112 protein-coding genes and 4 tRNA genes (1 of these 116 running past the window's edge) are annotated in these 115,343 nt (G+C 42.1%); 58 read left to right on the top strand and 58 right to left on the bottom strand.

Features of this window, described 5'->3' with window-relative positions; all coding sequences use genetic code 11:
• Both rluC and F9Y84_RS03045 read left to right on the top strand, forming a co-directional pair.
• Window positions 1–844: the 3' portion of a 23S rRNA pseudouridine(955/2504/2580) synthase RluC gene (rluC, locus tag F9Y84_RS03050; RefSeq protein WP_125253881.1), read on the top strand. Its footprint begins 107 nt before the window's first position; only the last 844 of its 951 coding nucleotides appear in the window; the start codon falls outside the window, past its left edge; its stop codon occupies window positions 842–844.
• 1 nt (window position 845) lies between these two features.
• A complete protein-coding gene (locus F9Y84_RS03045; protein ID WP_147389586.1) occupies window positions 846–1,490 on the top strand; it encodes an HAD family hydrolase in 645 nt (214 codons plus the stop codon).
• On the opposite strand, the gene F9Y84_RS03040 is transcribed toward F9Y84_RS03045, so the two are convergent.
• Entirely contained in the window at window positions 1,479–2,078 is a 600-nt protein-coding gene (locus F9Y84_RS03040; RefSeq protein ID WP_147389585.1) for a Maf family protein, read from the bottom strand. The genes F9Y84_RS03045 and F9Y84_RS03040 overlap by 12 nt on opposite strands.
• Before the next feature lie 119 nt (window positions 2,079–2,197).
• Between F9Y84_RS03040 and yceD the strand changes: the two genes are divergently transcribed.
• From yceD to mltG, 9 genes are all read left to right on the top strand, one after another.
• Entirely contained in the window at window positions 2,198–2,722 is a 525-nt protein-coding gene (yceD, locus tag F9Y84_RS03035) for a 23S rRNA accumulation protein YceD (protein ID WP_147389584.1), read from the top strand.
• A 10-nt stretch (window positions 2,723–2,732) separates the two neighbouring features.
• Window positions 2,733–2,903, top strand: a complete 171-nt coding sequence (gene rpmF, locus F9Y84_RS03030; protein WP_070985127.1) for a 50S ribosomal protein L32 — start codon at window positions 2,733–2,735, stop codon at window positions 2,901–2,903.
• An 11-nt stretch (window positions 2,904–2,914) separates the two neighbouring features.
• A complete protein-coding gene (plsX, locus tag F9Y84_RS03025) occupies window positions 2,915–3,961 on the top strand; it encodes a phosphate acyltransferase PlsX (protein ID WP_125253010.1) in 1,047 nt (348 codons plus the stop codon).
• Window positions 3,962–4,014: 53 nt separating this feature from the next.
• Entirely contained in the window at window positions 4,015–4,941 is a 927-nt protein-coding gene (fabD, locus tag F9Y84_RS03020) for an ACP S-malonyltransferase (protein WP_128731018.1), read from the top strand.
• 13 nt (window positions 4,942–4,954) lie between these two features.
• A complete protein-coding gene (gene fabG, locus F9Y84_RS03015; protein ID WP_147389583.1) occupies window positions 4,955–5,701 on the top strand; it encodes a 3-oxoacyl-ACP reductase FabG in 747 nt (248 codons plus the stop codon).
• A gap of 216 nt (window positions 5,702–5,917) precedes the next feature.
• Window positions 5,918–6,154 carry an acyl carrier protein gene (gene acpP, locus F9Y84_RS03010; RefSeq protein ID WP_010374019.1) on the top strand — a complete coding sequence of 79 codons (237 nt, stop codon included), beginning with the start codon at window positions 5,918–5,920 and terminating at the stop codon, window positions 6,152–6,154.
• A gap of 85 nt (window positions 6,155–6,239) precedes the next feature.
• Window positions 6,240–7,478 (top strand): beta-ketoacyl-ACP synthase II, encoded by a 1,239-nt coding sequence (fabF, locus tag F9Y84_RS03005; protein WP_147389582.1) that lies wholly within the window; start codon window positions 6,240–6,242, stop codon window positions 7,476–7,478.
• A 103-nt stretch (window positions 7,479–7,581) separates the two neighbouring features.
• Window positions 7,582–8,361: an aminodeoxychorismate lyase gene (pabC, locus tag F9Y84_RS03000; protein ID WP_225740734.1), complete on the top strand. Its 780-nt coding sequence runs from the start codon at window positions 7,582–7,584 to the stop codon at window positions 8,359–8,361.
• Window positions 8,361–9,344 (top strand): endolytic transglycosylase MltG, encoded by a 984-nt coding sequence (mltG, locus tag F9Y84_RS02995; protein WP_147389581.1) that lies wholly within the window; start codon window positions 8,361–8,363, stop codon window positions 9,342–9,344. The genes pabC and mltG overlap by 1 nt, the downstream gene beginning before the upstream one ends.
• Window positions 9,345–9,431: 87 nt before the next feature.
• Here the strand turns inward: mltG and F9Y84_RS02990 are convergent, their stop codons facing one another.
• The 6 genes from F9Y84_RS02990 to F9Y84_RS02965 all read right to left on the bottom strand — a co-directional run bounded on the left by F9Y84_RS02990 (window position 9,432) and on the right by F9Y84_RS02965 (window position 15,201).
• The gene (locus F9Y84_RS02990; RefSeq protein ID WP_128732157.1) at window positions 9,432–9,809 is read right to left on the bottom strand and encodes a hypothetical protein; all 378 of its coding nucleotides are present in this window, start codon (window positions 9,807–9,809) and stop codon (window positions 9,432–9,434) included.
• Between the two features lie 330 nt (window positions 9,810–10,139).
• Window positions 10,140–11,078 (bottom strand): LysR family transcriptional regulator, encoded by a 939-nt coding sequence (locus F9Y84_RS02985; RefSeq protein ID WP_125252956.1) that lies wholly within the window; start codon window positions 11,076–11,078, stop codon window positions 10,140–10,142.
• Window positions 11,079–11,095: 17 nt separating this feature from the next.
• Window positions 11,096–12,820 carry a bifunctional isocitrate dehydrogenase kinase/phosphatase gene (gene aceK, locus F9Y84_RS02980; protein WP_147389580.1) on the bottom strand — a complete coding sequence of 575 codons (1,725 nt, stop codon included), beginning with the start codon at window positions 12,818–12,820 and terminating at the stop codon, window positions 11,096–11,098.
• Between the two features lie 117 nt (window positions 12,821–12,937).
• Window positions 12,938–13,411 (bottom strand): DUF4124 domain-containing protein, encoded by a 474-nt coding sequence (locus F9Y84_RS02975; RefSeq protein ID WP_147389579.1) that lies wholly within the window; start codon window positions 13,409–13,411, stop codon window positions 12,938–12,940.
• 61 nt (window positions 13,412–13,472) lie between these two features.
• Window positions 13,473–14,984, bottom strand: coding sequence for a DUF3413 domain-containing protein (locus tag F9Y84_RS02970; protein ID WP_147389578.1), 1,512 nt, complete (start codon window positions 14,982–14,984; stop codon window positions 13,473–13,475).
• A 4-nt stretch (window positions 14,985–14,988) separates the two neighbouring features.
• Window positions 14,989–15,201: a YejL family protein gene (locus tag F9Y84_RS02965; protein ID WP_125252959.1), complete on the bottom strand. Its 213-nt coding sequence runs from the start codon at window positions 15,199–15,201 to the stop codon at window positions 14,989–14,991.
• Window positions 15,202–15,266: 65 nt separating this feature from the next.
• On the opposite strand from F9Y84_RS02965, the gene yejK reads away from it, so the two are divergent.
• The 3 genes from yejK to F9Y84_RS02950 all read left to right on the top strand — a co-directional run bounded on the left by yejK (window position 15,267) and on the right by F9Y84_RS02950 (window position 17,929).
• Window positions 15,267–16,280, top strand: a complete 1,014-nt coding sequence (gene yejK, locus F9Y84_RS02960; RefSeq protein ID WP_147389577.1) for a nucleoid-associated protein YejK — start codon at window positions 15,267–15,269, stop codon at window positions 16,278–16,280.
• Between the two features lie 157 nt (window positions 16,281–16,437).
• Window positions 16,438–17,514: a porin gene (locus F9Y84_RS02955; protein ID WP_147389576.1), complete on the top strand. Its 1,077-nt coding sequence runs from the start codon at window positions 16,438–16,440 to the stop codon at window positions 17,512–17,514.
• A 10-nt stretch (window positions 17,515–17,524) separates the two neighbouring features.
• On the top strand, window positions 17,525–17,929 hold the full coding sequence (locus F9Y84_RS02950) for a type 2 periplasmic-binding domain-containing protein (protein ID WP_147389575.1): 405 nt from the start codon (window positions 17,525–17,527) through the stop codon (window positions 17,927–17,929).
• Window positions 17,930–17,991: 62 nt separating this feature from the next.
• Here F9Y84_RS02950 and F9Y84_RS02945 read toward each other — a convergent pair whose 3' ends face one another.
• From F9Y84_RS02945 to F9Y84_RS02935, 3 genes are read right to left on the bottom strand one after another with little or no spacing between them, the layout of a single operon-like run.
• Complete coding sequence (locus tag F9Y84_RS02945) at window positions 17,992–19,032, bottom strand: LPP20 family lipoprotein (RefSeq protein WP_244297248.1); 1,041 nt, start codon at window positions 19,030–19,032, stop codon at window positions 17,992–17,994.
• Window positions 18,980–19,597: a penicillin-binding protein activator LpoB gene (locus F9Y84_RS02940; RefSeq protein WP_125252964.1), complete on the bottom strand. Its 618-nt coding sequence runs from the start codon at window positions 19,595–19,597 to the stop codon at window positions 18,980–18,982. Before F9Y84_RS02940 ends, F9Y84_RS02945 begins: the two co-directional genes overlap by 53 nt.
• A 4-nt stretch (window positions 19,598–19,601) precedes the next feature.
• A complete protein-coding gene (locus tag F9Y84_RS02935; RefSeq protein WP_147389574.1) occupies window positions 19,602–21,263 on the bottom strand; it encodes a COG3014 family protein in 1,662 nt (553 codons plus the stop codon).
• Between the two features lie 177 nt (window positions 21,264–21,440).
• Between F9Y84_RS02935 and F9Y84_RS02930 the strand changes: the two genes are divergently transcribed.
• Both F9Y84_RS02930 and F9Y84_RS02925 read left to right on the top strand, forming a co-directional pair.
• Window positions 21,441–22,019 (top strand): LPP20 family lipoprotein, encoded by a 579-nt coding sequence (locus F9Y84_RS02930; protein ID WP_125252966.1) that lies wholly within the window; start codon window positions 21,441–21,443, stop codon window positions 22,017–22,019.
• 41 nt (window positions 22,020–22,060) lie between these two features.
• The gene (locus tag F9Y84_RS02925) at window positions 22,061–23,419 is read left to right on the top strand and encodes a murein transglycosylase domain-containing protein (protein ID WP_147389573.1); all 1,359 of its coding nucleotides are present in this window, start codon (window positions 22,061–22,063) and stop codon (window positions 23,417–23,419) included.
• Here F9Y84_RS02925 and F9Y84_RS02920 read toward each other — a convergent pair.
• Complete coding sequence (locus F9Y84_RS02920) at window positions 23,414–24,310, bottom strand: TIGR01777 family oxidoreductase (RefSeq protein ID WP_147389572.1); 897 nt, start codon at window positions 24,308–24,310, stop codon at window positions 23,414–23,416. The two genes, F9Y84_RS02925 and F9Y84_RS02920, sit on opposite strands and share 6 nt — an antisense overlap.
• A 115-nt stretch (window positions 24,311–24,425) precedes the next feature.
• On the opposite strand from F9Y84_RS02920, the gene F9Y84_RS02915 reads away from it, so the two are divergent.
• A complete protein-coding gene (locus F9Y84_RS02915; RefSeq protein WP_128729752.1) occupies window positions 24,426–25,454 on the top strand; it encodes an AI-2E family transporter in 1,029 nt (342 codons plus the stop codon).
• A gap of 91 nt (window positions 25,455–25,545) precedes the next feature.
• Here the strand turns inward: F9Y84_RS02915 and F9Y84_RS02910 are convergent, their stop codons facing one another.
• From F9Y84_RS02910 to F9Y84_RS02890, 5 genes are all read right to left on the bottom strand, one after another.
• The gene (locus F9Y84_RS02910; protein ID WP_147389571.1) at window positions 25,546–25,983 is read right to left on the bottom strand and encodes a hypothetical protein; all 438 of its coding nucleotides are present in this window, start codon (window positions 25,981–25,983) and stop codon (window positions 25,546–25,548) included.
• Window positions 25,967–27,310, bottom strand: coding sequence for an ATP-binding protein (locus F9Y84_RS02905; protein WP_125252971.1), 1,344 nt, complete (start codon window positions 27,308–27,310; stop codon window positions 25,967–25,969). Before F9Y84_RS02905 ends, F9Y84_RS02910 begins: the two co-directional genes overlap by 17 nt.
• Complete coding sequence (locus tag F9Y84_RS02900; protein WP_010374057.1) at window positions 27,304–27,978, bottom strand: response regulator transcription factor; 675 nt, start codon at window positions 27,976–27,978, stop codon at window positions 27,304–27,306. The genes F9Y84_RS02905 and F9Y84_RS02900 overlap by 7 nt, the downstream gene beginning before the upstream one ends.
• Before the next feature lie 2 nt (window positions 27,979–27,980).
• Entirely contained in the window at window positions 27,981–28,238 is a 258-nt protein-coding gene (locus tag F9Y84_RS02895) for a PepSY domain-containing protein (RefSeq protein ID WP_125252972.1), read from the bottom strand.
• Window positions 28,239–28,345: 107 nt separating this feature from the next.
• Window positions 28,346–28,645: a YciI family protein gene (locus F9Y84_RS02890; RefSeq protein WP_125252973.1), complete on the bottom strand. Its 300-nt coding sequence runs from the start codon at window positions 28,643–28,645 to the stop codon at window positions 28,346–28,348.
• Between the two features lie 221 nt (window positions 28,646–28,866).
• Between F9Y84_RS02890 and F9Y84_RS02885 the strand changes: the two genes are divergently transcribed.
• Window positions 28,867–30,291, top strand: a complete 1,425-nt coding sequence (locus tag F9Y84_RS02885; protein ID WP_128729749.1) for a sodium-dependent transporter — start codon at window positions 28,867–28,869, stop codon at window positions 30,289–30,291.
• A gap of 99 nt (window positions 30,292–30,390) precedes the next feature.
• On the opposite strand, the gene F9Y84_RS02880 is transcribed toward F9Y84_RS02885, so the two are convergent.
• On the bottom strand, window positions 30,391–31,032 hold the full coding sequence (locus tag F9Y84_RS02880) for a CPBP family intramembrane glutamic endopeptidase (protein ID WP_125252975.1): 642 nt from the start codon (window positions 31,030–31,032) through the stop codon (window positions 30,391–30,393).
• 98 nt (window positions 31,033–31,130) lie between these two features.
• Complete coding sequence (locus F9Y84_RS02875) at window positions 31,131–31,700, bottom strand: inner membrane-spanning protein YciB (RefSeq protein ID WP_147389570.1); 570 nt, start codon at window positions 31,698–31,700, stop codon at window positions 31,131–31,133.
• Window positions 31,701–31,822: 122 nt separating this feature from the next.
• On the opposite strand from F9Y84_RS02875, the gene F9Y84_RS02870 reads away from it, so the two are divergent.
• The 5 genes from F9Y84_RS02870 (at window position 31,823) to F9Y84_RS02850 (ending at window position 37,170) form a co-directional block, all read left to right on the top strand.
• The gene (locus F9Y84_RS02870; RefSeq protein WP_147389569.1) at window positions 31,823–32,095 is read left to right on the top strand and encodes an HU family DNA-binding protein; all 273 of its coding nucleotides are present in this window, start codon (window positions 31,823–31,825) and stop codon (window positions 32,093–32,095) included.
• Between the two features lie 246 nt (window positions 32,096–32,341).
• Entirely contained in the window at window positions 32,342–33,517 is a 1,176-nt protein-coding gene (locus F9Y84_RS02865) for a PLP-dependent transferase (protein WP_161972757.1), read from the top strand.
• Between the two features lie 13 nt (window positions 33,518–33,530).
• Window positions 33,531–34,751 (top strand): aminotransferase class I/II-fold pyridoxal phosphate-dependent enzyme, encoded by a 1,221-nt coding sequence (locus F9Y84_RS02860; RefSeq protein WP_147389568.1) that lies wholly within the window; start codon window positions 33,531–33,533, stop codon window positions 34,749–34,751.
• Between the two features lie 20 nt (window positions 34,752–34,771).
• Window positions 34,772–36,817, top strand: a complete 2,046-nt coding sequence (locus F9Y84_RS02855) for a GMC oxidoreductase (protein ID WP_208723410.1) — start codon at window positions 34,772–34,774, stop codon at window positions 36,815–36,817.
• Between the two features lie 11 nt (window positions 36,818–36,828).
• Entirely contained in the window at window positions 36,829–37,170 is a 342-nt protein-coding gene (locus F9Y84_RS02850; RefSeq protein WP_125252980.1) for a chorismate mutase, read from the top strand.
• Between the two features lie 264 nt (window positions 37,171–37,434).
• On the opposite strand, the gene trpA is transcribed toward F9Y84_RS02850, so the two are convergent.
• The 6 genes from trpA to F9Y84_RS02820 are packed head-to-tail and all read right to left on the bottom strand — an operon-like array spanning window position 37,435 to window position 43,952.
• Window positions 37,435–38,241, bottom strand: coding sequence for a tryptophan synthase subunit alpha (gene trpA, locus F9Y84_RS02845; protein ID WP_147391107.1), 807 nt, complete (start codon window positions 38,239–38,241; stop codon window positions 37,435–37,437).
• The gene (gene trpB, locus F9Y84_RS02840) at window positions 38,238–39,422 is read right to left on the bottom strand and encodes a tryptophan synthase subunit beta (RefSeq protein ID WP_128732802.1); all 1,185 of its coding nucleotides are present in this window, start codon (window positions 39,420–39,422) and stop codon (window positions 38,238–38,240) included. The genes trpA and trpB overlap by 4 nt, the downstream gene beginning before the upstream one ends.
• A 7-nt stretch (window positions 39,423–39,429) precedes the next feature.
• Window positions 39,430–40,794: a bifunctional indole-3-glycerol-phosphate synthase TrpC/phosphoribosylanthranilate isomerase TrpF gene (gene trpCF / locus F9Y84_RS02835; RefSeq protein ID WP_147391108.1), complete on the bottom strand. Its 1,365-nt coding sequence runs from the start codon at window positions 40,792–40,794 to the stop codon at window positions 39,430–39,432.
• Window positions 40,787–41,791, bottom strand: coding sequence for an anthranilate phosphoribosyltransferase (trpD, locus tag F9Y84_RS02830; protein WP_147391109.1), 1,005 nt, complete (start codon window positions 41,789–41,791; stop codon window positions 40,787–40,789). The genes trpCF and trpD overlap by 8 nt, the downstream gene beginning before the upstream one ends.
• Window positions 41,792–41,800: 9 nt before the next feature.
• On the bottom strand, window positions 41,801–42,382 hold the full coding sequence (locus F9Y84_RS02825) for an aminodeoxychorismate/anthranilate synthase component II (protein ID WP_147391110.1): 582 nt from the start codon (window positions 42,380–42,382) through the stop codon (window positions 41,801–41,803).
• The gene (locus F9Y84_RS02820; protein ID WP_147391111.1) at window positions 42,375–43,952 is read right to left on the bottom strand and encodes an anthranilate synthase component 1; all 1,578 of its coding nucleotides are present in this window, start codon (window positions 43,950–43,952) and stop codon (window positions 42,375–42,377) included. Before F9Y84_RS02820 ends, F9Y84_RS02825 begins: the two co-directional genes overlap by 8 nt.
• Before the next feature lie 438 nt (window positions 43,953–44,390).
• Between F9Y84_RS02820 and rnm the strand changes: the two genes are divergently transcribed.
• From rnm to rluB, 5 genes are read left to right on the top strand one after another with little or no spacing between them, the layout of a single operon-like run.
• Window positions 44,391–45,236: an RNase RNM gene (gene rnm, locus F9Y84_RS02815; protein WP_147391112.1), complete on the top strand. Its 846-nt coding sequence runs from the start codon at window positions 44,391–44,393 to the stop codon at window positions 45,234–45,236.
• Between the two features lie 4 nt (window positions 45,237–45,240).
• The gene (locus tag F9Y84_RS02810; protein ID WP_128732796.1) at window positions 45,241–45,861 is read left to right on the top strand and encodes an L-threonylcarbamoyladenylate synthase; all 621 of its coding nucleotides are present in this window, start codon (window positions 45,241–45,243) and stop codon (window positions 45,859–45,861) included.
• Window positions 45,862–45,872: 11 nt separating this feature from the next.
• Entirely contained in the window at window positions 45,873–46,667 is a 795-nt protein-coding gene (locus tag F9Y84_RS02805) for a segregation and condensation protein A (protein WP_147391113.1), read from the top strand.
• A 52-nt stretch (window positions 46,668–46,719) separates the two neighbouring features.
• Window positions 46,720–47,307, top strand: coding sequence for an SMC-Scp complex subunit ScpB (gene scpB, locus F9Y84_RS02800; RefSeq protein ID WP_147391114.1), 588 nt, complete (start codon window positions 46,720–46,722; stop codon window positions 47,305–47,307).
• Window positions 47,304–48,164: a 23S rRNA pseudouridine(2605) synthase RluB gene (gene rluB, locus F9Y84_RS02795; protein ID WP_125252991.1), complete on the top strand. Its 861-nt coding sequence runs from the start codon at window positions 47,304–47,306 to the stop codon at window positions 48,162–48,164. Before scpB ends, rluB begins: the two co-directional genes overlap by 4 nt.
• Before the next feature lie 302 nt (window positions 48,165–48,466).
• Here the strand turns inward: rluB and F9Y84_RS02790 are convergent, their stop codons facing one another.
• Window positions 48,467–49,210 (bottom strand): YciK family oxidoreductase, encoded by a 744-nt coding sequence (locus F9Y84_RS02790; RefSeq protein ID WP_125252992.1) that lies wholly within the window; start codon window positions 49,208–49,210, stop codon window positions 48,467–48,469.
• Between the two features lie 196 nt (window positions 49,211–49,406).
• On the opposite strand from F9Y84_RS02790, the gene F9Y84_RS02785 reads away from it, so the two are divergent.
• Window positions 49,407–51,827 (top strand): VolA/Pla-1 family phospholipase, encoded by a 2,421-nt coding sequence (locus F9Y84_RS02785; protein WP_147390453.1) that lies wholly within the window; start codon window positions 49,407–49,409, stop codon window positions 51,825–51,827.
• Between the two features lie 103 nt (window positions 51,828–51,930).
• Window positions 51,931–52,956 carry a protease SohB gene (gene sohB / locus F9Y84_RS02780; protein WP_147390454.1) on the top strand — a complete coding sequence of 342 codons (1,026 nt, stop codon included), beginning with the start codon at window positions 51,931–51,933 and terminating at the stop codon, window positions 52,954–52,956.
• Window positions 52,957–52,997: 41 nt separating this feature from the next.
• Here sohB and F9Y84_RS02775 read toward each other — a convergent pair whose 3' ends face one another.
• On the bottom strand, window positions 52,998–53,414 hold the full coding sequence (locus tag F9Y84_RS02775) for an ATP-binding protein (RefSeq protein ID WP_147390455.1): 417 nt from the start codon (window positions 53,412–53,414) through the stop codon (window positions 52,998–53,000).
• 110 nt (window positions 53,415–53,524) lie between these two features.
• Here F9Y84_RS02775 and F9Y84_RS02770 point away from each other — a divergent pair, with 110 nt between their 5' ends.
• Entirely contained in the window at window positions 53,525–54,856 is a 1,332-nt protein-coding gene (locus tag F9Y84_RS02770) for a zinc metalloprotease (RefSeq protein WP_147390456.1), read from the top strand.
• Between the two features lie 41 nt (window positions 54,857–54,897).
• Here F9Y84_RS02770 and F9Y84_RS02765 read toward each other — a convergent pair whose 3' ends face one another.
• The 4 genes from F9Y84_RS02765 to F9Y84_RS02750 form a co-directional block, all read right to left on the bottom strand.
• Window positions 54,898–56,226 carry a dicarboxylate/amino acid:cation symporter gene (locus F9Y84_RS02765; RefSeq protein ID WP_147390457.1) on the bottom strand — a complete coding sequence of 443 codons (1,329 nt, stop codon included), beginning with the start codon at window positions 56,224–56,226 and terminating at the stop codon, window positions 54,898–54,900.
• Between the two features lie 458 nt (window positions 56,227–56,684).
• Window positions 56,685–57,578: an ABC transporter ATP-binding protein gene (locus F9Y84_RS02760; RefSeq protein WP_147390458.1), complete on the bottom strand. Its 894-nt coding sequence runs from the start codon at window positions 57,576–57,578 to the stop codon at window positions 56,685–56,687.
• On the bottom strand, window positions 57,575–58,381 hold the full coding sequence (locus tag F9Y84_RS02755; RefSeq protein ID WP_125253002.1) for an ABC transporter permease subunit: 807 nt from the start codon (window positions 58,379–58,381) through the stop codon (window positions 57,575–57,577). Before F9Y84_RS02755 ends, F9Y84_RS02760 begins: the two co-directional genes overlap by 4 nt.
• A gap of 173 nt (window positions 58,382–58,554) precedes the next feature.
• Window positions 58,555–60,375 carry a M2 family metallopeptidase gene (locus F9Y84_RS02750; protein WP_147390459.1) on the bottom strand — a complete coding sequence of 607 codons (1,821 nt, stop codon included), beginning with the start codon at window positions 60,373–60,375 and terminating at the stop codon, window positions 58,555–58,557.
• Between the two features lie 328 nt (window positions 60,376–60,703).
• Here F9Y84_RS02750 and F9Y84_RS02745 point away from each other — a divergent pair, with 328 nt between their 5' ends.
• A complete protein-coding gene (locus tag F9Y84_RS02745; RefSeq protein WP_147390460.1) occupies window positions 60,704–62,977 on the top strand; it encodes an acyl-CoA dehydrogenase in 2,274 nt (757 codons plus the stop codon).
• A gap of 189 nt (window positions 62,978–63,166) precedes the next feature.
• Here F9Y84_RS02745 and F9Y84_RS02740 read toward each other — a convergent pair whose 3' ends face one another.
• Window positions 63,167–63,619: a hypothetical protein gene (locus tag F9Y84_RS02740; RefSeq protein ID WP_147390461.1), complete on the bottom strand. Its 453-nt coding sequence runs from the start codon at window positions 63,617–63,619 to the stop codon at window positions 63,167–63,169.
• A gap of 116 nt (window positions 63,620–63,735) precedes the next feature.
• Here F9Y84_RS02740 and F9Y84_RS02735 point away from each other — a divergent pair, with 116 nt between their 5' ends.
• A complete protein-coding gene (locus F9Y84_RS02735) occupies window positions 63,736–64,722 on the top strand; it encodes a WD40 repeat domain-containing protein (protein WP_147390462.1) in 987 nt (328 codons plus the stop codon).
• A 150-nt stretch (window positions 64,723–64,872) separates the two neighbouring features.
• Here F9Y84_RS02735 and astB read toward each other — a convergent pair whose 3' ends face one another.
• Entirely contained in the window at window positions 64,873–66,213 is a 1,341-nt protein-coding gene (gene astB / locus F9Y84_RS02730; protein ID WP_147390463.1) for an N-succinylarginine dihydrolase, read from the bottom strand.
• A gap of 198 nt (window positions 66,214–66,411) precedes the next feature.
• Here astB and F9Y84_RS02725 point away from each other — a divergent pair, with 198 nt between their 5' ends.
• The gene (locus F9Y84_RS02725) at window positions 66,412–68,307 is read left to right on the top strand and encodes a DUF294 nucleotidyltransferase-like domain-containing protein (RefSeq protein WP_147390464.1); all 1,896 of its coding nucleotides are present in this window, start codon (window positions 66,412–66,414) and stop codon (window positions 68,305–68,307) included.
• 10 nt (window positions 68,308–68,317) lie between these two features.
• Complete coding sequence (locus tag F9Y84_RS02720; RefSeq protein ID WP_128732809.1) at window positions 68,318–69,019, top strand: 3'-5' exonuclease; 702 nt, start codon at window positions 68,318–68,320, stop codon at window positions 69,017–69,019.
• A 61-nt stretch (window positions 69,020–69,080) separates the two neighbouring features.
• On the opposite strand, the gene F9Y84_RS02715 is transcribed toward F9Y84_RS02720, so the two are convergent.
• From F9Y84_RS02715 to F9Y84_RS02675, 9 genes are all read right to left on the bottom strand, one after another.
• The gene (locus tag F9Y84_RS02715; protein ID WP_128732808.1) at window positions 69,081–70,655 is read right to left on the bottom strand and encodes a BCCT family transporter; all 1,575 of its coding nucleotides are present in this window, start codon (window positions 70,653–70,655) and stop codon (window positions 69,081–69,083) included.
• 1,316 nt (window positions 70,656–71,971) lie between these two features.
• On the bottom strand, window positions 71,972–72,634 hold the full coding sequence (locus tag F9Y84_RS02710) for a CoA transferase subunit B (RefSeq protein ID WP_125254337.1): 663 nt from the start codon (window positions 72,632–72,634) through the stop codon (window positions 71,972–71,974).
• Between the two features lie 9 nt (window positions 72,635–72,643).
• Complete coding sequence (locus F9Y84_RS02705) at window positions 72,644–73,342, bottom strand: CoA transferase subunit A (RefSeq protein WP_125254336.1); 699 nt, start codon at window positions 73,340–73,342, stop codon at window positions 72,644–72,646.
• Window positions 73,343–73,369: 27 nt separating this feature from the next.
• Window positions 73,370–74,278: a hydroxymethylglutaryl-CoA lyase gene (locus F9Y84_RS02700; protein WP_147390005.1), complete on the bottom strand. Its 909-nt coding sequence runs from the start codon at window positions 74,276–74,278 to the stop codon at window positions 73,370–73,372.
• On the bottom strand, window positions 74,278–76,221 hold the full coding sequence (locus F9Y84_RS02695) for an acetyl/propionyl/methylcrotonyl-CoA carboxylase subunit alpha (protein WP_147390006.1): 1,944 nt from the start codon (window positions 76,219–76,221) through the stop codon (window positions 74,278–74,280). Before F9Y84_RS02695 ends, F9Y84_RS02700 begins: the two co-directional genes overlap by 1 nt.
• Before the next feature lie 8 nt (window positions 76,222–76,229).
• Window positions 76,230–77,012 (bottom strand): enoyl-CoA hydratase-related protein, encoded by a 783-nt coding sequence (locus F9Y84_RS02690; RefSeq protein WP_147390007.1) that lies wholly within the window; start codon window positions 77,010–77,012, stop codon window positions 76,230–76,232.
• 9 nt (window positions 77,013–77,021) lie between these two features.
• On the bottom strand, window positions 77,022–78,629 hold the full coding sequence (locus F9Y84_RS02685; protein ID WP_147390008.1) for a carboxyl transferase domain-containing protein: 1,608 nt from the start codon (window positions 78,627–78,629) through the stop codon (window positions 77,022–77,024).
• A 9-nt stretch (window positions 78,630–78,638) separates the two neighbouring features.
• Window positions 78,639–79,814, bottom strand: a complete 1,176-nt coding sequence (locus F9Y84_RS02680) for an isovaleryl-CoA dehydrogenase (protein WP_125254331.1) — start codon at window positions 79,812–79,814, stop codon at window positions 78,639–78,641.
• 24 nt (window positions 79,815–79,838) lie between these two features.
• Window positions 79,839–80,231: a MerR family transcriptional regulator gene (locus tag F9Y84_RS02675; protein ID WP_099643874.1), complete on the bottom strand. Its 393-nt coding sequence runs from the start codon at window positions 80,229–80,231 to the stop codon at window positions 79,839–79,841.
• Between the two features lie 316 nt (window positions 80,232–80,547).
• Here F9Y84_RS02675 and F9Y84_RS02670 point away from each other — a divergent pair, with 316 nt between their 5' ends.
• From F9Y84_RS02670 to F9Y84_RS02620, 11 genes are all read left to right on the top strand, one after another.
• Entirely contained in the window at window positions 80,548–81,726 is a 1,179-nt protein-coding gene (locus F9Y84_RS02670) for an acetyl-CoA C-acyltransferase (protein ID WP_128729693.1), read from the top strand.
• Between the two features lie 97 nt (window positions 81,727–81,823).
• Window positions 81,824–83,314 (top strand): CoA-acylating methylmalonate-semialdehyde dehydrogenase, encoded by a 1,491-nt coding sequence (locus tag F9Y84_RS02665; protein WP_128729694.1) that lies wholly within the window; start codon window positions 81,824–81,826, stop codon window positions 83,312–83,314.
• Window positions 83,315–83,421: 107 nt separating this feature from the next.
• The gene (locus tag F9Y84_RS02660; RefSeq protein ID WP_147390009.1) at window positions 83,422–84,579 is read left to right on the top strand and encodes an acyl-CoA dehydrogenase family protein; all 1,158 of its coding nucleotides are present in this window, start codon (window positions 83,422–83,424) and stop codon (window positions 84,577–84,579) included.
• Window positions 84,580–84,589: 10 nt separating this feature from the next.
• Entirely contained in the window at window positions 84,590–85,366 is a 777-nt protein-coding gene (locus F9Y84_RS02655; protein WP_039497662.1) for an enoyl-CoA hydratase, read from the top strand.
• Window positions 85,366–86,505, top strand: coding sequence for an enoyl-CoA hydratase/isomerase family protein (locus F9Y84_RS02650; RefSeq protein WP_125254326.1), 1,140 nt, complete (start codon window positions 85,366–85,368; stop codon window positions 86,503–86,505). Before F9Y84_RS02655 ends, F9Y84_RS02650 begins: the two co-directional genes overlap by 1 nt.
• A 12-nt stretch (window positions 86,506–86,517) precedes the next feature.
• Window positions 86,518–87,405, top strand: coding sequence for a 3-hydroxyisobutyrate dehydrogenase (gene mmsB, locus F9Y84_RS02645; protein WP_147390010.1), 888 nt, complete (start codon window positions 86,518–86,520; stop codon window positions 87,403–87,405).
• Between the two features lie 6 nt (window positions 87,406–87,411).
• Entirely contained in the window at window positions 87,412–88,173 is a 762-nt protein-coding gene (locus tag F9Y84_RS02640) for an SDR family oxidoreductase (RefSeq protein WP_147390011.1), read from the top strand.
• Window positions 88,174–88,287: 114 nt separating this feature from the next.
• Complete coding sequence (gene gloA2, locus F9Y84_RS02635; RefSeq protein WP_125254323.1) at window positions 88,288–88,692, top strand: SMU1112c/YaeR family gloxylase I-like metalloprotein; 405 nt, start codon at window positions 88,288–88,290, stop codon at window positions 88,690–88,692.
• A gap of 384 nt (window positions 88,693–89,076) precedes the next feature.
• Window positions 89,077–90,495: a hypothetical protein gene (locus F9Y84_RS02630; RefSeq protein WP_147390012.1), complete on the top strand. Its 1,419-nt coding sequence runs from the start codon at window positions 89,077–89,079 to the stop codon at window positions 90,493–90,495.
• A 402-nt stretch (window positions 90,496–90,897) separates the two neighbouring features.
• Window positions 90,898–91,437, top strand: coding sequence for a heme NO-binding domain-containing protein (locus F9Y84_RS02625; RefSeq protein WP_125254321.1), 540 nt, complete (start codon window positions 90,898–90,900; stop codon window positions 91,435–91,437).
• A 4-nt stretch (window positions 91,438–91,441) separates the two neighbouring features.
• Window positions 91,442–92,401, top strand: a complete 960-nt coding sequence (locus F9Y84_RS02620; RefSeq protein WP_147390013.1) for a sensor histidine kinase — start codon at window positions 91,442–91,444, stop codon at window positions 92,399–92,401.
• Between the two features lie 94 nt (window positions 92,402–92,495).
• Here F9Y84_RS02620 and F9Y84_RS02615 read toward each other — a convergent pair whose 3' ends face one another.
• Both F9Y84_RS02615 and F9Y84_RS02610 read right to left on the bottom strand, forming a co-directional pair.
• Window positions 92,496–93,245 (bottom strand): carboxymuconolactone decarboxylase family protein, encoded by a 750-nt coding sequence (locus F9Y84_RS02615; RefSeq protein ID WP_147390014.1) that lies wholly within the window; start codon window positions 93,243–93,245, stop codon window positions 92,496–92,498.
• 80 nt (window positions 93,246–93,325) lie between these two features.
• Complete coding sequence (locus F9Y84_RS02610) at window positions 93,326–94,099, bottom strand: SDR family NAD(P)-dependent oxidoreductase (RefSeq protein WP_128729702.1); 774 nt, start codon at window positions 94,097–94,099, stop codon at window positions 93,326–93,328.
• A 110-nt stretch (window positions 94,100–94,209) separates the two neighbouring features.
• On the opposite strand from F9Y84_RS02610, the gene F9Y84_RS02605 reads away from it, so the two are divergent.
• From F9Y84_RS02605 to F9Y84_RS02595, 3 genes are all read left to right on the top strand, one after another.
• On the top strand, window positions 94,210–94,770 hold the full coding sequence (locus F9Y84_RS02605) for a helix-turn-helix domain-containing protein (RefSeq protein ID WP_147390015.1): 561 nt from the start codon (window positions 94,210–94,212) through the stop codon (window positions 94,768–94,770).
• Window positions 94,771–94,951: 181 nt separating this feature from the next.
• The gene (locus F9Y84_RS02600) at window positions 94,952–95,554 is read left to right on the top strand and encodes a hypothetical protein (RefSeq protein WP_147390016.1); all 603 of its coding nucleotides are present in this window, start codon (window positions 94,952–94,954) and stop codon (window positions 95,552–95,554) included.
• The gene (locus F9Y84_RS02595; RefSeq protein ID WP_147390017.1) at window positions 95,554–95,940 is read left to right on the top strand and encodes a hypothetical protein; all 387 of its coding nucleotides are present in this window, start codon (window positions 95,554–95,556) and stop codon (window positions 95,938–95,940) included. Before F9Y84_RS02600 ends, F9Y84_RS02595 begins: the two co-directional genes overlap by 1 nt.
• A gap of 548 nt (window positions 95,941–96,488) precedes the next feature.
• Here the strand turns inward: F9Y84_RS02595 and F9Y84_RS02590 are convergent.
• Window positions 96,489–97,238: a helix-turn-helix domain-containing protein gene (locus F9Y84_RS02590; protein WP_125254316.1), complete on the bottom strand. Its 750-nt coding sequence runs from the start codon at window positions 97,236–97,238 to the stop codon at window positions 96,489–96,491.
• The gene (locus tag F9Y84_RS02585; RefSeq protein WP_125254315.1) at window positions 97,228–97,677 is read right to left on the bottom strand and encodes a carboxymuconolactone decarboxylase family protein; all 450 of its coding nucleotides are present in this window, start codon (window positions 97,675–97,677) and stop codon (window positions 97,228–97,230) included. The genes F9Y84_RS02590 and F9Y84_RS02585 overlap by 11 nt, the downstream gene beginning before the upstream one ends.
• A 177-nt stretch (window positions 97,678–97,854) precedes the next feature.
• Between F9Y84_RS02585 and F9Y84_RS02580 the strand changes: the two genes are divergently transcribed.
• The gene (locus F9Y84_RS02580) at window positions 97,855–98,937 is read left to right on the top strand and encodes a phytanoyl-CoA dioxygenase family protein (protein ID WP_244297261.1); all 1,083 of its coding nucleotides are present in this window, start codon (window positions 97,855–97,857) and stop codon (window positions 98,935–98,937) included.
• 119 nt (window positions 98,938–99,056) lie between these two features.
• On the top strand, window positions 99,057–99,521 hold the full coding sequence (locus tag F9Y84_RS02575) for a DUF3291 domain-containing protein (RefSeq protein WP_147390018.1): 465 nt from the start codon (window positions 99,057–99,059) through the stop codon (window positions 99,519–99,521).
• A 310-nt stretch (window positions 99,522–99,831) separates the two neighbouring features.
• Here F9Y84_RS02575 and F9Y84_RS02570 read toward each other — a convergent pair whose 3' ends face one another.
• Entirely contained in the window at window positions 99,832–101,022 is a 1,191-nt protein-coding gene (locus F9Y84_RS02570) for a class I SAM-dependent methyltransferase (RefSeq protein WP_147390019.1), read from the bottom strand.
• A 199-nt stretch (window positions 101,023–101,221) separates the two neighbouring features.
• On the opposite strand from F9Y84_RS02570, the gene F9Y84_RS02565 reads away from it, so the two are divergent.
• The gene (locus F9Y84_RS02565) at window positions 101,222–101,863 is read left to right on the top strand and encodes an HD domain-containing protein (protein WP_128729708.1); all 642 of its coding nucleotides are present in this window, start codon (window positions 101,222–101,224) and stop codon (window positions 101,861–101,863) included.
• Between the two features lie 109 nt (window positions 101,864–101,972).
• Here F9Y84_RS02565 and F9Y84_RS02560 read toward each other — a convergent pair whose 3' ends face one another.
• On the bottom strand, window positions 101,973–102,953 hold the full coding sequence (locus F9Y84_RS02560; protein ID WP_147390020.1) for an ion channel: 981 nt from the start codon (window positions 102,951–102,953) through the stop codon (window positions 101,973–101,975).
• Window positions 102,954–103,216: 263 nt separating this feature from the next.
• On the opposite strand from F9Y84_RS02560, the gene F9Y84_RS02555 reads away from it, so the two are divergent.
• On the top strand, window positions 103,217–103,834 hold the full coding sequence (locus tag F9Y84_RS02555) for a M48 family metallopeptidase (protein WP_244297263.1): 618 nt from the start codon (window positions 103,217–103,219) through the stop codon (window positions 103,832–103,834).
• A 10-nt stretch (window positions 103,835–103,844) separates the two neighbouring features.
• On the opposite strand, the gene F9Y84_RS02550 is transcribed toward F9Y84_RS02555, so the two are convergent.
• The gene (locus F9Y84_RS02550; RefSeq protein WP_128729711.1) at window positions 103,845–104,246 is read right to left on the bottom strand and encodes a helix-turn-helix domain-containing protein; all 402 of its coding nucleotides are present in this window, start codon (window positions 104,244–104,246) and stop codon (window positions 103,845–103,847) included.
• Window positions 104,247–104,317: 71 nt separating this feature from the next.
• On the opposite strand from F9Y84_RS02550, the gene F9Y84_RS02545 reads away from it, so the two are divergent.
• Window positions 104,318–104,809: a DUF2938 domain-containing protein gene (locus F9Y84_RS02545; RefSeq protein ID WP_128729712.1), complete on the top strand. Its 492-nt coding sequence runs from the start codon at window positions 104,318–104,320 to the stop codon at window positions 104,807–104,809.
• A gap of 46 nt (window positions 104,810–104,855) precedes the next feature.
• Here the strand turns inward: F9Y84_RS02545 and F9Y84_RS02540 are convergent.
• The 4 genes from F9Y84_RS02540 to F9Y84_RS02525 form a co-directional block, all read right to left on the bottom strand.
• Window positions 104,856–104,940 (bottom strand) — tRNA-Tyr (locus F9Y84_RS02540).
• Between the two features lie 24 nt (window positions 104,941–104,964).
• Window positions 104,965–105,049, bottom strand: a tRNA-Tyr gene (locus F9Y84_RS02535).
• 28 nt (window positions 105,050–105,077) lie between these two features.
• Window positions 105,078–105,162, bottom strand: a tRNA-Tyr gene (locus tag F9Y84_RS02530).
• Between the two features lie 25 nt (window positions 105,163–105,187).
• A tRNA-Tyr gene (locus F9Y84_RS02525) sits at window positions 105,188–105,272 on the bottom strand.
• A 112-nt stretch (window positions 105,273–105,384) separates the two neighbouring features.
• Here F9Y84_RS02525 and F9Y84_RS02520 point away from each other — a divergent pair.
• A complete protein-coding gene (locus tag F9Y84_RS02520) occupies window positions 105,385–105,906 on the top strand; it encodes a VC2046/SO_2500 family protein (RefSeq protein ID WP_147391155.1) in 522 nt (173 codons plus the stop codon).
• Between the two features lie 251 nt (window positions 105,907–106,157).
• On the opposite strand, the gene F9Y84_RS02515 is transcribed toward F9Y84_RS02520, so the two are convergent.
• The 3 genes from F9Y84_RS02515 to F9Y84_RS02505 all read right to left on the bottom strand — a co-directional run bounded on the left by F9Y84_RS02515 (window position 106,158) and on the right by F9Y84_RS02505 (window position 107,987).
• On the bottom strand, window positions 106,158–106,619 hold the full coding sequence (locus tag F9Y84_RS02515) for a YchJ family protein (RefSeq protein WP_252095509.1): 462 nt from the start codon (window positions 106,617–106,619) through the stop codon (window positions 106,158–106,160).
• 42 nt (window positions 106,620–106,661) lie between these two features.
• Entirely contained in the window at window positions 106,662–107,057 is a 396-nt protein-coding gene (locus F9Y84_RS02510; RefSeq protein ID WP_147391156.1) for a hypothetical protein, read from the bottom strand.
• A gap of 480 nt (window positions 107,058–107,537) precedes the next feature.
• Entirely contained in the window at window positions 107,538–107,987 is a 450-nt protein-coding gene (locus F9Y84_RS02505) for a tetratricopeptide repeat protein (RefSeq protein WP_125254305.1), read from the bottom strand.
• Window positions 107,988–108,109: 122 nt separating this feature from the next.
• Here F9Y84_RS02505 and F9Y84_RS02500 point away from each other — a divergent pair, with 122 nt between their 5' ends.
• On the top strand, window positions 108,110–109,399 hold the full coding sequence (locus F9Y84_RS02500; RefSeq protein WP_128731055.1) for an NCS2 family permease: 1,290 nt from the start codon (window positions 108,110–108,112) through the stop codon (window positions 109,397–109,399).
• Window positions 109,400–109,700: 301 nt separating this feature from the next.
• Here F9Y84_RS02500 and F9Y84_RS02495 read toward each other — a convergent pair whose 3' ends face one another.
• Complete coding sequence (locus tag F9Y84_RS02495; RefSeq protein WP_125254303.1) at window positions 109,701–110,462, bottom strand: hypothetical protein; 762 nt, start codon at window positions 110,460–110,462, stop codon at window positions 109,701–109,703.
• A 650-nt stretch (window positions 110,463–111,112) separates the two neighbouring features.
• Here F9Y84_RS02495 and cysB point away from each other — a divergent pair.
• Window positions 111,113–112,090 (top strand): HTH-type transcriptional regulator CysB, encoded by a 978-nt coding sequence (gene cysB, locus F9Y84_RS02490; RefSeq protein ID WP_125254302.1) that lies wholly within the window; start codon window positions 111,113–111,115, stop codon window positions 112,088–112,090.
• 438 nt (window positions 112,091–112,528) lie between these two features.
• Here cysB and queC read toward each other — a convergent pair whose 3' ends face one another.
• Window positions 112,529–113,185, bottom strand: coding sequence for a 7-cyano-7-deazaguanine synthase QueC (gene queC, locus F9Y84_RS02485; RefSeq protein ID WP_128731056.1), 657 nt, complete (start codon window positions 113,183–113,185; stop codon window positions 112,529–112,531).
• A 123-nt stretch (window positions 113,186–113,308) separates the two neighbouring features.
• On the opposite strand from queC, the gene queE reads away from it, so the two are divergent.
• Window positions 113,309–113,974, top strand: coding sequence for a 7-carboxy-7-deazaguanine synthase QueE (gene queE / locus F9Y84_RS02480; RefSeq protein WP_147391157.1), 666 nt, complete (start codon window positions 113,309–113,311; stop codon window positions 113,972–113,974).
• A 259-nt stretch (window positions 113,975–114,233) separates the two neighbouring features.
• Here the strand turns inward: queE and F9Y84_RS02475 are convergent, their stop codons facing one another.
• Window positions 114,234–115,133, bottom strand: coding sequence for a substrate-binding periplasmic protein (locus tag F9Y84_RS02475; RefSeq protein ID WP_125254299.1), 900 nt, complete (start codon window positions 115,131–115,133; stop codon window positions 114,234–114,236).
• Between the last annotated feature and the right edge of the window lie 210 nt (window positions 115,134–115,343).

Below are 115,343 nucleotides of genomic sequence, written 5' to 3'. Positions count from 1 at the left end.
GAGCGCCGTGTATAAGATCCTTCGCAAAGGGGAAGTGCGTGTTAATAAAAAGCGGGTAAAGCCGGTTTATAAGCTGCAGATGAACGATGAGATCCGCATCCCACCTGTACGTGTTGCAGAAAAAACAGAGTTTGTACCTAAGAATCTTGATAAAGTGGCAAACCTTGAAGATGCGATTCTATACGAAGATAAGTATCTGATTGTTATAAATAAGCCAGCCGGTATGGCTGTGCATGGTGGTAGTGGACTGAGTTATGGCTTAATTGAAGCACTGCGAGCATTAAGACCACAAGAACAAAGCTTAGAACTGGTTCATCGCTTGGATAGAGATACATCAGGTTGTTTGTTGATTTCCAAACGTCGCGCGGTACTAAAAGGTCTCCATGAGCAATTAAGAGAAAAAACCATGGAGAAGAATTACTTGGCATTAGTTGCTGGGCAATGGGATGCAAAGCATAAAAACGTTACTGAGCCACTTCGTAAAAACACCCTAAAATCAGGTGAGCGTGTGGTGCGCGTTGATCACGAGCAGGGCAAGGCATCACATACACGATTTAGAGTTATAGAACGGTTTGAATCAGCAAGCTTAGTTCAAGCCTCTCCTGTGACAGGTAGAACGCATCAAATTCGCGTCCATACACAGTGTAAAGGCCATCCAATTGCATGTGATGATAAGTACGGTGATCAAGTGTTTGATGCACAGATGCGCGATATTGGTTTGAGCCGACTATTTTTACATGCCAAAGAGCTCAGGTTTATACACCCTAAAACAGAAACCACGCATCATGTTGAAGCGCCTTTGGATGCTGCACTGGAGTCATGTTTACAAAAACTAAGGAAATAGCATGCGCTATAAGTGTGTAATTTTTGATTGGGATGGTACGGTGATGGACTCAGTACCAAAAATTGTCAATACAATTCATTTGGCGGCAAAATCATGTGGTATTGCGCCCGTGAGCGATGAAATGGCAAAAAGTATTATTGGTTTGTCGCTACCTAAGGCCATGCAGGTACTATTTCCTCAGCATCATGAACAGGTAGATTCATTAGTCCAAGCGTATAAATATAGTTATTCAAATGAAGATGAGACGCCGTCACCTATTTTTGCTGGAGTTGAGTCATTATTAAACCAGCTTCGAGATAGAGGTGTGAAAATCGCGGTGGCCACAGGGAAAAGCAGGACGGGGCTGGATAGGTTGATGGCGCAATATGGCCTAACTGAGTATTTTGTTACAACAAGGACTGCATGCGAGGCTGAATCTAAACCCCATCCTGATATGTTACTGCAAATTTTAGCAGAGCTCGGGGTCGACGCCCAACAGAGCGTTATGATTGGAGATTCAATCATTGATATGGAACTTGCCAAGAACGCCGGTATTGATGCGATTGGAATGACTCTGGGCGTGGCTTCCAAAGAGCAGTTATCGCAAACATCAGCGTGCCATATTTGTGATAACTACCAAGACCTCTCGCAAATATTACTGGCTTGATTGTTCAGCTAACACATCGACGCCAAACTCCAATAGCATTTTAGTTAATTGAATGAGTGGAAGACCGATAAGCGTATTTGGATCTTCCCCTTCTAGCTTGTCAAACAGGCAGATCCCTAGGCCTTCACTTTTAAAACTTCCTGCACAGTTATAGGGGGCTTCTGCATCACAGTAGTTGTTGATCTGCATTTGAGTCAGTTTTCGAAAATAAACGTGAAATGGCACTACGTTAGTAAGTGTTTTACCGCTTTGAATGTCAAAAACCGTCAAACCGGTCAAAAACGTTACGCGATTATTGCTAAACAAGCTTAGTTGCTTCACCGCGTTTTCCTTGTTATGAGGTTTTCCAAGGATCTCACCGTCAAAGAGTGCAACTTGGTCCGAACCAATGACAATACCTTTTTGATACTTTTTAATAGATGCTTGGGCTTTTAATTCACTCAGTCGAGCAACTAGTTGCTCTGCCGATTCATCTTCGCGCGCGCGCTCGTCTATATCTGGAGAAAATGACATAAAAGGCAGCATTAATTTTTTCAAAATTGACTGCCTAAATGGCGAACTAGAAGCTAGAATAAGAGGCGTTTTCATGGAATTTTTATCTCTGTGATAACATTGCCTACAGGATAAAGTGCAATAACGCGAAAAACAAAGGGAAAGTGTATTTTTACTTTGACTAACACAGTAACTATCTATATGATGCAGCCCCTATGCAAAAGGTGAAAATTCCCATCACTCTTGATCCATGCAGAGCAGCGCAACGTCGAGCATCTTATGACGGTGTTGTAACGCTCGAAGAACTTTCTCGATTGCAGCAAGTTGTGCAAGATCAAAGTAGTGAAATAGCGGTAGATATTCATTTCAACATCGACGAACAAGGTCTGGTGGTTGTGCAAGGCAAAGTCCAAGCGCATATTACACTTGTGTGTCAGCGTTGTAATGATGAATTAGGGTTGGATTTGGAACAAGACTTTGCGTATTCGCCAGTCGGATTAGGTGCAGAGTCGGATGATCTTCCCGAGCGTTATGATGTATTGGAACTTGACGAAGAGGGTGAAGTTAATCTTAGACAACTAGTCGAAGACGAGCTATTACTCGCTATACCGATAGTACCTAAGCATGATGAAGCGCAATGCTCTTATTCTGATGAGCCAAAGAGCTTTGGTGAAATTGAAGCAGAAGATAGCAAACCAAATCCATTTGATATTTTGAAACAACTTAAGAAAGATTCTTAGGAGAAGGCTAATGGCGGTACAAAAAAGCAAGAAGTCACGCGCACGTCGTGGTATGCGTCGTTCACACGATGCGATCAGTGGACCAGCTCTAACTGTAGATCAGGTTTCTGGCGAGACTCATCGTCGTCACCACGTGACTGCTGACGGTTACTACAAAGGCGTTAAAGTAATTTCTAACTAAGAGATTGCTTTATGCTGACCGATCTAACCATTGCGTTAGATATGATGGGGGGCGATTACGGCCCCCGTTCATCTATCCCTGCAGCTATTGCTGCCGTTCTTAAGCACCCGAATTTAAACCTCATTTTATGCGGTAATCAACAGGTTATCGAATCTGCACTCGCTAAAGCTAGTATGCTTGACCACCCCAGGTTGACCATTAGGCACTGTAAAGAAGTCGTCACAAATAGCTGTGAACCTGCTTCGGCACTTCGAAATAAAAAACATTCCTCCATGAGAGTAGCATTAGATCTAGTTAAATCTGGTGAAGCACAAGCTTGTGTCAGTTCTGGTAATACAGGTGCATTGTTTTTTATGGCGCACTATGTTTTGAAAATGCTACCAGGTATAAAGCGTCCAGCACTTATCTCTGCAGTTCCTACTGAAAAAAAACACCCTGTCTACTTATTAGACTTGGGGGCAAATGTGCATTGCGATCCAGAGACCTTGTATCAATTTGGCATTATGGGATCAGTGGTGGCAGGCCAGGCACTCAATATTGCAGAACCAAAAGTATGCTTACTTAATATTGGCTCTGAGGAAATTAAAGGTCACGATGGTATTAAACAAGCTGCAAAATTAATGAAATCCTCTTCTGTTATTAACTACCAAGGCTATTGTGAAGGTAGTGATATGTTTTCAGGCAAGGCTGATGTGATTGTCTGTGAGGGCTTTGTGGGCAATGTCGCGCTAAAAACATGTGAAGGCATAGCCAAACTTATTATGCACAAGTTTAGTAAAGCGTTAAAAAAGCACTTTTTTTATAAAGCGTTGGCATTTTTACTCCGACCCGTTATAAAAAAATTGTACAAAAGGGTGAACCCCGACCAGTATAACGGTGCAAGTCTGGTAGGATTGCGCGGTATTGTTGTGAAAAGTCACGGAAATGCTACCAATAAGGCATTTTTGGCCGCAATTGAAGAAGCTGCACAAGAAGTTCAGCGTAAGATCCCTGAGAAGATCCAAGCGGTATTTGAACAAGTCGACACAGAAAAGCAACCGTCAGGTTCTCATTCTTAACGCTATGCAGTGACATGAGGACGTGGCGATAATAGAGAAGATAAGAGCACAGTATGTCACAAAAAATCGCATTATTTTTCCCCGGCCAAGGCTCGCAAAGCGTGGGTATGTTGTCCGAGTTACTTACATCTTCTGACACAGTTAAAGCAACCTTCGCTGAGGCCTCAGAAGCACTAGGCTATGATTTAGCTGAGTTAGTATTAAACGGCCCTGAGGAAGAATTAAATCAAACTCACCGTACTCAGCCTGCGTTATTAACTGCAAGCGTTGCTATTTTTAGAGCTTGGCAAGACCAAGGTATTGACGCTGAGTTAACACTAGCTGGCCATAGTTTAGGTGAATATTCTGCGTTAGTGTGTGCAGATGTTTTACCTCTTACTGATGCCGTAAAATTAGTGGAAAAGCGTGGTTTATACATGCAGGAAGCTGTTCCAGCAGGTACTGGTTCTATGGCTGCAATTATTGGTTTGGATGATGACGTGATTGCTCAAGTTTGTGTTGAATCTGCACTGGGTGACGTTGTTTCACCGGTAAACTATAACTCCCCAGGGCAAGTAGTTATTGCGGGTCACGTTGAAGCAGTTAATCGCGCATCTGAAGCATGTAAAGAAGCCGGAGCCAAACGAGCGTTACCGCTTGCAGTCAGTGTACCATCTCATTGTGCATTAATGAAACCGGCTGCTGATAAATTAGCAAAAGACTTAGCGTCGCTAACATTCTCTGAACCTAAATTTGCTGTGATCAACAACGTCGATGTTACAGTCGAAAAAGATGCCGCAGCGATAAAAGAGGCGCTGATCCGCCAGCTTTATAGTCCGGTGAGATGGACTGAGACGGTTCAAAAAGTTGCTAAAGAGGGTATTACTACGGCATTTGAGTTTGGCCCAGGCAAAGTGATCACAGGCTTAGTGAAGCGTATAGATCGTTCAGTATCGTGCGCATCGGTAAATGATTTGGCCTCAATTGAAGCCACAAAATAAGAACGAGAACATTATGAGTAATTTATTTTCTTTAGAAGGTAAGGTAGTCCTGGTTACAGGTGCAAGCCGAGGTATTGGTAAAGCAATCGCTAATGCTTTGATTGCCCAAGGCGCAAAAGTTGCAGGTACCGCAACTAGCGAGTCTGGTGCCGAGCGCATCTCTGAATACTTAGGTGATAACGGTAAAGGTTATGCGCTGAACGTGACAGATGCCGACTCAATCGCAGCAACTTTATCAGCAATTAAAGAAGATTTGGGCGATGTTGATGTATTAGTAAATAATGCTGGTATCACCCGCGATAACTTGTTGATGCGAATGAAAGATCAAGAGTGGGATGATATTATCGACACTAACTTGTCATCTATTTTCCGCTTATCAAAAGCAGTACTTCGCCCAATGATGAAGAAGAAAAACGGCCGCATCATTAACATCGGATCAGTTGTGGGTACGATGGGGAATGCAGGTCAAGCCAACTATGCTGCAGCAAAAGCCGGCGTAATTGGTTTTACGAAATCATTAGCGCGTGAGGTTGCATCTCGTGGTATTACAGTAAATACTGTAGCGCCTGGTTTTATCCAAACAGACATGACAGATGAGCTAACTGATGAGCAAAAGGCAGCGACCCTAGCAAATGTTCCAGCGGGTCGTTTAGGGCAGCCTGACGAAATTGCCGCAGCTGTCGTTTATTTAGCATCAGACGCAGCAGCTTATGTCTCTGGAGAAACATTGCACGTCAATGGTGCAATGTACATGGTTTAACGAGCTAAGATCACAAATTAATTGAATTTTTTGTGATCTTGTCGACAACTTACTTGAAATCGTCGTGAAAATAGGCGATAAAAAGATTTAAAGCTTTGTAACAGGTTTGACCAGAAAAAAAAGTACGGGTCAATCCTTGAATCCCAGAATGATGCGTCGTAAACTGCGCCGCAATCTGAAAATTAACGCAGTAGCGTTTAAATAAAGGAAAGAAGAATGAGCGACATCCAAGAACGCGTAAAGAAAATTATTGTAGAACAACTAGGTGTTAAAGAAGAAGAAGTAAAATCTGAAGCGTCTTTTGTTGACGATTTAGGTGCTGACTCTCTAGACACAGTTGAGCTTGTAATGGCGCTAGAAGAAGAGTTTGATACTGAGATCCCTGATGAAGAAGCAGAGAAAATTACTACTGTTCAAGCAGCGATCGACTACGTTACTGCTCACGCTGAGTAACTAGCTTTTCTATTAGGGCAGCACTCGCTGCCCTAACTCTTTCTAGACCCCCCTTTACTATAATAATCCCTTTTTGGAGGACACCGTGGCTAAACGTCGAGTCGTAGTAACTGGCTTAGGTATGTTGACGCCGCTGGGTAATGATGTTGCATCTACCTGGCAGGGCTTATTAGAAGGCCGTAGTGGCATTCGCAATATCACGCATTTTGACACAGAAGGTTTCGGAACTAAGTTTGCAGGTTTAGTGAACGACTTTGATGTCACTGAATATATTTCCCCTAAAGATGCTAAAAAAATGGATGTCTTCATCCAGTATGGCATCGCTGCCGGCGTTCAAGCACTAAAAGATTCAGGGCTTGAAGTGAACGATGAAAATGCAGCCAGAGTTGGTGTGGCAATTGGTTCGGGGATCGGCGGGTTAACGTTGATCGAAGAAAACCACAAGAAACTATTAAATAGTGGCCCACGTAAGCTGTCTCCGTTTTATGTACCTTCAACTATCATCAATATGATTTCTGGTCACTTGTCTATCATGCATGGACTGAGAGGCCCTAATATTTCTATTGTGACAGCATGTACTACAGGTCTTCACAATATTGGCCATGCGGCACGTATGATTGCGTACGGTGATGCTGATGCGATGGTTGCAGGTGGAGCTGAAAAAGCATCGACTCCAATTGGAATGGGTGGTTTTAGTGCAGCACGGGCATTGTCTACACGCAATGACGATCCTCAAGGTGCGTCTCGTCCTTGGGACAAAGATCGTGATGGATTTGTGCTTGCCGATGGAGCTGGCGTAATAGTGCTTGAAGAGTATGAGCACGCTAAAGCACGTGGAGCTAAAATTTATGCTGAGTTAGTTGGCTTTGGCATGAGTGGTGATGCTTATCATATGACGTCGCCACCTGAAGACGGTGCCGGGGCTGCTCAAGCGATGGTCAATGCACTGAATGATGCAGGGGTAAACCCATCACAGGTTGGCTATATCAATGCACATGGTACATCTACACCAGCAGGCGACATTGCAGAAACACATGCGGTGAAATCCGTATTTGGGTCGGCTGCAAAAGATGTTATGGTCAGCTCATCTAAATCGATGATGGGCCATTTGCTAGGAGCTGCAGGTTCTGTAGAGTCGATTATTTCGATCCTAGCGCTGCAAGATCAGAAGGTAACACCAACCATTAATTTAGATAATCCAGAAGACGGGTGTGATCTAGATTATGTACCTCACACCGCTCGTGACGCAAAGTTAGAGTATACATTGTGTAACTCATTTGGCTTTGGTGGTACAAACGGTTCATTGCTTTTTAAAAAGGTATAGATGAACCTTAGTAACTGAATACAAAAAAGGTTATGATAAAAATGCTCGGCAACGCCGAGCTTTTTTATGTTTGCGTATTTGGTTTTGTGAAAGGGTACGAAAATTGGAAAATCAGCAGATTTTTTCTAATAGTGACAGAGGGTTAGCTTATGGTGATGGTTTTTTCACCACAGCTTTAGTCTGCAATGGTCGTATTGAGCTGTGGCCACTTCATGTAAAGAGGTTAGTGCAATGTCAGCAGCGTTTAGGTTTTCCTGAGCTGAACCTCGAAGCACTTGAGCGCTTGGTTTATGAGCGAATAAAAGGTGAAACAAAGGCCGTATTAAAAATTCTCATTACACGAGGATGTGGTGGCCGAGGCTATCAAGCTCCACAATCACCCACGCCCAGTTTTAGCATCCAGGTGCTACCATTCCCAGAGAATTACAGTAAATGGCAGCAACATGGTATCGAGACCGTGCTAAGCCGAGTTCAGTTGGGGATTCAACCTTTACTAGCAGGCCTCAAAACGTTAAATCGATTAGAGCAAGTGTTGATTAAACAAGATGCGCAAACGCTGGAATGTGATGATGTCATCGTTACTGACATCAATGGCAGCGTTATCGAATCGTCTGCGGCAAATATTATCGTAATTAAAAACAACCGAGTGTACACGCCAAATCTCGCAAATTCAGGTATTAAAGGTGTATTTCTGACATCTCTTGAAAGCCAAGTTGATATTACTGTAGCTGATATAGACCTTGAGTTCTTGCAATTAGCAGATGGTATATTTATCTGTAACAGCTTGATTGAGCTTGTGCCGATAATAAGGTTTGAGCAGCAGTGTTTTGACATAGAGTATTTGTTGACGCTAAAAAAACAGATCTTAGGGATGAGTTCTTAATGAAAAAGTGGTTGTGTATTCTAATATTTGCGATTTTAATGGGGTCGTGGTGGTTCTTAGAAAAAGTAAATCAAGTCAAATTTGAACCGCTCAACATTTCGGATAAGTTTGTAGAGATAAAGCCGGGACAAACCTTTACCCAGTTATGCCACCAATGGCAGAAAAATGGTGCGTTGTCTCATTGTTTACCTTACCAGCTGTATAGCAAATTAATACCAAAGCTGTTTGCGTTACAGTCAGGAGTGTATGCGCTAAAAGGGTTAACGGTACTTGAGGCTGTGGCTAAAGTGAGTCGCGGTGAACAACATCGTTTTAGCTTTACTATTATTGAAGGCACGCCAATCTGGGAAGTTGAGAAAAAGCTTAGTGATGCGCCTTACTTAAATCAAGACATCGATAATTTGAGCAGCCAACTAATGCTGGACTATGGCTCCGTTGAGGGATGGCTCTACCCCGACACATATTACTATCATGGTTTTGATTCTGCTTTGGGGTTACTAAAACGAGCGCGTGATAAAATGCAAGCTGTACTACAACATGAATGGCAAAATAGAGCGAGTGACTTGCCGTTAAAAACGCCTTACGAAGCGTTGATCTTAGCCTCAATTATTGAAAAAGAAACTGGTTTGCACGAAGAGAGAAAGAAAGTTGCATCGGTATTTATCAATCGATTAAAAAAGGGTATGCGTCTACAGACTGATCCCACCATTATTTACGGTATTGGTGAGGGGTTTGATGGCGATATTAAACGTAAGGATATTCGGCAAAAGACGCCCTACAACACCTACCGTATTGATGGCTTACCACCGACGCCAATCGCTATGCCATCGGAAGCTTCAATACATGCAGCATTACATCCTCAAAAGACGGACTATCTTTATTTTGTGGCTACTGGAAATGGCGGTCACTATTTCTCAAAAACACTAGCAGAGCACAATAAAGCGGTACAAAATTATATTTTAAACAAGCAAAATAGCCGTTAATAAATAATGAGTTAGCACTTTTTGTTGCTAACTCTTCCATGTGATTTGCTAGCAATGTCTAGTTGAACGGTATAATTAAGAGAGTTATTAGGCGCGATTGAGTGTTTGAAGCCATGTAATCGCGTCGTTGTAATTTTCAAAGTTTTTAATAGTAAGCCCATGCTTTTCGGCAAACGCCTCGATGAGTCCACTTTTGGTATCAGTAGGAGAGATAACTCTAGCGAGTGCTATATTATCAACAACTTGATTGAGTTTTTGAAGTACATTCAACACGCTCGGATAATCATAAGTAATATGTAATTGTGATACATCAATTACCAAACAGTTTAGTTTGTTGGATTTTAGTGCCAACCCCAGGTTTTTGTACATATTGATAATATTTACTTCAACACATTCACCATAGGCGGCTGCGTGGATTAGCTTCTCTTTATTATCAATTGTTGCCCGGTAAGAGAATTTTGCCATGCTGTATCACACCTTTTATCTATATAAATAAAAGGATAGTTCAATTCGCTTGTGATACCAGCATGGAATGTATGGGATCATAGTTAAATGACCTTGTCCGACGATATTTTTTAGGTCATACCAATTATTTTAATTAAAAGATCTATTTTGAGCCGAAAAACCTTGTCGATAACATCGCCAAAGCGTCGTACTAATGCCGAGGTGCCTACCGCCATACAGACAAGGCAAAAATTTTGCTATTTAGTTGTTCTAAAGAAGAAACTTTTAACGCAGTTAGCGTTACATTGATACTCTCTCAAATTGAGCGAGTATCAAAAAGGCTAATTGGTATCATATCAATGATTGTGCTACTTCAGCGATTTTTTGTCGCAACCATATATGGCTGGCATCACGATGTAGTAGTGGACTCCAAATCATATCTAGCTCAAATGGTGGGATAGGAAAGGGCGGCTCCAAGACCGATAAAGTTGGATCATCACGATATATGTTGGCAGCTTTTGAAGGCAAAGTAGCAACTAAGTTTTGTTCTTTAGCAAGATGTATCGCGACGTGATAATTACGAGTAAAGGTTGCAATGTTTCGGTGCTTGCCAAAATGGGCAAGAGCTTCATCAACCCACCCAAGCTTTTGTACGTCAGCAGGATCCATCCCAACACCAACGCCAAACCCAGTTTTACTTACCCAAATATGACGTGACTTAAGATACGCATCCAAAGTAAAGTTAGCAATAATTGGATTATCAGATTTTACAAGGCAGCAAAAGCTATCTTTCCAAATTCGTTTATGATGAAACGACTGTGGGAGGTTTTCAAAGCGATTAATTGCCATATCAACTTTCCCATTTTCAACGTCATGGAAGGTAACGTCACTGGGTGTGAGGATGTCTAGTGTAGTGTCTGGCGCCTCTTCATGAAGCTTATTGAGTAGTTTAGGGGCAAGCGTGCTTGCAGCATAGTCGCTCGCCATAATGCGAAATACGCGATTGCTGCTAGCCGCTTCAAACTCTCTGTTAGGTGCTAGCGTTTCTTCCAACGTCATTAAGATACCACGGATAACAGGCTGTAGCTCTAAAGCGCGCTCAGTTGGAACCATTCCTTCACTGGTGCGGACTAAAATTGGGTCATTAAAAAGGTTTCTGAGGCGTTTTAAACCATTACTCATAGCTGGCTGTGTAATGCTAAGTTGGTTTGCTGCACGCGTCACATTACATTCTCGAAGTAGTGTATCGAGATAAACCAGCAAGTTAAGATCAATTTTACTAATGTTCACTCAGGGATTCCTTTATGTTATTTTTCTTTTTTGGCCATTTGTAGGAAGCGATTTTTTTGTGGGTAAGGGTAAATATGCTTTACGGCTTTTTCACGTATATCACGTTGCGCTTGTTGCCAAAATACGACCTCAGCCAAATCAGGGTGATGGTTCAGAAACATTTCTCTTAGTTTAGGATTTGTCAGAACAAATGTACACAGTTGTTCTGGAAAGACATCCTGAGGGGCGCTAGAAATATCCCCAGAGTCGTACATGGTTTCAATGCCCTGTTTGGGTAATGCTCGAAAATTCATCTCGGTTAAGTACTGTACTTCATCATAATCATAAAAAATTACCCTGTGATGTTTACTGACGCCGAAGTTTTTTAACAGCATATCGCCAGGAAAGATATTAACGGCCAGCATTTCTTTGAGTGCATTACCGTAATCTTTAATGACTTGCTCACAGGTTGAATCATCAGCTTGCTGCACAAACAGGTTGAGTGGTGTAATGCGACGCTCGATATATAGGTGCGTGATTACCAAGTTCTCACCTTCGACCCTGATGCTATTAGAGATTGATGTTAACAGCAATTGGTAGAGCTGTGGTGAAAATCGTGCAACTGGTATAACAACGTCAGAATACTCGATGGTATCAGCCATACGACCCACTCTATCATGGCGTTTTACCAACTGGTAACGCTGCAGTACAGTATCTTTGGTAAAAGGCTTACTTTCAGGAAACTTATCTCTGATCACCTTAAATACGTAAGGGAAGCTGGGGAGTGTGAAAACCATCATCACCATACCAGGTGTACCTGCGGCTACTTCAAATAATTCTTCAGAATTGTCTAGGTGTTGTAAAAACTCTCGGTAAAATTCGGTTTTACCTTGTTTGTGAAAGCCAATAGCGTTGTAAAGTTCAGCCTTTGTTTTATTTGGCATTAGCTGATTTAAGAATTTAACCAGTGCAGAGGGGGCATGTGTTTCTACTAGAAAATAAGCGCGTGCGAAGCCAAAAATAACTCGCATCTGTGAACTGTTTGTTAGTAAAGCATCTATCAACAGTTTGCCATTTTTAGCATGTAAAATGGAGATAATAAACGGCTGTACCCCAGATTTAGAGACTACTCTCCCTACGATATAAGCTCCTTTATTACGATAAAAAGGCGCATTTAGAATGTCAAAGCGCATCAGGTGCGCTTGATGATGGGTATTAGGGGCTTGTTTCAAAAATGCTTTTACGAGTAATCGAATGTCACGGTCTAAATCTTCAAATTCACAGTGAAAGTCTATTTGCTCAATCATTTTCTTTATCGTTGGTTTCAATCCATTCACAACAGGAAAATAACTACGATACTCGGCTTCAACGGGAAGGGAGGTTGCATTTGCGAGTTGGGTTTCGATGAAAATAAAATCACTGTTGTAATAGCGACGATGGAATAACCTACAAAAAACAGAGTTATAGAAGGTTTCAGCAAGTTCAGGCTGAGGATGAAAAGTTAAGCGTTCGAGATAGGCTTGTTTTACTCGATACCACAGTGTTTCGTTGAGCTGCGTTGAGCGATATAGCTGCATGAGTTTGTGTGCGGTTTCATCGACTTTACTGTCGTATTGACTGATCCTTGCTTTACTAATTCTCTCTATTTCACCCCAGTTTTGCTTGGCAAACGCAAAAGGTGCCAATTTAGTGATTTTTACGAAAGCTTGATAGTGATTTTGAAAGCCGGACAAAATCTGCTCAGCCAATTGCTGTGCTTGCATATACATCCCTCATAAATACGCATTGTGAGATAGCTTCACTTTACAAGGGAATGTATAAAAAGTCATCTGGTAATACCAGTTATAGCCAAAGTTAATTTAACGAGCTTACAAAATTAGCTAGTCTTCGTAACTTTTTAATCTCTTTTCTAATTTTGAAATTTCTTTTTCTAGGTTTTTTAATGCCTTGGCATGTGACTTATTAATGGCTTTGATTTTTTTGGTGACTTGCCGGACACGCTCTTTACGTCTATCTTCACTCATCAATTTTGTTAGTTTTTCTTGCTCCTCTCTAACAGCTGTGTCTCGTTTTCCATTTAAAATTGCTCTTTCGTGGTTTTTTGCTCGAAGAGCATGTTTTGTTCTTTTTATGATTTGTGCGCGTTCAATATTATTAAGCGCTTTATAATGTTGCTCAGAGGGCACAGTGGCTTTAGGATCAGTTGTTGTGATGGTGTGTTGTGTAGCGTTAACTGAGCAGGGAAATTGGCTGAAAACAGCGCCTTTGCTAGTTGTACATTTGAAGTATTTTACGGTTTCTGCGCGTCCGAATAAGGGCAGTAATAGTAATATAACCTTGATAAGCGATTTCATACGGCATCCCTGCGGTTTAAAAGATAATTTAACCATAGATGACGACAGCATTACTTCAAGATTATTGCGCTTCTGGTGTCGTGAATTTTTTTAATGTCTTGATACTTTGAATTAAAAAAGGGATATCTAAGTTGCCATTTAATACAAAGCCTTCTTTTGCTGACATTTGTTTAAAGTTACCATCTTGATCCACTAATGTAATTTTATCTTTTTTGAAGGCTACGAGCACACCTTGAGTAAAGTTAACGCCCTCTGCATGACTGCGCGTTTTAACATTAGAGCCAAGCATTCCTTGTTGTGCCAAAGGAGCACAGCCAAATACTGAGCTTATAGCGGTGTAGGTAATGTCATGAGGCTGCATAAGCCCACTTGCTTTCGCGTACAAGTTAATGTTCGTAAACGCCGAACTAGTTAGGATGGTTGAGCGATGCGTGCTTAAGTCGAGTGCGATAAACGGTTTACTTAAATCAATAGGTGTCTTGCTGTTAGCTTCAACTATGGCGAGCTTAGCTTCAGCTTTTGTTGGGATGAACGTAAACTCATCACTAGATTTTACACTCAATAAGTTGTTATTTAACGACCAAATAGGAACTTGTTGTTGTACTAAAATGGACTCTTTGTAGTAGCTTGGAAGTCCATAAATAAGACTAAATAAGGCGTCGCTAGAGTTTCCGGCTCTAAGCACTGAGTCTAATTCAAAGATGCTATGATTATCGCTTTGCAGCGCATTTGATGCTATTTGCTGATATGACTGAGCGTCATTATACGCATAGATAGTCATTGTTTGTTGAGTGTTGGGTTGACACTCCGCAGCGATGATTGGTGCGCTATATTTGGAATGCGCGCTGCCAACATTTAAAGCGTGAGCTTCTTCATACCTTTCTATATCCAACAGGTCATGCCTTGCAAGTAAGCTTTTTGCTGTTGTCGGGTAAGATAGCGGCAGCACGTTATCTTGCTTCGTTATATCAAAAAATGCGTTGGCATCAGCCCAAATGTGAAGGCTATGGCTCAGTGCAAAGCAAGTTACAATTGTACCGGTTGCGTAACGTGGGAAGGTATATGATTTTAACTCAGCCAAATGTCGCCAGGCATAATTACCTGCCAGTAACTCAAAGGTAAGTATCAAGGCCAAAATTAAAAATGCAATAATGAGGCTGAATGTTGAAGAGCCAACGAGTGTTTCCCATAAGAGCACAAATATGTCTGGTAATGACGAGGGGTTGATATGATACCCCAGCTGTAAGTATACAAATGCGTCAATGGTTAACACGACAATGCCTAACGTGGCAATAAATGCGGCCATCCCCCTTATGTGTCGTGGATAAGGAAAAACTAGGCTCAGCGGGAAAATGGTTAATACAAACGCACAAAAGGTGATAAAGCTGGTGTGGCTTATCCACGTGATCAGCATATAAAACCAGCCGACAAACGTACTTGGTGCTTTGTCAGCGAATAAATAAACTGAGCTTATCAGCAAAACCAAGCCAATATTTGCAAAGGTAAACCAATGTCCCCAGCTTAATAATTGACTTGCTTTCGATGAAAAAGGGCTGTGCGGTGTAAGGTTCATTCCGTTACTTTACTGATTGAGTAAGCGCTTTAGCAAAATTTTCAGCAACAGATTGTCTCTTATTCTCTGGAACATGCTCTTTTATAATGTGCGTGATAGAATTACCTAAACACATCAAGCTAAGATCAACTGGTGCGTTTTGCGAGCTTAATACATTAATTAATTGGTCAACAATTTCTTCTACTTGTTTATTGGAATACTTTGATTGGATAGGCATCAGTTGGTTCAATTTATAAAAGCAATAATTTTTACATTTTAACATTAGAGGCGTGAAAAACAAAGATGAGCGTTGAGGTAAAAAAACTAGTTGTTCACTATGTAGACAAACAGGACGAAGATACCGAGATACATCTCCGTGAAGATGAAATGCAACTCAATGATAAAGTAAATGTTTTCATTGAACAATTACATCATGCTTACAACGGCAAACCGGGCAAAGGTTTTTGTGCTTTTAGTGGTGAAAAAAATAGTGTCGTTGCGTCTGCTATGCAAAGCTACAGAAATAACGAGCTTAATTTTTGGCACTTAACTCAAGAAGCCACCAATGTTCTCAAAGAAGAGCTTAATAAATATGCTTTTCACGAAACAGGATATTTAGTGTTTTGTCATTATCAGTATGTTGCCAGCAATTTTATTATGATTGCACTAATAAATATCAAAGAGCACTACACAATCACCTCTGATCTAGATTTATCAGCAGCAAAACATTTAGATATTTCGCGTATGCAGTTGGCTGCAAGAGTTGATTTAGATGCTTGGGATACCGCAGCGGAAGAAAATCGTTATATTTCGTTTATAAAGGGTAGGGCAGGTCGTAAGGTCGCAGATTTTTTCCTTGATTTTCTTGGCTGTGAAGAGGGGATCGATCCTAAGCAACAATCCCAAACTATGCTGCACGCTGTAGAAGATTACTTATCAGCGCAACAATACGAAAAGTCCGAAAAGGATGATATTCGCAAAGAAGTCTTTGATTATTGTAACGACTGTGTCACGACGGGTGAGGATGCTGATGTCAACACCTTGTCACAAACTTTGTCTAAGTCGGCAGACGTCAAGTTTGAAGACTTTTATAAAGAACAGGGCTATGAGTTGGAAGAGAGTTTCCCTGTAGATAAAAAGACAGTAACGAGCATGGTCAAGTTTTCAGGGCTTGGTGGTGGAGTGAGTGTAGGTTTTGAGCGTAAACATTTGGGCGAGCGCGTTATCTATGATGCTGCGAGCGATACACTAACGATTAAAGGTGTACCACCAAACTTAAAAGATCAAATTGAGCGATATTACAACGATGAGTCTTAAGTTTTAGAAAGGGCAGCGAAAGCTGCCTTTTTTGTTCCTGTTTTATCCCTTTTTTTGCAAAAAGAACTATCAATTTGCTGCTTTTGCTAGCATTTTTTTAATTTTAACTATACTTGCATTGTAGTACTTGTAGAACAAGCAATTGGGATGAATCACAATGAAGACAAAATTAGCTTTAGGCTGTACCCTTTGCCTTACCTGCTTTGCAGGTCATGCGGAGGTAAACTTTTCTGGATTTGCAAGTATCAATGCGGGCAAAGTGCTCAGTGGTAGCGGTGTTCCACAATTCGGAATAAACGATCCAATCTTTCTCGCAGATTACCCTATCGTCAGTGTGTATGATGAGGATGTTTCGTTTGAACCTGAAACACTGATGGGGCTGCAATTTAGTACAGATCTCACGGAAGGCTTGAGTGTGACAGGACAAATTGTTGCTCGAGGAGCTGATGACTTTGATGCTAAGTTTGAATGGGCATATTTGTCATACGAGATAAATGACAATTGGACTTTCCAAGCTGGTAAGAAGCGCTTACCACTTTTTTACTACTCAGACTTCTATGATGTTGGCTATGCGTATGTGTGGATGCGTGCACCTGCCGACAACTACACATGGCAAATATTCAACTATAACGGTGTGAATATGCTTTATAATGGCAGTATTGGTGATTGGTCATTGAGTGGCAACATTTACGCTGGTAAAGAAGATGACGATGACAACAAACTGCTTAGTGAGTTTTTCTTTCAAGAGCCCACCAGAGAAATCTGGAAAGATATTTTGGGGGGAGTGATCCAAACCAGTAATGACTGGCTTGAGGTTCGACTTACGCATATGCGCTATACCAATAAACGCTATCGCGCTGGAGAGCCGGTACTGTGGAATGGCAGTGATGAGCGTGATGGTAAGTTCTACGGGTTAGCGGTTAACGCAGATTGGGGCAATTTTTTCATCCTGTCTGAATTAAATAGACTCGACTTAGACGGTGATCTCGATACTAAGATGCTAACACTAGGTTATCGCTTCGATAGTGTCACTCCTTTTGTATCTTACGCTGATTTTGAAGGAGAAGGAGATGATGCAGAAAGTCACGAGACTACTTCTGTTGGGATCCGCTGGGATTTCCATTCTGCTGCAGCATTTAAAATTCAATATGACGAAGTTGAAGACAACTCCGTTGGGCTTGCAGTCGCTGGTGATAGTAAAGCCATCACCATCGGTATCGATATGGTATTTTAAGGAGAGCGTCATGAAAAAACTATTTTTACTTGCGCTACTTTGTAGTTCATATAGCACCTTGGCTGTTGACGTGATTGTTAACCCAGCGAATAACTCCGCCCTTGATGAGAATGAAATTAAACAAATCTTTATCGGCAAAGCGAAGTCTTTTTCAGATGGCTCTAAAGCACTGCCAATTACCCAAGTTGATGGCTCAAGTGTAACGGATGAATTTAATGAAAAAGTACTAAATAAATCTTCTAGTCAGTTAAAAGCCTATTGGTCGAAGCTTGTATTTACTGGTAAGGGGACACCTCCAAAAGAAGCCGCTGATGATGCTGAAGTGATTAAATTAGTTGCGAGCAACCCTAATTTAATTGGTTTTGTGTCATCGGGAGCGGCCGATGGCAGTGTTAAGGTTGTAAAATCGTTCTAATATACAGTCTTAGATTTCATAATAGGGCTCCTGTTTGGAGCCCTATTGTTTATAGGTATCAGCTAGATTTTACTGTCAATAATTAGCATTGTGAGCTTCTTGCTGAGCATCTTCGCTGATTTTTCTTCAGCATTTGCTTTTGCCATATTCTCAAAACTGGAAGCAGCTTTGATCTGTGTAGAAACATGTGCTTTTTCTTTGCTGTTTTCCAATAGTATCAAGCTCGAATTAGCAAAAACATAGTAAGTGTTATTTCTCTTAACATCTTGAAAATCGACACTAAAGTCAATTTGAAAATCTGCTACTTGACTGTCACCGACCACTGTTAGCCCTTGTTTAGTCAAACTTTCAGCAAGCTGGTTACGGATATTCTCAAGCCCCCATAATTTGGATGAAATACTGAATGTGAGAGACTGAAGAAAATCGTTCAATATTTTATCTTTGTCTTTTACGGACTGTGGTGTAGCAATAGAACCACCTCCGAGTTGACGGTGATAATCATTAGCTTTTCGGCGTTTGGCAATCAAGCGCTTAATTGCCATAGCGTCTTTTAATTTCTCTGAGTTAGTGAGCCCAGAAATGTTTGCCTTGACAATGTCTTCATCAAGTTGACGAATATCTAACTCCGTATGCATCCTTGACTCAACTTTGTTGAACGAGGCTAGGGCATAAGCAGTATTATTTTGCCGGGAATAAAACTCCTCTTCGATTTTTACGCCTTGTAACTTGATACTCGGTACTTGAGAGTACAGTACTTCATCAACTTGGTAAGAAAAATCCCCATTAGATTGGCTTTGTGTTACTTGTGTTATACCTTCAATCTCGACATTGAGCTGCTTTGCAATCGCAAGCCTTGCAGATTCTTGAGCTGCAAGCTGTGCCTCTGTGCGGTTTGCAATATGACTTGCTGAGCCAACGCCATAGGTCAAATACTCAGAAGTTGGCTGCTGTGTTGTCCATATCGGTTGTGTTTGTTCTTTTGCAATCGCTTCTTTAGTTGACTGACAAGCAGACAAGCTTAAGGCGATACACAAAGGTAAAACGAAACGTTTAGAAGCCATACCCGCTTCTCTCTTGAAGTTTTTGAATTTTCTTCTGTCCATTCCACACCTCACGGTTTGTCGTCATGTCAATTAGTCGAAGATCGACTTGATAGAAGGTAACGCGGCTACCACCTTGCTCATCAACAAATGAGTTAATAGTGCCAGATAACGCATAGTCAGCACCTTGCTCTTGTCCCATTTCGTTACGAGTTTCTAGGCTAGAGTTTAGCTCTTGGTCTCGGCGCTCTTCTCGGATCTCACCTCGTATGTCACGGTTAGCAACAAAGTCTGCTTGTCCACTTCGTAAAATTGCGCGTTTCAAATCATTTAAGAAAGTGTCGACAGCGATATGCTGATGTGACTTGTTACGAACGGATTGAATAATGATTGCAGGTCTGCTTCCCTCTTTGGCACGGTGCTCGCGCACCCATGGAAAGCCAAGCATATCACTAACCATCGCTTCAGCGACTAATTGTGAGTCTTTGCCATTCCACTTATCAGAAAGTGCAATTTCTTCATTTGTATCAATTCGGCTGACTTTTGTTGTCGAAGAGCAACCTGTCAACGCCGCAGATGAGACGATGAGCATTGGTACAACGAGTTTTACAGCAAATTTTGGCTTCATATCTTCAGTCCATGTTAGTTAATGAGGATAAATAGTTTGGTGTGGCAGCAGCCGTAATACCGGTAAATGTGCGCACATGACTAATTGTTTGAGTTTTTGAATTAATTTGAATATTTTGGTTGATAACTCTGCCACTGCGCAGTGTTGTTTGCAATGTCAACTCGCGAGTATGCTGGGGTAGCTTAACACGAGCCACTCTGATTTCAGCTGGTAGAGACTGCCATTGTCTAATATCAGCCGAAGCCGTCACTGCATTGGTTACTGATGCTGTTAATTGTGCCAATCCCGCAAGCAGTGTTGGCTGCGGTGATGCAAATTGATTAATCGCTTTGTTTGCTGTGACTGCTTTTAATATCTCTCGGGAGATTGCTGTATAGATTTCCATATTGGCATTACTCAAGGCGTCATACAATGTGAGTAAGTTTACCGAATAAAAGGGGTGTAATTCTGTAATTTTTTGTCCGTTGGCAAAAAGGGTAACTTGTTCAATATTATTTTTGTGGGGTTGTAAATACGTGACGGAAATTCTACTGCCATATTTTAACGCATCAATAATTCCCTCATTTACTGCTTTTTGCCAGAGTGATTCGCCCAAAGGTAGTCTTTTTGTCACCGACCCGAGAATGACGTCTCCAAAGTCTCCGGTGGCATAATTCTGAATGAGGTCAAAGAGGCTAGTGTCAGAGAACATCAAATTAAACCAAGCAAATTGAGCTTGGCGCTCTTCACGAGTGCCTAGATAAATAGGAGTGATAACAATCGCTTGTGCACTTTCATCAACGCTCAAATACAGATTAAACTCTTTTCTTTGTGGGGAAACTCCCAGGCTTTGTACTAAGGTAAAATAATCAGTCGGTTGCTCTGCGACGACTCTAGTTAAGTCTTTTTGAGCTTGCTTTTGTGCATGTCCTCCTAATTGATATTGTTTACTAAAGCCGTTTTTGTATGCTTTTGCAGCTCGTTCGTATTGTATCCTTGCGCTGTCTAATTCCCCTTGTTGTTCGTATAATATCCCACTTAAATACTGGGCAAACGCATCATCTTTATACTCTAGATCTTCCTTTAAAAAAGGCTGACCAAAAATAGCTTTCAGTATTTTTTCCACATTACCAAGGCTCGTCTGGTTGCCACCATAACCTCCAGTGTTCCTTTTTAACTGCTCCAAATATAGATCTAGTTGTCGCATCTCTGTTAATGCTGAGTCATATAACGCCGTGCTGTTTGCTGCGGATTTGCTTGCCAAAGCGGCATAATTTAGAGCCATGATCGTGTGGATCATAGGACGGTGATATACTTTACCGGTATATTTTTTGTAGCTGGCTCCAGTAAATGCGGAAAATAACTCATCACTGATGCTGACAGTGTATGCAGCTTCAATGATACTTTTAGCATTTTCTAAAAACTGATTACTTTGAATATAATCTTGTTGTAGATGCGATAACATACCTGACTCTAGATAATAAAGTAACTCGTCTCGTGAAGAGCCTTTATAGGCGTTATCTATGTGCTTTTGGGCTGTGATAAAATCACCTTGTTCAGCATATTCAATTGCCAACTTATTCGCACTTGGCGTGAGGTTACAGCCAGCAAGTATTAAAAAGCTGACTAAGAAGAGTAACTTGAAGAATAATTGAAAAAACGTGTTTTGGAATCGCATTCCTTGCATACTTCTACTTATAATGGCAGTGTTGTCTGAGTTCAATCATATAACAATAAATTAAATAGTAAAAAACTGAATTGAAAGTGCTAAATTGTTAAAAATCGTTTTTACAATTTATTACTGTTAAGCAGTTATTTTTTTGATACGTTTTACTCTGTAATCAGGGCAATTAAGGAACCCAATATGAAAGCAAAACAACTACTTTTATCAGTGGCCGTGATAGGGATCTTATCGGCTTGTAGTTCAAGTAAAGATGACGCAGCTTCCAGTCCACGAGTCAATATTCCAGAATGGGTTCTTAATCCGACCATTGAAGATGGTATTGCCGCAGCTGACTGTGTGAAATACTCTGGAAATATTTCAATTGATCAAAAAATGGCGGTTGCTAACGCGCGTCTGGCGCTGGCGCAGCAAATTGAAACCCGAGTAGAGGGATTAGACAAAACTTTTTCAAACCGCACAGACGCAAATGAAGACGTTACCGTAGGAGCAACTTTTAGCTCGGTTTCGAAGCAATTAACAAAGCAAACCTTAAATGGCTCTCGAATTGTAAAGGCAGATGTTATTGATATTTCCGGTAAAGATTACTTTTGTGCGCTTACCACACTATCACCTGAACTGACTAAAGCGCTTTTTAAAGATTTAATTAAAGAAAGCAAACGTAGTGTAGACCCGCAAGATGAAAAGTTTTTATATCAAGAGTTTAAAGCTTACAAAGCTGAGAAAGACCTTGAGAAGGAAATTGCTAGATTGACAAATTAAAGCGTGATTATCACGCTTTAATTTTTTTAAGGAGGGTTGTTGTGCGTAAATCAGTGTGTTCGTTTTTAGTTGTCGCTTTGAGTGCGATCCCAAGTGCAGTAGCAAGTCAAGCTCAGTTATTTGAAGAGCTCTCAGAAAAAATGGCGCGTTGGCAAACGTCTACCCCCTCAGATCAAGAGCTGAGTGAGTTTGAACAATATAAGCGCCAACAGTTAACGGCATTTTCTGACTATGTTACCGAACATTTTGAGGAATTCGACTCATTCCGTGATCAGGTGATCCAGCAATGGGGTGATATTACCGTTTCAGACCAAGCAACCTTTGTTTCTTACAGTGACGACTTATCATCAAGAATGGTGGTGGATTTTGCTGCCAATAAATTGGTCGTTAGTGTAAAGCACGCTGTGGATAAGAAGGTCACTGAGGAACAGTTACGCACGCTATATAAAGAGTTTATTGCAAACGATCGTGCGGTCATTGAAGTGTTTAATACCCAAAATGCACCTGATTTTACAAAAACCAAAACACAACAGCGCCAAATTGATAATGCTTCCAGAGCGCAAGCTTTAATTGCAGCTAAGAATCAAATAGATAGCCAATTTGAGCAACAACAACGTTATATTGAGCGACAAACAGATCAAGCTATTTTAGATGGTGAAAATGATAAAGTCGCCGAGAAGCAACGTCGAGAACAACAGGAAAAATTAGAGCAACTCAAGCAAAAACGCCTAAAAAAGCTAGTAAAAGCGGCAACTAAAACAGGCACAACTGAACAAAAACAGACGACCGTTGTTTCTGAGGTTGTGCTCCAGTTGCCAAAGAAAGTTGATGCCAGAAGCAGGGCTCAGCGTTACTTGACTCAAGTGAATTCACAAGCACAGCGCTTTGATATCGCACCGAGTATCATTTTGGCTGTAATGCACACTGAAAGTCACTTTAACCCCATGGCAAAATCACATATTCCAGCATTTGGGCTGATGCAGATAGTGCCTACCAGTGCGGGAGTGGATGTTAACCGTATGCTTTACAATCGTGATGAACCGATGTCTGCACCATATTTGTATGTTACCGACAACAATATTGAAGCAGGTGCTGCTTATTTGAATATTTTGGACAAACGCTATCTTAGCAAAATACAAGATCCTTTAAGTCGAAAGTACTGTATGATTGCAGCTTACAACACCGGCGCAGGTAATGTGGCTAGAGTATTTAATGCTGATGGCTCGCGCTCTATTACTAAAGCGTCCAAAATCATCAACTCACTGTCACCCGAAAATGTACTTAGTGCTTTGGACACGGGCTTACCTTATGATGAAACAAAGCACTATCTAGACAAAGTATTAGCCAGAGAAAAGTTATATTTACCCGAAATAGCGATGGTGACAGCGGGGAATTTATAAGTTGAGAGAGCGTAACGCTTCGTCGATACTGTCGTGGCGAAAACGGTAACCCGTGTCTAATAGTTTTTGTGGTACAACACGCTGTCCAAAAAGCAATAAGTCAGACATCTCCCCGTAAGCCAGTTTGAGTACGATAGGGGGAACTGTAAAAATACATGGACGGGACAAGTTTTTTGCAAGTTCCTGTGATAACAGCTTATTTGATACTGGATTGGGTGCTGTGGCATTCACAATGCCCTCAATTTCATCGTGTTTGAGAATAAATAAAATAGCTTGTACCATATCATCGATGTGGATCCACGACATTACCTGTTCTCCCTTGCCAATTGGACCGCCTAGCCCTAGTCTAAATGGCGGTAACATTTTGACTAGTGCACCACCTGTTTTTGACAGTACAATACCAGTTCTTAAAATACATACTCGAGTTTGCTCAGACTCCGCTGCGAGCGCCGCATCTTCCCAGTCGCGGCATAGCTGATGAGAGAATTCGTCGTAATGTGCTGTAAAGTCTTCTTTTATTGTTACATCACTAGGTTGGCGCCCATAAACTCCGACAGCACTGCCTGAAATAAGCAATGCCGGAGGGGTGGTTGCTGCACTTATTGCTGAGCTGATTGCGCGTGTGATGTTGATTCTGCTATCACGAATTTCTTGCTTCCTTTGTCTAGTCCAACGACCGTCAGCAATTGGTTCTCCTGCTAAGTTGATGACAGCATCAATATCATTAAAATCTACTTCATCTAGGCTGGTGATAAAGTGAGTACCAGGCGGTAACACTGAAGCGGCTTTCACTGGCGAGCGGGTTAGCGCAATAAGACTATGCTTATGGATTAAAAATTGACATAGCTTGCTACCAATTAACCCTGTAGCACCAGTTATTAATATTTTCATTATATGGTCTCTTTTTTGTTATCTTACAAACCTACGTTTTAGCAAGGAGTTAGATCACTCATTTTCATTATAGGTGGTTTGTTTTAGAATAGGAAAAAAGCAAAAGGAGTGAGTGGTGTCTTCACTTACAGGAATCAATAAAACACTGATAGTTTTAGCATCTCTTTTCATTGTATTAGCAGGTGTTAAACTAGCTTCTGAAATCGTTGTGCCCTTTATATTGGCTGCTTTTATCGCAATCATCTGCAATCCAATGTTGAAATTTTTGGCGCGTTTTAAATTGCCCAAAGGTATTGCCATTCTTGTGATTATAGCTTTAGTTATGTTGATTGGTGCCAGTATTGGTGGCTTGGTAGGGCAATCAGTTAATGACTTTTCTGAGCAGCTCCCAGCTTATAAAGAAACACTCCAAGATAAGTTCGTTTGGCTAGTCACTACCGCTGCCAACTACAATATTTTGCTAGATAAGCAACAGCTAATTAGTATGTTAGATCCAAACCAGTTAATTGATGTTGCGACCAATATGCTTACTGGTTTTGGTGGTGTCATGGCAAATAGCTTCTTAATTCTGCTCATCGTGGTTTTCATGCTTTTTGAAGCGCCATCAATCGGACACAAAGTACATCTTGCGTTAGATGATCCCGAAATGAAAATGCAACAAATTGACCGCTTCTTAGACTCAATCAACAGTTATTTGGCAATTAAGACTGCGGTATCGTTGGCTACAGGCGTAATTGCCGCGACGTTTCTTTGGGCACTTGATGTTGATTATTTTGTACTGTGGGGAGTAGTTGCATTTTTGTTGAATTATATCCCTAATATTGGGTCAATTATTGCTGCACTGCCACCAGTTCTGCTAGCGTTAGTCACACAAGGGCCGCTGGTAAGCGGTATAGTCGCTATCGGCTATATCTGTATCAACACGCTAATGGGAAATATGATTGAGCCTAGGTTTATGGGTAGAGGTCTTGGCCTATCGACGCTGGTGGTATTTTTATCTTTGATCTTTTGGGGGTGGCTGCTTGGTACGGTTGGTATGTTACTTTCAGTACCTTTAACTATGGTTGTAAAAATTGCCTTGGAAACCAGCGAGGAAGGAAAATGGTTGGCAATCCTGTTAAGCGCAGAACAACCAGAAGAGTGATACCAACATCTATTGGATCTGGATAGCTTTTATTTAGAGAATGAGATAAAAGCTATCCAAATTATCAACTAGTATGACCTCATTACTAATATTAATTAGCGTTGACATTATCTTTTAGTATTTTGCTACTTTGAAGCTCTGAAATATGCGCTTTTAGTAGTGTTATTTTACATTGCTTGTATGCCGTTGCCGAACGCGTTGCATTGGGCATATCAAGCAGATAACGCCAGCGACAACTGTCTTCCATGTATTCCTCATGATTGCGTAAAGCGCGTTCCATGATAGGCAAAATTTGCGTGTTTCCCGTATCGGCTTGATACTTTTTTGTATCTAGCAACAGCTTGGTGATCCACGTTTGGCGATGGCGTTCTAGTAAATTGATATTGTTATCCAAACACATTAGAAACTTTTTTGCCTTCTCAGGGTGACTAGACTCGTGTTTGGAGCAATCTTTCAAGGTGATGTCTTCATTTGCAATTACTGATAGTGTAAAGCCAGCTATCAATATACCGCTAGTTATTTTTGTCATTGTTAAACTCTATTATGAACTTTGCGCCGCCATGCTTCGACGTGCCTATTTGCATCAGTCCTTGATAAGATTTAACTAAATCTGAAACGATAGCCATGCCTACGCCATGACCCGCCTCATAGGTATCTAATCTTGTACCTCGTGTCAGTAATTCTGAGCGGCGATGCTCGGGGATCCCTGGGCCATCGTCTTCAATTTCGATTAACAGTAGGCGCTTTTTTGGCGCACTAATATTTATATCGACCAAGTTGTCACATGCTTTACACGCATTATCAATAATATTCCCCAAGATCTCCATAAGGTCAGTTTTATCACCAAGAAAAGCTGCGTTTTCGTCGCATTGTGATGAAAATGAAATATGTTTGTCATGGTATACTTTTGACATCGCATTAAGTATTGAGTCTAGTACAGGTTTTACAGATGTCTGCTTTTTCCATGTGTCTGATGCACCAGTTGCTGCACGCTTTAATTGATGTTCGATCATCACATTTATTCTGTCGAGCTGCTCTTGAGCATCTGCATCCGTAGCTAATGGGCTTGACTTTATGACTGCCAATGGCGTTTTTAATGCGTGGGCTAGATCACTTAACGAGGCTCTATACCGTTCCTTTTGTCGCTTTTGGGACTCAAGTAATAAATTCAAATCTGATTTGATGGTGAGTAACTCAACTGGATAAGAGCCGGTTATTTTGTCTCTTTCACCGGCCTCAATTTCTTTGATTTCTTTGTCTAGCCTTTGTAAGGGGCGGGCATTCCAAACGAATCCAAATGCCATCAACCCCGCAATCACAATGCCCATAACCAACATCCAGTTTACTAGGGTGTTTCTAAACCCTGACATGAGCGCCATGAGTGCATCATTCTTTTTTAGTAAAACAAATCTTGCCTGTTGAGAGTGGTCAGCGTTACCTAAAATGACAGTTAAACTTAATTGCCAAAATAAAACACCACCATATTCCACTCGCTTAAATTCAGGGGCACCAGCCTGGTTATCTGAAAAGTTAGGTGATATTGACAAGTTAACCGCCGACTCAGAATACCAAACCAGAGATTGTCCCTGATAAACTAGAGCGTAAGTATCTGAGTTGAGGCGACTTAATTCTGGTGCAAGTATACTACGCGGCATTTCAAGTCCATCTGAAACAAACTCAACTTCAGATATCAGCGAGTATAAGTGCGCTTCCAGCGTTTTTTCTGTGGCGTCTACCAAAGACGCGTAATAGGCTCTGCCAACAGAGAAAAACAATGCTGGTAGGGCTATAATTAGCACAAAGACAAGGATAAAACCTTGCCTTATTTTAAGTGAAATCTGTGAACTGTTTACCACTGGTTTTTAAACCTATATCCACGTCCTCTTAAGGTTTCTACAGGATTAAGGGTGCCATCTGGGTCAAGTTTTTTGCGCAGTCGCAATACGAATACTTCGATAACATTAGAGTCCAAATCAAAGTCTTGATCATAAATATGCTCGGTGAGTTCAGACTTTGAGATAACCTTTTGCGGATTAACCATGAGGTATTCCAACACTTTATATTCATAGGCGGTCAGCGATAGTTCATTGTCATTTACCCAAACCTGCTGAGAGCGTGTATGAATTTTGATAGGACCAATACAAATTTCTGGATTTGCTTGACCTGCGCTACGCCTGATAAGTGCATTACAACGCGCAATCAATTCCTCTACATGAAACGGTTTAGTCAGGTAATCATCAGCACCTGCATCTAAGCCTTCAACTTTGTCTTGCCAGCGATCTCGGGCTGTTAAAATTAAAATTGGTATCTTAACTCCGTTAGCTCTGGCTCTTCGAATGATTTCAATACCATCAAGTTTAGGCAGGCCGAGATCAATGACGGCCATGTCTAGTGGGTATTCTTCTAGGTGAAACAAGCCAGATTCGCCATCGTGACATAAATCAACGCTGTATTTTTCTTTTTCTAATGCATTTCGCAGGTTTTCTGCTAGCTGAATATCGTCTTCAATTACTAAAATACGCATTCTTAGTCCTTATTTACTTCACCTGTCTTCTTGTTTACTTTTATATCAACAATTCGACCATCGGGTTGGAGGATTCTCACGACAAAGAACTGGCTTTCTTGCGAAATCTTAAGTGTTCGCCCCGCATATTTATCTAGCGCTAAAGACACAGCCTCTTTTTTCGTAATTGTTTTTTTATTCTTGTCATTGTGGTCATTTGCGTCTGCTACACTCGAACAGAACGCCAAAATTAACGCTAATAGAGTGAGTTGCAATCGCATATTAAGCTCCACAGTTTCATAGATACTAAGTTTATAAACTTCATAAATCTCAAACAAATTTAGTGTTTTTGTAATTAACCTTTGCTGAATTTAATGAACATGAGCAATTATGGCAGAACACGTTTGTAGGGCTTGACAATACTTTGAGTGTAAACACCCGCTTCAATATAAGGATCTTCGCTTGCCCAAAGCTTCGCATCTTCTAAGTTATCAAATTGTGCGATGACTAAAGAGCCGGTAAAACCAGCTTCACCAGGGTCTTCCGAATCTATAGCTGGTAAAGGACCTGCGGCGAATAATCGTCCTTGTTGTTGTAATATCTCAAGGCGTGCAAGGTGAGCTGGACGTGCTGCAAGGCGGTTTTGTAATGAGCCTTCAGCATCAGTTGAATAAATCATGTAGAGCATAAGTATTAGTTCCCGATAAGTTTCTAGGTTATTATTGTTATTTTCGCGTATTTTGTCGGCTTTTGAGCGACGATTATCAATCTTATGATAAAACGTGGGTTGTGCAAAAGTAAATGTACAGAAAGTTTTTCATTCATTGGTCATTTAAACTTGAAAAGCACTCAACTAGACTGGTAGAGTCCTTCGGATATTTATAGAAAATAATAATAAGGTTGATTGCAATGAGTGCAAACCGAGAGCATTTTAGCTCGCGACTGGGCTTTATCCTTGCAGCAGCAGGTTCTGCTGTTGGTATTGGTAACTTAGTCGGCTTTCCAGTCTCCGCGGCTAAAAATGGTGGCGGTGCGTTTTTACTAATCTATGCACTGTTTGTGGTGTTTATTTGCTTGCCGGTGATGATGGCAGAAATGGCAATGGGTAGAAAAGCACAAAAAGATCCTTTTGGTGCTTACAAACTTTTGTCAAACCATGACAAAAAATGGTCAGTAGCAGGTTTTCTTGCCGTGCTCACGCCGTTTATGATCGCCGTATTCTATATGGTAATCACGGTTTGGATTTTCGGCTTTTTAGCACAGACGGCGATGGGTAATCTTGATGTATTGGCATCACCTGATTATTTTGGCACATTTATCAACGACACCAATGTGTTTATCTATATGTTGGTTGTGGGCGTGATAGTTAATCTTATTCTGGTTGGCGGGGTAAAGGAAGGGATAGAAAAAGCGGCAAAACTGCTTATGCCAGCATTATTTGTTATGTTACTTGGGTTAGTGGCTTATGTACTAACGCTCGACAATGCAATGGCCGGTGTTCGTTATTATATCGTTCCTAACTTTGAAAAAATGAATGCCAGTGTATTAAATGGCGCGCTGTCGCAGGCCTTTTTCTCATTGTCTCTAGGGATGGGCATTCTGATCACTTATGCCTCTTACATTTCTAAGAAAGATGACATAGTCGGCAGCTCTAAGATGGTTGCGGTAACAGATTCATTGGTAGCCTTCATCGCTGGATTAATGGTGTTGCCTGCAATTTTTAGTTTTAACCCGAACACAGATCCAAGTAAATTATCAGACTCTTCGGTATCAATGATTTTTGATTATCTACCTAAGCTGCTGTTAGCCCTGCAGTCGGATATTGGGTATGTTGGCGCATCGATTGTTGCTGGTATATTTTTCCTATTGGTATTTTTTGCCGCTATCACTTCCTTAGTCTCTATTGTAGAAGTACCAACAGCAACGTTGATGGAAGAAAAGAATATTTCTCGCAAAAAAGCGTTAATTGTATTGGCATTGACTACGGGTTTACTGACTGTTTTATCTACAATGTCTTTTGGTATGGTAGATTGGCTAACGCAATTTATAAGCTACGGCGATGCCCAAAAGAGCTTCTTCGATTTAGTATATGACGTATTTTACGATACGATTTTGCCACTAAATGGCTTGATGGTGTGTTTATTTGTTACTTACCGATGGAAGCAATCTGGGTTGAGTGAGGAATTGGCACAAGGCTCAGAAGGGTATGTTGGCAGTTTTACGGAGAAATATATTAACTTCTCTTTGAAGACATTTATTCCCGTGATATTACTGGCAATTTTTATCAATACCGTAGCAACTAAGTACTTCGCAGTGAGTATCTTCGGTTTTTAATTTACGCTAGAAGCACTAGTGTGTTAACTAGTGCTTCTAATGCACAACGTGAGAATAAAATCTTCCCATCCGAAGCTCCGTCTGTCATTTAAGCGCCCACTAAAACTTCACTCCAGAATCCAAGTATTGACCAATCCCAATAGTAAACATCCAAAGCCCCCATAAACTATGCTCTAATACGCATACGGCTAGTGAACGGCTGTGCGCGTATGTATAAGCAAAAAGCAACCCTCCAACGAATGATAAAAAAATTGCGATTACGTTGTCGTATACACAGTGCGCTAAAGCAAATACGAGCGCACTTAGTATCACTCTGTTGTTCTTATTGGGTAAAATTCTTTTATAGCGATGAAAAAAATAGCTCCGAAAAATAAGCTCTTGAGGCAATACCGAAAGAATAGGGTAGGCAATCAATAGCATCAGCCAGTCTGCGGGTGAGTTCAATGGTAAAACAAACCAGTTGCCCTGACTGACTAGGCCATACAGCATAGCTGAAAACATTGCACCAGCGAAGAAAGTTGTGAAGAGCCGCCTTTTTACGGTAGAGAATTGGCCTAAACTAGTAAGTCTAAAGCGTTTAAAGTGGGGATCTGTGAGTAGCAAATGGGTGCAAACTGCCATTAAAATTATGAGTGCAGGAAACAGCCAATTGCTTAAGTGGGCACGGAATTGATATGCAATAATCGGTAGGATAAAAAAGATAAATATAAGTTCACACCAACGATATTGGCTAGCATTCACAGCGGTTTCCCCAAAAGTATGCTGCAGCACAGTGCAGCTATAGCTATCTGTTTGATGATAACTATAGCAGCTAGAAAGAAACCGAGTGTTGCGGGAGACTAGTCTTCTGGTAAATACTTTTGGATTTTAAACATCGTGAAAAGCAAAGCGACAAAGGTTAACCCAATAAGTCCGAAAACTTTAAAGTTTACCCAAAAGTCGAGCGAAAAATTATAAGCCACGTAAATATTTAGCGCAGCAATAAAGAAAAATAACACCGACCAAAATAGGTTTAGTTGATCGCAGTCCTTTTCTGGTAGGGTAATTTTGTTTTGGTTTTGTTCTTTTTCTGCAACAGAACTCAATACGCCTTCAAGCGCCGTTTTTACTAAGTTTTTGTTAAACAGGTACTTAGAAACTATCAACGCGCTCCCCAAAATAGCGTACACAATGGTGGCCTTCCACTTTATAAATTGTTCGTCGTGGAATAAAATCGTCATCCCGCCCAAAATGATGGCTATCGCTAGGAAAATCCAGTGACGTTTAGCAACTTCACCTTTGGTAAAATATTGATGCGTAACTTGAATAAGAGAGGCTACGATTAACACCCCAGTTGCCCAAAAAATGTCAACAAATTTATAGACAGTGAAAAAGAGAATAAGCGGTAGATATTCAATTAAAAATGACATTCGCGATCCTAACTAAATTGATTGCTTAGGTTTTACCAAGTTACGACTAGAACATCAATATTGACTTTCATCGACGAAACTCATAGCCTGCACCGCTTATTGAATAGTTCAGAGGTATTTGCATGAATAAAAGCGGCTTAGTTACAAAAATGGCGAAGTTAAGTGGATTAACAAAGAAAGATTCACAAGCAGCGTTGAGCGTCATTTTGCAAGTGACTAAAAAGCGTTTGTCAGAAGGGGATCAGATGCAAATAAATGGCCTTGGTACCTTCTCATTGAGCTATCATCCAGCTAAGCAAGGGCGAAACCCACAAACAGGGGAAACAATTACCATCGAAGGTCAGAATAAAATCCTTTTCAAGCCGGCAAAAATATTAAAAAGCCAAATCCAGTAGCATATTTTTCATTACGGTGGCGGAGTGAGTACTTTTGTTAAAAATGCAATAGTTTAAGCTCCCTTTCGTACTATCATATTGTCAATTAATCAGTTTATTTTTCCCTTCCTATCACCCAGTATGGCTTTGTTGTGCTTTCTTCATGAGCGTAGCGAGCAACGTAATGCAGTGTAATACCATGTAATTAACTTTTAAACACTTTGTTAGCTAGTATTTATTTGTTCTAAATTTTAAATGGGAATGAGGATGAATACTATTATCGAACTAGCTAATGCACACCAGCAGTGTCGTCGCCAAGCTATTAATTTAATTGTGAGTGAAAATAGGCTCTCTGATCCAGTATCTGAGCTGTTATCAAATGATCTGGCATCAAGGTATGCCGCTCCTTTCTACGCAGGTACGGATATCTCGCAGGAGATAACCCGTCTTACTATTGAGAAAACTAAGTCGGTTTTTTCTGCCAAATTCGCAAATATTTCCCCAACTTCAGGTAGTAATAGTTTAATGGCGGTTATTTTTGCATTGACGGAGCCTGGTGATAAGGTGGCTCGGGTTCCCCCTTTTTTTCCAGGTGGCGGATATCCTTTCCAATATGAAGTTTTTCATCGTCACTCTTTGCCGCTTGTATTTGATGATGCGCAGTGGCAGTTGGATAGAGCTGCATGTATTGAGCTATTACTCAAAGAGCAACCTAAGCTAGTTGTGCTTGGGGCATCGATCTTCATGGTGCCAATGCCTGTGCGAGAAATAAGTGAAATTGTTCATAGTTATGGTGGTGTTGTTGCTTACGATGGCTCACATAGTTTAGGACTTATTGCTGGTGGGCAATATCAAAATCCGCTAGACGAAGGTGCAGACATCTTATTTGGCTCAACACATAAAACTTTTCCAGGTCCTCAGGGGGGGATCATAGTCACTAACTCTGAGTCGTTACATTTTAAGATTGAATTAGTATCAAACTTCACGCCTTTAAATGGGCCGACAATGGTTTGTAATCCACACTTGGCTCGTATTGCTGCTTTGGGACTTACTCTAGATGAAGTACCGTGGCAACAATATGCTAAACAAGTCGTGGAAAATGCCAGATGCTTTGCCCGTGTATTCTCTAGTAATGGCATTGTACTTAGGGGAGAGCGCAACTCAGACTTCTCGCACTCAACGTATTGTCATCAGGTACTTCCTCTTTTGGATAAAGATCAGGGATTGCAGTATAGAGATAAACTGAAGGCTCATGGGATCTTTTGTGATGGATTTATGCGGGTCGGTACTGCAGAAATCACTCGACTTGGCTTTACAGAGCAAGACAGTACAGAAGTGGCGCAGCTTATGTGTGACATAGTCCAAAGCGACCAGCCAGTCATTCCAGAAGCTAAACAAAAGGTGAATGCTTTAGTAGAAAGCCACCGTGAGATTGTGATGTAAGGGAGGCAAAGGCATGCATTTTGCTGAACGTTTATACCCACAATCTAGACTTAGCGCCCTTCTTAGCGGCAGCTCCCCAAATAAGCCGGAACTAGACTTAAGTATTGGTGAGCCTAATGTAGCGCTTGACAAAAAAGTGTTGTCTACAATCCCTGCGGGATATAGTGATTTAGCGTTGTATCCCAGAGCATCGCTGCAATATGAGTTGCAAACTACTATTTCCCGTTGGCTGCAATCTAGATATGGCAGTAGTCGTGATTTTAGTATTTCGCCTGAGCAAATTGCTATTTTGGCTGGCAGTAGGGAAGGGATCTTCATGCTACCAATCGCGCTTTTTAACCGGCAGCTGCAACAAGGAGAGCAGGTAACAATTGCGATGCCAGACCCAGGCTATCCGATTTACTTAGCCAGCGCTGAAAATATAGGGGCAAGAGTAAAAAGCATTACGCACAAGCAACTTCATCAACTGACAGCAGACGCATCGGACACTTTCACTGACTGGTCGCAAATAGACTTGATGTTTGTCTGCTCTCCAAACAATCCAACGGGTGAGGTACTTCCACTTAAACAGTGGATAAGGTTGATTGAGCTTGCAAAGGAACACCAATTTATCCTTGTTGCTGATGAGTGCTACAGCGAGATTTATATTGAACCTTATGCCCCGACAGGAATACTTGAAGCTTGTGTTGCGATGGGAAATATCCACTTTGACAATTGCCTCGCTGTCCACAGCTTGTCAAAGCGCTCCGGATTACCGGGGTTAAGATCGGGTTTTATGGCAGGAGATCAAACGTTAATAAAGAAACTTCAGGCATATAGAAATTATCATGGTGTTTCTTTGTCTTCTATTCAACTAAGCGCTTCACAGGCTGCATGGTCTGATGAGGAGCACGTATGCAAAAATCGCCAAACTTATTCCAAAAAATTCACGGCGTTAACACAGTACCTTGAAGCACTACCCAGTTATCAAGTACCGCAAGGCGGATTTTATCTGTGGCTTGATACTGGCTGTCCTTCAGAGCAGATCTGTGGGCACTTATACCAGCATTTTGGTATCAAAGCCTTACCGGGGCATTACCTTGCCATCAGTGCTGATGCAGTAAATGATTACCAAAATTACATCCGTATTGCCCTTGTGTGCTCACAGGAAGATATTGAATTTGTTGGTAATGCAATAAAAGAAAGCATTCTGTCTTGTAGTCGTTCAAATGCTACTGGCGACCATGTCGCTTAACTATTGAAAAGGAAAATACAATGAGCAATTTAAACTCAATCGGTAAACCGACAACGTTCGACACTATCATTATAGGTTCAGGCTTTGGAGGTAGTGTTGCTGCACTGAGGCTTTGTCAGGCATATCCTAAAGGCACGCCTGATAATAAACCGGTTTTATTGCTTGAACGCGGTAAAGACTGGTGGGGAAATTTAACTCGCGATGACCAACCTAAGACGGCGCAAACGCCAACTCCACCATTTTGTAATTATCGCCAGCCTGACGGCCGTTCAGCATGGATGGCAACGGAAGAGCCATTTGGTACACCAGTTGGCGATCCAAGTCTAAATGATAAGCCACTCAACTTTAACGATGGTGTGTTTGCCAAGCGCCCAGTTGCAAAATATCCGGGGTTAGTGGAAACGATTGAGGCGCAAAATATGACAGTATGGATGGGTGCTGGGCTTGGTGGAACATCTCAAGTGTATAACACTATTTTTCAGAAGCCATCTTGTGAAGCGTTCAACCTAGCGTTCAGAGATCCGGATTGCCCAGAGAGTAACTTATTAAATTTTGACCAGATAGCATGCTACTACGATACTGTTGAGAAAATAATGTCACCAACAACTATGGTGAGTGAGTGTCATGGCACGAATACTACATTGCCGTTTTTAAATATTGACAGCTGTGACATTCCAAATCAGATAGATCAAACCACTATGGTTGATTTGGCGGAGCATCGTAATCAAGACCAGATCTCTATCGCAGCTGCTCCTGATTACCTCTCTACACGTGTGTTCCTGAGTCAAGCAAATAATTTGCAGTCAAAAGAGACTGTGCTATGCGACTACGGTATTTCATCGATAGACCCTAAGTTTAGTACGCTAGCGCTGGACTGGTCTGTAGTAGCAAACGAAATTTCTTGCAAAGTACTACCATCGGCGACCATTGGTGAAATGTGGTACGGCATGAATAGCTATTCAGAAGTAGAGCAGGGCAAAGAAAAAATCTTGTACGGTATAAAAAATAGCTTAGATAGAAACTACTTAGCTCAAGCCAAAGCCACAAATATGTTAGATATTGAATGCTTAAGCGAAGTGACAAGTATCAACCAACAGGTTGATCCAGTCACTGACGAGGTTTCTTATCGCATTATTGTTAACAAAATTGATGAAAATAAAGTTGATGCACCGCAGCAGATAATATACGAAGCTAAAAATGTGATTTTATCAGCAGGCTCTATGCACAGTGCAAGGTTGTTACTAGAATCAGCAAATTCACCAAGCTGTACAGATATTACTAAACCGGGTCTTCCATCATTGAGCCCCTATGTTGGTAAATTATGGGGACAAAATGGCGACTTATTTGCAACACAGCTTTGCAATGAGCCAGTACGACCTGCAAATGGCGGCCCAGGCTCTGCTGAGTGTGACTTTCAATATGGTGACGACCCCAAAACATATCTGCAAGAGAATAACGCCTCTCCATTTACCAAAATGGTGGTTTACCCCGTTTGGTATGAAGAGAGTGTTTCGATTCAAAATACATTAATGATGGGGGTATGCCAAAATACGGCTCCGGGTCAATTTGTAAAACAAGCTGATGGTAGCTACCAACTCTCTTATCCGCAAACCATTGAAGCAAATGGCAAGTTTGAAGGTGGAATGGGAGATTCAATCAATACGGCTATTAATACCCTAAACGCTTGGAAAGAAGCAAATACAGCTGGCGTTGATCCAACAAAACTAGCACAGTTCAAAGGGTATCAAGGACCGCTGCACTGTAGCACTAACACTAAACGTACATTAACAGGTAATTCAGCTGCCGAGAATGAACATTTTGATGTGGCTTATGGTATGACACCACACCCGCTAGGTGGCTGTGTACTTGGTAAAGCATGTGATAGTTACGGAAGAGTTAAAAACGCGAATGGTGATGTGGTTAAAGGACTATATGTCATTGATGGTTCACTGATCCCCGGCAGTACAGGCGCTTGTACACCTGCTTGGACTATAGCGGCGGTTGCTGAATATTGTATGGCAGAAATATCTTCAGAGCTAACGACTAGCCGAGGTTGCAGCAAATAAAGGAGAAAGACATGGCTTTATCTTACGAAAGTGATACTAAACTTCCAATTAAGCACAGCTACGACGGTGATTATTCCAATGCGCTTGCAGAGCTTCGCAGTGGTATTAATCAAATAGATGAGCAATTAATTAATTTGATTGCTGATAGGTTTATAAAGATTTCTGAGGTCGGTGATTTGAAGGCCATTTTTCACCTGCCCGTAGAGGATCTTCAACGCGAACATTTGGTTCTGGAGCGGGCTTTAGCACATGCCAAGAAAAACGGTTTGTCTGAGTTTTTAACGCGAGATTTGATGAATGTGTTGATGAAGCATTCAAAAGCCGCTCAAGCAAAGAGGATCAGAGGACTGTGAGCGTGTCGATAGAGTGTTAACGGATCTCATGTAAGTAAAGGGAGTGATGCAAATAGCAGGCTCCCTTTTTTATTTTGATGCAATTAGCCTCAACTGAGCGTTTATACCAATTTGACTTAATACTTGCGCAATTTGAAGGAGTAAATCTGACGCTAACAGCGTTAAAAATTTCTTATTTAGAACAACTAAATAGCAAAATTTTTGCCTGGTTATCGACAAGGTATTCTCGCCTCAAAATAGACCACTTAATTAAGAAAATTGGTATTACTTCTGGGTTGCAGCCTTCATTCGTTCAACAAAGGTTTTCAACTCAAAACACATTGTTTTGTGATCATCTAAATGTTTTTCGATGATTTTAACTACTGCAGAGCCACTGATAGCGCCCGCAGCACCAGAACTAATGGCATGCTTAACATGCTCAGGCTCAGAAATGCCAAACCCTAACAGCGGCGGTGCAGCATGATATTCAATCAATTTGGTGATCATATCTGTCGCTGGCATTTGCGCCGTCGTTTCTGTGCCAGTTACACCTGCACGTGAGAGTAAATAGGTATAACCACGCCCTCGGGTAGCACATTCTCGTAGGGTATCATCACAGGCATTGGGTGTGGCGATAAAAATTGGCGCGATGTCATTCTCCATGGCATTGAGTCTGAATGGTTTAGCCTCGTGCAGTGGCACGTCTGCAACCAAAATAGAGTCAACGCCAGCCGCTTTTGCATCCTGATAAAACTGCGCAATACCTCGAGCAAAAATCAAGTTTGAGTACAGTAACAGGCCAATAGGAATATCACTGTTATATCGGCGGATCTCAGCGATGATCTCAAGGCAATCTTGCGTATTCACATTTTGCTCTAGTGCTCGGATGTTGGCAGCTTGGATAACTGGGCCATCAGCAATGGGATCTGAGAAGGGAATACCGAGCTCTAATGCGTCAGCACCCCCGTCAATCAAGCTCTTAATAATATCGATACTGAGCGCTTTGTTTGGATCGCCAATCGTTACAAAAGGGACGAATGCTCCTTGGTTTTTTTCGCTTAAGTGCGCGAACATCGCGTCATAACGTCTCATAGTTCACCTCGCTCAGAAAGTACTTGGTGGACGTGAGCTAAGTCTTTGTCTCCTCGGCCACTTAAATTGACAACAATGATAGTTTCTTCAGTTTGCGCCTCGGCATACTTTAATGCGTATGCCAGTGCATGGCTCGATTCTAGTGCAGGAATTATCCCTTCATGTTTTGCTAACGCTTGAAAAGCGTCTAAGGCTTCTGTATCACTAATACCGACGTATTGTGCTCTGCCTGTTTCATGTAAAAATGCGTGTTGAGGACCGACCGCTGGATAATCTAAACCGGCAGAAACAGAATAAGACTCTTCAATTTGACCATCTTGATTCTGCATAATATAGGTGTAAGCACCATGCAAAATGCCCTTGGTGCCTTTGCATAATGCTGCGCCGTGCTCGTCAGTATCAAGTCCTTTTCCAGCCGGTTCAACACCAATTAATTTAACGTCTTTTTCCTCAATAAAGTCTGTGAACATACCGATAGCATTAGAGCCACCACCTACACAGGCAATAACAGCATCTGGTAAACGCCCCTCGGCTTTGAGTATTTGCTGCTTGGCTTCTTCGCCAATCATTTTTTGAAACTCGCGCACAATAGTTGGGAATGGGTGTGGGCCTGCCGCTGTACCAAGCAAATAGTGTGCTGTTTGATAGTTTGCAGACCAGTCGCGCATTGCTTCATTCACAGCATCTTTTAGTGTGCCAGAGCCAGCGGTTACCGGGATAACTTCAGCTCCCATCAAACGCATTCTAAATACATTTGGTTGTTGGCGCTCTACGTCTTTGGCACCCATATACACTCTACACTTTAGACCAAGCAAGGAGCAGGCTAGTGCGGTTGCTACACCATGTTGCCCAGCGCCGGTTTCTGCGATGACTTCTTTTTTACCCATACGTTTGGTCAGCAGTGCCTGACCTAAAACTTGGTTGGTTTTGTGTGCACCACCATGGAGTAGATCTTCACGTTTCAAATAAAGTTTTACGTTAGGGTTTGTAACTAAGTTACGAGTTTTAGTTAGCGGCGTTGGACGACCAGCAAACTCATTCAACAGTTGATAAAATTCTGTCTGAAATGCTGGGTCTTTTTGTGATTTATAAAATTCCTGTTCTAATTGTTTTAGAGCAGGTACGAGTAACTCGGGCACAAACATGCCTCCGAAGTCACCAAAATAAGCTGAATTACTCATGTCCACCTCAATATTTTCGAATTTGTGAAAACGCATTTGCGATTTTTTGAGCGCATTTTTTACCAGGCGATTGCTCAACACCTGAATTTAGGTCAAGGCCGTCAGCGCCAATCGACACGGCACTAAGAATATTGTCTGGGCTTAAGCCTCCTGCCAACATGTAATTGTTTGTGCTGTTCCTTAATAGCTGCCAATCGAAAACTTGCCCGGTACCACCAAATGCCGTCGCTGTTTTGGTGTCGTACAAGTGTTTATCTACACCAGAAAAGGGGGGGGGCAGTGTTGTTTCCACTCCTTGTGCTTTCCAAATTTGGCACGTTAATGGTAGTTGTTTACGTAACATGTCGATATATCGCTCATCTTCATTCCCGTGTAATTGTACTGCACTGAGCTTTAAAATTTGCGCATACTCAGCCACTTGCTCAAGCGGTGCGTTAACGAACACACCCACATACATGAGTGGTGCACTATCAGCGACAGCCTTCGCGCAGTCTATATCGACATAACGAGGAGACTTTGGATAAAAGATAAGGCCACCGTACACCGCGCCAGCTTCATAAGCGGTCTTTGCATCTTGGCTTCGAGTAAGACCACAGACTTTGTTTTCACCTAAAATTAAACGTCTGCAGGCAAGTTCTAAATCTTGCTCTGCCATCAAAGAGCTACCAACCAAAAAGCCATCACAAATTGGCGATAAGCGTTTGACATCTCGGTGTGTGTAGATACCAGACTCTGAAATCACAACTTTGTCTTCTGGAATAAGCGCTCGTAGCTTTTCTGTTGTTGCTAAATCCGTTGATAGGTCTCGTAGGTTTCGGTTGTTAATACCGATAAGTTCAGCGTTTAGTGTCAGAGCCCGTGTTACTTCTTCTTCGTTGCTTACTTCTGTTAAAATCGACATGTTTAGTGACTTTGCCACTTTGGCTAGCGCCATATATTCTTCGTCATTTAATACCGATAGCATCAGTAAAATAGCGTCGCCACCATGCAAACGGGCTAAATAAACTTGATATTCATCTATAAAGAAATCCTTACAGATCAATGGCTGGTCGACTAGCTTTCGTACTTTCGCCAAGTATTCATAGCTGCCCTGAAAATATTTTTCATCGGTTAGCACACTAATACATGTTGCGTACTTACCATAAATGCCGGCGATTTCATCTAAATCAAAATGGGTTCGAATAAGCCCTTTTGAAGGCGATGCCTTTTTACACTCCAAAATAAATTGTGTGCCGGTCTGTACCAGTGCTGCCATAAAGTCACGTGTGGTCGGGGTGACGTTATCAATAAAGTCGCTTAGGGGCTGCTGTATCTTACGCGCTTTTAGTTCTTCGACTTTATCAGCAACAATTTTTTCTAATACATTAGCCATTACTCACCTCTACTATGTTAGCCAGAGTTGTCATGGCTTTTTTGCTTGCTAATACTTCGCGGACTAGCTGGCTTGCGGTTTTAAAATCTGCTGCCTTGTCAGTTAAAACCAATAGAGCAGCTACGTTGGCGATAATTGCAGCATTGTGCGCGGCTTCGCCTTCACCATTTAAAATCGCAAGGCTCGCTTTCGCGTTATATTCTGGCGTATCTCCTGCGATGGATTCAAGTGAATAGTTTTCTAGTCCAACATCACTTGGGGTTATGGTGTATTGTGTCACTTCACCCAGTTTCACTTCAGCGACTAATGTCTCACCGTGTAACGCAATTTCATCGGTGCCGCTGCCATGAACGACCATCGCGCGCTTTGTGCCTAAACGGTTGAGTGTTTCGGCCATTGGCAACACTAGAGCGGGGTCATACACGCCCAGCAATTGCACTTCAGGCTTTGCTGGGTTTGCTAATGGCCCAAGGATATTAAATATGGTGCGGGTTTTTAGCTGGGTGCGAACCGGCATCGCGTGTTTTACACCAGCGTGATAATGCGGTGCAAACAAAAAGGTAAAGCCAGTCTCTGCTAAGCACTTTTCTGCAAGAGCGGGAGTCATATCAATGTTAATCCCAAGAGCTTTGAGTAAATCAGCGGAGCCAGATTTACTACTCACACTGCGATTACCATGTTTGACCATATTGATACCACACGCTGCAGCAACAATCGCAGCTGTGGTACTCACATTGATGGTGTTTGTGCCATCCCCGCCAGTACCACAGCTATCTGCGGCGAGTAAGCCCCGCTTATCAAAAGGCGTAGCATGATCGCGCATTGCTTGAGCAGCACCTGCAATTTCTGATGCAGTTTCGGTTTTGAGTTTTAGGGCAACCAAGGCAGCGGTAAGCTCGATGTCACTAAGCTGCCCCGTCATAATATCGTCAAATAAGGATTTGGCGTCATCAAAAGACAAATCTTGTTGCTGTAAAAGCGGTTGTAACTTTTCCATAGTATTCTCCTAAGCGCTGAGGTATGCAATGCTTTGCTGTAATAGTTGAGCGCCATTAGGCGTGAGTATTGATTCTGGGTGGAACTGAAAACCTATCACTCGATCTTCACTATGGTAGATAGCCATGGGAATAGATTTATATCTTGCAATGACGTTGAGTTCCTGCGGCACTTTAGTTGCCATTAAAGAGTGGTAGCGAGCAACAGGAAACTGTGAGCCCAACCCTGCAAATACTGGGTGCTCATCAGCTTCTATTATAGAAGACTTACCGTGTACTGTTTCGCCTGCACGGCCTATCTCACCACCATAGCTTTGTGTGAGCGCCTGCTGACCTAAACAGATCCCAAGCATCGGAAATCTACCTTTGCAAAGAGCAATTAAAGCCAGTAAACAGCCCGCTTCTGAAGGGGAGCCAGGTCCCGGAGACAAGACTAAAATCACCGGCTCTACTTCAGCGCACATTTTATTGTAAATTGTTTCAGCTGGGATGTTGTTACGATAGACGACTAAGTCAAGCCCAAGGAGGCTAAGTTCATCAACCAAGTTATAGCTAAATGAATCAAAATTGTCTAAGAAGTATACTTTAGTCATTGTTTGTATCCTCATACGTAGACTGTACAGCTTTTATCACGGCCATCGCTTTTGCCTTGGTTTCATTTGCTTCACTTTGTGGATCTGAGTCAAATACAACTCCTGCACCTGCTTGCACGTAGGCGATATCATTTTTTACAAATGCAGAGCGAATGACGATACAGCTGTCCATAGCACCGTTCCCCATCAAGTAACCTACTGCGCCACCATAGCTGCCACGGCGCTGTTGTTCGGTATGGCGAACGAGCTCTGCGGCTTTCACTTTTGGTGCACCGACTAAAGTACCCATGTTCATACATGCTTGATAGGCGTGAAGTGCATCTAAATCAGGTTTTAATTGGCCAACGACTCTGGATACTAGGTGCATCACTTGGGAATAGCGATCGACCTTTAATAATTCTTTGGCGTGCCGCGTACCTGGCACACTGATCCTAGCTACATCATTTCGCGCAAGGTCGACTAACATTAAATGCTCTGCACGTTCTTTTTGATCGTTTCGTAGTTCAAGCTCGATGCGGCTATCCAAGTCTGGGTTGATGTTACCATCAGCAAACTTACCACGGGGTCTTGTGCCTGCAATAGGATAGACTTCAACTTGATTACTCTGCTCACAATATTTGAGCGCTGATTCAGGAGATGCGCCAAACAAAACAAAGCGCTCGTCCTTCATATAGAACATGTACGGACTGGGGTTTTGTAATTTGAGCTGTTTATAGGCGGCGAGTGAGTTATGGCAAGGAAGTGAAAAAGAGCGAGAGGGAACGACTTGAAATATATCACCGTTGATAATATTGGTTTTCAATTTTTCAACGTGGTTGCAGTAGTCGTCATCACTAATATTTACTTGAACTTCGGGGCAGCCAGCAATAGGGCTAAATTGAAACTCGGTAATTTGGTCACACTGGCTATTGAGTGTTTCTAGTTGTTTGCCGACCTCAAAACAGTTGGCATGTACGTCAGGGCCATTGAACACATTGCCGATCAGCTCAGTGGTTTGCGTTTGATGGTCAATAACCACTAGGGTTTCAGCTAAATAAAACACGTAATCAGGACAGTCATTATCACCATTTGGCACATCTGGGAGTTGTTCGAAGTTAGCGACCATATCATAGGCAAATACTCCACCTAAAAAGACAGAGAAAGGCGTGTCTGAATTCTGCTTTATTTCATTGATACAGGTTCTAAGTGCACTAAAGGCATTATCAGCCTTGAGTTTAGTGTGCTCATCAATATCACTTTCAAGTCCATTGTATGAAAGAGTTAATGTATCTTCGCTGAGATGAACATCACAATTTTTTACCTTTTGTGCAAGGTACGGCAGTAGCTGAGCCCCATTATTGGATAATGCTTTGGCGATGACCTGAGCACCGTTACATTCAAATCGGATAGCGCTATCTACAAGTACAATGCTTTTCACATTATCTTTCGACTCAATCTCTGCGGATTCAAGTAGTAGTGAGTTTTCTTTGTTTAAACCAGCGTATAGTGACAAAGGGCTAGCGGTATAGTCGCGCCTTTGTCTTATGCTGGTGACCTCACCTGGTGTGGTCGTTATGTGACTAAAAATCAAACCTCATTCCTCTTAATTTCTAGATATTCTGTTTAGAAAATAAAAAACCCCCGAAAGCTGAGCTCTGCGGGGGTTATTGTTCAGACACAACAATACCGTCCCGCTAGGGCATCCACCACCACCAAATTGTGTTTACTGTGATATTGCTGTTCATTAAAAAGCCTTAAAAAAATATAAAAAAACCCGCGACATTGCGCGGGTTAATAAATCGTAGATATAACGAAACACACCCGCTTAGTTCGAGTGCCACCACCAAATGTTTTTTTGAAATTGTTTGTTCATTTGTGAATATTTCGTTGTTTAATCTAAATTAGCTACAGTAAACCCCATTCTTGATACAAGTGTCAAGGGCAAATATCAAAAAATAACCTAAGGTCGTATCAGTTCAGATGTGGTATAATCAAAACGTTGATAATTCAGAGAGATAGTTAGTACATTTTGATTAAATATGACTTACACAGCCATACTACTTTTTCCGATGGTCGCTTAGCGGTTAATGAGCTGTTGGAGCGAGCGACGGAAAAGGGCGTTGATATTTTGGCCATTACTGACCATGACACCATAGATGCCATCCAGCCTGCGCAGGAATATATTCGTGAACACAATCTGGCACTTGAACTAATCAACGGGGTGGAAATTTCCACTAAGTGGGAAAGCTTTGAGATCCATATTGTTGGGTTAGGTTTCACTCCTGAACACTTAGCATTGACGACACTATTGAGTGAGCAACAAAAAAAGCGTGAGGCCAGAGCGATTGAGATTGGCGCGCGGTTAGCCAAAAAAGGCTATGAAAATGTGTATGAAGATGCGCAATCACTTGCCCAAACTGCTCAGATCACAAGAGCGCACTTTGCTCAAGTGTTGGTACAAAGGGGCGTTGCTAAAAACATCCAAGGGGTTTTTAATAAGTTCTTGGCGCGTGGCAAAACTGGTTATGTACCAAGCCAATGGTGTGATATGAAGACGGCAATTGAGGCTATTCATGAAGCCGGTGGGGTTAGCGTGTTGGCACATCCTGCTCGTTATAAAATGTCAAATAAGTGGTTAAGAAAGTTAATTGCAGAATTTAAACAGGCTGGTGGAGCCGCAATGGAGGTTGCACAGCCACAACAAGCACCAACCGAACGTCAATTTTTAGGGCGGTTAAGCCAAGAGTTCGGCTTATTGGCAAGCCAAGGGTCTGACTTTCATTTCCCGATGCCTTGGGTTGATCTTGGTCGTAACCTATATCTTCCAAAGGACTGTCAAGGAGTTTGGCGCCATTGGGGAGGCAAAGAGGAATAATAGTATGAGCCAATTTTTTCATATTCATCCAGATAACCCACAAACTCGTTTGATCCGTCAAGCGGTTGATATTATTGAGCAAGGCGGCGTTGTGGTGTTCCCGACTGACTCTGGATATGCCATCGGCTGTAGCCTTGGCAATAAACAGGCCAAAGAACGCATTGAGCGGATCCGTGGTATTGAAAAGCATCATAACTTTACTCTGTTATGTCGCGATCTATCTGAGCTTTCGACCTACGCTCGAGTAGACAACCAAATGTTTAGAATGATTAAAAACAATACACCAGGACCATACACCTTTATTTTTAAAGGTACTAAAGAGGTGCCGCGTCGTTTACTTAATGAAAAAAAGAAGACCATAGGGATCCGTGTTACGGACAATCCGATCACCTGTGCGTTGCTGGCTGAGCTAGGCGAACCTTTGATGTCATGTTCCTTGATTTTGCCAGGTGAGCAGTTCACAGAGTCGGATCCTGATGATATCCGCATGCGTATCGAAAAGCAGGTAGACTTGATTATTCATGGTGGCTATTTAATTGAGCAAGCAACCACGGTTATTGACATGTCTGAAGACACAATAGAAATCCTGCGCCGTGGCTGCGGCGATACATCGCCATTTGAATAACGTAAGCTGAGATGGTGCAGCTATCACAACAGAAATTACCGCTGGCCTTTTTACATGGTGAAGCGGTAATTGAAAAACCAGAAGATTTATATATTCCACCTGAAGCTTTGGAGGTTATCTTAGAAACCTTTGAAGGGCCGCTAGATCTGCTCCTCTACCTCATCAAAAGACATAAGCTTGATATTTTAGAGTTACCTATTTTTAGTATTACCCAACAGTATGTCCAGTATGTTGAGATGATGAAAGACATGCAGCTTGAACTTGCCGGTGAGTACTTAGTGATGGCAGCGTTACTCGCGCAAATAAAATCAAGAATGCTATTGCCAAAACATGAAGAGTTAGAGGAGGAAGAAGATCCCAGAGCTGAGCTAGTTAGGCGCTTACAAGAATACGAACAATTTAAACAAGCTGCTGAAAACTTGGATGAAATTCCCCGTGTTGAACGTGACATTTTTGTCGCTCATGCGTTGATAGATAACAGTGCTGAGACTGAATCTGAGTTTCCTGATATCGAGCTTAGAGAATTACTTTTAGCACTCAGTGAAGTAATGGCCAGAGCGAAGACCTTTGAGCATCACCAGGTACAAGCTGAAGCACTATCAACTCGAGAACGTATGAGTTTTATTTTACAGCTACTACGAGAGCAAAATAAACCTGTTGAGTTTGTGCGATTTTTTACCTTGGACGAGGGACGCAGCGGCGTAGTTGTGACTTTTATTGCAATGTTGGAGCTCATTAAAGAGCAGCTGGTTGACTATATTCAGGCACACAGTACGACTTCAATTTACCTGCATCTAAAAGGCTAGGGGATGCCCTCTACCTCTGTTATAATAAGCTTTTTGTCTTCAAGCATAGAGTATGAAAAGACGCGTTAGCGATGAACAATTGGTTGAATTGGTTGAAGCTGCCATTTTTGTTTCAGACAAGCCATTGTCTAAAAAGCGGCTAAAAGAAACTGTGCTGGAAGATATCGGCGTATCATCACTGCGTATTGATAAAGCACTAGAAACATTGATAAGTCATTATCAAACTCGTGGTGTCCGGCTGGTTGAAGTCGGTACTGGTTATCGCTTTCAGGCTTGTCCGAGCTTGAGTCCTTGGTTAAGTAAACTTTGGCAGGAAAAAGCACCAAAATACTCACGTGCTACACTTGAAACCTTAGCCTTGATTGCTTACCGACAACCGATCACTCGCGGAGAGATAGAGCAAGTTCGCGGTGTAACTGTGAGCTCTACTATTATCAAAAGCTTGATTGATCGCGAGTGGATAAAAATAGTTGGCCATAAAGAAGTGCCCGGTAAGCCCGCGCTGTATGCGACGACGAAACAATTTTTAAATTATTTTTCATTGTCAGCTTTAGGAGAATTACCTCGATTGCCTGAACAACATAATGAAAAAATAGAACAGTTATTAAACGATCCTTCTGTGAGAGAACCATCTGAATGAGTGAAAAACTACAAAAAGTATTGGCAAGAGCTGGCGTTGGCTCAAGACGCGAAATGGAAAAGTATATTGAGTCTAACCGCGTAAGTGTAGATGGAAAAGTTGCCAAGCTAGGAGACCGAGTAGAAGAAACATCGGTGATCCGTGTAGATGGACATGTTGTAAAAATTGAACAACAAGAAGAGCGCATCTGTCGCGTACTTATGTACCATAAACCTGAAGGAGAGCTGTGTACTCGGCGCGATCCGCAGGGGCGTCGTACAGTATTTGATAGATTGCCAAAATTAGATGGCGACCGTTGGATTGCTATCGGTCGATTAGATATAAATACTTCAGGCCTTTTGCTATTTACCAACGACGGTGAATTGGCTAACCGCTTAATGCATCCCAAATATGAAGTGGAGCGTGAATATTCTGCTCGTGTTTTTGGTGAAGTAACCAATCAAACGCTGCGAACACTGACCACTGGCGTTGAGCTGGATGATGGACCTGCTAAGTTTTTGAAGATTAAACCGCTTGGTGGTGAAGGACTGAACAAGTGGTTTAACGTTACCCTTACTGAAGGTCGTAACCGTGAAGTGAGACGATTATGGCAATCTCAAGAGGTTGAAGTCTCTCGACTGATCCGTATTCGTTACGGAAAGCTTGAGTTAAACAAACGTCTACCGCAGGGGGGCTGGGAGGAGCTGAAATTAGAAGATGTAAATTATCTTCGCAAGTCAGTAAGCCTACGCCCTGAGACCCAAACAAAATTGTCGGTAATGCCTGAAAAGCGCAAAGATAAGCGGGCAAAAATTAATAAAATCAGAAAAGCAGTGAAAAAGCATAATCAACGGGTAAAAACTCCCAGAAGAAAATAGCTTTATACTGATACGACGCCAGCACAAATTGCTGGCGTTTTTATTTACGCTTTTTGAGGGTAAAGCAATGGAAGGAGAACTCAAAGGCAGTTGTCTGTGCACGCAATAAAAAGGCTGCGATTGGGAGTAGCAGCCTTGTAGTCGTTAACCTTTATTTAATACCAATTTGAAGGAGTAAATCTGACGCTAACAGCGTTAAAAATTTCTTATTTAGAACAACTAAATAGCAAAATTTTAGCCTTGTTATCGGCAAGATTTTCTCACCTCAAATAGACCACTTAATTAAGAAAATTGGTATAAGTTTAATATGTTTGTGCGTCTAGTGATTGCCCATTGACATCTATAGAATCATCAGACATTAAATATAAATAAGTAGGCATCAAGTCTTCAGGTGTCTTTAGTTTATCTTTATCTTCACCTGGGAATGCTGATGCACGCATGCTGGTATTCGTCGCACCAGGATTAATACAATTAATACGTATATTGGTTTTGCCAACTTCTTCAGCCCAAGTTTGCATCATACCTTCTGTTGCAAATTTAGAGATGGCATAGGCTCCCCAAAACTCACGACCTTTGCGCCCTACACCAGAAGAGGTGAATACAATAGAGGCATGTGGCGCTTTACGCATGACAGGGAACAAAGATTTGGTGATAACCGCTTGAGCTGTTACGTTTACTTTCATAATGTTTTCGAAAGTTGAAACGCAAAAATGCTCCATCGGTCCTAAAGACCCAAGAATTGACGCGTTATTGAGCAATCCATCCAATTTACCAAACTGCTGCTCAATGGTCGCTGCTAAGTCGCGAAAATGCTGCTTGGTTGCACCGCGCAAATCCATAGGTACAATAGCAGGCTGTGGATAACCTGCGTTAACAATTTCATCATAGACAGCTTCTAGCTTACTGGTGGTTTTGCCTAATAATATGACGGTTGCACCATATTTTGCATAGTTAATCGCTGCAACTCGGCCGATGCCATCGCCAGCACCAGTTACTAATATCGTTTTGTTTGCAAGTGCGTTTTCAGGAGCTTGATAAGTCTGCATTCTGGACCCCAAATAAGATGTTTATGTCATTTTATCATAATGCGCTAGCAAGTAAGCGAATTTATTGTAAATATGGCTGGCGAAATAACAAAGTTTGAGTTAAGTTTAACTGGTCTAATGTCTTATTAAAAATGCAATTACATAGAATTAACGAGAATTATCACAATAATAATAAGATTATGTCGGAGCCTATAAAATGAAAAAAATGCTACTCTCACTCGCAGTATCAGCAGCACTTGCTGGCTGTGGAGGCGGTGAAACGTTAGAAGATGTTAAAAATGATACCGCGCCCGTTTCTCCAACCATCTCAGTAAAATTTGACCCGTCTGGTGGTGTTATCTCAGTCCCTAACGATATATTGTTGTCAGGTACCCAAGATGGCACATTAAACTTACCAGGTGAAATGCTTGGAAAAGTTGATGGTGACGGCAACCCTGTGGTGACTCGTGCGCACTATGCAGATCCTGGTATTGTACTTGGAGCGCAAGACGGCTGGTCAACGCAAATGCCGTTTGCCATTGACATGACAACGCCAAATGGCCTTAAAGTTGATGCACAAAGCGTGCAGACCCCAGGTTCAATCCGTATTTTTGAAGTGAAAATGGGTGGCCCATTAGCCCAAGATCCAAAGTGCTCGGCACTACCTTCAGGAATTGCATGCGAAGTGGTGGCTGAGCTTGAGTTTGGTCCACAGGGTGATTTTGTAACGATGGCAAATAGTGCTGGTAACGGTGTTGTTATCGTTCCTGTCAAACCATTCAAGCCGCAAACTACGTACATCACAGTTTTGACGACGGGATTAAAAGATTCATCAGGTCGGAGCGTTGATGCCTCTTCAACATACTCGTTGCTACGCCAAGGCTCACCTTTAGTCACCGACACTCAGAAGTCACTACAAGCGGTGATCCAGAGTTATGAAAAAGCGGTAACTGATGCGGGTGTGACTAGTACAGAAATTATTTACACCGCAGCGATGACCACACAATCTGTTGGTGCTGGTTTAGCTGCAACCAAAGCTTTACTTGCACAATCGCTCGCGAAGAATGCGCCACCGGTTGTTGCGGTTTCGGCTCAGGCACCCATGACGGTCGCTGATGCACTAGAAGGTAAAGTGCCAGCAGCAGTATTACCGGCTTTTGAACAAATCAAATTAATGCGTGGTGTTATTCAATTACCACAATACTTAGCGAAACCTCAGACAGGCGATATAGAAGCATTAGCAGATACCTACTGGCAGGCGTTGTGTGACAGCCCCGTTACTTTAGGTGGATATGTTGCACAAGGTGGTCAGTTACCACCTGAAGCGCAGGGGGACGACCAAATTTGTGCAAGTTTCCCAGTACCTGAAGGGGTTCCTCAGTTTAGAAGTATCGGTGTAGATAAACAACGATTTATCACTAAATACAACCCAATACCAAAGCAGCAATGGCTGGCGAATGTGCCGGTTCAAATTACATCACCTTCTGGCGAGGCCCCTAATGGTGGATGGCCTGTTGTTATTTTGCAGCACGGTATAACCAGTAAAAAAGAAGATATGCTTGGCTTGACGCTATCACTAACGCAAGCTGGCTTTGCGACGGTCGCAATCGACCACCCAATGCATGGCGAACGTGGTATTGATATTGACGGTGATGGTAACGATGAATTCAATGCCTCGACCGGTAGCGTACTTTCTTACATGAATCTGACATCGTTATTGGTAGCAAGAGATAACTTGAAGCAATCGGCTGCCGATTTGATGGGCTTACGTGTTGGTCTTAACTTTATTAACGCAGCATCGGGCGGTCAAGTTAACTTCAATACTCAGCAAGTCAGTTATTTAGGTCACTCTCTTGGTTCTATTGTAGGCCCAAGTTTCCTTACACAAACTAACGCACCACTTGATGTAAATGTTGATCACCTATTTAAAGTGGATACGGCAGTACTTGCTAGTGGTGGTTCAGGTATTGCAAACTTCTTGATTGAATCAAAATCATTTGGCCCATTTGTGCAAGGTTCGGTATTGAGCTCTGCTGGTAATTTGGCGTCACAAGCATTCAATGGCTATTTACAGGAAGGGGCTGCTGCTGATTGCGGCGCATTTGCTGCGGTACCAAGTGAGTTTATGTCATGTGCGTACGCGACCTTTAGAGGTGGCCTAGAAGCTGCAGAGGATACGGCAACGCTTGCATTGATTGACGCAACCGTAACGCAATTTGGTTTTGCCGCGCAGACTGTGCTAGATAGTGCAGATCCACTAAACTACGCGTCATCAGTTAAGGCGTTACAGACTCCAGTTTATATGAGTGTCGTAACAGGTGGTGTGAATGGTAATGCTGCGGACTTGGTTATCCCTCCGACAACAGAACGTAGCTTCTTATCTGGTAGTTTACCACTTGCAAGCTTCATGGGGTTAAGCTCAGTTAATGAAACGCAAGTCACTCCGGGTAGTTACGTGGTTAAGTTTTCTCAAGGGCACCATAGCTCGATTTTGACCACTGGTTTTGCTGAAAAAGCAGGTGGAACTGCGGCTGGCCATGCTGCCGCATCGGTTGAAATGCAAACTCAAGTTGCCAGCTTCTTGAAGTCTAAAGGCGCAGTACTTCAGATATCTAACCCAGACGTTGTTGCAAACTAAAGCGTTTTTCGAGACTATAACAGGCCGCAGATAGCGGCCTTTTTTGTGTCCATTTGACCGCGAACGCAATGGATAACTTTTTCAGCTAAACGAGGAGAGTAATTTGGCATTTTTGTTTGAATATGGGTTATTTTTGGCCAAAGCAGTGACTATTATATTTGCTATCGCAGTGGTTATTATGTTGGTTGTAGGTGCCAGCCATAGACCGAAAACAAAGAAAGGTGAAATTGAAGTCACTGATTTGAGTGAGAGCTTGGCAAAATCTAAAGAACAGTTTTTAGAACAAACCTTAGACAAAAAAGCACTCAAGGCACGCAATAAAGCGCAGTCGAGAGAACAAAAAAACCAAGATAAGATTAAAGAAACAGTCAAAAATGTATTTTATATCGAATTCAACGGCAGTATGGACGCACATGAGGTATCAGGCTTACGGGAGGAGATAAATGCTATTCTCACAATCGCTGATAAAGCCACAGATCAAGTTATTGTCTCTGTTGAAAGTGGCGGTGGTGTGGTTCATGGTTATGGTTTAGGTGCATCGCAGCTAACTCGTATTAAACAAGCAGGGATCCCACTGACGGTATGTGTTGATAAAGTGGCCGCTAGCGGCGGATATATGATGGCTTGTGTTGCAGATAAGATTATCGCAGCCCCGTTCGCGATTATTGGCTCTATTGGCGTAATAGCACAGATCCCCAACTTCAATCGTTTGTTGAAAAAGAATAACGTAGATTTTGAGATGGTCACTGCCGGTGAATATAAGCGCACATTAACCTTGTTTGGTGAGAACACCGATAAGGGACGCGAAAAGTTTAAAGAAGAAATCGAGCAGACGCATGGTTTATTTAAACACTTTGTCGCTGAACATCGCGCTGCTCTCGAGATCGAGAAAGTAGCAACGGGTGAACATTGGTTTGGTACACAGGCGCTCGCACTTAAACTCGTTGATGAAATCTCTACCAGTGATGATTTACTTATGTCATTAAACGAAAATCATCAGCTTTATAAAGTGAGGTATAGAGTGAAAAGGGGCGTTGTGGAGAAGTTTGGCCTGCAACTGGGCAATGCTTTGGAGCGTGTAGCCATCAAAACACTGTCTAAACTAAACCTCTCTAAGTATTCTGCATAGTACTCATTAATAATTGATAGGCGATAACTTATTATCACCTATCAATGCTTGCAAAGATAGACACTGGCACAGCAGCCTCCTTTAACAAACTCAATGTGGCACTGCCAATTAAGCTGCTGGCATAGTTGTTCCACTAACTTCAAGCCAAGACCATATCCTAGAGTGTCAATCTGCGGTGCTAGATTGTCTATGGATTCGGTTTTTTTTATCGTGATTAGATCCTGGTGTTGGTGTATTTCGATAGTGCCACAAAATGTATGCTGCATCGCATTTCTAATGAGGTTACCAATCACGATTTTAGCGGTGGCACTGGGAAGCCAAACCTGATAGCGGGATAAATCAAACGACATTTGAATATCACGCTCTGCAATTAAATAACTTAATGCTTTGAGTTGTGATTGAATAAGCCAGTATAAAAAGTGGGGACGCGTAAGAAATGGGCTATGGAATAGCGACATCTATTGTTTTGGGCATTAACACGTAGTGACAAATAACAAATTTGCGCTAGATTATACTACTAACTTTGGTTAGTGTAGCTGTTGGCATTTTTAATTTAAGGAAAATTTTGATGCTTTACATAAGAACTTATCTAATAGGAATATTGTCCCTATTTTTGTGGGGATGTGGCGGGTCTAGTGACTCACAACCCTCCGAAACCCCAGCTACAACACCACCAGAAATAAAAAGCTATATAATTTCGACTTCTTTTAATGAGGGGGGATTTATTACACCTGAATCATTCGAACTAGCCGAAAACTCAGACAAAACGTTTGTGATCAGTGTCGATCAAGGCCATGAACTAGAGAGTGTTTCTGGCTGCAACGGGACGCTAGATGAAGATAATTTTACAGTCAGTAATCCTGCAGCAAATTGCACGATCAAAGTCAGGTTCAAAGCCTATCAATATTCAGTTAATGTTGCGACCTCAGTTGGAGGCTGGGTAGACAAGCCCAATTACCAATTGCCTTATGGTGAAACTGCGAAGGTTAATATTAATCCCAATAGTGACCATTTTATAAATTCGGTAACAGGCTGTGGTGGTAGGTTAAATGAACAACAGTACACAACAGGTGCTATCAATGCTGATTGTACTGTAGATGTCAATTTCAATAGCCATTTCCCGATCCCTGCTGAAGGTATTGAACGCATACGTCTACCTGTTGTCGTTCATGTGATAGAAAATGAATATGTGCAGATAAGCGATGAACAAATATATTCTCAAATCGAAGCGACAAATCGACATTTCAGAGCTCTAAATAGAGATGACCTTGAAACAATTGAGGATACACTTGTGCCGTATATTGCGGATACTGGTATACAGCTTTATTTGGCCACTCACGATCCTGACGGTAACCCTCATTCAGGTATAAACAGAAAAACAGCGGCGTTGAGTATCATTACGCTCGATAATGCTTATGCAAAAGCTGAAAAAGGCGGCATCGATGCTTGGCCAAACGATCAATACATTAATGTATGGGTCGGGTATGCACGAGATTTACAAGGAAAGCTGGGATTACTCGGAAGAGCGAATATTCCAGGGCTTGTTGAAGATAGGTTGGTAGGAGTTGTTGTAGCGGACTCTGTGTTTGGTGTAATACCTCCACGAGAGCCCAGATTTGATGAGGGAAAAACGTTCACCCATGAACTAGGTCATCTATTTGGTTTGATCGGTCACACACATGGCGTACCTACCGATGAAAATACCCACCGTCATTTGACTTGTGACGGTCAACCGACAACACAATGTAAAAATAGCGACTTGGTAATGAATTTTATGAATGCTGAGTCAGATGATAAAGATCAAAAAATGTTTTCCATCAGCCAGTATAAAGTGATGCAAACATGGCTGAAAACAGGTCCCTTACAGGCACTTTATCTTAACAATCAGAACAATAACTAGAACAGCTCCGGGTGTTGACAAGATTAGTCTGCGGTGTATCGTTACGCTGTAGACTTTTCGCCGTCATCAATAGCATTTTTAGGTGTTGTATCGAGCTTTATCAGGTGCTCCATAACTACGCAGGCCGTCAGATCTCCTGTGACATTGAGCACGGTTCTACACATATCTAAGATCCTATCTACTCCCAAGATAAGGGCAATACCAGCTGCAGGGATCCCAAAGCTGGTTAATACTGAAGCCAAAATTACAATACCGACCCCAGGGGTACTCGGGGAGCCAATGGATGCACCTACAGTGGTGAGTATCAGTAACAAAATTTGACTGTCGGAGAGTGTTATACCAAAAACTTGAGTCAAAAATAGTGCTGCGATCACTTGATAGAGCGCAGTACCGTCCATGTTTATCGTCGCGCCTAAAGGGATAATAAACTGAACAATCGGTTTTTTAACAGATAACGACTGCTCAGCTGTACGCATTGAAAGCGGCATTACTGCGGCTGAACTGGACGTTGAAAAGGCTAATAATTGCGCACCTTTAATTGCTGATAGAAAGCGCCAAGGGCTAATCTTTCCAGCGCTACTGGCTAAAAACAGGTAGACAAACATAAGTAATAGCAAACCCAGCAGCACAGTCGCAACATAAGCAGAAACACCCAACAGGGCATCGATGCCAATCCGAATAGTAATATCACAAAGTAACCCAAAAACCGCAAACGGAGCTAGCAGCATAGCCCAATTAACAATCTGTAGGGACAGCGTTTGTGCTGTTGTGGTGAGCTCCAGAAGCAGGGACTTTTGCTTTTGAGTGAGTGTGGTGATAGCAATACCGATAAAAATGGCATACATCACAATAGCAAACATATCTTTATCGAGAGTGGATTGAGTAATATTTGATGGAATAATTGCCACCATGCGCTCAGGAATGCTTTTTAACTCAACTGTAGCTGTAACGGTCGTGGTATGCTGGCTATTGAGGTTATCAAGTAGCTGACTATCCACATATTTCCCCGGCTCAATGTAGGAAGCAACCACCAAACCAATGATAACAGCAATGAAGGTGGTCATGACGAAGTAGGGGAAGATCCTAAGTCCAACCTGCTTCAAAAACGCGGTGTCCTTGTTACCCGCAATGCCAAGAATGATGGATGAAAGTACCAGTGGGATCACAACCATCTGGATCAAGGCTAAAAATAGGTTGCCAGGTAGTGCAACCCATTGTGCTATTTGTAGTGATAGCTCAGCACTAACCAGCCCAACTCCTTTAGGGGAAAGTAAAATACCCACGGTAATACCCAGTACCAAAGCCACAACAATTTGCAGCCATAGCATTTTCTTTTGTAAAAAATAACTAATGGAGTAGGTCGTTTTCATTCCTTTTCCTTGAAACTGAGATAGTTGTACAGACAATGGTTATTTATAAATAGTATATCAGGATAGGTGTGAAGATATGTTGATTGGTATCAAGTATAGAATGAGCGTAAAAAGCTGGTTGTGGTGAGGCGCGGCTAAACCAAATAAAGGGAGTGTCATCGCGGGTGAATATGTCACTAATTAGCCTTAATACTTGTTCAATTTGAAGGTGTAAGTCTGATGCTAACTGCGTTAAAAATTTCTTATTTAGAACAATTAAATAGCAACATTTTTGCCTGCATACAGGACGTAAGTACCTAGGCGTTTACGGGACGCGGTAGCGGTATTATCGACAAGGTTTTCTCGCCTCGAAATAGATCACTTAATTAAGATAATTGGTATTTTTTAGAAGCGGCCTCGTACATATGGCAAAAGCCTGTACTAGACAGGCTTTTCACGACTAAAAGCGGCGTCGAAAACTAACCGAATAGTTCGTCTTCCAATGTTTTACCATTGACTAAGGATTTGTAATGCCAGCCTTGTGCTCTGCATAACTGTAAAACATCAATATCAACTTGTTGACCGCTACGGTATTCAATAAGTATTGCACCACTTGCATTAAGCGATACATTCTCAACGCCCTGTAACGTCTTTAATTGTTCAACATGGCCATGGGTCCCTGTTTCTTTTAGCTTGACGGTCAAGGTGGCAAGTTCAGCTTGAGCAATACGATCAACCGCAGTTAGCTTCCCTTGTTGCAGGTGAAGTACCTGATCGCACAAGTCATCTAGCTCGACTAAGTCATGAGAGCTTAAAATAAAGGTAGTGTCAGATTGCAGTGTTCTAACTAAATTTCTGATCTCACGCGCATTTACCGGATCAAGGCCAGCGGTTGCTTCATCTAGTAGCACCACTTCTGGGTGAGAAAGTAGCGTTTGTGCGATGCAAATGCGTTTGCGCATGCCGTGTGATAATTCATGAGGTTTTGAATGAAAGCAGTCTTTAAGGTCGACCAGCTCAAGCACTCGGTGGGTTTCGTTTTCAGCCGCTTTTTTGTCCAACCCTTGGAGTTGTCCGTATAGGCACAATTGATTGCTAACTGAAAACCTAGGGTCAAGTTGAGCATCTTGAGGAAGGGCGGCAAGACGACCAAATAACCCATCACTACCTGGTTTATGACCAAAAATACTAACACTCCCAGAATCCGCATTGAGATACCCGCAAAGTGTACTAAATAGCGTGGTTTTACCCGCACCATTGGGGCCTACTAGTGCGATTGGTGATCCTGCGTTGAGCGTAAACGAGACATTATCTAGCGCACGTTTTCTGCCGTATGTTTTAACGAGATCTTTCACTTCAATTATCATGGTCATAATGCGCGCCTTCTTAATAGTTCACAGCTAATTGCAATGAGTACCACACTATGGATAAGGGGGGTTGCAAAGCGAGTCAGGTTAATATTTTGGGCTATTGTTTCAGCGCCTTGGTATCCCGGGAAAAGGTAAAACAGGTATTCTGCGTATGCGCTGTACTCTAAGGCAAAAGCCACAATAGTTGCGAGTGTGATGTAGGCCAAAATAGCATAGATCATGCTCATTTTACTTGAGTTTGCAAAATGATTTGATACGGACATTAAGGCGATAAATGGCGCAGTGATCAGGGTGAGCTCCAATACAATGAGTGTGGCACGATGTAAACCACTTAACCATAAAGTAGGATCTCGAAGTACCATCAGAAGCCATGCACCGACGGCAGATATGGTGATTAACAAGAGTGTATTAAATAATTGTCCGAAAAAACGTCCGATAACAATTTCAGCACGGGTAGTACGCAGTGTTAAAAATCTAAGCGTACCCCGAGTTCTATCTTCTACGGTTTGATCAGCGCTAGCAAAAATAACAAACATAGGAAATAAAAAGATGGACCAAACTAGGTAGAGTGCGAGCTCCATTTCAGGCCATAGAGCAATTTTCTGCATGCCGACGACACCTGAAAAGCTCTGGATCATATTTTTGAAGTTGGGGTCGCTTACAATGGATACCGCCTCAGCAATGGCATACCTCAGTATGGCATACCACACCAGCACAAAGGCGGCGATGGCTATCCAGCCACGCTTCGTTGCAAACAAGCGCTGCAACTCAAAGATGGCAATAAGGCCAATTCTTTTTATATTCATAATGATCCTTACAAGTGACAACACAAGTCCTCACTACCGAGCGGCAGGCTGACTTTGCCTTGAGCGTATATGATTGAAGTTAAAAAAGGAAGTTATAGAACTGTAACAAAATTAAACCAATAAAAAACGGGCACGATTGAGTGTGCCCGTTTCTAGCTTTTAATGATTAACAATTACCAGCCGCAATTACGGCCTTTATTTTGCTCATCTAGGTAGCTCTGTAATGGCGCAAAGTAGTCTAGTACTGCTGTGGCATCCATTTCATCCTTACCTGTTAGCGTTTTAAGTGCTTGCTGCCAAGGCTTGCTACTACCCATTTCGAGCATTGCATTTAAGCGCTCACCGGCAGCCTTTGAGTTGTATACTGAACAGCGATGGATCGCTTCTTCGCTACCTGCAATCTCACACAGAGATTTGTGGAATTGGAACTGCAGAATATGCGCTAAGAAGTAACGGGTGTAAGGCACATTACCAGGAACGTGATATTTTGCACCTGGATCAAAGTCAGCTTCACTACGTGAAACGGGAGCAGCAACCCCTTGATATTTCTCTCTTAAATCCCACCAAGCTTGGTTATATTCAGCAGGTGAAATCTCACCTGAGAAAACCTGCCAACGCCACTGGTCAACAAGTAGGCCAAATGGAATAAAGGCAACTTTATCCAGTGCCATCTTCATCAGTAGACCAATATCTTTTGATTCATCTGGCACTTTGTCTAATAAGCCGATTTGTTTTAAGTAACCCGGTGTTACCGATAGGGCAATAGTGTCACCAATTGCTTCATGGAAACCATCATTGGCACTTTCTTGGTAATATACAGGCTGCTGGTTATATGCGCGCTGATAGAAGTTGTGACCTAGCTCGTGGTGGATCACCGAGAACTCTTCTCCAGTACGCTGAATACACATCTTGATACGTAAATCGTCTTTAGCATCTAAGTTCCAAGCTGAGGCGTGACATTGTACGTCACGATCTTTTGGCTTAGTAAACAACGAGCGTTCGTAGAAAGTTTCTGGTAACGGTGCAAAGCCCATAGAGGTGAAAAACTTCTCCGCACCTTTTACCATTTTGATTTCGTCATAATTATGCTGAGCAAGAAGGGCTGTCACGTCATAACCCGGATCTGCATTTTCTGGTGCCACTAGATCGTAAATATTACCCCAGCTTTGTGCCCACATATTACCCAGTAGGTGTGCAGGAATTGGTTTATCTTGAGGTACTTTGTCTTCGCCATATTTTTCACCTAGTTTGGCACGAACGTGACAATGAAGTGAGTCATAAAGAGGCTTTACTTGACCCCAAATGCGGTCTAGCTCTTTTGCAAAATCATCCGCTGGCATGTCGTATTTACTGCGCCACATGGCACCTGTGTCTGCATAGCCAAGCTCGTTTGCGCCCTCATTCGTGAGCACGACTTGCTTTTCATAGAGTGGACGCATTGGCTTTGAAACCTCACGCCAACCTTGCCATATATCAAGCAGCTCTTCGTAATTACGACTGTTAGCCATGGTTGCGGTCATGTCGCCTAAACTTAAGCAAGTGCCATCAGCTTTACAGTACTTCCCTTTACCGTACATGCCGTCTAATTCAGCGGTTAGCTTGGCAAGGGCCGCTGTTTTATCTGCGTCTTTAGGAGCAGGTAATGTTAGGTTTAGTTTTAATTTATCTAATTTACGACGGGTATCTTCACTCAAGTTTATACCGTCGAACTGCGCAGCTTGGTTGGCAAGAGTCACCAACGCTGCGGTGTATTCTTCATTGACATCTGCTGAAAGAGAAGCAGTATCATGAGTGATAAAGTTGGCATAGATCCATGCTGCGCGGCTAGAGCGATTATTCAGATCTACAAGTTGCGCTGACGCTTTATCTAAAAATGCAATCGCATCAGCTTCTGTGAAAGTTTTATTAGTAGTATCAGTAGATTTACAAGCAGAGAGTGCAAAAGTACTGGCAACGATAAGCGCGCCAACACTGAGTTTAAATCTTGGTTTCATAGTGATTCACTTGTTGTTTTGATTAATACATAGACCGCTGTTTGAGTGACGTTCTATGGGGTCTTTTGTTCTGCACCAGTTGAATTAACCTGCTCGCTATACTGAGGGTTAAAGCAATTGGTGTAAAACGGTGAAAATTCATTTTTCACTGTGGGCAGGATAATAGCAGGCCGTTTTTAAAACGACAATTTTACGATAAATAAATGGCGCGTATTTATGTGTGCGAGAGCAGCGAATAGGGATAAAAGTTGAGTTAGGCTAATAATTAACCATACTTATATATTCTACAGTATTAGTTCCGTGTTACAGGCTATCAAAGGGAGTGTATATGACGTTTATTTTACTGGTTATATTAGCCATTGTGGTGATTTTTTGCGTTCGTGATATTCGGGTAAAACTGATAAGCAAGCCACTATTTGATTACTTCAAGTCAGCGTTACCCGAATTATCTCAGACAGAACGAGAAGCAATGGAAGCGGGAAGTATTTGGTGGGACGGGGCGCTGTTTTCTGGAAAGCCTAATTGGCGTAAGTGGCTCAGCAATGATAAACCTAAACTCAGCGATGATGAGCAAGCTTTTATAGATAATGAATTAAACACACTACTCAATATGCTAGATGAAGAAGCAATTGCTCAAGCCAATGACTTGCCGAACGAAGTCTGGCAATACCTAAAAGAAAAAGGTTTCTTCGCTTTTATTATCCCAAAATCGTATGGCGGACTTGAGTTTAGCGCCCAAGCTAATTCGACGATTGTTGCGAAGATAGCGAGTCGTAGCTTATCAACGGCAGTCACAGTTATGGTTCCTAACAGTTTGGGACCGGCTGAGCTGCTACTTCACTATGGAACAACTTCGCAGCAAGACTATTGGTTGCCGAAACTCGCTTCGGGAGAGGTACTCCCTTGTTTTGCCCTTACTTCACCTGAAGCTGGCTCCGATGCTGGTAGTATTCAAGATTATGCAGTGGTGTGTGAGCGAGAGTTTGAGGGCGCAAAGCAGCTAGGTCTTGCTGTAAGCTGGCAAAAGCGCTACATCACGCTTGCACCTGTTGCAGATGTATTGGGGCTGGCATTTAAAGTATACGACCCTGAACAAAGATTGTCTGAACAAGTTGAACTTGGGATAACCTGCGCGCTTATACCAACAGTACATCCGGGAGTAAAAATTGGAGATCGACATAGCCCGCTGGGGCAAGGTTTTATGAATGGTACCACCAGTGGTGAGGATGTATTCATTCCACTGTCATGGGTGATAGGCGAAGAGGCCGGAATTGGTAAAGGTTGGCGTATGCTTGTTTCTTGTTTGAGTGCCGGGCGGGGGATCTCATTACCTGCGTTAAGTGCAGGCACCGCGCACCTAAGTACGCGAACCAGCTCGGCCTATGCTAATGTCCGTCGTCAATTTGGTGTGCCAATAGCTGCATTTGAGGGGGTTCAGAGTGTTTTAGCAAGGGTTTATGGATATACATATCTTATCGAGGCGGTGAGACAAACAACAGCGTTGGCCATTGATTTAAAACAAAGCCCGTCTGTGGTCACTGCGATTGCGAAGTATCATTTGACCGAACATGCAAGAGTGGCATTAAACGATGCGATGGATATTCATGGTGGTAAAGCTATTCAAATGGGAAAGATGAACTATCTTGCTCGTAATTACATGGGAATGCCTATCTCTATTACCGTGGAAGGGGCAAATATTTTAACTCGTAGCCTGATGATATTTGGTCAAGGGGCAACGCGGTGTCATCCTTTCATATTAAAGGAAATGGAAATTGTGCAGCAAGAAGATCAAATTATTGCGCTCAAAGAGTTTGATGAGATCTTGTGTAAGCATTTACAACATACCTCGATTAATGGCGTAAAAGCGTTTTTCAATGGTTTTACGTTTGCGAGTTTTGAGCGTTCACCTGTAAGTGGAGATGTTGCACCTTACTATCGCCGTCTGACGTGGCTAAGCCAAGCACTGTCAGTATATAGTGATATTGCAATGCTAAAGCTGGGTGGCACACTCAAGCGTCGAGAAATGATTTCAGCTAAATTGGGCGATGTGTTGAGCTATCTGTATATGGCTTCTTGTGTATTGAAAAAGTATGAAGATGATGGCCGCCAACAAGGAGATTTACCTTTGGCTAAATTTGCAGTAGAGCACTGCCTATACGAAGCGAGCAATGCGATTTACGCATTTTGTGACAATTTTACCATTACACCTGTGAGCTTCTTATTCAAGCGCATTGCATTTCCCATTGGTAATTGGATTAAAGCACCGAGTGATACATTGGCAATTCAAGTTTGCGAACATGTATCAAAGAGCAATACCACTCGTGAGCGGATCTCACATTTATGTCCAGTGGTCAAACATTCAGCGGTAGACACGGTTGAACATGCCTTTATGCTAGAAAAAGCACATGCCCCTTTAATGGCAAAATATCGTAAGTGGTGTAAGCAAAATGCTGTTGATTTGAGGGGTAAATCCCTCGATGAGAAACTGAGCATGGCAACAACTGCTAACGTGGTAGACGACAAAGCGTCAGAAACTATTTTTTGTATTGAAACTTTGGTTGCACAGGCGGTGGCCGTAGATGCGAAGGGGGCATCCTCTTGATATTTAAGCAAACTGGGTCCGCTTTAAGCAATGAGTTGTCTGTAAAGACCTGCTGTGAAGGTGTTAATGGTGATAAGGGAGTAGGAATTAGATAACATAGCTAAATATACGGAAATCGATTAACGCTCTTAGATGCTTACTCATATCGCAAGTCCCCGACTAGGTTAGTCGGGGACTTTGTCATTCTGTCTATCGTGCGAATGGGTCTGCCAACACTTTATCTACATACCACTTACCCTTTTTACGAACCATACTGACGCTACGCATATCATCCACTTGTTCACCATGTAGTTGGCCAGTAAAAATGAGATTTATTTTTGCTGTATTACCATATTGTTCGCGAAGGCTTTGATTGGTCATGTCGACTTCGATTGTTACTTCATCGTACTGCATATTCACGAGGTTTCTAGCAAACTGAGAGGCTGTGCCATAAGAGCGCATGATCCTAGCGTGGCGAGGAGTTGAAATTTCCATCGCAGCATTTAAGTTTTTTTGATTATATAACGCGTCAAAATACATAGTTGCAGCATAGCCTGGGGTGTCTTTATCACCGCGAACGGCATCTTCATCAGAGCCGCATCCAGAAAGAAATAAAATTGCTAAAATTAAAACAACGACTTGCTTTAGGAGTGGCTTTGTCATGCTAAAATACACCATATGCAATATAAAATTATTCACAATAGTTTAAGTTTGTCTGCAATTGGTCGATATGTAAAGGCAGTAGTTGAAATAAATGCGTTGTACATAAAGGGTTTAAGATGTTTCGGTTGATGTGTGTGGTGTGTTTTGCTTGCTTTTTAATAGGTTGTGGCAGTCAACCTGAGATAAGTAAAGGGGTAACCAGTCAGTTGACACAAAACGGTGTGATAATTGGGCACTTTTCAAAAGATGGTGAGTGGACAGTCACACTTGACGGTAACGCTGACATTCAGATACACGACAATGCCGATCAATCCATTGTTTTTAAAGTGCCAAAAGACAAAGTTAAAACCCCAGTCAAGGCGCTACTTTTGTCCGATGATAAGAGTATGCTTATCATAGCTGGTGAAAACTTGATATCAATTTGGTCTGTTCCCAAACAAAAGCTTGTCACGAATGTACCGTTTGCTGGGGTTAGTCCACTTGCCTCAATCTCGTCATTGGCGTTATCTCACGATAATAAAAGGCTACTTGTTGCGATGGACGATGGTTCGGTAAATATGGCTGATTTATTCACCAAAATAAACAATCGTTTTATGCCGCACTCTAGACCTATCGAACATTTAGCATTTCATGAAAATGCAGAGTATTTTGTCACCGGTGCGCAAGATGGTTTAGTCGCGATGTGGCAGTTCGCTTCGCCAGAACCTGTGTATCAACATCAGTTCAATCACAGAGTTACTAGCCTGACAGTGAGTCCTGATGGTAAGCACCTTTTTGTTTCCGATGGCTTAAATGCGCAACATGTACTGGACTTTGAGTCAGGTAAGCTGATCAGCGAATTAAAATATATGGCGCGATTTAAAATGTTTAGAAAAGCTAAATTTATTTCTAATTCAGGCCTACTGGCTACTTCATCGTCTAAATCTCACTTGTCAATTTGGCGCTACGATAGTGGTGAAGAGCTTGGTACTTGGTCAATACGTACCGCTAATGAAGGCGCTACAGTTGTGGATATGTATGTACCGAACTCAAACACGCTGGTGACATTAAATAGTGATGGTATGTTGGAGACCTGGGCTGTTAACTTACTAGCTGAAAAGTAACAGCGCGCTGGACTGATTTATGGGTTAACAAAGTTTCGTGAGTGAGTTTCTGCTGTAACGTAAGCGTTTATTACTATTGCCCTCAAGTAAACGAGTGTGGTGTTAGCTCAAGTCTAAAACCAATTAACTTGAGCTAAGTGTGTGCGGTTATTAGGCTTGTTGAAACTCGTAAACACTGCCCAAATTAAGCAGTTGTGTCAGTTCGTCAAGCGCTGCGTAAGACTCGTGCAACAAACTGGGATCTGCTAAGTCTTGCTCTGTTACGCGATCACGATAGTGCTTGTTGATCCAAGCGCTGAGCTGAGCAAATTTGTCATCACTCATCATGATTTCAGGGTTAACAGCACGCAATTCTGTATCGTTAAGCGCCACTCGTAATCGTAAACATGCAGGTCCACCACCGTTTTGCATACTCTGACGCAAATCAAAAAAGCGTACTTGCGAGATAGGGTTATTCGCACCAAGCATATACTCTATGTAGGCCGCAACATTGGTATTTTTTGCACATTCTTCAGGTGCAACTAACATCATTTCACCTGATGGTAAGGTGATCAACTGTGAGTTAAATAAGTAACTTTTTACCGCATCTTCCACACTTACGGCGTGACTTGGCACTTCAACAATGTGCAACGGCTTTTCACCAATGTATGCTTGTCTGATTTTGGTCAAACTATTGGTTTGATCGATAAAGGCTTGATCATGACAAAATAGTACATTCTCATTACCTACAGCAATCACATCATTGTGGAACACGCCTTGGTCAATAACATTTGGGTTTTGCTGGATAAAAATTGCTTGTTTTTCATTTAATTGATGTAGCCTTGCAACAGCTTGACTCGCTTCAAGGGTTTGTCGTGCAGGGTATTTGCTGGGGCCTTTAATACTACTGTTAAAACCACTTGAGCCATAGACAAATAACTGAACACCTTGGCTTGCATGATCATCAGCTAAACGAGTATGGTTCGCGGCACCTTCGTCGCCAAAAAAGGGCTGTTCAGGTAAATGCTGATGGTGTGAAAAGTGTTGTTCATCAGCGAACATAGCGCGTAGTAAATTGGTTGTGGTGGTTGGTTCTATGGAGCGATGAAACTTACAGTTTAAATTAGCGCTGGTAAAATGAACTTTACCATCATTTGAGTCAATAGACGGTGACACAGTCGCAGCGTTTGCAGTCCACATTGCCGAAGCAGAATAGCAAGCACGTAGTAAAATTGGGTCGTGCTTATATGCTTTTTCTAATACTTGGGCATCAGTGCCTGAAAAGCCAACTCGGCGCAGTGGTGACAAACTTGGGCGCGCATGAGGGGCGAATATCCCTTGTTTTAAGCCGATGTCGTGCATCGCTTTCATTTTTTCAAGGCCTTGTAACGCCGCCTCTTTTGGATTTGAAATGCTGGTAGCGTTAGAAAGAGAGGCCACGTTACCGTAAGATAAACCGGCGTAGTTATGAGTTGGTCCTACTAAGCCATCGAAATTGACTTCATAAGTCATGAGTGCGATTCCTGTTGCAAATGGTTATAGACCTCTAGTATGAGGCGGTTTCGTCAGTTTTTAAAGTGATATGAATCAAAACAACAGCATAGCTAACAGCACTTTGTCATTTAACCTCTTGCTAGGCAGACTTTGATTGCAAATTCAGACCTCGTTGCCCACAATAGAGAGAGTTTTTGTTTTACCTCAGGGCAAACCATGGAAGTTGAACATCAGGAAATTGCCAACTTTTTAATCGCTTATCCGCCATTCTCGGATTTACCGCAGGAGGCACTACACCGCCTTGCAAGCCAAGTTGAAGTTGGCTATTACCGTGGGGGGAGTCGCATTCTGGAGTATGGTGAGCAAATCACTTACCTGTATGTGATCCGCTCTGGTGCTGTGGAATTATTCCGCCGCTCGGGTGAATTATACAATCGTATATCAGCAGGGGGGATCTTTGGTCAACGCGGTTTATTGATGAATCGTAAGGTTCGCTTTGGGGCGCAAAGCCTCGAAGATACATTAGTGTATTGCATTCCTGTGGGTGTATTTGATGAATACTGCGATGTCTATGAGGCATTTGCTGATTATTTTGAAGCTGATGACAATGCTAGGCTCAAAATAACAGTATCTGAGCAAGCAGATAGTAACGACTTAACCACTGCTAAAGTACGTAAACTATTGCTACGTGATGTGGTATACGTCGAACGTAATGCAACAGTGCAACAAGCCGCACAAGTGATGGCAACAGAGCAGGTTTCATCTTTACTAATTTATGATCCTGAAAAGCCTGTGGTAGAAGACCCCGATGAGGACGATGGTCAAGTTGTCGGGTTGATCAGCGATAGAGACTTGCGGGTAAACGTTGTTGCTAAAGGGCTTGACTATCAAACGCCGGTTTCTGAGATTATGTCTACCGATTTGGTGATTGTAGATTCTAATGCGTACGTATTTGAAGCCATGATGTTGATGCTCAAAGACAATGTTCATCATCTGCCTGTAGTTCATAAACGCAAACCAATTGGAGTTGTGGCGCTTTCTGATATTTTGCGTTATGAGTCACAAAGTAGTTTGCTATTTGTAAGAGGCTTGATGGATCAGCAAAGCGTTGAGGATCTTGCCAGTTATGCTAAACAGCTCCCTGCAATATTCACTCGCATGGTCAATGAAGATGCTAATTCACATATGATTGGCTCTGCTATGTCTATTATTGGTAAAACATTTAAACATAAATTGCTCGAGTTAGCAGAGGCAAAATTAGGACCCCCCCCGATCCCTTACTGTTTTATTGCTCTGGGCTCAATGGCTCGGGACGAGCAGCTAATTGTAACGGATCAGGATAACGCGTTGATCTTAGATGACGATTATAAACCTACAGAGCATGGAGTGTACTTTGAGCAACTCGCAAAATTTGTGTGTGACGGCCTTGCAAACTGCGGATATAAGTACTGTGATGGTGGCATTATGGCGACCAATCCTGCTTGGCGGTTAACATTTAGTCAATGGCAATCACAGTTTGAAAGTTGGATTGATAAGCCTAGTCCAGAAGCCTTACTCAATAGCTCAATTTTCTTTGACTTGGAAGGGGTATGGGGGGAAGTAAAGTGGGCGGAGAAGTTAACCGCATTTGTTAGTAAAAAGGCAAAAAGTACACCTAAATTTTTAGCGGCAATGGCGCATAATGCGCTAAGAAGAACACCACCACTTGGCTTTTTTAATGGCTTTGTTTTGGAGCAAGATGGTGAGCACAGACGGTCGATGAATATTAAACGACGTGGCACAGCACCACTTTCGGATTTGGTTCGTGTACATGCGCTTGGTGTTGGCTCTAAAAAACAAAACTCCTTTGAACGACTCGAAGATATTGACGAAGCAAATATACTTCCTAAAGGTAAAGTATTAGATCTACAAGCTGCACTTGAATACATCGCTATCATGCGTATTCGCCATCAAGCCTGGCAAATTGAGCAGGGTGAAAAGCCAGATAACAGTTTACCACCTGAAACACTCTCTGATTTTGAGCAGCGCAATTTGAAAGAAGCATTTGGTGTGTTAGACAAAGCGCAAAGCTTTTTAAAGTTTCGCTACCAAAATAAATCCATGATGAAATAGCGGTGTAAAGATGCAGGGTGAGATTATGTCATGGCCAAATCGCTTCGAGCATTTGGCAAAAGTGGCGAGAGATCCAAGACTTAAGTCATTTTATCAACAAGGTGTGGTTGACCCTTATCAGCAATTGGGTCAGTGCGAATTTGTTGCGCTTGATTTTGAAACCACGGGGCTCAATCCAAATATCGATGACATAGTGAGTGTTGGCGTGGTGCCATTTGATTTGCGGCGGATCCGCGTAGCGCAAGCAAAGCACTGGTTAGTTAAACCAACGAGTCCACTTGCTAAAGAGTCTGTGGTACTTCATCGGATAACCCATTCTCAAGTTGAAAGCGCGCCAGATCTGGAGGATATTCTTGAGGAGGTGTTTGCGTCGCTTCATGGTAGAGTCATCGTGGTGCATTATCAGTTTGTCGAGAAGTCATTTTTTAACTCTGCGCTTATGGCAAGAGTAGATGAAGGAATTGAGTTTCCGGTCATTGATACAATGGAAATTGAGAAGTCAGCAATAAATAATACTAGAAACTGGCTTGATAAGCTTAAACGTAAACCCATTCCTTCAGTACGCTTAGCTGATTGCAGAAAGCGCTATGGGCTTCCATATTACCAGCCCCACCATGCTTTGTCCGATGCCTTGGCAACGGCAGAGTTACTTCAAGCCCAGGCTCAGTATTGTTTAGATCCATCAGATATGGTGAAGCGCTGGTGGAGCTAAATCCAAATAACAAAAAGGCGGAGCATACATCAAACTCCGCCTGTAATGGCATTAACGACTGTTAGCTTTTAGGCTCAGTCCTTAGCCCAAGGATCAAACTTACACACATCAGCAGTAGTACAAAGGTAAACGGCAAACCTGTAGAAATGGCACCCGCTTGCAGTGCTTCAATCGCCTCTTTACCACCGATCCACAGTAGCGCAGCCGCAATCGCACCCTCAATACTCGCCCAGAATATACGTTGTGGTACTGGCGCATCGATTTTACCGCCAGCGGTAATACTATCGATAACTAAAGAGCCTGAGTCTGACGAAGTAATAAAGAAAACCAGTACAAGTAAAATCGCAGTGAACGAGAGTAAATCACTCATAGGTAAGTTTTCAAACATCTGGAACATAGCTAAAGGCACTTCAGTTAAGCCATTTGTGCCAAGCGCACCAATGCCATTTTTTACCTGATCGATAGCAAGGCCACCATAAATTGACATCCAGATCACGGTTACCAATGTCGGGATTAATAATACTGCGGTGATAAACTCGCGTATGGTTCGTCCCTCTGACACACGAGCGATGAACATACCAACAAACGGTGACCAAGATATCCACCATGCCCAATAGAATACTGTCCAGCCTTGGAACCATGCCTCATCGTCACGCCCATGAGGGTTACTTAGCGGAATGATATTTTCAATATAAGCCATTAAAGTTGTCGGAATATTACCCAAGGCAATTGCAAAACCTGCGATACCAACGAATAGTAATAATGCAAAGGCTATTAGCATATTAATGTTACTGAGTAATTTTACTCCGCCATCAATACCGCGGACAACGGAAATAATCGCCAAGACAGTTACGCCCGCGATCACGGCAATTTCAAGGCTAAGTCCTGCCTCTATACCAAATACATGCTGGATCCCAGCACCAGCTTGTTGTGCACCCAAACCAAGTGACGTCGCAAGACCAAACAAGGTAGCAAGTACAGCAAGAATATCAATGATATGCCCAGGCCAACCCCATGCTCTATCTCCTAAGATAGGATAAAAGATAGAGCGGATCGACAGCGGTAGTCCCTTGTTGTAGGCAAAAAATGCTAGGGAAAGTGCAACCACTGCGTAAATTGCCCAAGGGTGTAAGCCCCAATGATACATGGTCGCGCCCATGGCAAGTTCGGCAGCTTCAGGGGTATTAGCTGCAACATTCAATGGCGTTTCATACCAGCCAGTATAATATGCTACAGGTTCAGCGACGCCCCAAAACATTAGGCCTATCCCCATACCTGCGGCAAATAACATAGCAAGCCAAGATGCTCGGCTATAACTAGGCTTGGCATTTTCACCGCCTAAGCGTATCTTTCCGTAGGGGGAAAGCACAAGTACTAGACAGAATAAGACAAAGAAGTTCCCCGACCACATAAATAGCACATCAAAATTACCTATGATGTCCCACTTGATGCCATCAAGCGTGGTTTTCGCTGTATTTGCATCGACCAATAATACAGCAATTAAAAAAGCTAATATTAATCCTGCACTTACGCCAAACACGGGGTTATGTACATCAAACCCCCACTTTTGCACGTTGTCTTGCCCAACGGTGTAGTCCGTATTATCGATGCTGTATTTATCGTGGTTATTGCCCATGATACCCTCTTGTTGTTCTCATCGTGATAAGACATCAAGCTGACATAGTAGTTATACCACTTTGTCTTACTACTTGCTCAATTTGAAGAAGTAAGTCTGACGCTAACCGCGTTAGAAATTTTGTACCTACATGGATGTAGGTATCTTGGCGATAGCAGGGCGCTGTAGCGGTGTTATCGACAAGACTTTCTCGTCTCAAAATAGCAAGTTTATTAAGATAATTGGTATAAGTTAAAAATTACACACTATAAAATAACAATTCGACATAAACTAAATAGGCAGTGAAACAAAGAAAACTGTGACCTTTAACACCAGTCAATAGCTATTTGCAATGGCTTCGTTAACCACGAAACCTACTATCACTCGCTGTTACGTCATACCCTTTAAGTTACAAAAAATTTTGCCCAGTCTAGATTATTTGGCGTTCTCACTCGATCAATACATTTCAATTGCATCAAAAGAATGGCTCCACGCACCTGTGATGGGTTTATGTTAGTTACAGTGACAGTATATTGCCTCAATACTTGTAATTAAGATAAACCAACCGAACTGCTATGCTAATAAGATTAAAACATCAATCTACTTACCAACTCGCCTTATACAAAAGCATGTAATTAAGCAAATTGGAATTACGTCAACTTGATAATCAGTCGATGCTAATACCAATTAGACTTAATATTTGCTCAATTTTGAGGAGTAAATCTGACGCTAACTGCGTTAAAAATTTCTTATTTAGAATAACTAAATAGCAAAACTTTTGCCTAGTTATCGACAAAATTTTCTCGCCTTAAAATAGACCACTTAATTAAGATAATTGGTATGAAAAGCAACAACTCTTTACGTCTTGGTCGTACCGGAAAGCAAATGCGCAATACCAGTAAAACCTACGCTTACTAGTTTAGGGGGTGAGATTGAAAAGTAAATGGTTACTGAATTTTTTATTTAAAAATCATCGTATTCATCAACTAGACATACAGAGTGAGGTAATGCCAATTTGACTTAATACTTGCTCAATTTGAAGGAGTAAATCTGACGCTAACAGCGTTAAAAGTTTCTTATTTAGAACAACTAAATAGCAAAATTTTTGACTTGCCTACAGGACGTAGGTACCTCGGCGTGAGCAGGACGCGGAAGCGGTGTTATCGACAAGATTTTCTCACCTCAACATAGACCACTTAATTAAGAAAATTGGTATAAAGTGAAGGTTTTTTAATAAGAACAAGAAAAAAAACCCCTCTTGCGAGGGGTTTTGGGTAACTCAGCGCCTTTGGCACTGGGAATGAGGTCGGTACATTTTTGGGTAATGTGGCGGCTTATTAAGCCTCAAACTGCATCTCAGGAATATCGCCATCAACGATAAGTTTACCCGCAGTTTTGCTGATTATTTCATCAACACTAACACCCGGTGCGCGTTCTAGCAAATGGAATGCGCCATCTTTTACTTCTAACACAGCCAAATCAGTGACAATTTTCTTTACACAGTTCACGCCAGTAAGCGGGAGTGTGCATGATTCAAGTAGCTTAGAGTCGCCGTGTTTACTAGCATGGGTCATGGTCACTATGATGTTGCGTGCACCAGCAACTAAATCCATTGCACCACCCATGCCTTTGATTAATTTTTTCGGGATCATCCAAGACGCGATATTGCCTTGCTGATCAACTTCAAATGCACCTAGTACCGTTAAGTCTACATGACCACCACGGATCATGGCAAAGCTTTCTGCACTATTAAAAATTGCTGCACCCGTCGCAGCTGTCACGGTTTCTTTACCAGCGTTTATCATATCAGCGTCAACTTGGTCTTCGGTTGGGTAGGGACCCATGCCTAGCAAGCCATTTTCTGATTGCAGCATTACTTCAATGCCGCTAGGTACATAGTTAGCAACTAAGGTTGGAATGCCTATGCCTAAGTTTACGTAGTAACCATCTTCTAGCTCTTGCGCCACGCGCATCGCAATTTGTTCACGATTTAAACCCATGATTGCCTCCTATTTGCGCGTTGTGACACGTTCAATACGTTTTTCAAAGTCACCTTTGATCACGCGATTGACATAAATGCCCGGGGTGTGGATTTGGCTCGGCTCAAGCTCGCCGGGCTCCACAATCTCTTCTACTTCCGCTACCGTGATTTTTCCAGCTGTTGCCGCCATTGGGTTAAAGTTCATTGCTGTGTGGCGAAATACTAAGTTGCCATAGCGATCAGCTTTCCACGCTTTAACAATAGCGAACTCACCGGTGATCGACTCTTCTAAAATATACGGCCGGCCATCAAATTCCTTTACTTCTTTACCTTGTGCGACAGGTGTACCATAACCTGTTGCTGTGTAAAAAGCTGGGATCCCAGCACCACCAGCACGCATTTTCTCTGCAAGCGTCCCTTGTGGTGTCAACTCAACGTCGATAATGCCGTCAAGAAGTTGCTGTTCAAACAGCGCATTTTCACCGACATAAGATGCAATGATTTTCTTAATCTGACGATCTTTAAGCAAAATACCTAGACCAAAATCATCGACACCACAATTGTTCGAAACTACAGTCAATTCTTTTGTTTGCATGCGCTTAATTTCTGCAATTAAGCCTTCTGGAATACCACACAAGCCAAAGCCACCTGCGATGATGGTATCACCATCTTTCAGACCTGCCATCGCTTCGCTGTAGCTTGATACGACTTTATCGAAACCGGCCATAAGCCCACTCCTAATGATGTTATTGTTTTAAGATTGACAAGTTTGTTTGAGTGCCAACGACACTTTACTGCTTGGTGTCTTACCTAGCGCATCACAAATTGTCCACCCTGCTTTTGCTAGCCTTTCTAAATCAATTCCACACTCAATGCCAAGCCCTTGCAGCAAGTAAACTACATCCTCAGTGGCAACATTTCCTGACGCACCTTTGGCGTAAGGGCAACCACCGAGCCCTGCAACGGCGCTATCAACAGTCGCGATCCCCATTTGTAGAGCAGTGTGAATATTCGTTAAAGCTTGTCCGTAAGTATCATGGAAATGCACCGCAAGCTTGTCAGCTGGGATATGTTGTAGTAACAAGGTGAGTAACTGCTGGACTTTTTTAGGTGTACCAACACCGATAGTGTCACCTAGGCTAATTTCATAACAACCAAGTGACAACAATTGTTTACATACCGCTAAAACTTGCTCTGGCTGTACAGCTCCTTGATATGGGCAGCCAACCACACAGCTTACATAACCTCTTACTTTTATGTTGTTTTTTTGTGCAAGATCAACAACGGGGCGAAAGCGCTCAATACTCTGTTCAATAGTGCAGTTGATGTTTTTTTGGGTGAACGCTTCACTAGCTGCTGTAAAAATAGCAAATTCGTCAACCTGATTCTCAAGTGCAAGCTCAGCGCCTTTGAGGTTTGGCGTCAGCGCACTTATTTCAACGTCATCACTACGCGTAAAGCCTTGAATAACCGCAGCTGAGTCAGCCATTTGTGGCACCCATTTGGGTGACACAAATGCACCAGCTTCAATGTGCTTGAGGCCAGCATCTTTAAGTGCGTTAACCAGCGCTATTTTAGCTTCAGTGGCAACACTGACTTCATTTTGTAAGCCATCCCGTGCACCTACTTCTACAATTTTTACGCGAGCCGGATAGTCAGCCATTAGTCTTGCTCCTCAACAATCGCCAGCATATCGCCATGACTGACCAACTCACCCTCTGCAAAGCAGTATGAAGTCAGCTTGCCATCGAAAGGCGCATTGAGGGTATATTCCATCTTCATGGCTTCTATAATCACTACAGCATCACCTTTGCTGACTTGGGTGCCGACGGACAATAAATGCTTAACGACAGTGCCGTTTAATGGGGCAGCCAAAGGCGCAGCTTCGTGCTCATGATCGCTAATATAATGCTTTGACTTAAGCTCAACGGTATGTTGATGAGGGCCATACATAATGGTAATGGCGGTTTCGGTAACAACTGCACTTGCGCGTAATCGGGCACCATCAATGACTACCGTTAACTGTTGTCCTTCTAATTTACATTCAACATGATGGATTTGCTCGTTAAACGAAATCTTCCAACCATCTTGAGATTGATAGGCACAGGCAGCATGATCCACAAATGGCAAATCAACTTTCGCGGTTTGATTAAGTCTAAAGCCTAAGTTTCCCCACACCGTCTTTTTACATGGTTGTTGGTGGCTAAGATAGGCTGCACCTGCTAGTAGCACCATTTTATCCAACGGCGTATTCGATTGAGTTAGTACCTCAGTTTGCGTATCAATAAAGTGGGTATCTGGTGCACCGGTTGTAAAAGTAGGGTGTCCAGCTAGGTGGTGCAAAAATGCGATATTGGATTTTAAACCACACAGATGGACTTGCTCTAAACTCGATTTTAGTTTGAGTAATGCTTGCTCGCGGTTTTTGCCGTGAGCAATCAGCTTTGCGATCATAGGATCGTAAAACGGGCTGATCTCATCGCCTTGCTGCACGCCTGTGTCAATTCTTACGCCATCTTTGGCTTCAGGAAAGCTAAGGTGAGCTAGTACACCTGAAAACGGCATGAAGTTCTCTTCAGGATCTTCTGCGTAAATACGTGCTTCAAAGCTATGACCAGATAACGAAACCTGCTGTTGAGTCAGCGGTAGCGGTTCACCCGCCGCGACCATTAATTGCAATTCGACTAAGTCAAGACCAGTTACCATTTCTGTTACTGGGTGCTCTACTTGTAGCCGAGTATTCATCTCCATAAAGAAAAATTCATCACCACAGAGTAAGAATTCCACAGTACCAGCGCCGCGGTAATTAATCGCCTGCGCACAGCGTACTGCTGCTTCACCCATGGCTTTGCGCATCGCATCACTCAAACCTGGTGCGGGCGCTTCTTCAATCACTTTTTGGTGGCGACGCTGTAGTGAACAGTCCCTGTCACCGAGATAAACACAGTTACCGTGGCTATCAGCGAAAACTTGTACTTCAACATGACGAGGTTTATCTACAAAGCGTTCAAGCAGTACTAAGTCATTGCCAAAACTTGCCGCCGCTTCACGTTTAGCCCCATGTAGAGCGGATAGAAACTCGCTACTCTCACGTACCACGCGCATGCCTTTACCGCCGCCGCCGTATGCGGCTTTGATAAGTACCGGAAAACCGATTTTTTCCGCTTCGGCTTGTAAGAAATCATCTTCTTGTTTGTCACCATAATACCCAGGAACTAGAGGCACATTGGCGTCATTCATGATTTCCTTGGCACGGGTTTTTGAACCCATCGCTTCGATTGAACTTGCCAGCGGACCAATAAACGCAATATCCGCCGCCTCACACGCTTTGGCAAATACTTCATTTTCAGATAAGAATCCGTAGCCTGGGTGAATACAATCCACATCAGCTGCCTTTGCCACTTCAAGGATTTTTTCTGCCACCAAATAAGACTCTTTAGATGGTGCTGGACCAATGTGGTAAGCTTCATCAGCAGCCTTAACGTGCATCGCATTGGCGTCAGCATCAGAGTAAACCGCTACAGTGGTTAGTCCCATCTTCTTCGCGGTACGCATCACGCGACAGGCAATTTCACCCCGGTTTGCGACTAGAATTTTAGTTAGCATATTGACTCCTATTCGTTCGCAGCGTTTTGCCAGCGTGGCGCACGTTTATCGAAAAAGGCACTAAGACCTTCTTGCCCTTCTTCACTGACTCTAATCTCAGCAATACGCTTTGCTGTATGGGCGATCAACGCTTCGTTGATTTCGTTGCCTGCAACTTCGTTGATAAGTGCTTTGGCATTTTTAACCGCAGCAGGGCCATTATTTAGCAGCAGCTGTGTGAAGTCAGACTCACTTTTAACTAAATCGTCACTGAGCTCATGGATTAATCCCATTTCAAGAGCTTTTTCAGCGTTGAATACCTCAGCAGTTAAAAAGTAGCGTCTTGCTTGGCGCTCACCAATGGCTTTTATAACATAAGGACTAATCACAGCCGGAATAAGACCAAGCTTGACTTCACTTAAACAGAATTTGGAGTTGTGCTGTGCAATGGCGATGTCACAACAGGCGATTAATCCCAGTGCACCGCCAAAAGCTGCACCTTGCACTAGGCATAATGTCGGGTGGGGACAAGTAGCTAAAACCTGCATTAATTTGGCAAGTTCTAGTGAGTCTGCGACGTTTTCGTCGTAGTTATTGTCTGCCATGGATTTCATCCACGCCAGATCAGCGCCAGCTGAAAAGTGTTTGCCTTCGGTTTTAAATATCAAAGCGCGCACATCCAGGCCGCTGGCATAGTCGATATTTTTGATAAGTTCGGCAATCACCTCTGCATTAAAGGCATTGTGTTTTTCTGGGCGACTTAGCTCTAAGATCGCCACTTTGTTTTTTGTTATCGTTAAAGTGACAGGCATCGGTGCTCCTTACATTCTGAATACGCCAAATTTAGACTCTTTTTGCGGCGCATTACTTGCTGCCTCTAATGCAAGACCAAGCACAGTGCGTGTATCCGCAGGGTCTATAACGCCATCGTCCCAAAGCCGAGCACTCGCGTAGTAGGGGTGGCCTTGTTTTTCGTATTGCTCAATGATCGGTTTTTTAAACTCGCTCACTTCGACATCACTCATGCTAAGCCCTTTGCGCGCTAAACCATCTTGTTTTACCTGTGTTAATACACCTGCAGCTTGTTCGCCACCCATCACAGAGATCCGTGCATTTGGCCACATCCACATCATAGTTGGTTCGTATGCTCTACCACACATACCATAGTTACCAGCACCGTATGAGCCGCCAATTAATACCGTAAATTTAGGCACATCAGCACAGGAAACCGCTGTAACCATTTTGGCGCCATGTTTGGCAATACCTTCAGCTTCGTATTTTTGGCCGACCATAAATCCAGTAATGTTCTGTAAAAACAGTAGTGGAATATTGCGCTGTACACAGAGCTGAATAAAGTGTGCTCCTTTTTGTGCAGATTCAGAAAAGAGAATACCGTTGTTTGCTACGATCCCCACAGGGTGACCATAAATCTCGGCAAAACCAGTCACTAGCGTTTCACCAAAGTAGCGCTTAAATTCATCAAACTGCGAGTCATCGACGATACGGGCAATGACTTCACGGACATCGAACGGTTTTTTCAGATCTGTGCCGACAATGCCATATACTTCACTGATATCATAACGTGGAGGCTTGGCATCTTGGAGTAGTGGCCTCGTTGGGCGCTGATGATTAAGGCGCGATATACATTGTCTTGCGATAGACAGTGCATGTTCATCATTTTCTACATAGTGATCGGCCACGCCTGACACTTTACAATGCACATCTGCGCCGCCCAAATCCTCTGCGCTAACTTCTTCGCCTGTGGCCGCTTTTACCAGCGGCGGGCCTGCTAAGAAAATCGTGCCTTGTTCTTTAACGATAATACTTTCATCAGCCATTGCTGGCACATAGGCGCCGCCTGCGGTACATAATCCCATAACCACAGCAATTTGCGGGATCCCTTTAGCAGACATACGAGCCTGATTATAAAATATCCGACCAAAATGCAGCTTGTCTGGAAATACTTCATCTTGCTCTGGCAAGTTCGCGCCACCTGAGTCTACTAAATAGATACACGGAAGGTGGCAGCGCTCAGCGATTTCTTGTGCTCGTAGGTGTTTCTTGACCGTCAGTGGAAAGTAAGTCCCACCTTTGACTGTCGCATCATTTGCCACAATCATACACTCAACACCTTTCACGCGTCCGATCCCTGCAACGACACCGGCACAGGGAATATCTTGTTCATAAACACCAAAAGCGGCGAACTGGCCGATTTCTAAAAATGGTGAGCCTTCGTCGAGTAAAGTTTCAATGCGGTCGCGGACAAATAACTTACCACGACTTTGATGACGAGCGATGAGTGCTTCACCGCCACCTTGGCTTAGTGTCGCCACTTTATCTTTAAGATCAGCAACCAGCGATGTCATGGCATCGCTGTTTGCTTTGAATTGCGGATCATGAGGATTAACCGCAGAATTTAGTACCGTCATACAGCGCTCCTAGCGGCTTTCGTTGAACAGCTCACGTCCGATAAGCATACGGCGGATCTCAGACGTACCAGCGCCAATTTCATAGAGCTTGGCATCGCGAAGTAGGCGGCCTGTAGGGTATTCGTTGATGTAGCCGTTTCCACCTAGTAATTGAATGGCATCAAGTGCAAGTTTGGTTGCAAGTTCTGCGGCATATAAAATTGCCCCTGCGGCATCTTTACGCGTGGTTTCGCCACGGTCACAGGCTTTTGCTACAGTATAGACGTATGAGCGTGCTGCATTCATTTGCGTATACATATCAGCAACTTTACCTTGCACTAGCTGAAATTCACCGATTGACTGGTTAAATTGTTTACGCTCATGAATATATGGGACTACTACGTCCATACAAGCCTGCATGATACCCAGCGGGCCGCCGGCCAATACCACACGTTCATAGTCAAGGCCGCTCATCAGCACCTTTACGCCTTCGTTGTATTCACCAAGGATGTTTTCAGCGGGTACTTCGCAGTTTTCAAACACCAGCTCACAAGTGTTTGAGCCACGCATGCCGAGTTTGTCTAGCTTTTGTGCTGTTGAAAAACCGGAGAAGGTTTTTTCTACGATAAAGGCTGTGATCCCACGAGGTCCTGCATTGACGTCTGTCTTTGCATAAATAACAAAAACGTCTGCATCTGGGCCATTAGTGATCCACATTTTATTTCCGTTCAGGATGAACTTGTCACCTTGCTTTTCAGCACGCAGCTTCATTGAAACGACATCAGAACCTGCATTTGGCTCACTCATTGCCAAGGCACCGATGTGCTCACCACTAATAAGCTTAGGTAAGTACTTTTCCTTCTGCGCTTGGTTACCGTTGCGGTTAATTTGGTTTACACAGAGGTTTGAATGTGCGCCGTAACTTAAGCCGATTGAGGCACTTGCACGACTGATCTCTTCCATTGCAATTACATGCTCAAGGTATCCCATATTTGAGCCGCCAAATTCTTCAGGGACGGTGATCCCAAGTAGACCCATTTCACCAAACTTTGGCCACATCTCGTTCGGAAACGCGTTTTCCTGATCTGTTTTTTCAGCCAGTGGGGCAATTTCGCTGGTAGCAAAACTATTGACATGATCTCGGATCATGTCTGCTGTTTCACCTAGTCCAAAGTTCAATTCTTTATATAAAGATACTGTGCTCATCGGTATTCATCCTGTTGTGAGAGTTTATTTTTCGAGCTCGTGTAATGTATCGCGACAACGACGTTCAGCCGTTACCAATTCCATTAAGACAACTTTGATGTCGTCCATTTGTTGGCTTAAATCGGCTTTTTTCTCTTCAATGAGTTGCAACATGGTTTTAAGCTGCTTTTCACTCGACTTGTCGGCATCATAAAGCTCAAATAAGCGGCCAGTTTCAGCAAGTGTAAAGCCAAGGCGTTTTCCGCGAAGGATAAGTTTTAAACGGACTTTGTCGCGTTTGGAGTAAATACGCGTTTGTCCTTGACGCTTAGGAGAAAGTAGTCCTTGATCTTCGTAAAAACGAATACTGCGAGTAGTAATATCAAATTCTTTAGCTAACTCGCTGATTGAATAGGTTGGTTCATTTATTTCTTGCATTTCTATTTACACTTACAACGTCACTGATTAGACCAATATAAGTGAAGTTTACGTAAAGGTAAAGTAAGAATGATAGATCCTGCTTTAGTCTTATAAAAGCAGCAATTAGGCTTGTATGAAATGTCATCAAACCTTAACTGGAGCTAGCCAGAATAGGCGTTGGCAATAAATATGTGCAATTAATCTTTACAGTTGCAGCAATCTCATTTGCCTTGATTTTAGATTTACGTTGGCGTAAACGTAAATATTATGTATGCTCGAATACAGAGTTAAATATTAATGAGCCAAAGCATGGCTTGTCTACAGGAGTTTTGCAATGAGTAACGAAGCTGTTGTCATCGTCGCTGCTAAGCGTACACCAATGGGTGGATTTATGGGAAGCCTATCTGGCGCTGCTGCCACAGAATTAGGCGCCACTGCTATTAAAGCAGTGATGAATGAAACAGGTCTCAATGACGCCAGTATAGATGAAGTGATCATGGGGTGCGTGTTACCCGCAGGTCTTGGTCAAGCGCCAGCACGTCAAGCGATGCTACACGCAGGTCTTGCCCGTTCAACAGGAGCGACGACAATCAACAAAGTGTGCGGTTCAGGCCTGAAGGCGGCGATGTTCGCGCATGATCTCATCCGCTCAGGTAGCATTAATTCTGCCATCGCAGGTGGCATGGAAAGCATGACTAATGCACCTTACTTTATTCCAAAAGCCCGTGGTGGCATGCGTATGGGTCATGGCGAAATCAAAGACCATATGATGGCTGATGGCTTAGAAGATGCTTATGACAACAAGGCGATGGGCTGCTTTGCGCAAGATACAGCAGACCAATATGGCATTACTCGTGAGCACATGGACGAATTTGCCTTGGGCTCATTGAGTAAAGCAAATGCGGCAATCGAAAATGGCAGTTTTGCCAATGAAATTGCTCCTCATGTGATTAGCACGCGCAAAGGGGATGTTGAGGTAAATACTGACGAGCAACCAGGTAATGCCCGCCCAGATAAAATTCCATCACTTCGTCCAGCATTTAAAAAAGATGGCACGATCACCGCGGCTAACTCATCATCTATCTCAGACGGTGCCGCAGCGCTTGTTCTAATGAGTGAAACAGAAGCGAAAAAGCACGGTTTGACACCACTTTGTAAGATTGTTGCTCATGCGACTCATTCACAAGCGCCAGCTGAATTTACCGTTGCGCCAGTCGGTGCGATGAATAAGCTGCTTGAAAAAGCAGGTTGGTCGACTGCCGACGTTGATCTTTGGGAAATCAATGAAGCGTTTGCCATGGTGACTATGTTGGCTATCAACGAAATGCACTTAGATAGCAATAAAGTCAACGTCAATGGTGGTGCTTGTGCGCTTGGTCATCCAATCGGCGCGAGCGGTGCACGTATCTTAGTTACACTTATCCATGCACTGAAAAACCGTGGCTTATCAAAAGGCGTGGCGTCACTATGTATCGGTGGTGGTGAAGCTGTCGCACTCGCAGTAGAAGTGTAAGTCTCAGCAATTTATTTCGTTCCAAGGGGCGCTGCGTCTTCCATAATTCTAATCATTCACGCAGCGCATTAACTCGTTTTATGGGGAGGAGTGCTTCATGCACCAAGTACCTTTATACATCAACGGTGAATTTTCACAGTCTCAGTCTGACAAATGGTTAGACGTTGTTAACCCTGCTAATCAAGAAGTATTAGCAAAAGTGCCTTGTGCGACTAACGAGGAAGTACAAGCTGCAATTCATTCAGCTCAAGAAGCGTTTAAAACGTGGCGTAATGTGCCGGTAACCGAGCGTGCGCGAATTATGATGCGTTATGCGGCGCTACTTAAGGAGCATCAAGAAGAAATCGCAACCATAATCTGTCATGAATTAGGCAAGACGTTTGAAGATGCAAAAGGGGATGTGTGGCGCGGTATCGAAGTGGTCGAGCAAGCATGTAATGCCCCTTCAATGATGATGGGCGAGACGGTAGAAAACGTTGCCCGAAATATCGACACCTATTCATATACCCAACCACTAGGCGTTTGTGCTGGTATTACGCCATTTAACTTCCCAGCGATGATCCCGCTGTGGATGTTCCCAATGGCAATTGTATGTGGTAACACCTTTGTACTTAAACCATCAGAGCAAGACCCACTCACGCCAATGCGCTTGGTTGAATTGTTTGAAGAAGCCGGTGCACCAAAAGGCGTACTTCAAGTTGTGCACGGGAGTAAAGATCAGGTTGATCAAATTCTTGAAGCGCCGGAAATTCGTGCGGTTTCGTTTGTGGGGTCTTGTGGTGTCGGTCAGTACATTTACAGCAAAGGTACGCAGAATCTTAAACGCGTTCAAGCGTGTGTGGGTGCGAAAAACCATATGGTTATCATGCCAGATGCGAAAAAAGAACAAGTGATCAATAACCTTGTTGGTTCTTCGGTTGGCGCGGGTGGTCAGCGCTGTATGGGGATCTCAGTTGCGGTATTTGTAGGGCAATCACAACAGTGGGTCGATGAACTAAAAGACGCCATGGCGAAGGTTCGTCCTGGCGTGTGGGATGATCCAGAAGCTGCTTATGGTCCGCAAACGACGCCGCAGGCTAAAGCGCGCATTCTATCGCTGATTGACAGTGGTAAGCAGCAAGGCGCAACGTGTTTGCTAGATGGCTCTGAGTTTACCGTTGAGGGTTATGAAAACGGTAACTGGGTAGGTCCAACCCTGTTTTCAAACGTCACAACTGACATGGATATCTACAAAGAAGAAATCTTTGGCCCAGTCCTTTGTTGTGTATTTGTCGATAGTTTAGATGAAGCAATTACCCTTATTAATAACAACCCGTACGGTAACGGCACCTCATTATTCACCGCAAGCGGTGGCGCAGCACGCAAGTTCCAGCGTGAAATTGAAGTGGGTCAGGTAGGGATTAATATTCCTATTCCAGTGCCATTGCCGTTCTTCTCATTTACCGGTTGGAAGAACTCATTCTACGGCGACCAACATACCTATGGTAAGCAAGGCGTGCGTTTCTATACCGAAACCAAAACGATTACCTCACGCTGGTTTGACGATGAGGCCGTCAGTGGTCCAAATATGAGTATCAACCTTAGATAACTCATATTGCGCAGCGTGCTCTGCAGGGGGAGCACGCTTATTTTTACCAAAACGATAAGAATTACCGACACACATTCAGGGTGTCAGAACAGCAAGAGAGGTCTACCGTGGACTTTAACCTAAACGAAGATCAACAAGCATTTGCCGACATGGCGTACCAATTTGCAATGAGCGAGCTTGCTCCACATGCTGCAAAATGGGATCAAGAGCACATTTTTCCAAAAGACGTAATTCAAAAAGCAGGTGAGCTTGGTTTTTGCGGTCTATATACACCAGAAGAGGCAGGTGGTCTGGGTTTATCTCGCCTTGACTCAAGTATTATTTTCGAACAGCTTTCAATGGGTTGTACAGCGACAACCGCCATGTTGACTATTCATAACATGGTAACGTGGATGATAGCGAGCTTTGCAACTGACGAAACCAAAGCAAAGTATATGGATCAGTTAGTAACGGGTGAATTATTGGCCTCGTACTGTCTAACAGAACCAGGATCTGGCTCAGATGCTGCATCACTCAAAACAAAAGCGATAAAAGAAGGTGATGAGTATGTCTTGTCTGGTTCTAAAATGTTTATCTCAGGGGCAGGTGAAACGGACGTATTAGTGGTAATGGCAAGAACAGGTGAAGCAGGCCCTAAAGGTATCTCAGCCTTTGTTGTTCCTGCCGATGCTGAAGGCGTTATTTATGGCAAAGCAGAAGAAAAAATGGGTTGGAATGCACAGCCTACGCGCCTTATCACGCTTGAAAATGTCCGGATCCCTGCTGCAAACCTGTTAGGCCAAGAAGGCGAAGGCTTTAAATTTGCGATGCAAGGCCTTGATGGTGGTCGCATTAATATTGCAACTTGCTCGATTGGTACAGCCCAGCAGGCACTCAATACCGCCAAGCAGTATATGCAGGAACGTTCTCAGTTTGGTAAACCGTTAGCGGCGTTCCAAGCACTACAATTTAAAATTGCAGATATGAATACAGAACTTGTGGCTGCGCGCCAAATGGTTCGATTGGCGGCATTTAAACTCGATAGCAATGACCCAGAAAAGACTACTTATTGCGCTATGGCAAAGCGATTTGCCACTGATGTAGGCACTAAGGTGTGTGACGATGCACTGCAAATTCACGGTGGTTATGGGTACATCAAAGAGTATCCACTGGAGCGCCACCTACGTGACGTACGTGTTCATCAGATCCTTGAAGGTACAAACGAAATCATGCGTGTAATTATTGCACGTCGGATCTTAGCTGAAGGCGCGGCAAGCGTCCTATAAGGAGAGCATCATGACTGCACAATTAAAACTCGAAAAACAAGGCCATACTGCTGTTGTTACTATGTCAAATCCACCTGCGAATACGTGGACGAAAGACACACTAACTGCACTTAAAAATCTAGTAATCGAATTGAACGCGGATAAAGAAATCTATTCTTTAGTGATCACTGGCGAAGGCGAAAAGTTCTTTTCAGCCGGTGCGGATCTCAATGTATTTGCCGACGGTGACAAAGGAGTTGCTGCGGACATGTCTCGAGTATTTGGCGAAGCGTTTGAAACACTCAGCGACTTTAGAGGCGTATCCATTGCTGCCATCAATGGGTTTGCAATGGGTGGCGGTTTAGAAGTCGCACTAGCGTGCGATATCCGCATTGCCGAAGCTCAAGCACAAATGGCACTCCCTGAGGCAAAAGTCGGATTGTTGCCTTGTGCTGGCGGCACACAAAACTTGTCATGGCTTGTAGGCGAAGGCTGGGCAAAGCGTATGATTTTATGCGGCGAACGCTTAAAAGCCGACAAAGCACAGCAAATTGGCTTAGTTGAAGAAGTGGTCGAGCAGGGTAAAGCGCTGGAAGCTGCGCTCGAACTGGCGAAGAAAGTAGAAGATCAAAGCCCTGTTGCAGTGACGGCTTGTAAAGCTCTTATTCAAAAAGGCCGCACAGGCACAATCAACAGTGCATTGCCTCTTGAACGTGAACTCTTTGTAACCTTATTCGATACCCAAGATCAAAAAGAAGGCGTAAACGCATTTTTAGAGAAACGCAAAGCGAATTGGGTAAATGGCTAATGATTGAATTCGAGTTAATAAATCACGAAGAGGCACCGGTTTTATTCGAACAAGCAACATGCCATAACGGGATGAAGATAGCGCTGGCGACATTAAATGCACCAAAAGCGTTAAATGCCTTAAACCTCGATATGATCCGTTTGCTTGCACCACAACTGGATATTTGGGCAAACGACCCACAAATTGCAATGGTGGTATTAAAAGGAGCTGGAGAAAAAGCGTTTTGTGCTGGCGGCGATGTAGTGAGTTTATATCGTGAAATGTCATCAGATACGAGTAACGCATTAATCGAAACTTTTTTCGGTGAAGAGTATCGGTTGGATTATCAAATCCATAACTATGATAAGCCAATCCTACTTTGGGGTAATGGCATCATCATGGGCGGCGGACTAGGCTTAACGGCTGGCGCAAGTCATAAAGTGATGACAGAGACTTCACGTATTGCTATGCCAGAAATCACCATTGGCTTATACCCTGATGTTGGCGGTAGCTATTTCCTCAATAAGATGCCAAAAGGTGTTGGATTGTTTTTGGGACTCACAGCTGCAAACATTAACGCTTCGGATGCCAAGTTGGTTGGACTTGCCGATCACTTTATGGACTCAGAAAAACTCGGCTTACTTTTACAAAACTTAGGTGAAGTCAACTGGGGAAAAACCAACGTGCTAAACCACGAAAAGCTGACTCAGTTGTTGTTATCTCTAGATGAGGCTTCCCATGCACCACCAAAAAGCGAAATTAAACCACTGATTAAAGCGTTCGAAGCGCTTGATGAGAAAGATGATTTATCAGAGCAGGTTGATTTTATTTTAGGACTGGATAGTACTGACAACAAGTGGTTGAGCAAAGCTCAAATGGCGTTAAAACATGGCTCACCATTGAGTGCCGCACTGGTAAAAGCACAGCTTGCTAGAAGTGAAGGTAAAACACTTAAAGACTGTTTTAAGCAAGAATTAGGAATGTCGGTGACTGCTGGCGAGTTTGGTGAGTTTCAAGAAGGTGTTCGTGCGCTGCTTATCGATAAAGATGGCAAACCAAATTGGCGATTTAAATCGGTTGCAGAGGTTCCTAATGACGTAATAGAACGTTTTTTCGCACCTCGATGGGATGAAAACGATCATCCTTTGCGTGACTTATAAGGAGTGACATAAATGGCACAAGTAGGATTTATCGGCTTAGGTAACATGGGTGCTCCAATGGCCCTTAATTTATTAAAGGCTGGCCACCAAGTATGTGTTTTTGATTTGAACCCTGAGGCTGTAGCGGCACTTGAGGCAAGTGGTGCAACAAAGGCGGCGGTTGTTAGCGATGTGTGCCGTGAAGCAGATTATGTGATAAGCATGCTACCTGCAGGCAAACACGTGCGTACGGTATATACAGCTGAAGATGGACTCATTAACTATTTGTCTAAAAACACACAGGTGATTGACTGCTCTACCATTGATGCTGCATCCGCTCAGTTTGTTGGGAAAACATTAGCAGAATCGGGTATTTCATTTGTCGATGCGCCTGTGTCTGGCGGTGTGGCAGGTGCAGCGGCCGGTACCTTAACTTTTATTGTCGGCGGTAATAAAGCAGACTTTGAACGTGCGCATGTGGTACTGACCAATATGGGTAAGAACATTTTCCATGCAGGCGACATTGGCGCAGGACAAGTCGCTAAGATATGTAACAATATGCTGTTATCAATACTGATGGCGGGCACAAGTGAAGCGCTGCAAATGGGTGTAGATCATGGTTTAGATCCTAAAGTATTGAGCGAAATTATGCTAAACAGCTCTGGTCGTAACTGGACGCTAGAGCTATACAACCCATGTCCTGATGTACTAGAAAATGTGCCTTCTTCGAACGGTTATAAGCCGGGCTTTATGGTTGATTTAATGGCTAAAGATCTTGGCCTTGCGATGCAATCTGCGCAGCAAACAAATTCAGCGACGCCGATGGGGGCACTTGCAAAGAATTTGTATAACCTGATGCAAAATCAGGGTAAAGGCAATGAAGACTTTAGCGCGATTTTTAAGCTTTATTCAGAGAAATAGAACATTATGGATATTAACAGTAAAACAGTTGTGATCACCGGTGGTGCGCAAGGCTTAGGGCTTGCAATGGCGACTGAAATGGCAAAGCAAGGTGCAAATCTTGCGCTAATTGATATGCAAGAAGATGTACTTACAGAAGCGAAAAGCGAACTGGCGCAATTTGGTACAAAAGTCAAAACTTATGTTGCCAATGTGAGTCAAGAATCGGACGTGGAAAATGTGTTTGACGCCATTGTCAGTGACTTTGGTGAGATTTCAGTATTAATAAACAATGCGGGTATCTTGCGTGATGGTTTGTTACTCAAAGCGAAAGATGGTCAAATTATTGATAAAATGTCGCTATCGCAATTTCAGTCCGTTATTGATGTTAATCTAACCGGTGTTTTCTTGTGCGGCCGTGAAGCTGCTGTCAAAATGGTAGAAGCTGGTAATGGTGGTGTGATCATAAATATGTCGAGCGTTGCACGCGCTGGTAATATGGGGCAAACCAACTATTCAGCGGCAAAGTCAGGTGTCGTTGCGATGACAACGAGCTGGGCGAGAGAATTAGGTCGCTTTGGTATTCGAGTAGGGGCAATCGCCCCAGGTGTTATCCGAACAAAGATGACTGATGCAATGAAGCCTGAAGCAAAAGAACGTTTGGTAAAAATGAAACCAGTCGGACGTCTTGGTGAAGCGCAAGAAATTGCCCATACCGCAAAATATATTATTGAAAATGATTTCTTTACAGGGCGTGTCGTCGAAATTGATGGCGGTATTCGTTTGTAACGAAAAGGCTTGGTTTTACAGCGTGTATTCCAAGTTCCTATTTGAGTGTGTGAAGCGGTAATGTAAATTACCGCTTTTTTATTTTAAAGATATTGGATGCTCGAGGAGAAATGTTTGAAATTGTCTGGAATACATCATGCCGCCATTATTTGTTCCAACTACCAAAGATCTAAGGTGTTTTACACCGAAGTACTCGGTCTTCGTATACTTAATGAAAATTACCGCAAAGATAGAGAATCATATAAATTAGATTTGGCGTTACCTGACGGCAGCCAAATTGAGTTGTTCTCGTTTCCAAATCCACCAAGACGGATATCACATCCAGAAGCGCAAGGATTGAGACACTTAGCATTTAGGGTGAATGATATAGATGCTTGTATTGCGCATCTTTCACAGAATCAAGTCGCTGTTGAGCCCATTCGAATAGATGAATATACGGGTAAACGATTTACCTTTTTCAGCGATCCAGACGGTTTACCACTGGAGCTTTACGAACAAGGTTGCGACCACTACCTCTGAAAAGATACACAATTATGTATAAAGTCTTAATGACAGATATTAGTTGGATCTTAAATAAAGGAACAAATTGGGTAAAGTTTATTCTGTCTTTGTCGATAAAAGGTAATGGCGCTTGCGCCAACCGATTTTGTAATAACTTCATTACGCAAACGCATTAATTTGAAATGAAAAAATAGTTTTAGTAGCAATGGTTTTTTGCTCTTCAAGCGCTAGCCTAACCAGAGTTATATTGCCGATAACTACGGTGTTTTAAATAAGAAGTTTTTAACGGGGCTAGCGTGTGATTTACTTGCGCAAATGGAGCAAGTATTGAGATAAAACCGTATTGTTTTCAAAGTTGAGCAGAAAATTAATGCAGTTGCTACCATAACAAGGATCCAAGTTATGAACATTAAGCCACAACTCCATACAAGTAATGTGAAAGTGAGCGCGTCGAATTCATCAGACAAAATGACTGAGGCACTGACAGCATTCGCAAATGATAAAAAAAATGACGATAACTCTGAGTTATTGAAAAGTAATAGCAATTTAACTATAGACTTTTCTTACACTCAGCCTCCAGTTACTTATGATCCTCGAATGATCCGTGGTATTGAGCTTAGGACAATCGGATTACAGCATTATGGTATTCATCGAGAGCACATTGGAACAGATGAAAATGGGCGCGTTTATAAAGATACCTACGGTGACTTTGAAGGGCGAGAAAAAATTGATGAATTCTTGTCAATATTCGATCGTTTAAGTGAAGAAAGACAATTTGAATTTGCGCACTTCAAACCAACACAAGCGCTTCTTGATGTTGCCAATAGACTGAGTGATGAGGAGCTAGGACAACTAACGGATTTTATTGTCCAGTCTCTATCGGTAAATAGCTTTGAACAACGTAGAAATGACTATTCAACAGAGTTAATAAACAAACTTAACGGTATGAGTGATGAGGTGTTACAAGACACCATTCAGACGATGTCTAAATTAATGGAGCAAGCCGATAATAAAGTGTTTGAGGATCCCGTTTTTCCACCTTATTTACTTGATGAAGATGGCCGAGTAGACACGGACTTACAATATACCGAAAGTGGCATTTTTGAACATGTAAATACATATGGGGATATGAACAATCAGCTTTTAAATGATTTTGCTCAATTTGTTATTAGTAATAAGTTTTCTGACGGAGAAATTTTAGACCTCAATGCTAAGTTCGTTAGTGCTGATTTTGACACGAGTCGAGGTCTATTGGATATGGCGACTTTAGTGAAGCCAAATGATCGTACAAGTTTTATGGAAATGTTGAGCGAAATAGATACTGAGGAGCCCGGTAATTTATTTGCAAGACTCAGTAAGCTCAATTATGAAAATGAGAATACAGAGTATTTTAAAACAAATAATCAAGAGTATATAAAGTTTGAGGGTAAACCCGCCGATGACAACGAAAAAAGCCGTTTATATAAACAGTTAATTAAAGCCTATGAAAACCAAGGATTAGGCTGGATGAATGACGTGATGGAAGAGTCACAGGGAATGCCTGTCAGGGCTGAATTAGACATGTGGTTATCTGTATTAGAAGATGTTGAAGAAAATCCAGAAGCATTTAAGCGCTCTGATTCAGTGGAGACCTGGATGGAAAACAACCTAGCAGGAATTGTTAGTAACTATTATCAGGGTATTAAGGAAAAGCTGTTCAGGCATAATGATGAGCAGGATCTTCCACTTATCATGTCGGGACTTGAGAGAATTACACTAGACAGTCAAAGTGATGAAGAAGCTGAACTTGGCGATGCGGCGAATACATCAGTGAACGAGTAGAAATATACTGTATTTCTTTATTCATGTTCTACACTTACATAAAGCACAAAGTGCACTACCTTTTGAAAGTCACGCTTTTAATGTGGCACTGAGTGCTTTGCTAAAGAGTGAGTAGAATTAAACCAATGAGTCAATCAAGTTGATGAACAGAATGTGCCAAAGTCAGTAAAATTGGCAGAATAAAGCATTAATCTTACAGTGCTTTTCACTGGAGTTTACCTTGTTGATAGTACTGCGCTGTGTCTGACTAAAGACGGGTATATATCTCTTTCTAGTGCAGCAAAAGGCATGCTGTTTGTTGGTTGTATATGTCAACAGTAATACACTTGGTATCAACACTACTCTCTTAACCTGACAAATATTGAATTAAAAAACAGTATAACCTTGTGATAGGAGAGCGTGATGCGCGGTGTTGTGTTCAGAGGTCTAGAAGAGTTAGCCATCGAAACCATCGGTATGCAGGAGTGGGATGAATTACTTGAAACCTACGCGCCGCAGGGGAGAGTATATGTGTCGCCCACGGCATATCCAGACGAGGAATTATTTGCATTAGCTCAAGGAGTCGCAAGTAAACTTGATAAACCATTAACCGAAGTATTAGCGATATTTGGACAGTCTTTGTTTGGATTTTTGGCTAAAAAGCATGTGGGGATTTCGTCTAAGTTTAGTTCATTTGAAGAGCTGGTGGTGTCGATTGACAGCGTCATTCACATGGAAGTTAAAAAGCTATATGACGAACCTAACTTGCCTTCCATCACCACAACTATTGAAAACGATAAAACCATCATACTCAAGTACAAGTCAAACCGAAAGCTATGCTTTTGCGCGGAAGGCCTCCTCCATGGTGCAGCGCAACATTATAATAGAGTACTCAGAATAGAGCACCCCCAATGTATGCACGAAGGCGCCGATCACTGTGTACTGATTTTGCATTTGGATTAAGTTGATGTCTGATCCTAATGACTACAAAAAAGCGTACCTTCGCGAAAAGCAAGCGAGAGATGAAGTAGAGTCTTTACTTGAAGAAAAAACCAGAGCCTTATATCTTGCCAATCAAACACTAGAGCGCCAATTGGAGCAGCTAAAGAACCAGCAAGCTGTGCTTATTAATAATGAACGTATGGCGACCTTGGGTTCTTTGTCTGCTGGTGTTGCTCATGAATTAAATAACCCTCTAGCCTACGTTAGAGGTAACCTTGAGTCTCTAAATCACTACTTACCTGCATTACAAGAACTACTTAATTTAGCGAGTATGGCAGGACATACTGACAACGATCAGATGCTAAGTACGCAACTAAAAGAGGCGTATGTTACTCAACGGCTCAATGATATTTCGGAAGATCTACCAGATCTCATCAACGATACGCTACACGGTTGTGAACGTATAAAAATCATAGTTAGTGATTTGATGAATTTTTCGCGTTCAAATAATGATAGCTTCTCAAGCATTGCACTAAAACCTATAGTAGAAGACACGTTACGCTTACTGAGTGGACAGCTTAAAAGTTACGATTTAGTCATTGCTATTGAAGATGTTGCGCCAATCCTTGGTAAGGATGGTGCTATAAAGCAAGCCATCATTAATTTACTTGCAAACGCCAAGTATGCGGTTGATAGGGATCATAAGCCCCATAAAACAATAGAAGTTCTGCTTGCACCGGGCAATGACAAAGAAGTCATTTTGAGTATCAGTGACAATGGTATTGGCATTGACCCAGATATTATAAATCGACTATTTGACCCATTCTTTACTACCAAGCCTGTGGGTGAAGGAACGGGGATGGGGCTTGCTGTCACACATGCAATTATAAAGGAACATCGTGGAAGTATTACGGTGCAAAGTGAAGAGGGAATAGGGAGCCGCTTTACTATTACTTTTCCTACTGAACATATCGAAGCTGAGTAGTTTGGAATTACAAATCGTCAATTACTCGTGGCTTTTGCGTTTTTATTATCGAAGCGCCACAATACAGCAGCGCTTGTTGTAGAGTTAGTACAAGTTAGTCCGTATAAGGGTTTTCTGACTTTGCTGCAAACACTTCTTTTGCCGCCAGAGCAGCATTGTAAGCAGCTGGCATGCCAGCTAAAAATTGCATATATATTACCATATCCATTATTTCCGCTTTAGTTAAGCCTACTTGTATACTTGTACCTAAGTGATATTGAAGTTGAGGTCTTGCTGTACCCAGTGCGGCGAGTGCACTAATTGTCGCTAATTGCCGCTCTTTAATTGTAAGCCCTGGTATACCAAAAGCATCACCAAATAGTTGGTAAGTCGTATCTGTTAACCCTACTGACATAGGTTTAAATGCTGTAATAATTGTTTGATACCCATTATTATCCAGCTTAGTATACTCTTCTACTCCTTTCTTATATCGCGCTTTACTTGTATCGGGTGGTAATGTGAATGATAAATGTTTATCAATTGAAGAAGCAAGTGCATCAATGGATTTTTCTGCCCGGGGAAAGCCATAGTATGAAGTAAGCTGAGTTAAAATTAGCACCACATCTTGCTGCCCTATAAATTTTTTTTCTAATGATGTAGCGACAACTTGTTGAAGGGCTTCTGTTAATTCAAGAGCCGACAGCGCAGATATTTTTACAATAGCCTGCTGGCGTTGTGTAAGGGTTAATACCTTTTTAATGTCCCTCTCCGCCCTAAATTTGGTTATTGAAAAGTTGCCCTCAGTGGCATGTGACGAGGAAATTGAGGTTATCAATAAGGAAATGGCTAGTATCTTTTTAAACATAAATATTTCTCTACTTTGGTTTTCTAATATCGTTTTTAAGCCTGTTTTTTATTGGGTAATACAGCTATTAAACAACGCAGCTAACTGCCCCGTTGGCCACCTATGGTGTAGCCACTATCAACATGGATTGCTTGGCCGTTAACAAAACTTGCACGTTCGCTAAGCAACCAACAGGCGAGCTCGGCAACTTCAGTAGGCTCACCTAAACGTTTTGCTGGATGCTGTTGTGAAAACATATCTAGAATAAGTTTGTCATGGTTAAATGCTTCTCTTGTCATCTCGGTATTGATGCCACCAGGGTTCACACTATTTATACGTATGCCGCTGTTGGCAACCTCAATAGCAGCTGCGCGAACAAATGCGTCAATGCCAGCTTTGGATGCTGAATATACGCTCGAACCACACAAGGCACCGGAAGCTAACCATGAGGAAGTGTTTACAATCGAGCCTTTGATGTCATTGGTCTGAAAGTATCTCATCTGCCATTGACTGCTGAACCAGACCGATTTTAGATTCACATTTATCGTCTCATCCCAATCTTGCTCAGACTGATTCAACATTGGGGAAAAATTGCCTATGGTACCTGCATTATTAAATGCGCCATCAAGACCAGCTAAACGGTTAACTGCTTGCTCCATCATTTCTGTAACACCTTTAGTTCTAGATATATCGGCCTCAATCGCTACTGCGATGCCACCTGCGCTTTTTATTTCTGCAACTAACGCATCTAACTTATTTTTTCTACGTGCCGCTAGTGCGACAGATGCGCCTTCTGAAGAAAATAACTTAGCTGCTGCCATACCTATTCCTGAACTTGCGCCCGTCACTAAAATCTTTTTACCTTTTAATAGCATCGTCCATACCTTGTATATGTTTTATTCAGCTCCACTCTATCATTTACAGTAAATGCGTGTAATATGTTGGATTAAATATCCAATATAACGGAAATTCGAGAGTTAATATTATGAGTGATGGTTTAAGTTTCGATTACATAGGCAAGTTGATCCGTAGCTATCGTTCTGCTGAATGCACAAGCTTACAAGCATTGGCGGATAGATCTGGTGTTAGTCGCTCAATGATAGCTCAAATTGAGTCAGGTCAAACCGTACCAACAATTGCGGTACTGGCAAAACTGGCAGAAGCCATGAACTATGAGCTAGCAACATTAGTTCAACCGCCCGGACGAGCTTTGAATATCAGTACCTCTAGAGCAACAAAAGATAATATTATCAGTAAAGTTGACAGCCCATTTACCTGCCATATATTGAAAAAGCAAAGTGGTTTATTTACTACTGAAATTTATCAATTTTATTTTAATGAGGCTGGCAAAACATCCTTTTCAGCTAATGTGAGAGGTTCCATCAAACACCTATGGTTGCAGCAAGGCAAATTAGATATTTATGTAGCAGGCAATAAAATAAGTGCACAACAAAATTGTTTAACTACTTTTAATGCAAATATCCCGCATAGATTAGAATCTAGATCGGAGCCACTTGCTAAGGGACTTTTCTTTGTTGTTTATTAACTAAGTTTGCGTTTTGGCTAGTGCAGGCAATAGATTTACTTGCCTTTTAACCAAGAGAGGTGCGTTTGTAATCTGGATTTGGGACTTATTCGCCTCTCTGGGGAGGAAATATTAATAATATTATTTAGAATTATAATATAATACGAGAAAAGTAGAATTCAATGTGAAAATATAGGCAATTATGGGTGTAGATAAGATAGCAGAGTACTATTTGATATTTGAAAATTTAATGAGCAATAACAGTTCAATTACAACAAATGATAGAGCTGATTACTATTGCCACCTAGGATATCCTCATGTGAGCGTCAAAAAAATTATAAAATTAAAGGAAGAGTACACATTAAAATCGATCAAAGATTTCCATTTTATAGGGGAAGTTATTTGCAAGGAAGATATCTCGATGATTCTTTCAAAATATAACCCATATCGGTGTCGATTTTTTCCTATATCAATTAGTGACAAAAGCTCTGAGACTCTATGTAAATTTAGCTTAATTTCGTTTGAAAATAAAATTCCATGTGCAGATATGGGGAAAAGTGATATTTTTGTTTTCCCTAAAAGGAAGAATCATATAAAGATATTATCCTTATACCTTGATTTAGAGAAGTTAAAAAAGATCCCGAAACATAAAAAACACATTTTTATGGTTGAAGAAGCTGAAGGTACTATAATCGTATCTAAAGAAATCGGTGAAGAGTTATTGACCTACTTATCAACGAATAATGATTCAAGTCTTTTAGTCAAGCCAATTTATGAAGATGGAAAAGTTCCGGAGTTATTTTAATGGAAGGTTTTTTTGAATTAAGTGTAAAGTCACTAAGCACTTTCCCACTAAAAGAAAACATAAAAGGGGAGTTAGCTCCCCCTGATTTGGTCTTTGACTTTTACCTATTTCCAAAAGTTTTTATAAATAATAGAATTTTAGAGAAACTATCGCCTTTTTTAAAAAGTAATATTGAAATTCAAGAAGGTGCTGTAGAATTAAAATTTTCAGAGTTAGAGTTGAGCTATTGTTATCTTTACGTTGTAGGTTGTGATAATGATTCACACACCAATGAAAGTACACATATATTTAGGAGTGAGGATAATAGCTCTTTGTTTTTGAGCAACGAATTAATTAAGGAAATGAGAAAAAAATCAACTAATGGTGTTTTATATCGCTGGAATTAAATCCTTAGTAATAAATGAGGCTTTATCAAAAAAGCTCATCCGTCACCCTTCAGTTAAAAAGTGAGGGTGATAACTTTCTAGACCGAGAACAGAGAATTAGTGCCTGTGGGTGAAGCCCTTAAAAAATCGACGACGAGTACAATACATCTAAACAACAGTAAGAGATTGTGTCCACATAGCAAAACCTGATTTCAAATAATAAGTACAACACTTATAGAAATACGCATTTTTCGCTAAAAATCAAGCAATATTACTGCGACTTGTCAACATGTAAAGTACCATCGTGAGACTGTTTAGCTTGAGTTAAAAAAGAAACCAAATAAGCAGGCGTTATTATCTTCAAAAAGCGATTATTGAAATTGTGCGCTTGTCGCATAATATCAATTGGAGGGGGCGCATTAGTTGCGAGGGAGAGTGTATCGATTGCTATGTTACGAAGGATAAACGCTAAGTGGCCGGCTATATACTCACAGCAATTTACATACCTAAAAGAGGTCAACACGCTAATTCTGCACTGAGGAACATGGATTTTTTATGCAGGTAATATCTTAGGTTACGGTTGAGGCTTGCAGTAGCTTTTTATACTTTGCAGGGGTTATTTGCATGATTGATTTAAACTCTCGGATGAGATGGGCTTGATCGGCGTAGTCACACTCAAGGGCAAGTTGGGCAAGATTTATGTTTGGGTTTTCTTTTAATCTCTGTCTTGCTTGTCGCGCTCTATAGATGCGTGCGAGATGCTTTGGGGTGATCCCACAGTGGAGCTTAACTTTTCTTTCTAATTGACGTTTACCGATTGGAGTTTGAGTATATGCTTCATCGAGAGGTGTTAATTTTGCGATATGACTGAGTAGAGTTTGTGTGTACAAGGCTGAGTGATGTTGGGGTACTTGCACTGAAAGCATTGGATGTAGCAGCGTCAAAAGTAACTCAAAACTAGCATGAGATTGCAGGCTTTCGACCATAGTTGCTATTTTACAGGGGTCAACTAGAGGATGGTTAACTGCTTCTAAAAATGCAAACCCAGCAGGCTTGAAACGGATACCGCAGAAGCATGTCGCTTCCGAATAAAATACTTTTACTGACTTTGTTGCTGTTGGCTGAATATAAAAAGGAGCAGTGACTCTGTTATTATTTAGCCATACTTCACCACTAATGGGGATGATGATGCCATTAGCACCATCACTTGGTAGCCATGCTTCGCCCTGAAGCGATGTTTGTGCAAACCAAACAGCTTGCACATAATTTGCTATTTCACCCTCTGGGCGATACATACTAAGACATAAATCAGTTATCATTAAACTCAACTGTTGGTTTAAACATCTTAACTATGCGATTCCAGCTGTTGATAGCGTTGATCGCAATAGTTAGTGTTACTAGGCTCTTGTCGTCAAACTCAGACGCTAACTCTTGGTAGAAAGTATCTTCAATTACCTCTGCGTTTGTCAACTTTTCGCATAGCGAAAGCGCTAATCTTTCTTTAGTCGTGTAAAATGTCATGTCTTTCCATGCACTAAGACCGATAATACGGTTTGTTGACTCACCGCTATCAGTAGCTTGAGTTGTGTGCATTGCGATACAAAATGCGCATTGATTTAGCTGTGATGCTCTTAGTTTTACAAGCTCCCAAATTTTAAGTCCGAAAGTGGCTTCGGCTTGTTGTTTAAGTAGCTCTTCCTGACCTAATAAATGTTGAATTAATTGTGGTGCTTGATTGAAATAATCTGCTCTTTTCATTTTTTGTTTCCCTCTGAATTGGTTATGCGGCCAGTGTAGTGACCAATAAGAGGAAAAAATTGAAAAAAAACGTCTTTGTGTAAAATAAAAAGCAGTTCGCAAACAATGTAATTACTTTACCTCATCCATGTTTTCATTACGTCTAAGGTCAATTAAAGTAAGGTAAATCAGAGCAATGTGCCAGATAAGTCTATATTTAGGATCATTAATGGCATTGATATATATCAGAATAAAAAGGATGTAGTTGTTGTAATGCGAGAATCCACACCAAATCAGAAGCTGTATCGGTTGCCAATTTTAGACAGGATATGGAGTGAAGCAAATTGCCAAGTTATGAACAAAGAGCAGCGTTTTGTGCCAGTTGATTTTGCGCTTGCTAAAACCGTTTTTGACATCATAGGTATTAGTCAGGATCAAGCACATAAGTTAAAGTATCAGTATGCGCATAGCTATACACAGTTTGTCGAAGCGATTATAAAATTAGCACCACAAACTACGGAAAAAGTCGAATTACTACAGCATATTACGTGTGGAGCTTCGTGTCCGCAAAGTTACCATAATAAACTAAATACGGTAAAACAGATGGCTGATGTATTGTCTGCCGACGATCTAGCATGCTGGAATACAAACGGCTATGTTGTCGTCAAAAATGCGATTAGTCCATCAAACTGCCAGCGTGCCTTAAGCGTGATTTGCGATTTTTTAGAAGTTGATATAAATAATCCCGATACTTGGTATAACTTGGATGGTGACAAGATCAGTAAAACGATGGTGCACTTAGTACAGCATAGTGCTCTAGAAGAAAACAGAAACGCGGTAAGAATACATAAAGCCTTTAGTCAATTATGGCAAACTGAACGTTTACAAGTATCTGCTGATAGATGCGGTTTTAACCCACCTGAAACCGTAAATGATGTTTATCAGGGGACTGACCTTCATTGGGATCTCGATTTTTCTCAGCCGCTCTCTTTTGGCACCCAGGGTATTTTGTACTTATCAGATACATCTCAAGACCAAGGTGCCACTACGGTTGTACCAGGGTTTCATCATAGACTTGCCAATTGGCTCGATGATATGCCATTTGATCCCAATCAACCTCGTCCAGATTATTTTCACCAACAAGGCTCTCAAGCAATTGCTGCTAATGCAGGTGACTTGGTAATTTGGCATCATTTTTTGCCCCATGGCGGCAGCCCGAACAAAGCCACCATGCCAAGGATCGTACAATACATTAATATGCAACCGTTACAGACGGTTTAAGAGGTGAAAAAATCTAAATTTAACAGTTTTTACTCTGAGTGAACTTAGTGTTAACATCGCTGATGTAATGAGCGTTGCAGTTAACGTCATAAATAGTTGATATAACACAAGGATCTCCGATGCGACTTGCTTTCTTTAGTATATTTACAACTAAAAGTCCAACAAATGGCGCGTTGCGTAAACTAGATAGGAATAGCCTTAAGCAGCTCAACTCACTGGCAGAGAGTAGTCCGGGTTTTGTGTGGCACATGGGTGAAGATTGCGAGTCTGTGGCAGCGACAGATTTATTTGGTTGTACTGATGTGCTTGTTACTTTGGTCGTCTGGCGCTCAGAGAGAGCCTTGAGGGAATTTATGTCTCACTCTCTTTGCCAAAAGGTGTTTAGCCGTTCAACCGTCTTTTTAGATGGCGCAGATCCAGAACATTACGTTGTTTGGCGCTTAGACAATGATACGCTACCTACTTTACATGAAGCTAAGGCGAGACTTGATTATTTACGTCGTTTTGGTAGTTCAGACTATGCGTTCAATTGTAATGGATATAGCGAATATCAACTATCATCGCAACAGGATCTGTTAGCGTGACACCTTGAAGCCATAAAACGTATTGCGCTTTTTATGCCGTATAGTTGTAGGGATATATTAGGGCTTGTTGGCCCACAAGGATGTGGGGTAAGGTGATTTTGCGGGAGCACAGAGCCTTTATCGCCTGACTCACACAGCATAACAATGCTACGCAAGTGCTGCCTTCTATAAATACCAATCAAACCGCTGCAAAAACAAATTTGAAGGAGCAACAGGGTCTGGTATTGACCAGAGTAAGTACTGTAGCAACTGGTGTTTTTTATCACCGAGTCACTGCTTTTTACTTACTCTGGTTGGCTTAATACTATTTTTAGTAGACTTTACAAATCAGTCCTTTTAGATAAAAGCCCTCGGGATAGTTACCTGCAATAGGGTGATCAGCTGCTTGGTTTAAACGCTCCATGATAAGTAACTCTCTTCCTGCATCCAAAGCGGCATCTGCAACGACTTTTTGAAACAGGTTTTGTTCCATTAAGCCCGAGCACGAAAATGTTAACAAAGTCCCGCCTGGCTTTAGAATTTGCATCGCAATCATATTGATATCTTTATAACCACGACATGCTCCAGTAAGTTGTGCTTTGCTCTCTGCAAATTTGGGTGGATCCATTACGATGGTATCAAATTGACGGCCTTCATCTCGATATTGTCGTAGCAATTTGAACACATCTTGTTTAACAAACTCTGCCCGTGAAATATCTAACGCGTTGTGTTCGACATTTCGTTTTGCGGTGTCAAGCGCTGGTTGTGATACATCGACGTTAATGACCTTAGCACAGCCACCACGTAGCGCATACAGGCCAAAAGTGCCCGTGTAGCAAAAGCAATTTAGCACTTCTTTGTCTTTAACAAATCGCTCAAGGGCTGCTCTACTATCTCGCTGGTCTAAATAAAACCCAGTTTTGTGTCCAGAAATAATATCGACTTCAATTTTTAGGCCATTTTCATTGATGATAACTGGGTTTTTGGGCGCATCCCCTAGAAGGGGCCCGGTGATTTTGTCTAAGCCTTCTTTTTTGCGTACATCTACATCAGAACGCTCATAGACATGGCATTCAGGGAACAATGACTTAAGCGCCATGACAATTTCGCCTTTGTGACGCTCTGCACCAGCACTGAGTAATTGACAAACCAAGTAGTTATCAAATTTGTCAATTGTTACTCCAGGAAGGCCATCTGATTCTGCTGCACATAGACGAAATCCAGTTAACTCACCTTCATCGATGACGTACTTGCGCGCGTCTAGCGCTCGAGAAAGTTTTTGCTCAAAGAAGGTTTGGTCAATATTTTGTGATTCATCAAAAGTCCAAACTCTGGCTCTGATCTGTGAATCAGGGCTGTAAGCTGCAGTTGCAAGGTATTTACCATCACTGCTGTAAATTTTGACGATATCGCCAAGTGCTGGCTTACCTTTGACTTTTTTAATAGCTTTAGAAAAAACCCAAGGGTGCTTTCTGTTCAAGGATTTTTCTCTGCCAGGTTGCAGGTATAACGCGCAAGTCATAAATTTTCTCTAATCTTTCTTGATACCTGCCATTTTAGAGAAGGGTGTGGCAACATACAACGAGTAATCACCACTCACCTAATTGAATGCTTGTACTTAGCAAATTGATATAGCGTATGATTATACTTCATGAGTCAAATCAAATATAAGGCTGTAAAGCAAAACCGTTTTGATAGAAAGTAGATAAAAGTTGAGCTTAATGACACTGAAAATACCAGAATTAGAACAAGCATGTGAAGCGTTCATGCTGACAACGCCTTGTGCAGATACAGCGCACGATCTCTCCCATATCAAGCGTGTAGTGCACGTGGCTAAATTAATTTGTGACGGTGAAAAAGCCGATCCTGCTGTAGTGATCCCAGCAGCTTGGCTGCATGATTGTGTCGCAGTTGCAAAAAATCATCCTGATAGACCGCTAGCCTCAAAGCTGGCGGCGGACAAGGCGATACAGTTTTTGACCTCATTGAATTATGATCCATCTAAACTCGACGCAATTCATCATGCAATTGTCGCGCATAGTTTTAGCGCGGGCGTTGCGCCCACAACACTCGAAGCAAAAGTGGTTCAAGATGCTGATCGTATGGATGCACTGGGTGCTATCGGTATTAGCCGCTGTATGAAAGTGGGTGGTGCAATAGCTCGAAATCTTTATCATATTGATGATCCGTTTTGTACACAAAGAGTGGCGGATGACAGCAAGTACACCTTAGATCACTTTTTCATTAAGCTGTTACACATCAAAGATAATATGCATACAAAATCTGCATATCAAGAAGCAGAGCGTCGGACTCAATACATGTTAGATTTCCTAGCGCAGCTGCAATCAGAAATCACTCGCTAGCTAAGCGCTTAAGCGGCAGCAGCCTCTAATCCCATTAGCTATATATCATAACCAGCTAATCATTGTATTGGCTGGCATACTATTATACCAATGGGGTCGTAAAGGCCACCTATCTGGTCATTTTTTTAACAAAGACCACCACAAATAACGCAAGTGAAAAGCTTCCAGTAAATGCCTCGATTGCCGCGATCAGCCTAGAAATCCCCACAGGTGTGATATCGCCATAGCCTAATGTAGTAAAAGTGACGACGCTGAAATAAAAACTATTGAGTAGTGCTGTGGCATTATCTGATAAACTGTTGGTTAAATTTAACTGCATGATTTGATCTTGGAAAGAAACACCGAACAAGAAATAACAAAACGCACAGGTAATTATCATCCCAAGGCTAAAGCGGATAACGTTCTCTGGCTTTTCACCATAGCCACACAATAGATCAACGAAACTAGATATTAGGTGACGCTTTGAATATCTAGGATATTGCGCATGGCGCATACGTAGCTCTTTATACGTAAAGCGCCCAACCATCTCAAAAAGCCCTTGGTTTTCGGCACCTTTGCGCAGCAAGCGATAGATTTCTTCAGACTGTAAAAACAAATCTTCAGCCTCCTCCGTTGCTCGGTTTTTACGGGCTTCTAACGCTTGCTGTTCTTGTAATAATTGCTCTCCAAGCTCCATATTATCTATGCGTGTATTTTCTAGTTTTACGCCCAGCAGGTTCGTGTTCTCTAAGTTGCAGCAGTGGAGACTTGCTTCTCTAAGATCAGCTTTCATGAGGGAAGCATTCTTCATGGTGTTGTTGAAAAGGTGAGCACCTTTTAAGTTGGCTCGGTAAAAGTTGCTGTAAGATAAATCATAGCCGTGATGATGTTCGAAGTTTACTAAGTTGAGTCCTTCTAAATTTGCTCGCTTCAGTTCCAAGCCTTGCAGCAGTCCGCCACGCTTTGCATAACGCTCAAGCTTTTGACTCAGCTCTAAGCCGCTTTTATCAAACTTATTATCATGCCAAAAGCAGTAACCTGAGCCCATATCTATTTCACTGCACTTCTTTCCCTCAGGTGACACATATTGGCAAGTAGGTTTTTCAGCCATTGGTTGCCTAATCTAAAGTACCTTTTCACTAAGCGTAGCAGCAAAAAATAATATTTACGGTGATTTGACTAAAAATCTTTCCAATTTCTAGTGTGTTAGAAATTTATAGATAACCATAAGAGCTGAACAAGCGAAGCGTTGTTGTGTCAATTAGGTTAGCGAAATGACTTTAATGATTAACTCATACTATACTACGCACTTTCAACAGCAGAGAGTCTAATTTCTTGCAATATCTGTTAAAAAAAAGCCGAAAACGTAAGACCGTGGCCATAAAAATAAAGTCAGGTAAGGTCATAGTTTATGCACCAGAGCACATATGTGAACAATGGCTTTATAGCTGGGTAAACAGTAAATCAGATTGGATTGCATCAAAATTGGCGCAGGGCGTTGAGCATACAAAGAATAGGCCTCTTACTACGAACAAAATAGCAATATTTGGTGATAAGTTTACGATCATCAAACAAGCGCAGGCGCTTTCATTTATCGACTTTGATAAAAAGACATTGAATTTAGATGAGAGCAAAGATAGTTGGGGTGAGCTTTTAAAGTTATTGGAAATGACATTAAGTGACTATCTCGATATGGCTATCGCTAAGTACCAACCTGATATTAATGCTCAATTTGATACTTTAAAAATAAGACTATACAAAAGCCGTTGGGGAAGCTTTTCCTCAAAAGGAGTAATTGCATTTAATACCTTATTGGTTGGTGCACCCAAATGGGTCATTGAATATGTCGTGGTACATGAACTGTGTCACTATCATGTCATGGCGCATAACTCCTCGTTCTGGAGTTTGGTAAATATCCACTACGGTGAAAAGTACCAAGATGCACGTAAATACCTTAAGGAGCATGGCAGAGCATTAATGATTGAAAATTAACTTGTTCATATCAATCTCGTCTTTTTGGTCTAACTTTTCCGGCTCTTGCTAATAGCTTTTTGAATGTCGGGCACTCGAAGTGACTGGGAGCTGGACACTTTGCTGCGTGGTAAAGTCCATCCCTAACAGCGCTTAAATGCTTGATGGTATTATCCAGCTCTTCTGCTTTCTTTTGTAACTTTACGCGGTCTATATCGATGTCGCCTTGTGGCGTAAACATTGTTGCGATTTCATCTAACGAGAAGCCTGCATTACGGGCTAAGGTGATTAATGCTAGACGCTCAACAGTTGAAGGTGCAAAAACACGTTTTAAACCTTGCCGTCCAATAGAGCGGATCAAGCCTTTTTCTTCATAATACCTAAGTGTAGACGCAGGTAGCCCTGACTCTTTTACAACCGCACTGATATCCATCAATTACCTTGACTTAAAGTTAGCTTTAACTTGTAGGATAGCGTGGAAAGATCAAAATAAGGAGTGAAAACGTGGAAAAACTAGAAATTTTGTTACTCGCATCCGTTATTGGCATTGGCGCTACAATTGTTATGGACATATACGGTGCTCTGTTAATGCGAATATTTGCGATTGCGCGATTGGACTATGCCTTGCTCGGTCGATGGGTTGGGCACTTTTTAAAAGGAAAAGTGAGCCATAATGGAATTGCTCGAAGTGCGCCTATTGCAAGAGAAACCATACTGGGATGGTTGGTTCATTATGTAACTGGGGTGGTTTTTGTATTTTTATTTCTTGTATATCAAGGAAAGGCTTGGGTTTATAATCCAGACCTTTGGTCTGTTCTGGCTTTTGGTGCGTTAACAACTGTTTTTCCCTATTTCATTATGCAGCCATGCTTTGGAATGGGGATCGCGGCATCTAAATTACCTAACCCACAAAAAGCGAGAGTAAAAACGTTAGCTACGCATCTAGTTTTTGGTGCTGGGATGTATTTCAGTACAATTGCTCTTACTTCGTTCTGAAGTTATGCAATGTATTCTTAATTTTGCTAAGGCTTTTTTGAATGGATGGTGGAGGGAGCTGGATTCGAACCAGCGAAGGCAGAGCCGTCAGATTTACAGTCTGATCCCTTTGGCCGCTCGGGAACCCCTCCTAGATGGAGATATGCTTTGAAAAATGGTGGAGGGAGCTGGATTCGAACCAGCGAAGGCAGAGCCGTCAGATTTACAGTCTGATCCCTTTGGCCGCTCGGGAACCCCTCCATATTTTTAAAGCGTTACAATTTGTGAATGGTGGAGGGAGCTGGATTCGAACCAGCGAAGGCAGAGCCGTCAGATTTACAGTCTGATCCCTTTGGCCGCTCGGGAACCCCTCCTGAACAAATTGTAGGTGTTGTTTGATGGTGGAGGGAGCTGGATTCGAACCAGCGAAGGCAGAGCCGTCAGATTTACAGTCTGATCCCTTTGGCCGCTCGGGAACCCCTCCTAAACAACGGCGGTGATAATAACAAAGTTTTTTTCGAAGTAAAGAAAAGTACTAAAGTTTTTCTGAAAAATGTCGATATATTCTTAAACGGTAAAATAATCGGTTGGAATACATGCAAATTGATGGCATTTTAATCTCAGAGTCGCAACTAGGATCAGCGTTGAACGTTTGTGTTCATGAAACGCGTTCAGCTGACTTTGCAATGCTGTTGTCTATGTTATCAACAGACGCACTAGATTTTAGCCAATTTCATTTACCAAAATCCGAACAAAGTGAGAAAGACAGCTCCGAGGCAGCGTTAAAAAGACAATTTGAAATTGGCCCTCAAAAACCCTTTGCTCCTGAACAGTACAATATGCTTATTGGGCAGCATAATGCACAGCTCATTGCTTCTGGTGCGATGACAACATTCAGGCTGAAAGAAAACTTACACCCCGAGCCTCTTGCAGCGCGGAATGACAAAAAACATATTCCACTGGAAGTTGTTGAAAACCTTGAACCTGCAGCTAAAAATAGGCTTGCTAAATCGTTGGGTAAGCTCACGCTTGTGGCAGACAAACAACTAGATGCTGCGGCATTTTATGATCAGGTCGCAGCGGGGGGAATGCAAGAAATGCTGCGTACTAGTGCCTAAGCTCTGTGAAATCTCGCGGATCTGTTCACACCACCTTGTACATTTTGCCCTTATTTTACCGCACCAGCATCAATACCAATAAAATAGCCTAGTTATCGACAATATTTCCTTACTTCAAAATAGCTTTCTTGATTAAGATAATTGGTGTGCGTCCACTATTTTTAACTCAAATAGTTCAGCTTGAGCATGCAATAAGACTCATCATTATAGGGTTATGGCAAGCTGAGGCAAATACGCGGGGCTGAGATTGCTCAAGTGGCATGGCACTTTTTGTACTTCTTATTACTACCACACGGACAAAGGTCATTCCTCCCAACTTTAGTAACTGGTGTGTCATAAAGCTCACCGTCAACGTATTTCCATGCTCCTTGTTCAACGATAAAGTTTGACCTTTCATGTAAGGTATAGAGACAATTTTCAGCAATATAATATGCTTTGAACTCAACAACTCCCGATGGTTCATTTGCTATTTCTTCGAGCACCTCAAGTTTGATGAACTTGGCATAGTCTGCAAAAGCAGCAATATCTCCAACACTATTATCAGGCCGTTTTGCGGAACTATATGTATTATGGATGTAATCTGCATCTTTAACACAATACGCACTGTAGCGAGAGCGCATTAATTTTTGAGGTGTTTCTGCGGTTTTTACACCAGTTATATAGGGTTCACAACATTGTGAATATGAAGTAGAAGAGTTGCAATAGCAAAACATAGTGACATTTTATCTGAGGTTATGTCTCGCTATTGTAGCGTTTTACATACCTTGAAAACAATGGATTATGACATCAGAAGCCGGAAGCTGCATCTCTTTGATTGCCATCGCTGATGAAAAGTCTTTCCACAATACGACTGACGCAAAATTTCCGTTGCTGATAGCACTTTTAAGCACGTACTCAAGGTCATAAATATGTTTTTTCCTAATCACTAGTAGCTTACTCGTATCAACAGAACCACTCTCTAGTAAAGATTTGTTAGGTACGTTGTCCGGAGCGATGAGCAATGTCCAAGCATGTTTGTTTTGGCATGTATGTAAGACTTTTAATAGCGCAAGACTTGCGGTAATTTCATCTTCTACCCACACTTCATTTATGCGATTTGCTGCATTGTACGTAGTAGGTGTTGCGATGAGAGATGCGTCGGTACGTAACATAATTAACTCACTGGCTATTTATACAGTATGTGTATACAGTAGTTTATACAGTTGTTTAATGCAAGAACAATTGTGAATTTTTTAGACAACTCTACCCAGGCAGCACCAAGTTCAATGCGTCGAACGCAAGCTTTTTTATTTAACCTTAGATTATTTCAATAATCCGTGGTTTGGATATGCAAAGAGGTAACTTATAGTTTTTAAATAACTCTTAATTGACTCTCTTGTTTCAGCTGTTGAAGTATTAACCATCTGAAAATGAAGATATAATAAGTCTATTGTGTTTTACATTGCTAATGTTTGTGGATGCCAAAATATCAATTAAGTCAGTCAAATTGTTTCTACGGACGTGTAATAACGGTGGGTGTACGACAGACAACATGGGTTAAAGTGTTAGATATTTTGCAGTGACTGTTTCTTAGTATGACGCATTTGAAACCGTCACTGTGGCGCGTGAGTCAGTGAGTTCGTTTGCAATAGCTAGCGGCTTATATGCTGAAGTTGATGAATTTGTTCGTAAAGCGTTGCCGCGTAACATTGGGCATCGCGATAGCGTTTAGTCGTCAGAAACCTTCTCACATCCTGTAGTACTTGCTCAGCCCCTTTATGACCTTGGCTACTTGCCAGAGTAAGCCATGCTGCTGCATGAAACGGACTAGGTGGAACGCCTTGACCTTTCATAAATAGTAATCCCAAAAAGAACTGTGCTTTTAATTCTCCCGACATGGCTGCTAAACGTAGCCACTTTGCTGCAAGTGGAAAGGACTTTTCTTTTAAATAATATAAACCTTTCTTCAGCGCTTGTGCATTATCAAGGGTATCTGGAAATTTTGCATCTGCTGTTAATGGTGAAGTGACAAATTCAAGCACATTCAGCAGCTGCTGCTCTAAATCATGATTTGCTGAGTTATCAGTGCTGTTTTGATCCATATCTATATTCGCAATAATATTTATAAGCAGAGTGTAGCTGAATTTTAACTAATTTGTCCGAGTTTTAAAGTGATTCGTGTTAAAATCCAACCACTTGTTCCTCTAAATCGTAAATTATACTTATGCTCGAACGCTTATTTTCACTACAAGCCATGCACACCAATGTAAAAACGGAGGTGATCGCAGGCTTAACGACATTTGTCACCATGGTTTATATTGTCTTTGTTAACCCAGCAATGCTTGCAGAAGCAGGAATGGATCATGGCGCTGCTTTTGTGGCAACTTGTATCGCAGCTGCAATTGGTTGCTTTATCATGGGGTTATGGGCTAATTACCCATTGGCATTAGCGCCAGGTATGGGGTTAAATGCTTTTTTCACTTATGGTGTAGTACTTGGCATGGGATACACTTGGCAAAGTGCCTTAGGTGCCGTTTTCATGTCTGGCTGCCTTTTTTTGTTATTGAGTATATTCAAAATAAGAGAATGGGTAATTCAAGCAATACCTCTCGTTTTAAAACGCGCGATTGCAGCTGGTATTGGCGCGTTTTTGGCCTTGATAGCGCTTAAAAATGCGCAAATTATTGTGGCCAGTCCTGCCACCTTAGTACAACTTGGTGATATTACCTCTCCTGGACCTTTATTAGCCATTGCGAGTTTCTTTGTTATCGCAGCGTTGATGTATCGCGAAGTTAAAAGCGGCGTTTTGATTAGCATTTTGCTAGTAACCGTTATTGCATGGTGGATGGGCTTGGTTGACTACCATGGAGTCGTAGATATACCACCAAGTATAGCGCCCACTTATATGCAGTTAGACTTAAGCGGAATTTTTGAGCTCTCAATGCTAAGTGTTGTTTTTGCATTCTTATTCGTAGATTTATTTGATACCAGTGGCACACTTGTGGCAGTTACTCAAAAAGCGGGGTTGTCTGATGAACATGGCAGAATGCCGCGTTTAGGTCGAGCGCTTTCTGCCGATAGCACGGCAACAATAGCCGGCTCGGTTCTAGGTACGTCAACGACAACATCGTATATTGAGTCGGTCTCGGGAGTCTCAGTAGGCGGGCGTACAGGCTTAACTGCCGTTGTTGTTGGTTTATGCTTTTTGTTAATGATGTTTTTTGCGCCTTTAGCTCAAATGGTTCCTGCTTATGCGACTGCCGGGGCAATATTGTATGTTTCTGTCTTGATGCTGCAAAACTTAAAGCTGATTAACTGGGATGAAATGAGTGATGCTATACCTGTGAGTGTCGTGTTGTTAATGACGCCGCTGACGTTTTCTATTGCTCATGGCATCGCATTGGGCTTTATTTCCTATACAGCGGTAAAATTGATGTGTAATAAAGCCAATGAAATAAGTATCAGTGTCTGGATATTGACCTTTTTGTTTATTATCAAGTTTGCAGTGACATAACCAACACGCAATATATAACTAATTAACTTGAGGTTGGGATAAGGAATGAGCTAACTCATTGTTGCTAGAGCACAGCTTAGTTTTGTTCCTTGTCTAGACCTGAGAGTTTTAGGGAAAACATCGCTTCCGCTAAGGTAGCTACATTATATAGACAAGGCGAGTTTACGCACCACTAGTTGGCTGTTAGAAGTGAATTTAACGCAGTCAGCGCTAACTGGCTGCTAGAAAGGTATTAATTATCAGAAGCTCAGGTTTATTAGTAAAAGGCTGGATTGCCAACCTTTTACTTAAAACTCTGGGATCACCACTTCTTCTTAGGCGCAAACAAAACGTCTAAATCATCTTGTTCTTGTTCTGCTTTCTTTTTCACAGCCGATGCGTTAGAGGCTCTAAGCTCGCTACTTATCTCTTCCAAATAGCTTTCAAGCTGTGCTTTTTTTTCTTTTACATATTCGTCGTTATGTGAAACTGCACATATTGTCGCGTATGCTTTTTCAAAGTATTGCCTAGCAGAACCGACCATGTTTGCAGTACGTGCTGAGAGGCCTCGTTTGATTTGACTTTCTACATTTATTCTCAGTTGAAAGCGCTCAAGCCTCCGATCTTCATTTACAAATAGCTGCGTATCAACTTTACCTTTACTGTGCTCAGAGCGAAGTAACTGACGCAGCTTTTTTATCCCTTGGACTAAAGAGATAATTTGTTTGTCGTTATCGGGTAGGGCAATAGTATCAGAGTCTGCGGTCTTTTCAGGTGTAGAGTTTAAACGCTCTTGAGACTCGTGTAATCGACTTTTTAACTCTTTTGATGTTGGCGACAACTCCACCATCGCCGCAAGCGCATCGTGCACTCGACGCTGAATAATCCGAATCATCGCTTCAGACATCGGGATATTACTGCCATTCATAATGACGTCTTCGGCTTCTTCTATTACGCGCTTTTGCTTAGCAAGCTCCTTGCGCCTCTCTGCTTCTTGTTTCTCTTTATGTTGCTGGATTGCGCTCACCCACACAGCTATGACGATAAGTGCAACAATCAACATTATTATAATCGAAACAAACATACTGAAATCTCTTTCATGCAAACAACCAGTCTAATTTTTTTATCTTACATGAATTCTTACTATTCTGAACAGGTTTACGACAATTCAACGAAAAAAAAGATAAGGAATTCATCATTTTTTAGTATAGCTGATGCTAACGCGCATGCTTAATTTTAGTAAAATATAGTTGAACACTAAACAAAGGGCGTTTGAAGACTCTGAGCGTGCGCAGAAAACGAAAAGCAAAATTGAACAGGAAAATAAAGATATTTACACCTCCTCGTCTACCTCATTATAAGCAAATATGCTAGCCTAGAGCTTAAGTGTTTAAAATGTTAACGTGTCATTTTATCCTAATAGCACTTGATTTCGTTACATTAAATGTTCATGCAATGACTTGGTATCAAAGCCCAATAAGGTAAAACAGTATATTTTCTAAACCGACGCAGAGGTGATATCCGCTTTAAAACTACAAGCCGTTTTCAGTTTGTGAATTAACATCTTACGTAGTTATGACAAAGCAATGGTCCTTACGACTGACCGAAAAGCCAAGCACGTGCACTGTGTTGTTGTGGGCGAACAACAATACTATACGCTAAACTTAGCAAACTTATATAAGTCAGCCATTGGCTGATACCCGACTTAATAGAGATCATAAGAATAAAAGCAATATGAAATTACAACAATTGAGATACATCGTCGAAGTGTTGAATCACAACCTAAATGTGTCAGCAACGGCGGAAAGCTTATATACTTCTCAACCAGGTATTTCGAAGCAAGTACGTATGCTCGAGGATGAGTTGGGTGTACAAATTTTTGGCCGCAGTGGCAAACATCTAACACATGTAACTGGGGCGGGAAATGAAATAATTAATATTGCGCGCGAAATTTTGAGTAAAGTTGAGGGAATTAAGGCGGTCGCAAACGAACATACTTTACCGGATCAAGGAAAGTTAAATATCGCGACAACGCACACTCAGGCTCGCTATGCGTTGCCTCCGGTTATACAGGGGTTTATGCAAAAATACCCAGCGGTATCTTTACACATGCATCAAGGCACACCTCAGCAAATTTCTGATGCAGCGGCCCGGGGCGATGCTGATTTTGCGATTGCGACGGAAGCTTTGCACTTATATAGCGACTTGGTCATGTTACCCTGTTACCATTGGAATCGAAGTATTGTGGTCGCTAAAGATCACCCATTGGCACAAAAAGGTAAAGCATTGACGGTTCAAGATGTAGCGAAGTACCCGTTGATCACCTATGTTTTCGGTTTTACAGGTCGCTCTGAGCTTGATAAAGCATTTAATGCACATGGATTAGAGCCACATATCGTGTTTACTGCGACAGACGCTGATGTAATAAAAACCTATGTTCGTTTGGGGTTGGGGGTAGGTGTATTGGCCTCTATGGCATTGGATGAAAAGTCAGACAGCGATTTAGTTTGTATCGATGCCAGCCACCTCTTTGAAGCTAGTACCACAAAAATTGGCTTTAGAAAGGGAAGTTTTTTAAGGGGGTACATGTATGACTTTATTGAGCGGTTTGCTCCACATTTAACAAAGGATGTTGTTGAGCGGGCAAGTTTACTGCGCAATCAGGATGATATTGATAAGCTATTTGAAGGCGTTACATTACCGGTTAAGTAATGCACCTGACCTTGCATAAAAGCTTATACTTGGCTGTAGGATCTGTAATTAGCGCAAATAAGGTATGCTCGTGCTCATTTATACCAATTGTCTTAATTAAGTGATGTATTTTGAGGCGAGAAAACCTTGTCGATAACTTCGCTTCCGCGTCTTGCTCACGCCAAGGTATAGGTAAGGTCAAAATTTTTCTACTTAGTTGTTCTAAAAAGAAATTTTTAACGTAGTCAGCGTCAGATTTGACCCTTCAAATTGAACAAGTATTAAGACTAATCGGTATAACACTGAACACTGCTTTTCAACTTACGAGTAAAACAGGGAAGGGCAGTGTTTTTCGTATTGTTTTTGACAATACGAAGCAAGCTTTTTTATTATAGTTGCGTGTAGCGAAGGGGGGCTCAAGTCACTTAAATACTTTGTGCTTCCCCTTCATAAAGATGGTTACTCGTACGGGAGAGGATCCGTAGCATTGTTAAGCTCAAACGCTTCAAGGCGCTCTTGACATGCTCCACACTTTCCGCAGGCTTTCTCACGTCCATTGTAACATGTCCAAGTGTCAGCGTAATCTAATCCCATCTCTAGTCCGTCTGTTAAAATATCAATCTTCGAGTTGTTAAGGTACGGGCTCACGATTTCAACAGCGTCGTAGTTTGCGATGCGGCAAACATCATCCATTTTTTTGACAAACTCAGGACGGCAGTCAGGGTAAATAGCATGATCACCAGAATGCGCACCGTAAAATACTTTACTCGCCTGTAAAGAAACCGCATATCCAACAGCGAGAGAGAGTAAAATCATATTCCTATTAGGCACAATTGTGCTCTTCATGCTTTCCTCTTCATAGTGTCCCTCGGGGACTTCTATGTCATCGGTTAAGCTCGAGCCTGCTAGCAATTGGTTTATCGCTGAAATATCAACAACCTTATGAGCGACGCCAAGCTTTTTACAAACATTCGCGGCGACTTGTAGCTCTTTTACATGTCGTTGACCATAATTGAAAGATAATGCGTAGACTTCATGCCCCTCGTTGACGGCCTTGTTTAATACGGTGTAAGAATCCATTCCGCCAGAATAAATTACGACAACTTTTTCGCTCATAGGTGTTTTGCCTCGATTTTGATAGAGGTTTACTTCAGGGCGCGATATACTACACGGCCGCTGGGTAAATAACAATTTTCTAGCGGTAATTTTCGACAATTTTATCTTAAACACGGGGCCATTTTGTACAAGGTTAACGAAATATTCGAAACAATTCAGGGGGAGGCTAGCTTTACAGGTACACCTTCGATCTTTCTCCGTTTACAGGGATGTCCCGTAGGTTGCTCATGGTGCGATACAAAACAAACATGGGAAACAAACGATACATTCATCGTTTCCTTAAGCGAAACAGTTGAAAAAAAGGCAGATTCAGAGTTTTGGGCAAATGCCAGCGCCGATGATATTTTGGCTACATTCGAATCGCGAGGCTATCAAGCAAAGCATGTTGTTATCACCGGTGGTGAGCCTTGCATGTTTGATTTGAAGCCATTGTGTACCTTGCTTCATGATAAAGGATATAGCACACAAATCGAGACCAGTGGCACTTTCGAAATTTTAGCCCCTCAAGAGACATGGGTGACAGTATCGCCAAAGATTAATATGCGTGGCGGTTATAAAGTGTTGCCAAGCGCGATGGCTCGAGCAGATGAGATTAAACATCCTGTCGCGATGCAAAAGCATATTGAAGAGTTAGAGCGATTATTTAAAGACACTAATATTGAGCCTAAGTTAGTTTATCTTCAACCTATTAGTCAAAAAGCAAAAGCGACTAAGTTGGCGATTGACAACTGTAAGGCAAAAAACTGGCGTCTGTCTGTTCAAGTTCATAAATACCTTGGTATTAACTAACTAATTACCCCGAGTGCAGGTTAACTAGCAGCAATCCATAACAGTCAGTTTGACACATATCACGTGAATATACTTCTAATTAGGCATTTATTGGTGTTGATTTGACTACAAAATGTGTAGGCTCTTTGGTATGAGCAAAGTGATTAAAAGACTTTGGCTTCAAATTTACGATGATAATCAACTGTTTTTTGATAGCACGGAAGCTGCTAGTTAGCTAAGTCTCCATACCAATGACTTTGCTTTTAATAAATTACTAATATTAATAGCATTCACTACTAACCATATCGATCATCCTTTGTGTTTCACCACTATTTTCGAATTGATAAAGGTTGCGATTTATGTCCTTAAGTAATTCACGCCAATGGGGTTTTTGCTTACTCAATGCAAAATAGAGATGGTTGTACTGAATTGGGGGAGTAACATTTTCGATATTTCGCAATAACTCTATTTTTTCTGAACGCGGTAAATCAGAATAGTTAACCGTAAATCGAAGGACTTTAGGATCGCCGATCACCAAGTTAACACGCTTTCCAACTAGCAGCTTTACAAGCTGTAAGTCGTTTACAGCTTCAACAGTAATAAACTCACCATTGTCCATCATAGCATCAAACTCAGGGGTATTTTGATAACCTCTGACCACCCCGATGAGCTCATTCTTGACTGAATTTAAGTTACCATCAAATCTATCTTCTTCACCACGGCGTTTAAGAAACCCAATCTCACCGCCAGGAAATGCGTTAGATAATGCGAGTAACTCTCGACGAGTTTTGTCTTTGTGATTATCCGATGGCGCTGAATCTTCAATATAATACTCAGGAAAGAGAATATCGGCTTTGCCTGTTTCAACGGCTCTTACTGCTCGTGCCCAAGGTAAAAACTCAACAAAAACTTGATAGTCTAAATCTGTCAGAACGGCCACCGCAAATTGAAAAGCCCATCCTTTATTACACAGATCCGCACCGATGTATGGTGGCCAATCGAGTGTAACAAGGTGAATGAGAGGTTTTTTGGCTTTTTTATTATATAGATAGCCACCTTGATATTTCTCACCTGCAACAATCCTAAACTGTCCCTCTTTAAAGTAGGCTACATTCAAATTCTCGGCGTAGCTGCTGTTGTTTAGAAAGAAAAGAAATACAAGAATGAAGGCTCTAACCATGATCTAAACCGTAAAAGTAAAAGATAGCTAAAGTGTAGTGAAGGGAATTAAAAGGAACAACTTAAAAAATAAAAGGGCACCTAGGCCAATGCCAGTCAGTTAAGCTGACTGGCATTTCTTTTTTTATATGGGTACTTTGATGGCTTAGGCTTTATCGCTCTTGGATACTGCCTATCTTCTCTTCTAGGTGGCAGTTTAAATAGTCTTAGC

This window comes from Pseudoalteromonas peptidolytica, from assembly GCF_012641745.1.
Lineage (GTDB): Bacteria > Pseudomonadota > Gammaproteobacteria > Enterobacterales > Alteromonadaceae > Pseudoalteromonas > Pseudoalteromonas peptidolytica.
This window is presented reverse-complemented; position numbering and strand designations above follow the sequence as displayed.

Bases quoted from the DNA above. Each gene is read 5' to 3' on its own strand.
- F9Y84_RS02725 (WP_147390464.1), top strand. From the start codon at position 66,412: ATGGAAGTTGAACATCAGGAAATTGCCAACTTTTTAATCGCTTATCCG.
- F9Y84_RS02945 (WP_244297248.1), bottom strand. From the start codon at position 19,032: ATGGACAGAAGAAAATTCAAAAACTTCAAGAGAGAAGCGGGTATGGCT.
- cysB (WP_125254302.1), top strand. From the start codon at position 111,113: ATGAAATTACAACAATTGAGATACATCGTCGAAGTGTTGAATCACAAC.
- aceK (WP_147389580.1), bottom strand. From the start codon at position 12,820: ATGCAAGCACAGCAATTGGCTGAGCAGATTTTGTCCGGCTTTCAAAAT.
- F9Y84_RS02505 (WP_125254305.1), bottom strand. From the start codon at position 107,987: ATGGATCAAAACAGCACTGATAACTCAGCAAATCATGATTTAGAGCAG.
- F9Y84_RS02865 (WP_161972757.1), top strand. From the start codon at position 32,342: ATGAATACTATTATCGAACTAGCTAATGCACACCAGCAGTGTCGTCGC.
- F9Y84_RS02625 (WP_125254321.1), top strand. From the start codon at position 90,898: ATGCGCGGTGTTGTGTTCAGAGGTCTAGAAGAGTTAGCCATCGAAACC.
- F9Y84_RS02650 (WP_125254326.1), top strand. From the start codon at position 85,366: ATGATTGAATTCGAGTTAATAAATCACGAAGAGGCACCGGTTTTATTC.
- F9Y84_RS02805 (WP_147391113.1), top strand. From the start codon at position 45,873: ATGGTGCAGCTATCACAACAGAAATTACCGCTGGCCTTTTTACATGGT.
- F9Y84_RS02630 (WP_147390012.1), top strand. From the start codon at position 89,077: ATGAACATTAAGCCACAACTCCATACAAGTAATGTGAAAGTGAGCGCG.
- scpB (WP_147391114.1), top strand. From the start codon at position 46,720: ATGAAAAGACGCGTTAGCGATGAACAATTGGTTGAATTGGTTGAAGCT.
- F9Y84_RS02680 (WP_125254331.1), bottom strand. From the start codon at position 79,814: ATGAGCACAGTATCTTTATATAAAGAATTGAACTTTGGACTAGGTGAA.
- F9Y84_RS02790 (WP_125252992.1), bottom strand. From the start codon at position 49,210: ATGCAGACTTATCAAGCTCCTGAAAACGCACTTGCAAACAAAACGATA.
- queC (WP_128731056.1), bottom strand. From the start codon at position 113,185: ATGAGCGAAAAAGTTGTCGTAATTTATTCTGGCGGAATGGATTCTTAC.
- F9Y84_RS02895 (WP_125252972.1), bottom strand. From the start codon at position 28,238: ATGCGATTGCAACTCACTCTATTAGCGTTAATTTTGGCGTTCTGTTCG.
- F9Y84_RS02920 (WP_147389572.1), bottom strand. From the start codon at position 24,310: ATGAAAATATTAATAACTGGTGCTACAGGGTTAATTGGTAGCAAGCTA.
- F9Y84_RS02495 (WP_125254303.1), bottom strand. From the start codon at position 110,462: ATGTTTGTTTCGATTATAATAATGTTGATTGTTGCACTTATCGTCATA.
- F9Y84_RS02575 (WP_147390018.1), top strand. From the start codon at position 99,057: ATGCGACTTGCTTTCTTTAGTATATTTACAACTAAAAGTCCAACAAAT.
- yceD (WP_147389584.1), top strand. From the start codon at position 2,198: ATGCAAAAGGTGAAAATTCCCATCACTCTTGATCCATGCAGAGCAGCG.
- F9Y84_RS02975 (WP_147389579.1), bottom strand. From the start codon at position 13,411: ATGAAATCGCTTATCAAGGTTATATTACTATTACTGCCCTTATTCGGA.
- fabG (WP_147389583.1), top strand. From the start codon at position 4,955: ATGAGTAATTTATTTTCTTTAGAAGGTAAGGTAGTCCTGGTTACAGGT.
- F9Y84_RS02850 (WP_125252980.1), top strand. From the start codon at position 36,829: ATGGCTTTATCTTACGAAAGTGATACTAAACTTCCAATTAAGCACAGC.
- F9Y84_RS02765 (WP_147390457.1), bottom strand. From the start codon at position 56,226: ATGAAAACGACCTACTCCATTAGTTATTTTTTACAAAAGAAAATGCTA.
- F9Y84_RS02770 (WP_147390456.1), top strand. From the start codon at position 53,525: ATGCTTTACATAAGAACTTATCTAATAGGAATATTGTCCCTATTTTTG.
- F9Y84_RS02690 (WP_147390007.1), bottom strand. From the start codon at position 77,012: ATGCCTGTCACTTTAACGATAACAAAAAACAAAGTGGCGATCTTAGAG.
- F9Y84_RS02475 (WP_125254299.1), bottom strand. From the start codon at position 115,133: ATGGTTAGAGCCTTCATTCTTGTATTTCTTTTCTTTCTAAACAACAGC.
- F9Y84_RS02500 (WP_128731055.1), top strand. From the start codon at position 108,110: ATGCTCGAACGCTTATTTTCACTACAAGCCATGCACACCAATGTAAAA.
- F9Y84_RS02615 (WP_147390014.1), bottom strand. From the start codon at position 93,245: ATGTTTAAAAAGATACTAGCCATTTCCTTATTGATAACCTCAATTTCC.
- F9Y84_RS02740 (WP_147390461.1), bottom strand. From the start codon at position 63,619: ATGACAAAGCCACTCCTAAAGCAAGTCGTTGTTTTAATTTTAGCAATT.
- F9Y84_RS02735 (WP_147390462.1), top strand. From the start codon at position 63,736: ATGTTTCGGTTGATGTGTGTGGTGTGTTTTGCTTGCTTTTTAATAGGT.
- yejK (WP_147389577.1), top strand. From the start codon at position 15,267: ATGAGCGTTGAGGTAAAAAAACTAGTTGTTCACTATGTAGACAAACAG.
- F9Y84_RS02685 (WP_147390008.1), bottom strand. From the start codon at position 78,629: ATGACGGTACTAAATTCTGCGGTTAATCCTCATGATCCGCAATTCAAA.
- F9Y84_RS02710 (WP_125254337.1), bottom strand. From the start codon at position 72,634: ATGGGTTTAAATCGTGAACAAATTGCGATGCGCGTGGCGCAAGAGCTA.
- F9Y84_RS02590 (WP_125254316.1), bottom strand. From the start codon at position 97,238: ATGATAACTGATTTATGTCTTAGTATGTATCGCCCAGAGGGTGAAATA.
- F9Y84_RS02890 (WP_125252973.1), bottom strand. From the start codon at position 28,645: ATGCTCTACATGATTTATTCAACTGATGCTGAAGGCTCATTACAAAAC.
- F9Y84_RS02605 (WP_147390015.1), top strand. From the start codon at position 94,210: ATGAGTGATGGTTTAAGTTTCGATTACATAGGCAAGTTGATCCGTAGC.
- F9Y84_RS02670 (WP_128729693.1), top strand. From the start codon at position 80,548: ATGAGTAACGAAGCTGTTGTCATCGTCGCTGCTAAGCGTACACCAATG.
- F9Y84_RS03040 (WP_147389585.1), bottom strand. From the start codon at position 2,078: ATGAAAACGCCTCTTATTCTAGCTTCTAGTTCGCCATTTAGGCAGTCA.
- F9Y84_RS02870 (WP_147389569.1), top strand. From the start codon at position 31,823: ATGAATAAAAGCGGCTTAGTTACAAAAATGGCGAAGTTAAGTGGATTA.
- F9Y84_RS02585 (WP_125254315.1), bottom strand. From the start codon at position 97,677: ATGAAAAGAGCAGATTATTTCAATCAAGCACCACAATTAATTCAACAT.
- F9Y84_RS02565 (WP_128729708.1), top strand. From the start codon at position 101,222: ATGACACTGAAAATACCAGAATTAGAACAAGCATGTGAAGCGTTCATG.
- F9Y84_RS02940 (WP_125252964.1), bottom strand. From the start codon at position 19,597: ATGAAGCCAAAATTTGCTGTAAAACTCGTTGTACCAATGCTCATCGTC.
- rluB (WP_125252991.1), top strand. From the start codon at position 47,304: ATGAGTGAAAAACTACAAAAAGTATTGGCAAGAGCTGGCGTTGGCTCA.
- F9Y84_RS02610 (WP_128729702.1), bottom strand. From the start codon at position 94,099: ATGCTATTAAAAGGTAAAAAGATTTTAGTGACGGGCGCAAGTTCAGGA.
- fabD (WP_128731018.1), top strand. From the start codon at position 4,015: ATGTCACAAAAAATCGCATTATTTTTCCCCGGCCAAGGCTCGCAAAGC.
- F9Y84_RS02550 (WP_128729711.1), bottom strand. From the start codon at position 104,246: ATGGATATCAGTGCGGTTGTAAAAGAGTCAGGGCTACCTGCGTCTACA.
- F9Y84_RS02935 (WP_147389574.1), bottom strand. From the start codon at position 21,263: ATGCAAGGAATGCGATTCCAAAACACGTTTTTTCAATTATTCTTCAAG.
- F9Y84_RS02695 (WP_147390006.1), bottom strand. From the start codon at position 76,221: ATGCTAACTAAAATTCTAGTCGCAAACCGGGGTGAAATTGCCTGTCGC.
- F9Y84_RS02515 (WP_252095509.1), bottom strand. From the start codon at position 106,619: ATGTTTTGCTATTGCAACTCTTCTACTTCATATTCACAATGTTGTGAA.
- F9Y84_RS02600 (WP_147390016.1), top strand. From the start codon at position 94,952: ATGGGTGTAGATAAGATAGCAGAGTACTATTTGATATTTGAAAATTTA.
- F9Y84_RS02620 (WP_147390013.1), top strand. From the start codon at position 91,442: ATGTCTGATCCTAATGACTACAAAAAAGCGTACCTTCGCGAAAAGCAA.
- trpB (WP_128732802.1), bottom strand. From the start codon at position 39,422: ATGAGTAATTCAGCTTATTTTGGTGACTTCGGAGGCATGTTTGTGCCC.
- rpmF (WP_070985127.1), top strand. From the start codon at position 2,733: ATGGCGGTACAAAAAAGCAAGAAGTCACGCGCACGTCGTGGTATGCGT.
- F9Y84_RS02715 (WP_128732808.1), bottom strand. From the start codon at position 70,655: ATGGGCAATAACCACGATAAATACAGCATCGATAATACGGACTACACC.
- F9Y84_RS02520 (WP_147391155.1), top strand. From the start codon at position 105,385: ATGCAAATTGATGGCATTTTAATCTCAGAGTCGCAACTAGGATCAGCG.
- F9Y84_RS02675 (WP_099643874.1), bottom strand. From the start codon at position 80,231: ATGCAAGAAATAAATGAACCAACCTATTCAATCAGCGAGTTAGCTAAA.
- F9Y84_RS02930 (WP_125252966.1), top strand. From the start codon at position 21,441: ATGAAAGCAAAACAACTACTTTTATCAGTGGCCGTGATAGGGATCTTA.
- F9Y84_RS02700 (WP_147390005.1), bottom strand. From the start codon at position 74,278: ATGGCTGACTATCCGGCTCGCGTAAAAATTGTAGAAGTAGGTGCACGG.
- F9Y84_RS02900 (WP_010374057.1), bottom strand. From the start codon at position 27,978: ATGCGTATTTTAGTAATTGAAGACGATATTCAGCTAGCAGAAAACCTG.
- trpD (WP_147391109.1), bottom strand. From the start codon at position 41,791: ATGGAAAAGTTACAACCGCTTTTACAGCAACAAGATTTGTCTTTTGAT.
- F9Y84_RS02885 (WP_128729749.1), top strand. From the start codon at position 28,867: ATGAGTGCAAACCGAGAGCATTTTAGCTCGCGACTGGGCTTTATCCTT.
- F9Y84_RS02640 (WP_147390011.1), top strand. From the start codon at position 87,412: ATGGATATTAACAGTAAAACAGTTGTGATCACCGGTGGTGCGCAAGGC.
- F9Y84_RS02825 (WP_147391110.1), bottom strand. From the start codon at position 42,382: ATGACTAAAGTATACTTCTTAGACAATTTTGATTCATTTAGCTATAAC.
- mltG (WP_147389581.1), top strand. From the start codon at position 8,361: ATGAAAAAGTGGTTGTGTATTCTAATATTTGCGATTTTAATGGGGTCG.
- trpA (WP_147391107.1), bottom strand. From the start codon at position 38,241: ATGAGACGTTATGACGCGATGTTCGCGCACTTAAGCGAAAAAAACCAA.
- F9Y84_RS03045 (WP_147389586.1), top strand. From the start codon at position 846: ATGCGCTATAAGTGTGTAATTTTTGATTGGGATGGTACGGTGATGGAC.
- F9Y84_RS02990 (WP_128732157.1), bottom strand. From the start codon at position 9,809: ATGGCAAAATTCTCTTACCGGGCAACAATTGATAATAAAGAGAAGCTA.
- F9Y84_RS02595 (WP_147390017.1), top strand. From the start codon at position 95,554: ATGGAAGGTTTTTTTGAATTAAGTGTAAAGTCACTAAGCACTTTCCCA.
- F9Y84_RS02860 (WP_147389568.1), top strand. From the start codon at position 33,531: ATGCATTTTGCTGAACGTTTATACCCACAATCTAGACTTAGCGCCCTT.
- F9Y84_RS02875 (WP_147389570.1), bottom strand. From the start codon at position 31,700: ATGTCATTTTTAATTGAATATCTACCGCTTATTCTCTTTTTCACTGTC.
- F9Y84_RS02570 (WP_147390019.1), bottom strand. From the start codon at position 101,022: ATGACTTGCGCGTTATACCTGCAACCTGGCAGAGAAAAATCCTTGAAC.
- F9Y84_RS02760 (WP_147390458.1), bottom strand. From the start codon at position 57,578: ATGACCATGATAATTGAAGTGAAAGATCTCGTTAAAACATACGGCAGA.
- F9Y84_RS02785 (WP_147390453.1), top strand. From the start codon at position 49,407: ATGAAAAAAATGCTACTCTCACTCGCAGTATCAGCAGCACTTGCTGGC.
- F9Y84_RS02775 (WP_147390455.1), bottom strand. From the start codon at position 53,414: ATGTCGCTATTCCATAGCCCATTTCTTACGCGTCCCCACTTTTTATAC.
- astB (WP_147390463.1), bottom strand. From the start codon at position 66,213: ATGACTTATGAAGTCAATTTCGATGGCTTAGTAGGACCAACTCATAAC.
- mmsB (WP_147390010.1), top strand. From the start codon at position 86,518: ATGGCACAAGTAGGATTTATCGGCTTAGGTAACATGGGTGCTCCAATG.
- acpP (WP_010374019.1), top strand. From the start codon at position 5,918: ATGAGCGACATCCAAGAACGCGTAAAGAAAATTATTGTAGAACAACTA.
- F9Y84_RS02955 (WP_147389576.1), top strand. From the start codon at position 16,438: ATGAAGACAAAATTAGCTTTAGGCTGTACCCTTTGCCTTACCTGCTTT.
- F9Y84_RS02510 (WP_147391156.1), bottom strand. From the start codon at position 107,057: ATGTTACGTACCGACGCATCTCTCATCGCAACACCTACTACGTACAAT.
- F9Y84_RS02750 (WP_147390459.1), bottom strand. From the start codon at position 60,375: ATGAAACCAAGATTTAAACTCAGTGTTGGCGCGCTTATCGTTGCCAGT.
- F9Y84_RS02810 (WP_128732796.1), top strand. From the start codon at position 45,241: ATGAGCCAATTTTTTCATATTCATCCAGATAACCCACAAACTCGTTTG.
- F9Y84_RS02910 (WP_147389571.1), bottom strand. From the start codon at position 25,983: ATGACAAAAATAACTAGCGGTATATTGATAGCTGGCTTTACACTATCA.
- F9Y84_RS02655 (WP_039497662.1), top strand. From the start codon at position 84,590: ATGACTGCACAATTAAAACTCGAAAAACAAGGCCATACTGCTGTTGTT.
- F9Y84_RS02665 (WP_128729694.1), top strand. From the start codon at position 81,824: ATGCACCAAGTACCTTTATACATCAACGGTGAATTTTCACAGTCTCAG.
- plsX (WP_125253010.1), top strand. From the start codon at position 2,915: ATGCTGACCGATCTAACCATTGCGTTAGATATGATGGGGGGCGATTAC.
- F9Y84_RS02950 (WP_147389575.1), top strand. From the start codon at position 17,525: ATGAAAAAACTATTTTTACTTGCGCTACTTTGTAGTTCATATAGCACC.
- F9Y84_RS02560 (WP_147390020.1), bottom strand. From the start codon at position 102,953: ATGGCTGAAAAACCTACTTGCCAATATGTGTCACCTGAGGGAAAGAAG.
- F9Y84_RS02855 (WP_208723410.1), top strand. From the start codon at position 34,772: ATGAGCAATTTAAACTCAATCGGTAAACCGACAACGTTCGACACTATC.
- F9Y84_RS02970 (WP_147389578.1), bottom strand. From the start codon at position 14,984: ATGAACCTTACACCGCACAGCCCTTTTTCATCGAAAGCAAGTCAATTA.
- F9Y84_RS02755 (WP_125253002.1), bottom strand. From the start codon at position 58,381: ATGAATATAAAAAGAATTGGCCTTATTGCCATCTTTGAGTTGCAGCGC.
- trpCF (WP_147391108.1), bottom strand. From the start codon at position 40,794: ATGGCTAATGTATTAGAAAAAATTGTTGCTGATAAAGTCGAAGAACTA.
- F9Y84_RS02720 (WP_128732809.1), top strand. From the start codon at position 68,318: ATGCAGGGTGAGATTATGTCATGGCCAAATCGCTTCGAGCATTTGGCA.
- F9Y84_RS02705 (WP_125254336.1), bottom strand. From the start codon at position 73,342: ATGGCCGGTTTCGATAAAGTCGTATCAAGCTACAGCGAAGCGATGGCA.
- F9Y84_RS02745 (WP_147390460.1), top strand. From the start codon at position 60,704: ATGACGTTTATTTTACTGGTTATATTAGCCATTGTGGTGATTTTTTGC.
- F9Y84_RS02965 (WP_125252959.1), bottom strand. From the start codon at position 15,201: ATGCCTATCCAATCAAAGTATTCCAATAAACAAGTAGAAGAAATTGTT.